The organism is Vibrio sp. nBUS_14 (assembly GCF_051201655.1).
Lineage (GTDB): Bacteria > Pseudomonadota > Gammaproteobacteria > Enterobacterales > Vibrionaceae > Vibrio.
In genome coordinates, this window is sequence record NZ_CP179207.1 from 288,358 (window position 1) to 403,700 (window position 115,343).

General features: G+C 44.2%; 97 protein-coding genes and 10 pseudogenes (2 of these 107 only partly in view). 65 read left to right on the forward strand and 42 right to left on the reverse strand.

Annotation, left to right across the window (positions count from 1 at the left end):
• The 3 genes from ACMAZD_RS18865 to ACMAZD_RS18875 all read right to left on the reverse strand — a co-directional run.
• Positions 1 to 12, reverse strand: partial view of a 1-pyrroline-5-carboxylate dehydrogenase gene (locus tag ACMAZD_RS18865; protein ID WP_435250162.1) — the start only. Its footprint begins 693 nt before the window's first position; only the first 12 of its 705 coding nucleotides appear in the window; the start codon lies at positions 10 to 12; its stop codon lies beyond the left edge, outside the window.
• An 11-nt stretch (positions 13 to 23) separates the two neighbouring features.
• Positions 24 to 3,161, reverse strand: a complete 3,138-nt coding sequence (putA, locus tag ACMAZD_RS18870; protein WP_435250163.1) for a bifunctional proline dehydrogenase/L-glutamate gamma-semialdehyde dehydrogenase PutA — start codon at positions 3,159 to 3,161, stop codon at positions 24 to 26.
• Positions 3,162 to 3,342: 181 nt separating this feature from the next.
• Positions 3,343 to 4,167, reverse strand: coding sequence for a helix-turn-helix domain-containing protein (locus tag ACMAZD_RS18875; protein WP_435250164.1), 825 nt, complete (start codon positions 4,165 to 4,167; stop codon positions 3,343 to 3,345).
• Between the two features lie 539 nt (positions 4,168 to 4,706).
• Here ACMAZD_RS18875 and ACMAZD_RS18880 point away from each other — a divergent pair.
• The 4 genes from ACMAZD_RS18880 (at position 4,707) to ACMAZD_RS18895 (ending at position 9,885) form a co-directional block, all read left to right on the forward strand.
• Positions 4,707 to 5,468: an IS5 family transposase gene (locus tag ACMAZD_RS18880; protein WP_102276546.1), complete on the forward strand. Its 762-nt coding sequence runs from the start codon at positions 4,707 to 4,709 to the stop codon at positions 5,466 to 5,468.
• A gap of 102 nt (positions 5,469 to 5,570) precedes the next feature.
• Positions 5,571 to 6,674 carry a PEGA domain-containing protein gene (locus tag ACMAZD_RS18885; RefSeq protein WP_435250165.1) on the forward strand — a complete coding sequence of 368 codons (1,104 nt, stop codon included), beginning with the start codon at positions 5,571 to 5,573 and terminating at the stop codon, positions 6,672 to 6,674.
• Between the two features lie 182 nt (positions 6,675 to 6,856).
• On the forward strand, positions 6,857 to 8,725 hold the full coding sequence (locus ACMAZD_RS18890; protein ID WP_435250166.1) for an SUMF1/EgtB/PvdO family nonheme iron enzyme: 1,869 nt from the start codon (positions 6,857 to 6,859) through the stop codon (positions 8,723 to 8,725).
• 413 nt (positions 8,726 to 9,138) lie between these two features.
• Entirely contained in the window at positions 9,139 to 9,885 is a 747-nt protein-coding gene (locus ACMAZD_RS18895; RefSeq protein ID WP_435250167.1) for a helix-turn-helix transcriptional regulator, read from the forward strand.
• 121 nt (positions 9,886 to 10,006) lie between these two features.
• Here the strand turns inward: ACMAZD_RS18895 and pdxH are convergent, their stop codons facing one another.
• On the reverse strand, positions 10,007 to 10,642 hold the full coding sequence (gene pdxH / locus ACMAZD_RS18900) for a pyridoxamine 5'-phosphate oxidase (RefSeq protein WP_435250168.1): 636 nt from the start codon (positions 10,640 to 10,642) through the stop codon (positions 10,007 to 10,009).
• 165 nt (positions 10,643 to 10,807) lie between these two features.
• Between pdxH and ACMAZD_RS18905 the strand changes: the two are divergent.
• The 4 genes and pseudogenes from ACMAZD_RS18905 to ACMAZD_RS18920 all read left to right on the forward strand — a co-directional run.
• Positions 10,808 to 12,439 (forward strand): annotated as a pseudogene (locus ACMAZD_RS18905) (sensor histidine kinase); the annotation flags it as partial.
• Positions 12,440 to 12,546: 107 nt separating this feature from the next.
• Positions 12,547 to 13,740 (forward strand): IS91 family transposase, encoded by a 1,194-nt coding sequence (locus ACMAZD_RS18910; RefSeq protein WP_435247018.1) that lies wholly within the window; start codon positions 12,547 to 12,549, stop codon positions 13,738 to 13,740.
• Positions 13,741 to 14,001: 261 nt separating this feature from the next.
• Positions 14,002 to 15,195 carry an IS91 family transposase gene (locus tag ACMAZD_RS18915; RefSeq protein WP_435250169.1) on the forward strand — a complete coding sequence of 398 codons (1,194 nt, stop codon included), beginning with the start codon at positions 14,002 to 14,004 and terminating at the stop codon, positions 15,193 to 15,195.
• A gap of 166 nt (positions 15,196 to 15,361) precedes the next feature.
• Positions 15,362 to 15,472, forward strand: a pseudogene (locus ACMAZD_RS18920) (transcriptional regulator); the annotation flags it as partial.
• Positions 15,473 to 15,849: 377 nt separating this feature from the next.
• Here the strand turns inward: ACMAZD_RS18920 and ACMAZD_RS18925 are convergent.
• Positions 15,850 to 17,830 (reverse strand): annotated as a pseudogene (locus ACMAZD_RS18925) (replication initiator protein RctB domain-containing protein).
• A gap of 1,251 nt (positions 17,831 to 19,081) precedes the next feature.
• Between ACMAZD_RS18925 and ACMAZD_RS18930 the strand changes: the two are divergent.
• The 4 genes from ACMAZD_RS18930 to ACMAZD_RS18945 all read left to right on the forward strand — a co-directional run bounded on the left by ACMAZD_RS18930 (position 19,082) and on the right by ACMAZD_RS18945 (position 25,823).
• Positions 19,082 to 20,299, forward strand: a complete 1,218-nt coding sequence (locus ACMAZD_RS18930) for a ParA family protein (RefSeq protein ID WP_004732566.1) — start codon at positions 19,082 to 19,084, stop codon at positions 20,297 to 20,299.
• A gap of 5 nt (positions 20,300 to 20,304) precedes the next feature.
• Positions 20,305 to 21,279 (forward strand): ParB/RepB/Spo0J family partition protein, encoded by a 975-nt coding sequence (locus tag ACMAZD_RS18935; RefSeq protein WP_435250170.1) that lies wholly within the window; start codon positions 20,305 to 20,307, stop codon positions 21,277 to 21,279.
• Between the two features lie 92 nt (positions 21,280 to 21,371).
• Entirely contained in the window at positions 21,372 to 23,543 is a 2,172-nt protein-coding gene (locus tag ACMAZD_RS18940) for a GNAT family N-acetyltransferase (protein ID WP_435250171.1), read from the forward strand.
• 609 nt (positions 23,544 to 24,152) lie between these two features.
• Positions 24,153 to 25,823 carry a DUF342 domain-containing protein gene (locus ACMAZD_RS18945; protein WP_435250172.1) on the forward strand — a complete coding sequence of 557 codons (1,671 nt, stop codon included), beginning with the start codon at positions 24,153 to 24,155 and terminating at the stop codon, positions 25,821 to 25,823.
• Positions 25,824 to 26,116: 293 nt separating this feature from the next.
• Here ACMAZD_RS18945 and ACMAZD_RS18950 read toward each other — a convergent pair whose 3' ends face one another.
• The 4 genes and pseudogenes from ACMAZD_RS18950 to ACMAZD_RS18965 form a co-directional block, all read right to left on the reverse strand.
• Entirely contained in the window at positions 26,117 to 27,259 is a 1,143-nt protein-coding gene (locus ACMAZD_RS18950) for an IS91 family transposase (protein WP_435250173.1), read from the reverse strand.
• Positions 27,260 to 27,408: 149 nt separating this feature from the next.
• Positions 27,409 to 28,602 (reverse strand): IS91 family transposase, encoded by a 1,194-nt coding sequence (locus ACMAZD_RS18955; RefSeq protein ID WP_435247018.1) that lies wholly within the window; start codon positions 28,600 to 28,602, stop codon positions 27,409 to 27,411.
• Positions 28,603 to 28,861: 259 nt separating this feature from the next.
• Positions 28,862 to 30,055 carry an IS91 family transposase gene (locus tag ACMAZD_RS18960; RefSeq protein ID WP_435250153.1) on the reverse strand — a complete coding sequence of 398 codons (1,194 nt, stop codon included), beginning with the start codon at positions 30,053 to 30,055 and terminating at the stop codon, positions 28,862 to 28,864.
• Positions 30,056 to 30,143: 88 nt separating this feature from the next.
• Positions 30,144 to 30,260, reverse strand: a pseudogene (locus ACMAZD_RS18965) (ABC transporter ATP-binding protein); the annotation flags it as partial.
• Positions 30,261 to 30,622: 362 nt separating this feature from the next.
• Here ACMAZD_RS18965 and ACMAZD_RS18970 point away from each other — a divergent pair.
• A complete protein-coding gene (locus ACMAZD_RS18970) occupies positions 30,623 to 30,817 on the forward strand; it encodes a hypothetical protein (protein ID WP_017111270.1) in 195 nt (64 codons plus the stop codon).
• Between the two features lie 189 nt (positions 30,818 to 31,006).
• Complete coding sequence (locus ACMAZD_RS18975) at positions 31,007 to 31,567, forward strand: NADAR family protein (RefSeq protein ID WP_435250174.1); 561 nt, start codon at positions 31,007 to 31,009, stop codon at positions 31,565 to 31,567.
• A 209-nt stretch (positions 31,568 to 31,776) separates the two neighbouring features.
• On the opposite strand, the gene ACMAZD_RS18980 is transcribed toward ACMAZD_RS18975, so the two are convergent.
• Positions 31,777 to 32,535 (reverse strand): substrate-binding periplasmic protein, encoded by a 759-nt coding sequence (locus ACMAZD_RS18980; RefSeq protein ID WP_435250175.1) that lies wholly within the window; start codon positions 32,533 to 32,535, stop codon positions 31,777 to 31,779.
• Positions 32,536 to 32,626: 91 nt separating this feature from the next.
• On the opposite strand from ACMAZD_RS18980, the gene ACMAZD_RS18985 reads away from it, so the two are divergent.
• The gene (locus ACMAZD_RS18985) at positions 32,627 to 35,011 is read left to right on the forward strand and encodes a response regulator (protein WP_435250176.1); all 2,385 of its coding nucleotides are present in this window, start codon (positions 32,627 to 32,629) and stop codon (positions 35,009 to 35,011) included.
• Between the two features lie 98 nt (positions 35,012 to 35,109).
• On the opposite strand, the gene ACMAZD_RS18990 is transcribed toward ACMAZD_RS18985, so the two are convergent.
• Positions 35,110 to 35,838 (reverse strand): UTRA domain-containing protein, encoded by a 729-nt coding sequence (locus ACMAZD_RS18990; protein WP_017106044.1) that lies wholly within the window; start codon positions 35,836 to 35,838, stop codon positions 35,110 to 35,112.
• A 211-nt stretch (positions 35,839 to 36,049) separates the two neighbouring features.
• On the opposite strand from ACMAZD_RS18990, the gene ACMAZD_RS18995 reads away from it, so the two are divergent.
• The 6 genes and pseudogenes from ACMAZD_RS18995 to ACMAZD_RS19020 all read left to right on the forward strand — a co-directional run bounded on the left by ACMAZD_RS18995 (position 36,050) and on the right by ACMAZD_RS19020 (position 41,427).
• Positions 36,050 to 37,132: an ABC transporter substrate-binding protein gene (locus ACMAZD_RS18995; RefSeq protein ID WP_435250177.1), complete on the forward strand. Its 1,083-nt coding sequence runs from the start codon at positions 36,050 to 36,052 to the stop codon at positions 37,130 to 37,132.
• A 61-nt stretch (positions 37,133 to 37,193) separates the two neighbouring features.
• Positions 37,194 to 38,072: pseudogene (locus tag ACMAZD_RS19000) on the forward strand (alkaline phosphatase family protein).
• Entirely contained in the window at positions 38,069 to 38,962 is an 894-nt protein-coding gene (locus tag ACMAZD_RS19005) for an ABC transporter permease (RefSeq protein ID WP_435250178.1), read from the forward strand. Before ACMAZD_RS19000 ends, ACMAZD_RS19005 begins: the two are co-directional and overlap by 4 nt.
• A complete protein-coding gene (locus ACMAZD_RS19010) occupies positions 38,962 to 39,747 on the forward strand; it encodes an ABC transporter permease (RefSeq protein ID WP_102459358.1) in 786 nt (261 codons plus the stop codon). Before ACMAZD_RS19005 ends, ACMAZD_RS19010 begins: the two co-directional genes overlap by 1 nt.
• A complete protein-coding gene (locus ACMAZD_RS19015; protein ID WP_210445553.1) occupies positions 39,747 to 40,766 on the forward strand; it encodes an ABC transporter ATP-binding protein in 1,020 nt (339 codons plus the stop codon). The genes ACMAZD_RS19010 and ACMAZD_RS19015 overlap by 1 nt, the downstream gene beginning before the upstream one ends.
• Position 40,767: 1 nt before the next feature.
• Positions 40,768 to 41,427, forward strand: coding sequence for an HAD family hydrolase (locus tag ACMAZD_RS19020; protein ID WP_435250179.1), 660 nt, complete (start codon positions 40,768 to 40,770; stop codon positions 41,425 to 41,427).
• A 94-nt stretch (positions 41,428 to 41,521) separates the two neighbouring features.
• Here ACMAZD_RS19020 and ACMAZD_RS19025 read toward each other — a convergent pair whose 3' ends face one another.
• On the reverse strand, positions 41,522 to 41,704 hold the full coding sequence (locus ACMAZD_RS19025; protein WP_435250180.1) for a hypothetical protein: 183 nt from the start codon (positions 41,702 to 41,704) through the stop codon (positions 41,522 to 41,524).
• Between the two features lie 83 nt (positions 41,705 to 41,787).
• Here ACMAZD_RS19025 and hppD point away from each other — a divergent pair, with 83 nt between their 5' ends.
• From hppD to ACMAZD_RS19055, 6 genes are all read left to right on the forward strand, one after another.
• On the forward strand, positions 41,788 to 42,861 hold the full coding sequence (gene hppD, locus ACMAZD_RS19030; protein ID WP_435250181.1) for a 4-hydroxyphenylpyruvate dioxygenase: 1,074 nt from the start codon (positions 41,788 to 41,790) through the stop codon (positions 42,859 to 42,861).
• Positions 42,854 to 44,014 (forward strand): homogentisate 1,2-dioxygenase, encoded by a 1,161-nt coding sequence (locus ACMAZD_RS19035; protein WP_435250182.1) that lies wholly within the window; start codon positions 42,854 to 42,856, stop codon positions 44,012 to 44,014. Before hppD ends, ACMAZD_RS19035 begins: the two co-directional genes overlap by 8 nt.
• Positions 44,015 to 44,023: 9 nt before the next feature.
• Positions 44,024 to 45,061, forward strand: a complete 1,038-nt coding sequence (locus tag ACMAZD_RS19040) for a fumarylacetoacetate hydrolase family protein (protein ID WP_435250183.1) — start codon at positions 44,024 to 44,026, stop codon at positions 45,059 to 45,061.
• Positions 45,062 to 45,098: 37 nt separating this feature from the next.
• Positions 45,099 to 45,788, forward strand: coding sequence for a maleylacetoacetate isomerase (maiA, locus tag ACMAZD_RS19045; protein ID WP_435250184.1), 690 nt, complete (start codon positions 45,099 to 45,101; stop codon positions 45,786 to 45,788).
• 861 nt (positions 45,789 to 46,649) lie between these two features.
• On the forward strand, positions 46,650 to 47,678 hold the full coding sequence (locus ACMAZD_RS19050) for an IS630 family transposase (protein ID WP_435247188.1): 1,029 nt from the start codon (positions 46,650 to 46,652) through the stop codon (positions 47,676 to 47,678).
• Positions 47,679 to 47,739: 61 nt separating this feature from the next.
• Complete coding sequence (locus ACMAZD_RS19055) at positions 47,740 to 50,355, forward strand: family 20 glycosylhydrolase (RefSeq protein WP_435250185.1); 2,616 nt, start codon at positions 47,740 to 47,742, stop codon at positions 50,353 to 50,355.
• 439 nt (positions 50,356 to 50,794) lie between these two features.
• Here ACMAZD_RS19055 and ACMAZD_RS19060 read toward each other — a convergent pair whose 3' ends face one another.
• The gene (locus ACMAZD_RS19060) at positions 50,795 to 52,816 is read right to left on the reverse strand and encodes an acetoacetate--CoA ligase (RefSeq protein WP_435250186.1); all 2,022 of its coding nucleotides are present in this window, start codon (positions 52,814 to 52,816) and stop codon (positions 50,795 to 50,797) included.
• Between the two features lie 199 nt (positions 52,817 to 53,015).
• Here ACMAZD_RS19060 and phhA point away from each other — a divergent pair, with 199 nt between their 5' ends.
• The 4 genes from phhA (at position 53,016) to ACMAZD_RS19080 (ending at position 55,443) form a co-directional block, all read left to right on the forward strand.
• Positions 53,016 to 53,810, forward strand: a complete 795-nt coding sequence (gene phhA / locus ACMAZD_RS19065; RefSeq protein ID WP_435250187.1) for a phenylalanine 4-monooxygenase — start codon at positions 53,016 to 53,018, stop codon at positions 53,808 to 53,810.
• Positions 53,800 to 54,138 (forward strand): 4a-hydroxytetrahydrobiopterin dehydratase, encoded by a 339-nt coding sequence (locus ACMAZD_RS19070; RefSeq protein ID WP_435250188.1) that lies wholly within the window; start codon positions 53,800 to 53,802, stop codon positions 54,136 to 54,138. Before phhA ends, ACMAZD_RS19070 begins: the two co-directional genes overlap by 11 nt.
• 282 nt (positions 54,139 to 54,420) lie before the next feature.
• A complete protein-coding gene (locus ACMAZD_RS19075; protein ID WP_004732615.1) occupies positions 54,421 to 54,630 on the forward strand; it encodes a DUF3283 family protein in 210 nt (69 codons plus the stop codon).
• A gap of 96 nt (positions 54,631 to 54,726) precedes the next feature.
• Positions 54,727 to 55,443 (forward strand): YebC/PmpR family DNA-binding transcriptional regulator, encoded by a 717-nt coding sequence (locus tag ACMAZD_RS19080; protein ID WP_004732617.1) that lies wholly within the window; start codon positions 54,727 to 54,729, stop codon positions 55,441 to 55,443.
• A gap of 127 nt (positions 55,444 to 55,570) precedes the next feature.
• Here the strand turns inward: ACMAZD_RS19080 and ACMAZD_RS19085 are convergent, their stop codons facing one another.
• Positions 55,571 to 55,828, reverse strand: coding sequence for a DUF2798 domain-containing protein (locus ACMAZD_RS19085; RefSeq protein ID WP_435250189.1), 258 nt, complete (start codon positions 55,826 to 55,828; stop codon positions 55,571 to 55,573).
• A gap of 82 nt (positions 55,829 to 55,910) precedes the next feature.
• Between ACMAZD_RS19085 and ACMAZD_RS19090 the strand changes: the two genes are divergently transcribed.
• The 8 genes from ACMAZD_RS19090 (at position 55,911) to ACMAZD_RS19125 (ending at position 62,661) form a co-directional block, all read left to right on the forward strand.
• Positions 55,911 to 56,810 (forward strand): LysR family transcriptional regulator, encoded by a 900-nt coding sequence (locus ACMAZD_RS19090; RefSeq protein WP_435250190.1) that lies wholly within the window; start codon positions 55,911 to 55,913, stop codon positions 56,808 to 56,810.
• A 17-nt stretch (positions 56,811 to 56,827) separates the two neighbouring features.
• On the forward strand, positions 56,828 to 57,703 hold the full coding sequence (locus ACMAZD_RS19095; RefSeq protein ID WP_435250191.1) for an NAD(P)-dependent oxidoreductase: 876 nt from the start codon (positions 56,828 to 56,830) through the stop codon (positions 57,701 to 57,703).
• Positions 57,704 to 57,869: 166 nt separating this feature from the next.
• A complete protein-coding gene (locus ACMAZD_RS19100; RefSeq protein WP_435250192.1) occupies positions 57,870 to 58,442 on the forward strand; it encodes a TetR/AcrR family transcriptional regulator in 573 nt (190 codons plus the stop codon).
• Positions 58,443 to 58,708: 266 nt separating this feature from the next.
• On the forward strand, positions 58,709 to 59,020 hold the full coding sequence (gene tnpA / locus ACMAZD_RS19105; protein ID WP_016767112.1) for an IS66 family insertion sequence element accessory protein TnpA: 312 nt from the start codon (positions 58,709 to 58,711) through the stop codon (positions 59,018 to 59,020).
• Entirely contained in the window at positions 59,017 to 59,370 is a 354-nt protein-coding gene (gene tnpB, locus ACMAZD_RS19110; RefSeq protein ID WP_016785808.1) for an IS66 family insertion sequence element accessory protein TnpB, read from the forward strand. The genes tnpA (ACMAZD_RS19105) and tnpB (ACMAZD_RS19110) overlap by 4 nt, the downstream gene beginning before the upstream one ends.
• Positions 59,371 to 59,429: 59 nt before the next feature.
• The gene (tnpC, locus tag ACMAZD_RS19115) at positions 59,430 to 60,956 is read left to right on the forward strand and encodes an IS66 family transposase (RefSeq protein WP_435247148.1); all 1,527 of its coding nucleotides are present in this window, start codon (positions 59,430 to 59,432) and stop codon (positions 60,954 to 60,956) included.
• A gap of 305 nt (positions 60,957 to 61,261) precedes the next feature.
• Positions 61,262 to 62,032, forward strand: a complete 771-nt coding sequence (locus ACMAZD_RS19120) for an SDR family NAD(P)-dependent oxidoreductase (RefSeq protein WP_010647221.1) — start codon at positions 61,262 to 61,264, stop codon at positions 62,030 to 62,032.
• An 83-nt stretch (positions 62,033 to 62,115) separates the two neighbouring features.
• A complete protein-coding gene (locus tag ACMAZD_RS19125; protein ID WP_435250193.1) occupies positions 62,116 to 62,661 on the forward strand; it encodes an OsmC family protein in 546 nt (181 codons plus the stop codon).
• Between the two features lie 310 nt (positions 62,662 to 62,971).
• Here ACMAZD_RS19125 and tnpC (ACMAZD_RS19130) read toward each other — a convergent pair whose 3' ends face one another.
• From tnpC (ACMAZD_RS19130) to tnpA (ACMAZD_RS19140), 3 genes are read right to left on the reverse strand one after another with little or no spacing between them, the layout of a single operon-like run.
• Positions 62,972 to 64,498: an IS66 family transposase gene (gene tnpC / locus ACMAZD_RS19130; RefSeq protein ID WP_435247105.1), complete on the reverse strand. Its 1,527-nt coding sequence runs from the start codon at positions 64,496 to 64,498 to the stop codon at positions 62,972 to 62,974.
• Positions 64,499 to 64,557: 59 nt separating this feature from the next.
• Positions 64,558 to 64,911: an IS66 family insertion sequence element accessory protein TnpB gene (tnpB, locus tag ACMAZD_RS19135; protein ID WP_435247104.1), complete on the reverse strand. Its 354-nt coding sequence runs from the start codon at positions 64,909 to 64,911 to the stop codon at positions 64,558 to 64,560.
• A complete protein-coding gene (tnpA, locus tag ACMAZD_RS19140; protein ID WP_016767112.1) occupies positions 64,908 to 65,219 on the reverse strand; it encodes an IS66 family insertion sequence element accessory protein TnpA in 312 nt (103 codons plus the stop codon). Before tnpA (ACMAZD_RS19140) ends, tnpB (ACMAZD_RS19135) begins: the two co-directional genes overlap by 4 nt.
• Positions 65,220 to 65,406: 187 nt before the next feature.
• On the opposite strand from tnpA (ACMAZD_RS19140), the gene ACMAZD_RS19145 reads away from it, so the two are divergent.
• The 16 genes and pseudogenes from ACMAZD_RS19145 to rlmJ all read left to right on the forward strand — a co-directional run bounded on the left by ACMAZD_RS19145 (position 65,407) and on the right by rlmJ (position 85,323).
• The gene (locus tag ACMAZD_RS19145) at positions 65,407 to 67,026 is read left to right on the forward strand and encodes an IS1634 family transposase (RefSeq protein ID WP_435247103.1); all 1,620 of its coding nucleotides are present in this window, start codon (positions 65,407 to 65,409) and stop codon (positions 67,024 to 67,026) included.
• Between the two features lie 5 nt (positions 67,027 to 67,031).
• Positions 67,032 to 67,526, forward strand: coding sequence for a superoxide dismutase [Cu-Zn] SodC (gene sodC / locus ACMAZD_RS19150; protein WP_435250194.1), 495 nt, complete (start codon positions 67,032 to 67,034; stop codon positions 67,524 to 67,526).
• A gap of 331 nt (positions 67,527 to 67,857) precedes the next feature.
• Positions 67,858 to 69,021 (forward strand): hypothetical protein, encoded by a 1,164-nt coding sequence (locus tag ACMAZD_RS19155; protein ID WP_435250195.1) that lies wholly within the window; start codon positions 67,858 to 67,860, stop codon positions 69,019 to 69,021.
• Between the two features lie 170 nt (positions 69,022 to 69,191).
• Complete coding sequence (locus tag ACMAZD_RS19160) at positions 69,192 to 70,499, forward strand: IS4 family transposase (RefSeq protein ID WP_435247567.1); 1,308 nt, start codon at positions 69,192 to 69,194, stop codon at positions 70,497 to 70,499.
• A gap of 227 nt (positions 70,500 to 70,726) precedes the next feature.
• Positions 70,727 to 71,401, forward strand: coding sequence for a hypothetical protein (locus tag ACMAZD_RS19165; RefSeq protein ID WP_435250196.1), 675 nt, complete (start codon positions 70,727 to 70,729; stop codon positions 71,399 to 71,401).
• Between the two features lie 66 nt (positions 71,402 to 71,467).
• A complete protein-coding gene (locus ACMAZD_RS19170; RefSeq protein ID WP_435250197.1) occupies positions 71,468 to 72,166 on the forward strand; it encodes an ABC transporter ATP-binding protein in 699 nt (232 codons plus the stop codon).
• Positions 72,154 to 73,452 carry an ABC transporter permease gene (locus ACMAZD_RS19175; protein WP_435250198.1) on the forward strand — a complete coding sequence of 433 codons (1,299 nt, stop codon included), beginning with the start codon at positions 72,154 to 72,156 and terminating at the stop codon, positions 73,450 to 73,452. The genes ACMAZD_RS19170 and ACMAZD_RS19175 overlap by 13 nt, the downstream gene beginning before the upstream one ends.
• Positions 73,445 to 74,227: pseudogene (locus ACMAZD_RS19180) on the forward strand (outer membrane lipoprotein-sorting protein). Before ACMAZD_RS19175 ends, ACMAZD_RS19180 begins: the two are co-directional and overlap by 8 nt.
• A gap of 9 nt (positions 74,228 to 74,236) precedes the next feature.
• Positions 74,237 to 75,528 (forward strand): annotated as a pseudogene (locus ACMAZD_RS19185) (hypothetical protein).
• Positions 75,528 to 76,562: a sensor histidine kinase gene (locus tag ACMAZD_RS19190; RefSeq protein WP_435250199.1), complete on the forward strand. Its 1,035-nt coding sequence runs from the start codon at positions 75,528 to 75,530 to the stop codon at positions 76,560 to 76,562. The pseudogene ACMAZD_RS19185 and the gene ACMAZD_RS19190 overlap by 1 nt, the downstream one beginning before the upstream one ends.
• A 71-nt stretch (positions 76,563 to 76,633) precedes the next feature.
• Positions 76,634 to 77,476, forward strand: coding sequence for a LytR/AlgR family response regulator transcription factor (locus ACMAZD_RS19195; RefSeq protein WP_435250200.1), 843 nt, complete (start codon positions 76,634 to 76,636; stop codon positions 77,474 to 77,476).
• A gap of 238 nt (positions 77,477 to 77,714) precedes the next feature.
• The gene (locus tag ACMAZD_RS19200) at positions 77,715 to 80,495 is read left to right on the forward strand and encodes a M16 family metallopeptidase (RefSeq protein WP_435250201.1); all 2,781 of its coding nucleotides are present in this window, start codon (positions 77,715 to 77,717) and stop codon (positions 80,493 to 80,495) included.
• Positions 80,496 to 80,778: 283 nt separating this feature from the next.
• Positions 80,779 to 81,243, forward strand: coding sequence for a hypothetical protein (locus ACMAZD_RS19205; protein WP_102414202.1), 465 nt, complete (start codon positions 80,779 to 80,781; stop codon positions 81,241 to 81,243).
• 273 nt (positions 81,244 to 81,516) lie between these two features.
• The gene (secD, locus tag ACMAZD_RS19210; protein ID WP_435250202.1) at positions 81,517 to 83,313 is read left to right on the forward strand and encodes a protein translocase subunit SecD; all 1,797 of its coding nucleotides are present in this window, start codon (positions 81,517 to 81,519) and stop codon (positions 83,311 to 83,313) included.
• Between the two features lie 2 nt (positions 83,314 to 83,315).
• A complete protein-coding gene (secF, locus tag ACMAZD_RS19215) occupies positions 83,316 to 84,254 on the forward strand; it encodes a protein translocase subunit SecF (RefSeq protein WP_435250203.1) in 939 nt (312 codons plus the stop codon).
• 202 nt (positions 84,255 to 84,456) lie between these two features.
• Positions 84,457 to 85,323, forward strand: a complete 867-nt coding sequence (gene rlmJ, locus ACMAZD_RS19220) for a 23S rRNA (adenine(2030)-N(6))-methyltransferase RlmJ (protein ID WP_435250204.1) — start codon at positions 84,457 to 84,459, stop codon at positions 85,321 to 85,323.
• A gap of 298 nt (positions 85,324 to 85,621) precedes the next feature.
• Here the strand turns inward: rlmJ and ACMAZD_RS19225 are convergent.
• The 3 genes and pseudogenes from ACMAZD_RS19225 to ACMAZD_RS19235 form a co-directional block, all read right to left on the reverse strand.
• Positions 85,622 to 86,710, reverse strand: a pseudogene (locus ACMAZD_RS19225) (alkene reductase).
• A 74-nt stretch (positions 86,711 to 86,784) separates the two neighbouring features.
• Complete coding sequence (locus tag ACMAZD_RS19230; protein ID WP_435250205.1) at positions 86,785 to 87,993, reverse strand: MFS transporter; 1,209 nt, start codon at positions 87,991 to 87,993, stop codon at positions 86,785 to 86,787.
• 85 nt (positions 87,994 to 88,078) lie between these two features.
• A complete protein-coding gene (locus tag ACMAZD_RS19235) occupies positions 88,079 to 88,762 on the reverse strand; it encodes an SDR family oxidoreductase (RefSeq protein WP_017107997.1) in 684 nt (227 codons plus the stop codon).
• A 140-nt stretch (positions 88,763 to 88,902) separates the two neighbouring features.
• Here ACMAZD_RS19235 and ACMAZD_RS19240 point away from each other — a divergent pair, with 140 nt between their 5' ends.
• The 6 genes and pseudogenes from ACMAZD_RS19240 (at position 88,903) to ACMAZD_RS19265 (ending at position 92,981) form a co-directional block, all read left to right on the forward strand.
• Complete coding sequence (locus tag ACMAZD_RS19240; RefSeq protein ID WP_435250206.1) at positions 88,903 to 89,832, forward strand: LysR family transcriptional regulator; 930 nt, start codon at positions 88,903 to 88,905, stop codon at positions 89,830 to 89,832.
• 625 nt (positions 89,833 to 90,457) lie between these two features.
• On the forward strand, positions 90,458 to 90,862 hold the full coding sequence (locus tag ACMAZD_RS19245) for a hypothetical protein (protein WP_435250207.1): 405 nt from the start codon (positions 90,458 to 90,460) through the stop codon (positions 90,860 to 90,862).
• Between the two features lie 14 nt (positions 90,863 to 90,876).
• Positions 90,877 to 91,373, forward strand: a pseudogene (locus ACMAZD_RS19250) (NAD(P)-binding protein); the annotation flags it as partial.
• Positions 91,374 to 91,632: 259 nt separating this feature from the next.
• The gene (locus ACMAZD_RS19255; protein ID WP_435250208.1) at positions 91,633 to 92,025 is read left to right on the forward strand and encodes a GFA family protein; all 393 of its coding nucleotides are present in this window, start codon (positions 91,633 to 91,635) and stop codon (positions 92,023 to 92,025) included.
• Positions 92,026 to 92,054: 29 nt separating this feature from the next.
• On the forward strand, positions 92,055 to 92,540 hold the full coding sequence (locus tag ACMAZD_RS19260) for an OsmC family protein (RefSeq protein WP_435250209.1): 486 nt from the start codon (positions 92,055 to 92,057) through the stop codon (positions 92,538 to 92,540).
• Between the two features lie 96 nt (positions 92,541 to 92,636).
• Complete coding sequence (locus tag ACMAZD_RS19265) at positions 92,637 to 92,981, forward strand: ribosome recycling factor family protein (RefSeq protein ID WP_435250210.1); 345 nt, start codon at positions 92,637 to 92,639, stop codon at positions 92,979 to 92,981.
• 266 nt (positions 92,982 to 93,247) lie between these two features.
• Here the strand turns inward: ACMAZD_RS19265 and ACMAZD_RS19270 are convergent, their stop codons facing one another.
• From ACMAZD_RS19270 to ACMAZD_RS19340, 15 genes are all read right to left on the reverse strand, one after another.
• Positions 93,248 to 93,487 (reverse strand): RNA recognition motif domain-containing protein, encoded by a 240-nt coding sequence (locus ACMAZD_RS19270; protein WP_435250211.1) that lies wholly within the window; start codon positions 93,485 to 93,487, stop codon positions 93,248 to 93,250.
• Positions 93,488 to 93,611: 124 nt separating this feature from the next.
• Complete coding sequence (locus tag ACMAZD_RS19275; protein WP_435250212.1) at positions 93,612 to 93,875, reverse strand: DNA polymerase III subunit epsilon; 264 nt, start codon at positions 93,873 to 93,875, stop codon at positions 93,612 to 93,614.
• Positions 93,876 to 94,201: 326 nt separating this feature from the next.
• Entirely contained in the window at positions 94,202 to 94,744 is a 543-nt protein-coding gene (locus ACMAZD_RS19280; protein WP_435250213.1) for a DUF3833 domain-containing protein, read from the reverse strand.
• Positions 94,741 to 95,364 carry a chalcone isomerase family protein gene (locus tag ACMAZD_RS19285; protein ID WP_435250559.1) on the reverse strand — a complete coding sequence of 208 codons (624 nt, stop codon included), beginning with the start codon at positions 95,362 to 95,364 and terminating at the stop codon, positions 94,741 to 94,743. Before ACMAZD_RS19285 ends, ACMAZD_RS19280 begins: the two co-directional genes overlap by 4 nt.
• A 3-nt stretch (positions 95,365 to 95,367) precedes the next feature.
• Positions 95,368 to 95,889, reverse strand: a complete 522-nt coding sequence (locus ACMAZD_RS19290) for a DUF2878 domain-containing protein (RefSeq protein WP_435250214.1) — start codon at positions 95,887 to 95,889, stop codon at positions 95,368 to 95,370.
• Positions 95,867 to 97,147 carry a class I SAM-dependent methyltransferase gene (locus ACMAZD_RS19295; protein WP_435250215.1) on the reverse strand — a complete coding sequence of 427 codons (1,281 nt, stop codon included), beginning with the start codon at positions 97,145 to 97,147 and terminating at the stop codon, positions 95,867 to 95,869. Before ACMAZD_RS19295 ends, ACMAZD_RS19290 begins: the two co-directional genes overlap by 23 nt.
• A gap of 100 nt (positions 97,148 to 97,247) precedes the next feature.
• Positions 97,248 to 98,063 (reverse strand): DUF1365 domain-containing protein, encoded by an 816-nt coding sequence (locus tag ACMAZD_RS19300; RefSeq protein WP_435250216.1) that lies wholly within the window; start codon positions 98,061 to 98,063, stop codon positions 97,248 to 97,250.
• On the reverse strand, positions 98,060 to 99,331 hold the full coding sequence (locus ACMAZD_RS19305) for an NAD(P)/FAD-dependent oxidoreductase (protein ID WP_435250217.1): 1,272 nt from the start codon (positions 99,329 to 99,331) through the stop codon (positions 98,060 to 98,062). The genes ACMAZD_RS19300 and ACMAZD_RS19305 overlap by 4 nt, the downstream gene beginning before the upstream one ends.
• Before the next feature lie 2 nt (positions 99,332 to 99,333).
• A complete protein-coding gene (locus ACMAZD_RS19310) occupies positions 99,334 to 100,065 on the reverse strand; it encodes an SDR family NAD(P)-dependent oxidoreductase (protein WP_435250218.1) in 732 nt (243 codons plus the stop codon).
• Positions 100,065 to 100,496: a nuclear transport factor 2 family protein gene (locus tag ACMAZD_RS19315; protein WP_435250219.1), complete on the reverse strand. Its 432-nt coding sequence runs from the start codon at positions 100,494 to 100,496 to the stop codon at positions 100,065 to 100,067. Before ACMAZD_RS19315 ends, ACMAZD_RS19310 begins: the two co-directional genes overlap by 1 nt.
• 14 nt (positions 100,497 to 100,510) lie before the next feature.
• Positions 100,511 to 101,956 carry a deoxyribodipyrimidine photo-lyase gene (phrB, locus tag ACMAZD_RS19320; RefSeq protein ID WP_435250220.1) on the reverse strand — a complete coding sequence of 482 codons (1,446 nt, stop codon included), beginning with the start codon at positions 101,954 to 101,956 and terminating at the stop codon, positions 100,511 to 100,513.
• The gene (locus ACMAZD_RS19325) at positions 101,953 to 102,900 is read right to left on the reverse strand and encodes a YbgA family protein (protein WP_435250221.1); all 948 of its coding nucleotides are present in this window, start codon (positions 102,898 to 102,900) and stop codon (positions 101,953 to 101,955) included. The genes phrB and ACMAZD_RS19325 overlap by 4 nt, the downstream gene beginning before the upstream one ends.
• 137 nt (positions 102,901 to 103,037) lie before the next feature.
• On the reverse strand, positions 103,038 to 103,727 hold the full coding sequence (locus ACMAZD_RS19330) for a ChrR family anti-sigma-E factor (RefSeq protein ID WP_435250222.1): 690 nt from the start codon (positions 103,725 to 103,727) through the stop codon (positions 103,038 to 103,040).
• The gene (locus ACMAZD_RS19335) at positions 103,720 to 104,367 is read right to left on the reverse strand and encodes a sigma-70 family RNA polymerase sigma factor (RefSeq protein ID WP_435250223.1); all 648 of its coding nucleotides are present in this window, start codon (positions 104,365 to 104,367) and stop codon (positions 103,720 to 103,722) included. Before ACMAZD_RS19335 ends, ACMAZD_RS19330 begins: the two co-directional genes overlap by 8 nt.
• Positions 104,368 to 104,477: 110 nt before the next feature.
• Positions 104,478 to 105,098, reverse strand: a complete 621-nt coding sequence (locus tag ACMAZD_RS19340; RefSeq protein WP_435250224.1) for an LON peptidase substrate-binding domain-containing protein — start codon at positions 105,096 to 105,098, stop codon at positions 104,478 to 104,480.
• 313 nt (positions 105,099 to 105,411) lie between these two features.
• On the opposite strand from ACMAZD_RS19340, the gene ACMAZD_RS19345 reads away from it, so the two are divergent.
• From ACMAZD_RS19345 to gltS, 3 genes are all read left to right on the forward strand, one after another.
• Entirely contained in the window at positions 105,412 to 105,798 is a 387-nt protein-coding gene (locus ACMAZD_RS19345; RefSeq protein WP_435250225.1) for a tautomerase family protein, read from the forward strand.
• 314 nt (positions 105,799 to 106,112) lie between these two features.
• Entirely contained in the window at positions 106,113 to 106,469 is a 357-nt protein-coding gene (locus ACMAZD_RS19350; protein WP_435250226.1) for a YibL family ribosome-associated protein, read from the forward strand.
• Between the two features lie 316 nt (positions 106,470 to 106,785).
• The gene (gltS, locus tag ACMAZD_RS19355; protein ID WP_435250227.1) at positions 106,786 to 108,012 is read left to right on the forward strand and encodes a sodium/glutamate symporter; all 1,227 of its coding nucleotides are present in this window, start codon (positions 106,786 to 106,788) and stop codon (positions 108,010 to 108,012) included.
• A gap of 567 nt (positions 108,013 to 108,579) precedes the next feature.
• Here the strand turns inward: gltS and ACMAZD_RS19360 are convergent.
• From ACMAZD_RS19360 to ACMAZD_RS19390, 7 genes and pseudogenes are all read right to left on the reverse strand, one after another.
• Positions 108,580 to 109,482, reverse strand: a complete 903-nt coding sequence (locus ACMAZD_RS19360; protein ID WP_435250228.1) for a patatin-like phospholipase family protein — start codon at positions 109,480 to 109,482, stop codon at positions 108,580 to 108,582.
• Positions 109,483 to 109,836: 354 nt separating this feature from the next.
• Positions 109,837 to 110,597: pseudogene (locus ACMAZD_RS19365) on the reverse strand (class I SAM-dependent methyltransferase); the annotation flags it as partial.
• A gap of 6 nt (positions 110,598 to 110,603) precedes the next feature.
• A complete protein-coding gene (locus tag ACMAZD_RS19370) occupies positions 110,604 to 111,707 on the reverse strand; it encodes an ISAs1 family transposase (protein WP_435247125.1) in 1,104 nt (367 codons plus the stop codon).
• An 88-nt stretch (positions 111,708 to 111,795) separates the two neighbouring features.
• The gene (locus ACMAZD_RS19375) at positions 111,796 to 112,212 is read right to left on the reverse strand and encodes a class I SAM-dependent methyltransferase (RefSeq protein ID WP_435250229.1); all 417 of its coding nucleotides are present in this window, start codon (positions 112,210 to 112,212) and stop codon (positions 111,796 to 111,798) included.
• A 442-nt stretch (positions 112,213 to 112,654) separates the two neighbouring features.
• Entirely contained in the window at positions 112,655 to 113,311 is a 657-nt protein-coding gene (locus tag ACMAZD_RS19380) for a nitroreductase family protein (RefSeq protein ID WP_435250230.1), read from the reverse strand.
• A gap of 313 nt (positions 113,312 to 113,624) precedes the next feature.
• A complete protein-coding gene (locus tag ACMAZD_RS19385) occupies positions 113,625 to 114,491 on the reverse strand; it encodes a glycerol kinase (protein ID WP_435250231.1) in 867 nt (288 codons plus the stop codon).
• A gap of 9 nt (positions 114,492 to 114,500) precedes the next feature.
• Positions 114,501 to 114,644: a hypothetical protein gene (locus ACMAZD_RS19390; RefSeq protein WP_435250232.1), complete on the reverse strand. Its 144-nt coding sequence runs from the start codon at positions 114,642 to 114,644 to the stop codon at positions 114,501 to 114,503.
• A gap of 463 nt (positions 114,645 to 115,107) precedes the next feature.
• On the opposite strand from ACMAZD_RS19390, the gene ACMAZD_RS19395 reads away from it, so the two are divergent.
• On the forward strand, positions 115,108 to 115,343 hold the start of the coding sequence (locus ACMAZD_RS19395) for a PTS mannitol transporter subunit IICBA (RefSeq protein ID WP_435250233.1). The gene runs 1,657 nt beyond the window's last position; only the first 236 of its 1,893 coding nucleotides appear in the window; its start codon is at positions 115,108 to 115,110; its stop codon lies off the right edge, out of view.

Consider the following 115,343-nt stretch of genomic DNA (forward strand, 5'->3'; position numbering starts at 1 on the left):
TTGATGAACCATGATAATGCTCCTTATACCTTGTCTTGTGATTGAGAGAAATGAACATCAGTAAAGCGATATAGGTAGTGAGGACCACCCGCTTTAGGGCCAGTACCTGACAAGCCTTGACCACCAAATGGTTGAACACCAACAACAGCACCGACTTGGTCACGGTTGATGTAACAATTACCCACACGAACGTGTTTTTCGATCCAACGGTAAGTTGTCTCGTTACGGCTGTGAATACCCATGGTTAAGCCAAAACCGGTTTGGTTAATTTGGTCTACCACTTGCGCCAGCTCACTCGCTTTGAAGCGAACGATATGCAGCACAGGGCCAAACTGCTCTTCTTTCAAACAGCTAATATCATCGATTTCAAATGCACTTGGTGGAACAAAGTCACCATGTTCACAATCCGTTCCTAGAGAAAGTTGAGCCACTTTCTTCTGGGTCTTAGTCATGTTTTCTAAGTGCGTCATCAACTTCTGTTTCGCATTTTGATCGATAACAGGACCAACATCCGTTTTATGAAGATGCGGAATACCTACACTCAGTTCGTCCATTGCACCGTGAATCAATCCAACCACGCGGTCTGCAATGTCTTCTTGGATGTAAAGAACACGCAGTGCAGAACAACGTTGGCCTGCAGAAGCAAACGCAGAACGAATCACATCACGAACCACCTGTTCAGGCAGTGCGGTACTGTCGACGATCATCGCATTCTGACCCCCGGTTTCCGCAATAAACGGAACAGGTTTAGCATTGCGACTTGCCAGTGACACGTTGATACGTTGTGCTGTTGGTGTTGAACCGGTAAAGGCAACGCCAGCAATCGCATCATGGCTAGTTAGCGCACTGCCGATCTCAGCACCACGACCTGGTAGAAGTTGAATCGTTCCAGCAGGGAAACCCGCTTCATTCATCAGTTCAACAGCGCGAGCTGCAATCAAGCTTGTTTGCTCTGCAGGTTTCGCCACAACCGTGTTGCCCGCGACTAGTGCCGCTGTAATTTGGCCAAGGAAGATCGCCAATGGGAAGTTCCAAGGGCTGATACAAACGAACACACCACGACCTTGTCGCGAAGCGATTCGAGTTATGCCATCAAAGCCTTTTAGCTCAAAACCTTGTAAGTTGTTCGCTTGTTTTGCGTAGTAACGGCAGAAGTCGACCGCTTCACGTACTTCATCAACGCTATCGTGAATTGTCTTACCCGCTTCTTGATGACAAATAGCCACTAGCTCAGCCAGGTTGTCTTCCATCAGGTCAGCCAGCTTATCAAGTGCAGCCGCTTTGGTTTCAACCGAAGTCGCGTTCCAATCAGCAAATGCTGCGTCTGCGCCAGTGATCGCTGCGGAAACATGATCAAGGTTAGCGAAAGCCACCTGACCCACATTAATACGACGATCGTAAGGTGCGGTGACTTGTTCAACGTTCTGATCAGCCTTGATCATGCTTTCGGCAAGAGATTCACCGTTGATCACAGGTCCAGCAGTCCATTGAACGTTCAAAAAGCCTTTTACTTGCTCTTCAAACTGATGCGCTTCACTTTCGATATCAATGTTCACACCGTATGAGTTCTTACGCTCAGGGAATACCGCTGGCGGAAGAGGAATCTTGGTGTTGTTCAAAGCATCGAATGCCAGAAGCATGTCGACTGGGTGCTGTGTCAGCTCTGCCACGGGGCAACGAGCATCAACCAAGCGGTGTACAAACGAGCTGTTTGCGCCGTTTTCTAGCAGACGACGTACTAGGTATGGCAGTAGATCTTTATGGCTACCAACTGGCGCGTAAATACGTACCGACTGTTGGTAAGCTTCCATTGCATGGTTGTAAAGAGAGTCACCCATGCCGTGTAAGCGTTGGAATTCAAAGTCTTTATGCTCTGTCATCACTGCAATAGCAGAAACAGTGTGAGCATTGTGGCTCGCAAACTGCGGGAAGATATTACCGCGAACACTTGGGCTCAATAGGTAACGCGCACACGCTAGGTAAGCTACATCAGTCGCTTCTTTGCGTGTGTAAACTGGGTAATCACTAAAGCCAGCTTGTTGCGACCATTTAATTTCGCTATCCCAGTAAGCACCTTTCACCAAACGAAGTGGGATCAAATCACCCTGCTCTTTTGCTAGGCGGTTTAGCCATACTAGAACCGGTAGTGCACGCTTTGAGTACGCTTGAATAACCAGACCAAATTTCCCCCAACCTTTTACAAGATCAGTGCGGTACAGTTTTTCGAATAATTTAAGAGAAAGCTCTAGGCGATCCGCTTCTTCCGCATCAATCGTAATTGCAACATCGAGCTCTACTGCGCGGCGTAATAGCTGCTCTAGCGTGTCGCAAAGTTCAGTCAGTACGCGGTCTTCATTCGCTACTTCGTAACGAGGGTGAAGCGCAGAAAGCTTGATAGACACAGATGGCGCTGGGCTAGATTTTGAAGAGACATACGTGTCTCGACCTACGGCTTCAATTGCCATTAGGTAATCTTTAAAATACTTGTTTGCGTCAGCAGTGGTCAGTGCCGCTTCACCTAGCATGTCGTATGAGTAGGTAAAACCTTTGTCACGCATAGACTTACCGTTCTTTTGCGCTTCAGCAATGCTGCGGCCAAGAACGAATTGGTGACCCATCACCTTCATTGCTTGGTGCATCGCTTTACGAATCACCGGCTCAGAAAGCTTGTTCACTAAACGATTTACTGCTTGGCCAGCACTCTGCTCATTAGATGAAAGTCCAACCACCTTACCCGTTAGCATTAAGCCCCAAGTCGATGCATTAACAAACACCGAATCAGAATTCTTTAGGTGAGATTTCCAATCCGCAACGCTTAGTTTGTCGCGAATCAGTGCATCAGCTGTTGCTGAATCAGGAATACGCATCAAGGCTTCCGCCAGACACATCAGCAAGATGCCCTCTTGAGTGTCTAAGCTGTATTCAAGCAACAGCGCATCGATCATCTGGATAGAAGTTTTATCCGCACGGATAGCTTCGATCAATGATGTCGTTTTCTCTGTAATTTGCTGCTTTTCTGACTCAGAAGGGGTAGCTAGCGGCAGAAGTTGCTCTAGCCATTGGGTTTCATCCACCATATATAATGGTGAGATAAGCGTCCAAAGATCAGCAAGCGACTGCTCGTTGAATTCTGGCTTTAACACATCAGTAGCTGTAAACATGCGTTTTCCTTAATCTCACACCCGAAAAGAGTTCGGGATCTCTACAATGGCTGCAGTGTATTTAGAGTATATAAGGATTACTTGTCAAAAACTCCGAGTTTTTTGCTAAAAACTCGCTTTATTAACAAAACAAACACAAGGTCACATATGAAACTTTAATATAATATGCCGTTTTGTTTTTTTATTTAACAGAAATTTGCTTTTTGTATTGAGATGGTGACATGCCTTGAAGGCGAGAAAAGGTATGAGTAAAGGATGATTGACCAGAGAAACCGGCCAGTTCAGCAACCTGACCAAGGCTAAGATTCCCTTGTTCAATAAGGCGTCGAGAGCGGTCGATACGCTTTCCTAAAACATACTGGTGAGGGGTAATACCCATTTGGTCTTTGAAAAGCATGTGGAACTGGCTTTCACCCAAGAACACACTACCCGCCAGTTGCGCTACAGATATCTTGTTTGCTAAATGTTGCTCGATATAGCGATCCAACGCTTCAAGATCAAAGCGTGAATCTTTGATTGAGGTTTCAAATGCCGAGATGTGTCTTTGCATCAATGCAATCACCGTATCATTGCACGCACGACTTAATAACAGATCATCAGGACTGGCCTGCATCTCTTGCACCAACATATGGATAAGCTTTTGAATTTGAGCACCTAATTGGAAGTAGACGTTCGATGATTCTAACTGGTTAATTTTCTCTAGCATCAGAGGGTCATCATCGGTTGGCATAGGCATGTTGAGCACGAGAATATCCGACTGACCAACCACTCCGCCGAAAGCATGATCAGAGCGAGCTGTGACTACACAGCCTTGCCCTGGACCGACAAGGTTACCTTTACCGCTTACTTCAAATTCCGCCTGACCTTTTAGCCCAATGACCACCTGCGAATAGTGATGCTCGTGGCAATCCATATGCGATGGCAAAGTAATGATCTCCGCAGGACGAGGGCCAGTAAGGCCAAGCGGGGACAGGTCTAAGTTCGGAAAGGGTAACGGTTTTGGCATGGCATCAAAATACTCAGGTCGACATAGTAAGAATAATACTCTGAAATCTGCATAAGATGAATTTGTAAATGCTCATGAGAGTCATTTCCTCACCTTTAGCAAAAGATCATTATCGCGATCGCCTTGATCATGCCTCCGGAAGGATGATCAAGAGTGTATAAACTACGGCCATTGTAAAACCAATCGTTCCGGTGAGTTTAAGGGCTTTACAAGCACTCATACAAGCACTCATACAAGCACTCATACAAGCAAGCACACCAGCACAAAAAACCATGTCATCAATAAATACTTCAGCACCCTAACATAATGAATAAATTTTCTTATATGGCTCAAATAATTGACGATAAACTTGTAAAAAGTGTATCCGAAGTACCGAAACTTGGCTTTTGAGTAGATTGGATAGCAATAAAACGGTATAAAGACGGGTACTGTGTTAATTGCTAATAACTAGGGCGTGTTGATCTTTCGTGAGTGTTTTTTGAACAGCATGGTAAAGAGTTATAATTTGCTTCGCCAAAAGTAAAACCATAACCAATACCATGCCAAGAACAATGCTAACTGATATTCGCTGGGAACTGCTACTCCAAGTTATGAAAAGTACAGGTCGTATTTACGATAAAACTGAACATCGAATGACATTTGAAGGAATACTTTATCGAATGAGAACAGGTATTCCTTGGCGAGATCTACCCTCTGAGTTCGGAGAGTGGAGTACCGTTTACAGACGATTTAATCTTTGGTCAAAGAAAGGGATTTTAGATAATCTTTTCAAAAGCTTATCTAGCATGGCTGACTTTGAATGGGTATTTCTTGATGGCTCTATAGTTAGAGCGCATCAGCATAGTACAGGTGCAGCTACTGAAAGTTCAGAGCAAATAGGAAAAAGTCGCGGGGGCAACTCAACCAAAATTCACTTAGCTGTAGATAGTGGTGGCCTGCCGATTTGCTTTGATTTATCAGAGGGACAACGCCACGATATAGTGCATGCCGAAAGCTTAGTTGAGCAACTCGATGAAGTTAATACCATCGTTTGTGATAAAGGATATGACAGCGAACCTTTCCGTACTTTTGTTAAGGAACGTGGCGGAGAAACAGTAATTGCTAAACGCAATTACGGACAAGATATAGACAAAGACAGTATGGATTGGTGTCTATACAAGTATCGTCACTTGGTCGAAAATGCCTTTGGGAGAATTAAGCATTATCGAGCTATTTCAAGTAGATATGACAAGCTAGAAAGGAATTATGCCAGCATGTTATCACTGGCATTCATGTTAATGTGGCTACCGATGTATTGTTGAACACGGAATGTACAGCAAAGATCAACACGCCCTAGTGACTCACAACTAGAAAGTAGACACTTTATTAACGAGCCAATTTCAATCTACAAGTTGCAGGGACCTATGACTAACTTTCGAATTTCAGCGCTTTTACTTGCGCTATCCCCACTTTGGGTATCTGCATCGGTATCAGCTGAAGAACTGAATCAAGTCGATCCCGTTTCAGCTATCGATGCAAAGCTAACAGAGAAAAACTCGGATATTGAGCGTATTTCAGCAACCAAAGTATCGGCGACTGAAAACCTAAAACAACTACAAAACAAAAATAGTAAGTTGTTGCGCGAAGGTGAAGAACTTAAGGCAAAACGTAACAGAGCTAAGTCTGTACTCGACAAACAGTACAGTCGCTTACTTGAAGATCCAGAAACGGATTTGGTCTCTTTCCAGAAAAGCTATCAAGATGCTTGGGCGGCCGTTAAAGAGAATCAATCGTCTAAGTTAGATAACCAACAAGCGATGAACGAGGGTGAAATTCACCTTTCTCAAATCAAGCAAAAGCAAGCGCGCCTTAATAATGAGCTGGCTAACTTGAGAGAGTCAAAAGTTGAAGCTCGTGTTAAACGTATTGCAACAGAACTTCGTGAAAGTGCCGTTCTTGAAACGAGCTACACCACCACATGTGCATCAACAATGACACTCGGTGAATGTACATCTCAAGGTAAACACCTAACGAACCAAAAAGCCGTTCAAACGTTCAAGGCCCAATTACTTGAGCAGCTCACAGAAAGCACACTAGCGAAGCAAAACTTGCAAGGTGTTCAACTGAACATCCATGTTCAAGATAGCCAGGCAATCAAGAGTGGTTTCTCTGGCAACAACGCATACTTCATGCAGATACAAGCTCAGCTTCAAGCTAAACCTGAAGCCATTGCCGCTTGTAACTTGTTGAACGTGTCTACTCGCTACTGTCTAACAGGCAGTCAAGCCGCTGTCGTTAAGAAAAATGACAAGCAGTGGGCAAATGTGACCGTTCGTTCTGATCAGTACAATGATTCAGTCACTATTAACGGCATCAAGTATGGCAGCACACCAATTGAGGTTGCACTACCAAGCGGACGTCACCAGGTGACCGTTTCAAAGCAGGGTTACGAATCTTACAACCGCTCTGTAACCATCAATGGCAGCGATACCATCTGGGTTAAGCTTCTTCCCAGCAAAAAAAGCTAAGTCGGGTATAGAAATTAAATCCGATATAAACCGTTAAGCCCGATTGAAATAGCCGTATCTGTTTCACAAAGCTGAATGAATACTCGCCATTTTGTTGATAGTTATAGAAAGTAGCTGCAGACGAAATGGCGTTTTCGTTTAGAATATTTGATTAACCTAAATTACAATTGAAGTAGCCCATCATGCGCCAAGGTTTTCCAGCTCTACTATTTGCACTTGCTCCCTGCTTAGTGACACCGGCTGTTTTTGCTGAAGCAACACCACCAGCAATCACGTCATCTGTCACCGACATTGAAAGCTCGCTTTTCGAAAAGCATGCCGACTTAACGGCTGTCGAGAAAAAGCTCGCAGACAAACAAAATCAAGTCGATAACCATGCACAGCAATCTGCGCGTGTAGCAAAGCTGACCGCTAAAGCAGAACAAGACCTCGCAAATGCGAAAGCGAATCTAGAGCAAGATTACGCTCGTATGATTGATGAACCTGACTTTGATATTTCACTCGCTCAAAACGCTTTCCAAGGGGCTTGGAAAACCGTCAAAGAGAACAAGCTTGCGATGTCTGACTCTGAACAGAAACAACAAGGCTTAGTGATGGAACTCGAGGCTATTCAAGCAGAGAAAGCGGCAGCAGAAGCTTCAATCACAAATCTCAATCAAGACAAGCTAAGAGCCAGAGCCGAGCGATTAAGAAACGAGATCACTCAAACGCAAGAGCAAACAGTCAGCTTTACCAATCGTTGTAGCAGCGACATGACACTGGCACAGTGCTCAGACCAAACCGTGACTTTGGCACTTCAAAAAGCCGTAAAGCAATTTCAGCATAGCCTAGTAGACAACACGACTGAATCGAAAGCCGTAAAAGAGCACCTAGCGTCGGCTTCGCTGAATATTCACGTCCTGCAACACAAAGTGAAATCCTCTGGCTTCTCAGATGATAACCGTTACCGAGCAGTAATTGCAGCGAATCTAGAGACTCGTCCAGACAAAAACACACCTTGCCGTCTGCTGGGTATTCAGTCATCAAACTGTTTCACCCAAAGCGAGCAACAAGCCAACGATCAGCAAAAAGAAGTCGCTTGGGTTAACTTGGTGGTTCGTTCAAACCAGTACAACGACAAAGTTTCTATCAACGGCGTGAAATATGGCAGCACACCCGTTGAGATAATGTTACCTACTGGTCAGCACATAATCACCATCGAGAAAGAAGGCTACCTTTCTTTCCATCAAGAATTGAAAATCGCTCGTGATCACAACCTCAGAGCGGTGCTACAAGCTAAGCAAAACTCATTGAATGTTGGCACCAAGTTCACTGATCCAATGAAAGCCAACGCTCAAAGCCCAGAAATGATCGTGGTAGGTTCAGGTCGTTACTTGTTAGGTGAAAACAACGCACAGCAAGTCACCATTAAGAAGCCTTTCGCGCTTGCAGCAACACCAATACGAGTACGAGACTTTAAAGCATTTGCAGCAACACCAATACGAGTACGAGACTTTAAAGCATTTGCAGAAAGTACAGGCTACGAGACAGACGCAGAATTAATGAATACCTGCGACACCTTTACAAATGCAGAAATGACCTCAGTGTCAGACAAGCATTGGCAAAACCCAGGCTTTAAACAACAGGACGATTCTCCCGTTGTTTGTGTTAGCCAGAATGATGCCAAAGCTTATACGCGTTGGTTGTCTAAAAACACTGGCTTCACTTATCGTCTACCAACACCACAAGAGTGGGAAGCGGCAGCAAGAGCTGGCCAAGATACTAACTTCTGGTGGGGCAACGAATTTAAGTCTGGTAAAGCGAATACAGGCTGGGCTGGCACACCTTGGTCAAACGTCAGCACTTCACCAGTTAAATCGTTCTTACCAACGCCAACGGGCTTCTACGATATGGTTGGCAACGTATGGGAATGGACAACCACTCAGAAAGGTTTAGCAAAAGGCGGTGCGTGGAGTTTCTCACCGGAAGAAGCTAAGGTCTTTAATGAACTGTATGTCGCGCCTTCAACCGCAGCCAATTACCTAGGATTCCGAGTAGTACGAGAGCTATAAGCGCTCGATTACTTGCTCAAGATTTTGAAATATTTACTCTAGGTTCTCAATTCTCACATTGAGCGGCGTTTATAGGGGAATTCCCCCCTTATGTATAAGTACTCCTAGGAGTAGATTCATCGGCAGAGTATTAAGTCACTCTGGGTATCTAACTGATGCCTCAGGTTAATTTGCACGACCCTCGCGAATTGATCTGAAAATCTTTTACATGTCGACAAGGCATATCTTGTCTTTAGCCAGCCCGTCTTCAGGCTGGCTTTTTTTTGCCTATTTATCCCCCCCTTCCGTTCAGCTATTCCCCTCAAGGCAGACACTTAATCAACGATCCGTTTAATGGCTGTTCAGCCTCTCCAGCGATCTCATCGTTGAGCCCCTAATTGGCATTGCAGCTCAATAAGAAGCTGATATCATCAATGCGTCGCAGCTTACGAGATAAAACCTTGTCAGAACCTCTCAACTCCATACATCGCTCTTTATTTGAACAACTTCCAGGCTGCTGGGGCTGTAAAGATACTGAGTCCGTTTTCGTATACGCGAATCTCGCTTACAACCAATTGATTGGGTTGACGCCGGGTGAAAGTTGTACTGGCTTAACCGATTTCGATATGCCGAGCCAAACAACCGAATGCGCGCAAGACTTCAGGGCTCAAGACAAACATGTGATGGACACACGCTGCACGCTCAAGATCCTCGATATTCATCCTTATCCAGACGGGCGTTGGCACGCACATATCTTTACTAAGACCCCTTGGCTTGATGACAATGACAACGTCCAAGGCACGATCTTCTATGGTCAAGAGCTTACTGATACGGCCATCTTAGAAGTTGGACATTGGGTGTGTCAGGCGACGTGTGAGAAAGGAAATCAGGCATCGATAGCGGGCTCAAAACCGCGAGCGTCTAAGCTGCAAAAGAAGCTAACTGCACGAGAATCAGAAGTGCTGTTCTTATTACTGTTCGGTAAGAAACCTCAATACATTGCACTGACGTTAAATATCTCAATCAAGACCGTCGAAGGCCATGTCGCGAGATTGAAGCAGAAGTTCGATGCTCTCAGTAAAAGCCAGTTGATTGAGTTTGCGTTGCATTCAGGGCTAGGTTCAGTGATTCCAGAGACTCTGCTCAAAAAACAGATCTCAGTTGTTCTGCACAGTGACTAAGTAAAAGTGAGACAAAAAAATACCGTTGACCTGATGAGCCTAAGCACCAAATCAACGGTATTTTTATATCTATTAATCGGACTATTGTTAAGAAGGGAAGGATTAAGCTGACTTAAGGAGACTATGGCGCTAGGCGATCGATATCCCAGCTGTTGTCTTGACGTGAGAACAAGAAGCGATCATGCAGACGGTGTTCACCACCTTGCCAGAACTCAATGCTATCAACATGTACTCGGAATCCCCCCCAGAAAGAAGGCACAGGAATCTCTCCCTTCGCGAACTTCTGTTTAAGCTCCAAATACTTACCTTCCAAGATCCCACGCGCAGAAATACGACTACTTTGCTTACTCGCGATGGCAGCCAACTGACTCTCTTTCGGGCGAGATGAGAAGTACTTCATGTTTTCCATTGCTGTCAGCTTTTCAGCGGTGCCGGTAATGTGAACTTGTCGCTCAAGAGGATGCCAAGGGAAGTGCAGGCTGATCTTACTGTTATGCTCAAGTTGATGCGCTTTACGGCTACCCAAGTTGGTGTAAAAAACGAAGCCGTCTTTATCAACATTCTTCAACAAAACAATTCGTTGAAATGGCTGACCATTTTCATCAACCGTGGCAACTGTCATGGCAGTAGGGTCAGTCATCTTAGCTTCGATGGCTTGCTCTAACCATAGATTGAATTGCTCAATAGGGTCTGCGGCTAAGTCTTTACGTCTCAGTCCGCCCTTAGCGTATTCACGACGAATATCTGTCAGTTCCATTTCGTTGCTCCTTTTATTTTTTGTGATTCTGCGCTGTAATCCTTTGAAACACAAGTCTAAGCCGTGGTTTTGTCTTACAGAAAGCATTCGGTGTTAACAAGATCTCGGTACTCAAACCATCATATTGATAGTCTGTATATAAACGGATCATAAGCTGAGATACAAGTGACTAAAAAACGGCCTAACCTTCTAACACCATTTGCTTTATTCTCATTGTTGTTAGGCATAGCAGGGCTGAGTGCAACCCACTTTGTGGCCATGCAGTATCAAGAAAAAATCGTCGCGCAACAGCTGCATGAAGCGGCCAACAAAGCCAATCTGCAAATCGATTCTGAACTCGAAAAATTCAAACAAATTCCTGACTTACTTAGCCACGATCAACGTTTGCTCTCTTATTTTGATGATAATGCTCAAGCAAGCAAAATTACGACCATGCAACTCAATAAGTTACTGTTTGATTGGTCGAATCAGAGCCAAGCTGACACCATCTACATTCATGATCAAAGTGGTACAGTCGTCGCGTCAAGCAATTACCAAAAAACGCGTACCTTTGTGGGTGAAAATTTCTCGTTTCGTCCCTACTTTGCGTCTGCTATCAAAGGCGATAAAACCCATTATGTTGCCCTTGGTGCGCGTTCAAATGTCAGGGGGTACTTTTTATCTTCACCGCTGTATATCGCCGACAACATCGTTGGGGTCATTACCGTTAAAGTCAGTTTAGAGAATCTTGAGAACATCCTCACCAGCGATGAATTTGAGATCGTGGTACTCGATTCGAATCAAGTGGTGTTTCTTTCTAGCCAACACGATTGGCTTTACCAGTCACTGTTGCCTTTAACCCAAACACAACAACAAGAAATTGCGCGCAACCGCCAATACGGTCAAAGCCAAATATCGATCATTGACGCCTTTCAAGCCTCATCAGTGACTAGCAGTAACCCGCCGACAAGCAATCAAACACAACTGATGACTAATCAGCTCAGCAGGTTAGGTAGCTTTAAGCTTTACCCAGCCTCAACCAGCAATAATCAGTACCAAGTGGTTGCCTTAAAAGAAACCAAGACTGAGTTACGTAAAGTATTGCAGGTAGACGCCATCTTTATGGTTATCTACAGCTTAGTCGTGCTCATTGTTTGGTCTTGGCGTCAAACTTACTTAGCTAAGATCGCGTTAACTCAATTGAATCAAAATTTGGAGCAAACCGTTGATAAACGAACTCACTATTTAAAACAGTCTAACGACCAACTTCAACAGACAATCTATCAATATCAAGAATCTCAGCTGAAGCTTAAGCAGACAGAGCAAGAGCTGACGCAAACCGCCAAGCTAGCCGTACTTGGGGAGTTGTCAGCCAGCATCAACCACGAAATCAATCAACCGCTTGCGGCGCTGAGAACCTACAGTGAAAACAGCCTAAAACTACTTGAGATGGAACGCACTGACCTGGTTAAAAGCAACCTTGAGAAAATGATTGCCCTCAATAGCACCATTACCGACATCATCGCTCGGCTCAAAGTTTTTACTCGTAAGGTCACCAAACAAGAACATCACGTCGCCAACCTGCACCAAGCTGTCAATAACTCGACCAGTATTATGAACGCAGTCATGATCAAGCAAGGCATCACGCTCCGATTAAGTACCATACCGGATGATCTCAATATCGCCATTCACCCAACCGAGCTCGAACAAGTGTTGGTGAATCTGATCCACAACGCGACTCAAGCGCTTCAACAACAGGCATTCAAACAACAGGCATTCAAACAACAGGCATTCCAACAACAGGCACTTCAGCAACAAGACCGGCTACAAGAACCGGCGACGGTGTCGCCTGAGCGGCCTACGGCCGAAAACAAAGAGACTCAACCGACTAGGGTGCTTTACATGGATCGTTTATCCTATAGGTCATGCATCCGAATAAGCCCATCAAACAACTCTTCAATGCCAACGATACTTGGCTGAACTACCTCAATAAGTACCGAGAAACCCTCCGAACCGTCGTCATTGAAAACGTCACCAAGATGCTCGCTTGCAGTACCGCTGCTTTTGGCTCTAAAGAGTATCGATGCACTCATGCTGACTGCACCCATCACAAATACATTCACCAGACGTGTAAATCTCGCTTTTGCAGCAGTTGTGGCATAAAAGCCACAGAGCGGTGGATACGAAAGCAACAACATGTCTTTCCTGAGTGTGAGTATCAACACGTTACGTTGACGCTACCTCACACGCTGTGGCCCATCTTTCGGGATAATCGTTTTCTTCTCAATCATCTCTTTAGCTGCGCAGCCAAAATCTTCTTAGGATGGGCAAAGCAACTCGATATCGATATTGGCGTGTTCTGTGCACTTCATACCTACGGCAGAAAGCTGAATTGGAATGTGCACATCCATTTGTCTGTCACCCGTGGGGGTTTATGTAAGAAGACTGGTCTATGGAAGCCGATTTTCTTTAAAGCTAAGACCACTGAGAAGTGTTGGCGCGGTGCCATCACTCAACTTCTCAGCTCCAATTACTCAGAGTTAGACTTGAGTGGAGAGGACTGCCCTTTCATTCGTAATGAGCAAGATTGGTCCCGATTTTTAACCAGCCAATATTGCCGTCGATGGAAGCTGCACTTTGCAAAGAAAACAGCCAACGTGACCCCCACCATGACTTACCTGGGTCGATACCTAAAACGGCCACCGATATCGGCGTCGCGTTTACGACATAACTTCCAGGGAGGCTTGGTGACGTTTGATTACCTCAACCATAGGAATGGTCGAACGGAATCCCTCATTTTGAGTCCAGAAGCTCTGATAGAACGCATGATTGAGCATATTCCAGATAAGCACTTCAAAATGATTCGATACTTCGGTTTTCTATCAAACCGACGTCGTGGTGAGATGCTCCCTAAGGTCTACGGTGCCTTGGGTGTCGCACCTAAAGACGCACCTGAAATGCCCGGTTACGCAGCTATGCTGAAAGGGTATGTGAAGGTTGATCCGTTTGAGTGCATTCTTTGTGGGCACCGTTTAACGTTTCTTCGCTTTAGGGCTGGGGAGCCGCTGTCAGAGCTGGTCCACCATGCTCTGGTTCAAGCCCAAATCAGGTCAATTTAGGCGTTTCACAGGATGGGTGTATCTGAAATAGCGAAAACAGCATGAAAGTGTTCAACAAACATCCGTGTTTAGATTGTAGAGCAGAAGTTAGGTCTGTCCGGGACTCATTCTGACGTGAGTTATGCCGCGATTGTTCAGGTCAGGAAACATTGAGATTCCTTACCTTGAACCGGCGACGGTGTCGCCTGAGCGGCCTACGGCCGAAAACAAAGAGACTCAACCGACTAGGGTGCTTTACATGGATCGTTTATCCTATAGGTCATGCATCCGAATAAGCCCATCAAACAACTCTTCAATGCCAACGATACTTGGCTGAACTACCTCAATAAGTACCGAGAAACCCTCCGAACCGTCGTCATTGAAAACGTCACCAAGATGCTCGCTTGCAGTACCGCTGCTTTTGGCTCTAAAGAGTATCGATACACTCATGCTGACTGCACCCATCACAAATACATTCACCAGACGTGTAAATCTCGCTTTTGCAGCAGTTGTGGCATAAAAGCCACAGAGCGGTGGATACGAAAGCAACAACATGTCTTTCCTGAGTGTGAGTATCAACACGTTACGTTGACGCTACCACACACGTTGTGGCCCATCTTTCGGGATAATCGTTTTCTTCTCAATCATCTCTTTAGCTGCGCAGCCAAAATCTTCTTAGGATGGGCAAAGCAACTCGATATCGATATTGGCGTGTTCTGTGCACTTCATACCTACGGCAGAAAGCTGAATTGGAATGTGCACATCCATTTGTCTGTCACCCGTGGGGGTTTATGTAAGAATACTGGTCTATGGAAGCCGATTTTCTTTAAAGCTAAGACCACTGAGAAGTGTTGGCGCGGTGCCATCACTCAACTTCTCAGCTCCAATTACTCAGAGTTAGACTTGAGTGGAGAGGACTGCCCTTTCATTCGTAATGAGCAAGATTGGTCCCGATTTTTAACCAGCCAATATTGCCGTCGATGGAAGCTGCACTTTGCAAAGAAAACAGCCAACGTGACGCCAACCATGACTTACCTGGGTCGATACCTAAAACGGCCACCGATATCGGCGTCGCGTTTACGACATAACTTCCAGGGAGGCTTGGTGACGTTTGATTACCTCAACCATAGGAATGGTCGAACGGAATCCCTCATTTTGAGTCCAGAAGCTCTGATAGAACGCATGATTGAGCATATTCCAGATAAGCACTTCAAAATGATTCGATACTTCGGTTTTCTATCAAACCGACGTCGTGGTGAGATGCTCCCTAAGGTCTACGGTGCCTTGGGTGTCGCACCTAAAGACGCACCTGAAATGCCCGGTTACGCAGCTATGCTGAAAGGGTATGTGAAGGTTGATCCGTTTGAGTGCATTCTTTGTGGGCACCGTTTAACGTTTCTTCGCTTTAGGGCTGGGGAGCCGCTGTCAGAGCTGGTCCACCATGCTCTGGTTCAAGCCCAAATCAGGTCAATTTAGGCGTTTCACAGGATGGGTGTATCTGAAATAGCGAAAACAGCATGAAAGTGTTCAACAAACATCCGTGTTTAGATTGTAGAGCAGAAGTTAGGTCTGTCCGGGACTCATTCTGACGTGAGTTATGCCGCGATTGTTCAGGTCAGGAAACATTGAGATTCCTTACCTTGAACCACGCTGGCAACAAGAATCGGAGAAGTTGATCGAATCACACGTGCGCTTTATGGCGAGCCATCCCCAGAACGATGATCAAGGTATCGTCAAGCACCAACTTCATTGATCAATCCTTTCTCGCTCAAAAATCAACGCATCAAAATTGCTGTCCCTCAAAAGAACACGATCCATAGAAAGCATGCTCTCACCTTGATCATGCTTCGTAGTTCATTAATGTAAGCTATTGAATTTTAATGATTCGATGAATTTCAGGCAAAAAAAAAGCGAGTCCCTTGGGAACTCGCGAAAATCTATTCAGTATGATGTAACAAAATATGAGCCAATCTATTAATCATAAGAAAGGACAAAGGTTGTCTATTCGGGATAAATAATAATCAACTGGGTGCTCTATATTGTCATCACATTGTCAGCATTAGGTGCGGTTATTATCAGAAGCTAATGATGTTCAGATCATCCATTCAACAACGATTATAGGACTCACGGTTAGTGGCCTATCGCCATTTCATCGAGCGCTAAGAACACATTCTCATCCAAATGGCCTTCATGAACTTGCTTGCATACCTTGCGACGCACGGCCAAGCCAGAAATAAGACGCTCGATTGAAAGGTGTCGATTACTGGTGCTATCGCGGTCGTTGTAGAGTTCGATCAGCTTACTCAATGTTTCGTAAGGAATCACATCCTCTCCAACTCTTAACCAATCAAGCTTCTCAATGAGCTCTGAGCACTCTTCTTTGATTGAGGCATGAGAGTGCCCGGTCATCGCTGATAAAGCCGTTATACTGCGCTCTAGGGCCTCTGAAGAGGTATATTTAGATAGGGTTATCATGATCTCATCAGCATTAATCTCAACAGAGTGCTTACGTTGCTTAACCCTGCGTCCTAGCTTGCCTCTTGGTGAAGGGGCTTTGCGCTGAATAGGCTCAAATTCGCCATCAATGATTTCAGATAACTCTTCCAATTTTTGCTTGGACACCATTTCATTGCGCAGTGGGTTGGGCAAGGTTGGTGCCATGTTCCGCTTACCTGCGTTGGTGGTGCGCGCTCTTGAGTAACGCAGTACTTCTTCAACGTTACATTTGATATCGACCTGATAATCGGTGGTCTTGCCTTTTTCGATCAACGCAGTGATCGTCAGGTGGTAACCCCACAGGTTGACGAGGAAAGTGTCTTCTTGCTCCCCTACTTCACCTAGCTTTCGCAGTTCGCGGATCAGATCCATCGAAAAACGACGCCAATCAATGTTACGCGCCAACTTTTGATTCAACTCGCTCAACAGCATGCAATCAGAATGACGACGCGCCATACGGCTTCTGAAGTAAGAATACATTTGGAAGACCAAGGTATGCTGTTTCAGGATCTCTGGTGGGAACAGGAAGAAATAATCGCGCGTGAGCAGCTCTTCATAGAACGATGGTTCCCATACCAAGATGTATAGGTTCGGTTTAATGCGAATTTCGCCGTCAGAGCCCTCTGTAGGTGCTTCTTCCGATGCAGTGATGGTTCTGGCTAAGAATCGGAAACGGTCGCTCTTAAAGCCTTCTGGCATGTTTTCACTCAACCAACGGCCTGTAAGCTCATGCAACTGAAAATCGGTAAACTCAATGCGGTCAATGCTGTCTCGGATAGAGTCACGAGCCGGCCCGCTGTCTTTCTTGCCACGTAATGAAAGAATATCTGTGATGTAGAGCGGAGTTTTGTTCGGTGTGTGCTTAGCATCCAGGTGGTAATCGTCTTGATGATGATCATGGTATTGAACCGTTAACGTGAATAACGCGAATAACGTCATCAGATCATCAACGGTCATAATGTTTTTTGAAGATCGTGTTTCGATCACCGCTCGAGTTCCTGAGATCGAAACCATCGATTTCTGGTAGCTCTTACGTGTTCTAGGAGGCGCTAACGCTTGATCGATAATCCCAGCCCAATTGGTTGGCGAGACAATGAATTGATCCGCCTCGTCTTTCATCGTTGGCGGAGTATTAAGACCGTGTTCATTCAATAAGCGTTTGTTTACTTTTGTTTGAGCAAGGGCTTTAGAACGCTTTTGCTTTTCGTTTTGTTTCACACTTTCAGTCACTAAGCTGGTGGCACCTAGCACTGATATCAATTGATTGGGATTAACAAAGCGATGTAGCATGGTTTTACCCGCAAGGCCTTCTTCAAAGCGAACTGGAATTTGCTTGAAAAGTCCGATGTTTACAGCGGCTCTGAGTCTTTGTTGCAAGGCAGCACGTGTAACTTGTCCATCGGTTGATTCGATAATTTCAGTCGTTGAAACGTATCCATCTTTGCTGCTAAACCCGCGAAGTGAAATTAGGTTGAGAAGCTCAACTACTGCTTTTCGTGACCCCTTTGAAGTGTTGATATTGTTCTATCCATTCAACAGCTGTCTCAGATACCTCAAATAAATGACCATCTTTGTGGCTTCGTGCCTTAATTAACAATTTCTCTTCTGGTTTCATTTTTGATCCGTATCACACTAACCGTAATTTCACTATAGTTCCTGAATGATAAAGAAAGAATGATCATAAATAAAGAGAATTTATTGACTTTTAAATAACTGATCTTTCTGATTAATATGATCTTAAATGCTTAAGTGATCTAATGATCCGGGCGATCATTAGATTTTAAGTTACTGAATTTAAAGTGTAAAAAAAAATCCTCTTGGAAAGCATGATCATAAAGATAGCGAAACGATGATCATAAAAGATAAGAAAGCATGATCACAGAACATCAGAACGATGATCATTAATTCATTGTAAGCATGATCATTATTGTTTCGAAAGCATGATCATTATACTTATACAGCTTATCCACAGTCCAGAATTGATCGACGAGTCTTAAATCATCAATGTGGATATTTTCGTTAGGTATTCTAGCGGAACAATGATCAAGTAATGGGGTTTTTATATTATTCTTTCCCTTTTCTGTTTAAAAATCAGTCGAGATTGGTCATACAGTCAGTGGTTGGGCGCTTTTAGCTTGCAACACAATAAATCGAGAAGCATGATCATGAAATTATCATGTTTCTGCATTTCCATTCCGTGTCGATTGAATTTCTAGCCAATGAGGTCTTATAGAGCTTGAATCCCCATTGCAAAAGCATTTGTCCGTAAGTTAGCTCTAAATTTATATGCTTCCGGAACAATATTTACTTGATCATTTTTCCGGAGGTTGATCATTTCGAATGGGCATTCATACGGATCAATACTGATGAGTTTACACCTTGATCATGCTTCATAATAATGGACTTATCAATTTTCTTACGAGTTATCTATCCCATGATCATTCTTCCGGTTGAGGCTCAATTCTCTTTTGTTTAGTGACGTCTCATCTTCGCTTTATTTTTTATTAACCAAGCGATTTTTTAGGTTTTACTCTTTGTTGGTTGAAAATCTGTCAACTTCGAATGCAAACCACACGAACCGTAATCTATGCTTGTGTTTCAATCGTTCCGAAGGTTTTCCGTTGAAATTCTATTTACATTGTAAATAAGTGATGCTGTAACATTTTAAATGTGAGGCAGAAATAGCACGTGAGATACATGACAAAAATGGTCATTTTTGTGTTCGTATTAGCCGTTGTTTCATCAAACTGTAAAAATACTGTCTATTTTATGTGATTTTACTCATAAATGCATGTGCATGTTTTTGTTGTGTTTGTTGTTGATCGCTGTACAATTTGTAGTTAGTTAATCATTACGGAAACTGGCAATGAAAAGAGAACAAACGATTGATAAGCTCTATCAGCTAGCCGAACAAACTCAACAAGTTCAGGCTGACCGAATTGAGATTATTCTTGAAGAGCGAAGTGATGAGCATTTCCCTCCAATGTCTAAAGCTATGATGGAGACACGTTCAGGCTTAACTCGTCGAAAATTGGATGAGGCAATCAATAAGCTTGAAGCGGATGGCCATCAGTTTACAAAAAACAACGCCAATCATTACTCGATTTCATTAACCGAAGCGCACATGCTGATGGACGCGGCTGAAGTGCCAAAGTTCCACCAACGTAAGCAGCATGTCGATAATAAACCATGGGTTATCAACGTACAGAACCAAAAGGGTGGTACGGGTAAATCAATGACAGCGGTTCACCTAGCGGCTTGTTTGTCTCTAAATTTAGATAAGCGCTACCGTATCTGCTTGATTGACTTGGATCCACAAGGCTCTTTGCGTCTGTTCTTAAACCCACAAATCAGCGGTGCAGAGCACGACAGCATCTATTCTGCCGTCGATATCATGTTGGACAACGTGCCTGAAGGCCAAGATGTTGATCTTGAATTTCTTCGCAAGAACGTGCTATTGCCAACACAATATCCGAATCTAAAGACGATTTCGGCGTTCCCAGAAGACGCGATGTTTAACGCTGAAGCGTGGCAAAGCCTGTCTCAAGATCAGTCACTTGATATCGTTCGTCTTCTTAAAGAGAAGCTTATCGATAAAATCGCCGATGATTTTGATGTGATTATGATCGACACTGGCCCGCACGTTGACCCGCTAGTTTGGAACGCAATGTACGCTTCGAATGCACTTCTGATCCCATGTGCTGCAAAGCGTTTAGACTGGGCTTCAACGGTTAATTTCTTCCAACACTTACCAACCGTGTACGAGATGTTCCCAGATGATTGGAAAGGGCTTGAGTTTGTTCGCCTGATGCCAACCATGTTTGAAGACGATAACAAGAAGCAGGTTTCAGTATTAACTGAGATGAACTACCTGTTGAATGACCAAGTAATGATGGCAACTATTCCAAGAAGCCGTGCCTTTGAAACTTGTGCAGATACTTACAGCACAGTTTTCGACTTAACGGTTAGCGATTTTGAGGGCGGTAAGAAAACCCTAGCGGTCGCTCAAGACGCGGTACAAAAAAGTGCTCTAGAATTAGAGCGAGTATTACATAGCAACTGGCCTTCACTTAATCAGGGATAACAAAAATGGCTATTAAAACATCTGACTTAAATGCAAAGCTATTTGGTAAAGCAAACAAACGCCGCGTAGCAACACCGCAAGAAGCGCAAACGGCAGCAAAAGAACAGGCTCAAGTGATTGAGCTTTCTGTTGCGGGCGAAGAGCTGGTTTCATTTGAATTGGTTCGAATTCCTGCGGCTGATGTTTCGACTCGAACTGTCGTTTTTGAAGATAATGCTCGTGAGCAATCTTTCTTAAACGAACACGCTCTTTCTGATGTTCTGACTACGTTAAAAGAACGCGGTCAGCAATATCCAGCGGTTGGTCGCAAGAATAAAGACGGCAAGATTGAAGTTCTTGATGGTAGTCGTCGTCGTATGTCATGTATTTTAGCGGACAAAGAGTTCCTAATTTACGTAGCGGAAAATATTAACGGCGAACACGCTAAGTTCTTATCAGACGTTGCTAACGCTCATAAGCCACTTTCTCTTTACGAGAAGGGTAAAGAGATGCAAGCGAAACTGGACAAAGGCGAAGCTGAAGACCAGAAAGCACTCGCGAAAATGTTCCAATGCAGTGAAGCTTTGGTGAGTGGAGCATTAAAAGCGGCGGCTTTGCCACTTGAATTACTTCAAGCTTACCCAAATGTGAGTGACCTTGGTCGTCCAACGATTGTTAAACTGCATAAACAATTCAGTGGCCTAACTGAAGACCAGCAGCAAACATTGCTAACTAAATGTGATGCTTCTGAAGGTTTTGTATGGCAGCGTAGCGAAGCGCAAGGCGTTACTCGTTTAACGAAAGACGTGACCGAAACATTGGAAGGTTGGATTCTTGAACTGGCTCCAGCGCCAGCGAAGAAAGTATCTCCAAAAGTTGAGCTTATCAAAGGTCGCGCTTCTTATAGCCGTAAAGGTTCAAATCTAGCTTTGAATCTTAAAAAAGTGGATGATGTGACGATGCAAGAGATCTTAAACTTCGTTCAATCAAAACTCGATTAAGCTTACAAACTGTCGAATGACTCTAAAGCCGCTTTACGCGGCTTTTTATTTGGCTGTGATAAACTGTGTTTAGATGAATCTGGATGCTAATTATGACGAACCCAACAAACACTTTTCTACATACCCTTTCCCAAACTGCTGAGCATATCCAACACCGTTATGGTGTTGTCTTTTCTGGTGATAGTGATTGGCAAGACGCTTCGATTCAAAGCTTTCTTGATACCACTTCAGCACAAACAATTTTCCAGATTGGTGGTTCACCTTTTCAATCGGTAACGCATGTTCCGGTTAAAAAGGGACAACAGCTCCTAGGTCAAGAGTGCCAACTTCTTGTTTGTGATTTTAGAGAGCAGTTTGATGCCAACAGTTTTAGTGCGGCATTAGGTGCGTTAGTCGGTGGCGGTTTATTGTTGGTTATCCCGCCCAAATCAGATGAATCTGAAGTGGGTTTGAATTCTACTTTTGGACAACGTTGGTTAGCGTCCAACTTCGCCAAACTGTTTTCTGTTTCACAAGATGATGAGCAGCTGACACAACTCTGTACTCGTCATCCTTTAACTGAAGAATTAACCCAACCGATTTTTTTCGATAGATTTGAACAACAAAAGACGGCAATAGAGTTAGTTAAGAAAGTTGTGTATGGACATCGAAAGCGTCCTTTGATCCTCACTGCAGACAGAGGTCGCGGCAAAAGTTCAACATTAGGTATTGCGGCAGCGGAGCTTTTGGTTGAACGCCACGGGCTCAATATCATTGTTACCGCACCTTCTGTTAAAGCGGTTGCGCCGGTATTTGCTCACGCAAGCCAGCGCCTAGAACCTTGTGAAGTTATCAATGCTACTCACATTTGCCATCAAGGTGGCAGCCTAAGATTCGTTGCACCAGATGAATTACTTCAATCTAAGCCTGATTGCGATTTGTTATTGGTTGATGAAGCGGCTTCCATTCCAATCCCAATGCTTAAATCTATGGTCGGTAGTTATCACCGTATGGTTTTTTCAACCACGGTTCACGGATACGAAGGAAGTGGGCGAGGGTTTGGAATTAAATTTGAGGCTTGGCTTTCAGAGTATCGTCCTGGTTGGAAAGGCTACAAGCTTGAGCAACCAATCCGTTGGAATAATCACGACCCTCTAGAGCGTTGGTTGTTTGATTGCTTCCTTCTGAGTGGCGAGGTTTTATCGAGTGGTTCCGTTGTTTATAAAGCTGGTGATTTTTCTGACGAGGCGCTCAGCCAACTTAACTTGGTCGAGCTATCTAAAACAGAGTGTCTAGCGTACCCTGAAAAGCTTCAGCAATGTTTTTCTCTTTTAGTCGACGCCCATTATCAGACATCGCCCAATGACTTAATGCAGTTCCTCAATAACCCTGCAATTCATTTGTACGCCGCTTGGCATCAAGGTGTCTGCTTGGGCTGCATGCTGGTGACGGAGGAGGGCGGTTTAGATATAGATTTAATTGCTCTGATTCAAACAGGAAAGCGCAGGCCTCAAGGGCATCTCGCTCCAGTGTTGTTAGCGAATCAGCTCGGCTCTATTGAAGCGGCAACAAACCGTTGTATGCGTGTGATGAGAATTGCGGTTTCAATTGATCATCAAGGTTTAGGCTTAGGAAGTTGGATGCTTGATCAACTATCGAATCAAGTCTCAGATATCGATTATCTGGCAACGAGTTTTGGGGCGACCAGCGAATTGGTTTCTTTCTGGCGACGTAACCAATTTGCTCCCGTGCATATTGGACATCAACGAGATCAGGCAAGTGGCTGTCATTCGCTGTTGATGGTCAAGCCACTCGGCATTAGTGCAAACAATTGGGTCGCTCAGGTGCAGTCTCAGTTTGAGCAAAGCTTTTGCTTTCTTGTTTCTGGTTCTTTAACTTCTCTTGAGGTTGATATGGTTCGTGCTCTATTACCAAGCCAGTCACTGTCAGTTAGTGAGTTAGAAAAGAAGTTGCTTTGCAACTATGTTGAAGGAGGAAACAGTTACGACAGTATTGGCTTTATTACGTTGAAATTGATTCTAGCGAGAAACATTCAACTGTCGAGCGCGTATTCATCGTCATCAACAGAGCAGCCAGTTAAGCCTGAACGCCAACATCGTAATGCTGATTGTTCGTCTATCCCTGATTTGTTGATTGCTAAAGTGGTGCAACAAAAAGGATGGGGGACTTGTGTTGAACAGTTCAACCTTGTTGGGCGTAAGCAAGCAGAAGTTCAACTTCGAAAAGATATCTCGCTCTTGTTGTCCAATTTACAGTGTAAATAGACAGAGATTTTTTCTAGATTAATTTACAGTGTAAATCCGAAATGACGATTTACACTGTAAACTGAAGCCTGTTGCGTGCCTTCTTCTTCGGTTACAGTCTTCTCAAACTATCCCTAAGCTTTTAGCTTTCCCACAATATTTGTAACGCCCCAGAAACCCCAAAGCTGAAAACTCTAATCCAAGTGTTTTCAGCTTATTGGTTTGAACGCTGGCCTACTCGATTCAGACTAACCGAATCTAAACTAGCCCTGCTGAATCCAACACCAAACCACTCATTTGCGTTTCATTAAAAACTTACATCATCACTCTGTCGAGTTGTTGTTTATTGTCTTCACCATAGACTTCCATCTCGCGTAAATTAAACAGGGGCCATACTCTGTTTCCCATTGTCCGCTTCTAGAGTTCTATTCCAAAACTGAGCTTGGAAATCGCTGATTATGATTGTAAATGTGAGCCCGCTCATAAAATGCGAGTGTCTTATTTCTGAGTCATGTTTGCACAATCGAAAGTAAGTGATGTGACGCTGATTATTCTAATGTGGTGATTCTAAGCTCAGAATGAATTATATAGACTGAATAACAACTGAGTCATTAGGGATACTCGATTCGAATGTGGGATAATATTGTTACATTGTCAGAAGATAAGCAGCATATGGTCGCGCGTTTGCCATCTGGATTTGTGGTCGACGCAAGCTTTGATAGCAAGACATTGCCACCAGCCTTGGAAGTCTTGAACGCATCTAACTATTTTCTTTTTGAAGAAGAGGTGCTGCGCTTTGTCACCCTGGCTAAAGAAGGTAAGGGTGAAGCTTATGAGGGAATCTTGATTGCTGAAGTTCGCAATGCAAGTGTTGCGGTCGAACTGTCGGATGACGAGATGCTGGCAAGTCTAATTGTTACTGGCCCTTACAGTGGACACCCGCTGCGTGGTAGCGACATCATTCACTGTTTAGCTCAAGCCCATATTACCAAGGGTATTAATAAGTTAGCGCTCAGAAAAGTACTGGTGATGAGTAGCAAGCTGAAACCCGGTGAAAAGTTTACTCAGCCCGTCGCGCAAGGTACACAACCCGTAAAGGGCAAGGACGCGAAGTTTACCGCTTTAGTTGAGGACATTACTCGTCAAGTATTGAAACCGCGTAGCAAAGACGCAGGCAAGATTGATATGCGAGATTTGGGTGAAACCATTACCGTCGGCCAAAATGACCACTTGATGAAGCGTACTCCGGCCACTAAAGGCATTGCCGGTTTTACCGTGCAAGGTCGAATCATCCCACCACTTCCTGGACAAGACAGTTTAATTAAGCCTGGTAAGGGCACCTACATTTCTCCTGACGATCCAAATTTACTTCTCGCTTCATGCCCCGGCTTACCGATCATTAAAGAACGCAGTGTCGAAGTTGATGATGCCTTATGTGTGAGCAACGTTGATGTGTCGACTGGCCACGTTAAATTTAAAGGCAATGTGTTTGTCTCTGGGAACATTGAACCGGGGATGATTGTTAAGGCGACAGGATGCATTACGGTTGGTGGTTTTATTGAATCGGCTGAAGTTCAAGCGCAAGGGGATATCAAAGTCGCGAAAGGAATTATTGGTCACACCACGAAAGAAGGTGAACCCAAGAGTTGTAAGGTATTCACTAAAGGCTCAATTACTGCCAGCTATGCACAAAATGCAGAGTTGCAAACGGGGACAGATCTTCGTCTTGGTGTCCACAGCATGGGGAACGAGATTCGATGTGGGCATGACCTTATCGTGATGGACACTATGAAGAAGCATGGCACGCTCAGTGGCGGAGAAGCTAAGGTGGGTGGCAAAGTGGAATGTGTTTTCTTAGGTGTTGAAGGGGATACTGCTACTAAGGTTCATGGTTTTGCGCGCTACGATGGATACCGACAAAAAATTGCTGAATTAAAAGAAACCTATAAACAAACTCAAGAAAAGACGATGGATGTGATTCGTCAGGAATTAGAATTTAAAAAGCAGCCTAAAGCTCAAAGAAGTGAAGAACAAGCCTTCTTGATTGAACAACAAAGAGAAAAAAACAATCTAGCCATCGAGAACACCAAATCGCAGTTGGACATGTTAGATAAAGAATTTGAAACGCACCTTGCTGAGTGTACGGTAGAGGTCCATGAGAAAGTCTATACTCGAGTCACGATTCAATTTGGTGATGAAACCGTGACGACCAAGCGCACTCATGGGGGAAGCGTATTTTCCTTCAATCAATACGAGATTCAATGTTCCTTTAAAGTGGAACAAGAAGATATTTCACTATAAAAGGCGCTAGCGTGCGGCGCCTTTATCAAAATACCCTCATCGCCACCTCTCTTTAATCAGAAGACCACACCGAGCGAATATCTGGCCATCCCCAGTTGGTGAGTGCGACATCTTCTAAGACACCTTGAAGGTAAGGAATCTCAATGTTTCCTGACCTGAACAATCGCGGCATAACTCACGTCAGAATGAGTCCCGGACAGACCTAACTTCTGCTCTACAATCTAAACACGGATGTTTGTTGAACACTTTCATGCTGTTTTCGCTATTTCAGATACACCCATCCTGTGAAACGCCTAAATTGACCTGATTTGGGCTTGAACCAGAGCATGGTGGACCAGCTCTGACAGCGGCTCCCCAGCCCTAAAGCGAAGAAACGTTAAACGGTGCCCACAAAGAATGCATTCAAACGGATCAACCTTCACATACCCTTTCAGCATAGCTGCGTAACCGGGCATTTCAGGTGCGTCTTTAGGTGCGACACCCAAGGCACCGTAGACCTTAGGGAGCATCTCACCACGACGTCGGTTTGATAGAAAACCGAAGTATCGAATCATTTTGAAGTGCTTATCTGGAATATGCTCAATCATGCGTTCTATCAGAGCTTCTGGACTCAAAATGAGGGATTCCGTTCGACCATTCCTATGGTTGAGGTAATCAAACGTCACCAAGCCTCCCTGGAAGTTATGTCGTAAACGCGACGCCGATATCGGTGGCCGTTTTAGGTATCGGCCGAGGTAAGTCATGGTTGGCGTCACGTTGGCTGTTTTCTTTGCAAAGTGCAGCTTCCATCGACGGCAATATTGGCTGGTTAAAAATCGGGACCAATCTTGCTCATTACGAATGAAAGGGCAGTCCTCTCCACTCAAGTCTAACTCTGCGTAATGGGAGCTGAGAAGTTGAGTGATGGCACCGCGCCAACACTTCTCAGTGGTCTTAGCTTTAAAGAAAATCGGCTTCCATAGACCAGTCTTCTTACATAAACCCCCACGGGTGACAGACAAATGGATGTGCACATTCCAATTCAGCTTTCTGCCGTAGGTATGAAGTGCACAGAACACGCCAATATCGATATCGAGTTGCTTTGCCCATCCTAAGAAGATTTTGGCTGCGCAGCTAAAGAGATGATTGAGAAGAAAACGATTATCCCGAAAGATGGGCCACAACGTGTGTGGTAGCGTCAACGTAACGTGTTGATACTCACACTCAGGAAAGACATGTTGTTGCTTTCGTATCCACCGCTCTGTGGCTTTTATGCCACAACTGCTGCAAAAGCGAGATTTACACGTCTGGTGAATGTATTTGTGATGGGTGCAGTCAGCATGAGTGCATCGATACTCTTTAGAGCCAAAAGCAGCGGTACTGCAAGCGAGCATCTTGGTGACGTTTTCAATGACGACGGTTCGGAGGGTTTCTCGGTACAAGGTAAGGAATCTCAATGTTTCCTGACCTGAACAATCGCGGCATAACTCACGTCAGAATGAGTCCCGGACAGACCTAACTTCTGCTCTACAATCTAAACACGGATGTTTGTTGAACACTTTCATGCTGTTTTCGCTATTTCAGATACACCCATCCTGTGAAACGCCTAAATTGACCTGATTTGGGCTTGAACCAGAGCATGGTGGACCAGCTCTGACAGCGGCTCCCCAGCCCTAAAGCGAAGAAACGTTAAACGGTGCCCACAAAGAATGCACTCAAACGGGTCAACCTTCACATACCCTTTCAGCATAGCTGCGTAACCGGGCATTTCAGGTGCGTCTTTAGGTGCGACACCCAAGGCACCGTAGACCTTAGGGAGCATCTCACCACGACGTCGGTTTGATAGAAAACCGAAGTATCGAATCATTTTGAAGTGCTTATCTGGAATATGCTCAATCATGCGTTCTATCAGAGCTTCTGGACTCAAAATGAGGGATTCCGTTCGACCATTTCTATGGTTGAGGTAATCAAACGTCACCAAGCCTCCCTGGAAGTTATGTCGTAAACGCGACGCCGATATCGGTGGCCGTTTTAGGTATCGGCCGAGGTAAGTCATGGTTGGCGTCACGTTGGCTGTTTTCTTTGCAAAGTGCAGCTTCCATCGACGGCAATATTGGCTGGTTAAAAATCGGGACCAATCTTGCTCATTACGAATGAAAGGGCAGTCCTCTCCACTCAAGTCTAACTCTGAGTAATTGGAGCTGAGAAGTTGAGTGATGGCACCGCGCCAACACTTCTCAGTGGTCTTAGCTTTAAAGAAAATCGGCTTCCATAGACCAGTCTTCTTACATAAACCCCCACGGGTGACAGACAAATGGATGTGCACATTCCAATTCAGCTTTCTGCCGTAGGTATGAAGTGCACAGAACACGCCAATATCGATATCGAGTTGCTTTGCCCATCCTAAGAAGATTTTGGCTGCGCAGCTAAAGAGATGATTGAGAAGAAAACGATTATCCCGAAAGATGGGCCACAGCGTGTGAGGTAGCGTCAACGTAACGTGTTGATACTCACACTCAGGAAAGACATGTTGTTGCTTTCGTATCCACCGCTCTGTGGCTTTTATGCCACAACTGCTGCAAAAGCGAGATTTACACGTCTGGTGAATGTATTTGTGATGGGTGCAGTCAGCATGAGTGCATCGATACTCTTTAGAGCCAAAAGCAGCGGTACTGCAAGCGAGCATCTTGGTGACGTTTTCAATGACGACGGTTCGGAGGGTTTCTCGGTACTTATTGAGGTAGTTCAGCCAAGTATCGTTGGCATTGAAGAGTTGTTTGATGGGCTTATTCGGATGCATGACCTATAGGATAAACGATTCATCCAAAGCGCCCTAGTAGGTTGAGTCTCTTTGTTTTCGGCCGTAGGCCGCTCAGGCGACACCGTCGTCGGTTCGGTAAGGAATCTCAATGTTTCCTGACCTGAACAATCGCGGCATAACTCACGTCAGAATGAGTCCCGGACAGACCTAACTTCTGCTCTACAATCTAAACACGGATGTTTGTTGAACACTTTCATGCTGTTTTCGCTATTTCAGATACACCCATCCTGTGAAACGCCTAAATTGACCTGATTTGGGCTTGAACCAGAGCATGGTGGACCAGCTCTGACAGCGGCTCCCCAGCCCTAAAGCGAAGAAACGTTAAACGGTGCCCACAAAGAATGCACTCAAACGGATCAACCTTCACATACCCTTTCAGCATAGCTGCGTAACCGGGCATTTCAGGTGCGTCTTTAGGTGCGACACCCAAGGCACCGTAGACCTTAGGGAGCATCTCACCACGACGTCGGTTTGATAGAAAACCGAAGTATCGAATCATTTTGAAGTGCTTATCTGGAATATGCTCAATCATGCGTTCTATCAGAGCTTCTGGACTCAAAATGAGGGATTCCGTTCGACCATTCCTATGGTTGAGGTAATCAAACGTCACCAAGCCTCCCTGGAAGTTATGTCGTAAACGCGACGCCGATATCGGTGGCCGTTTTAGGTATCGACCCAGGTAAGTCATGGTTGGCGTCACGTTGGCTGTTTTCTTTGCAAAGTGCAGCTTCCATCGACGGCAATATTGGCTGGTTAAAAATCGGGACCAATCTTGCTCATTACGAATGAAAGGGCAGTCCTCTCCACTCAAGTCTAACTCTGAGTAATTGGAGCTGAGAAGTTGAGTGATGGCACCGCGCCAACACTTCTCAGTGGTCTTAGCTTTAAAGAAAATCGGCTTCCATAGACCAGTATTCTTACATAAACCCCCACGGGTGACAGACAAATGGATGTGCACATTCCAATTCAGCTTTCTGCCGTAGGTATGAAGTGCACAGAACACGCCAATATCGATATCGAGTTGCTTTGCCCATCCTAAGAAGATTTTGGCTGCGCAGCTAAAGAGATGATTGAGAAGAAAACGATTATCCCGAAAGATGGGCCACAACGTGTGTGGTAGCGTCAACGTAACGTGTTGATACTCACACTCAGGAAAGACATGTTGTTGCTTTCGTATCCACCGCTCTGTGGCTTTTATGCCACAACTGCTGCAAAAGCGAGATTTACACGTCTGGTGAATGTATTTGTGATGGGTGCAGTCAGCATGAGTGCATCGATACTCTTTAGAGCCAAAAGCAGCGGTACTGCAAGCGAGCATCTTGGTGACGTTTTCAATGACGACGGTTCGGAGGGTTTCTCGGTACTTATTGAGGTAGTTCAGCCAAGTATCGTTGGCATTGAAGAGTTGTTTGATGGGCTTATTCGGATGCATGACCTATAGGATAAACGATCCATGTAAAGCACCCTAGTCGGTTGAGTCTCTTTGTTTTCGGCCGTAGGCCGCTCAGGCGACACCGTCGCCGGTTCATGTTAAAACTTACCGATTTGACGGCATTAAAATCGCCGTTATCCGTAATGTAATCGACACATAAATTCTTCACTTGGAGAAGTGGTGTCTCTGAATGTTCACTAGACATACTAAATACTCAGTTATGATATTGATAATTATTATCATTAACATGAAGTAAATTTAGTGAAAGCAGTGAGCACAAAAAGAATGAAGTGCCTCGAAATTAATTTAGGGTTATTTCATGAGGTTTCAGTGGAAAAGCCAGATTGATAAAGGAGAAAATGAGAGTTTGATCAAACCACATTTCTAGTGGGGAATCTTGTAAATGTAATTGCAGAAATTGGCTTTGGCAAAGTTTAAATGAGGCATTTATTAATTAGCTTTGTGAAGCGTCGGAATCATCACACTTCAGTACAGAATTTCTTAACAAGTGATTTAGCTTTTGCTACAGATTAGCTGTCCATTACATGGTGCTTTTCGGAGGAAAACATGTCCATTAATTCTATCAACCATGATGAAATGACAAATATTGCAAACAAGTGGGATGCTGAAGAAGAAGTATCTTTCAAACCAGAAAAGAAAATGAAGTCTGCTGAAGCTCGTCGTCGTATCGAGACTCTAAGAGAAATTAGAGAAAGCGGTTTTAGTCTGGAAGAAGCGAGAGATCTCGGTTTGATTCACTAAAATTTCCAACTGTATTTCAAGGGTGGTCACATACCACCCTTTGATTTATATAGATTTTATTTCGTTAACTGCAATTTAAATCAACCACATACTGTTCTTTTCTTAGTAAATAAAATCTCACTTAACTCCTCAACTCACTTCCCTTGTCTGCTAAAAACACGCTGATGGCTTACTCTTGGACTAAGTTGTTTGACAGCAATATGCAACGCCACTAATTTTAAAGTTAAAGCAACAATATGCGATGTCGTTGGTAAGGAGAAGGCTATGTCTAATTCTGTGGCTCAAGCCAAAGAAGTGCTGTTTTATGAACCTGAAGACCCAAATGGATACCTTTCAAATTTTGCGGCTTGCCCCATTAAGGTTGATGACCAAGTATGGGCTACCAGTGAACACTATTATCAAGCGATGAAGTTCGCCTCTCGAGAACTGCGCAATACTATTTTGGAAGCCTGTTCGCCTGCTGAAGCATTTTCGTTGAGTCGTCATTATGAAGACCAAGTACGTGAAGATTGGTATGACATCCGCGTTGAAGTGATGCGATTCATTGTGACCGAGAAATTTAAACAGAACCCGCAATTTGCCTTCTTTCTCACTAACACTGGTGATTGTGTTATCAAAGAACACTCTCAAAAAGATCACTTTTGGGGAGATGGCGGTGATGGAACTGGGGAGAATCGACTGGGTGAGATTCTGATGACGGTACGACAACAGCTTCGTACTCAACAGCTGCATTTGATTGCCTCAAACTAATCCATTTAACTTCGGTTGTTCCCAATTAAGTAGGTCGATTAAGGGTAAACTCTTTTAGTCCTTAAAGATGAATAGAAAAGGCCGCCCTGTTTAGGTTCTGTGCTCAACAAGGCGGCCTTTTAAGTTTTAGAGCGAGTTAGCCATCGAAGAGAGCTAAAGTGCGTTACCGAAGCTATACGGTAACGCTGTGGTTATAAATGATACTGTTACTATAAGTAACTCTGTACGATGTCGTCGAGCTGTCCATCGTCTTTCAGTTGGTCTAAGCGTTGGTCGATGAAGGTTTGCAGTTTAGGATCCATCTCGGGGTCAAACGCCAAATGGATAGGATAGTTATTGATCACTGAATCAAACTCTTGCATCTGGTAGTCATCAATACTCAGCTTCTGCTCGTTTAGGTTGTATTTGATTCGTGATTCCATCTCAACAAACACAGTATCGCCAGGTGATCGGTTGAGGATACGAAACGCAGCCGTGTAATCTTTCACTCGAATCTCGTTAAGCTTGCCTTGTTGGATGTATGGTTCTAGGTTCGGATACTCAAACCCTACCAGCAATACCACGGCTTTTCCGTCTAGGTCATCGATAGTATTAAACTCAAACGGCTTTTTTCCGCTGCTGAGCAACACGTGTTTTACATTGTAAATCGGATCTTTAGACAAGTTAACCGACTGGATATTCCCCCAGCTCGGACTACCGTAGGTTACCCAGTTTGGATTTTCTCTCGCATCAAGCTTGTCGATCATTCGGTTAAAAGGGTAGGTGTGGTAGTTGATCTCATATTGGCTATCGTCGAATACCGCTTCCACAATATCTGAAACCATTCCTCTGTGAGATGACCCGTCAGTTTCGATCTGAAAAGGTTGCGCTTGGCTCGCAATAATGTAGTAGTGAAGAGGTTCACTTGCAGAAGTATAACTGCTTGAAAACAAACTGACTATGGATGCAACGATAAGATGTTTTTTCATAACCTTCCCTAGTTACTTGATGAATGACTACTACTACTATACTAGTTGAGTAATTGTAGTTTGTTAGGATAACAATAATGGTAATTTGTGTATGGTGAAAAAAGGAAAACGCTATATTGGACTCTCTCGACAGTTGATCGGGACAATAATTGCAATCAGCACCTTATTCACTGTGATAGTGACAGGTCTGGGATTATATGTGGAGTACCAAAGTCGAGTTTCTTTTATCAGTTCTCAGATCGAACAGGTTAAAGCGGGATACCTCTCCGGTTTAACCGCGAGCTTGTGGGTGGAAGACCGAACTCAACTGTTCGTACAAGCTGAGGGCATTTCTCGTTTACCCTCTGTGAGTTATCTTAAAATAGAAAGCCCGGGTGAAAAAATTCTTGAACTGGGTAAAGCAACCTCAGGGCAGTCTTATTCTCAGTTTTGGGAAATGGTGTACCAAATGGGAGGTAAAGATTACCACCTCGCCACATTAACGGTGCAAGCTGATTTAAGTATTATCTTCGATGATTTCGAAGAACGGGTTCTGTTGTTACTCGCCTTTGAAGCGGTGAAAATCTTCTTACTCTCTCTGGTATGTCTGACTATCGTCTATCGTTTAGTCGTTAAACGCTTGATGATCATGTCTTCTCAAATTAATCAGCAACAAGTGGAAGACAACAAGCCACGTTTTCTCACCCCAACTGAATGTACCTATCAAGATGAGATTTCAACGCTAGAGTCGAGCTACAACCAGTCTATTGAACGCATTCGCCAACAATACCAAGAATTGGAAAAAGCCAAAGACACCGCAGAGATAGCCAACCGCAACAAGAGTGAATTTCTCGCCAATATGAGTCACGAGATTCGGACTCCAATGAATGGCATCATCGGGCTGTCGTCTCTGCTTTCTGAAATGGACATGCCGAAAGAGCAAAAAGAGTATGTCGACATGCTTAATACCTCTTCGCTTACGCTGCTTGATTTGATCAATGATATTCTCGATTACTCGAAGATTGAAGCGGGCAGGCTTGAGCTTCAGCAAGAACCGATGAAAATGATGGGCATTGCAGCCGACGTTGAGTCGACCTTCAGAGTGAAAGCTGAGCAAAAAGGGCTTCGATTCCAACTAGCGATAGATCCTAAGATCCCGACCATGATGATTGGAGATGGAACGCAGCTCAGGCAAGTGCTGAATAACTTAGTGGGTAATGCCATCAAATTTACCGAGCGCGGTCATGTCACGCTTTCTCTTCGCTTAGAGCAAGTGATTGAGCCTGAGCAGCAATTGAGAGTTCGATTTGAAGTTGCCGACAGCGGTATTGGTATCGCAGAAGACAAACAGAAATCGGTGTTCGATAAGTTTCAACAAGCCGACGGCAGTACCACGCGTATCTACGGAGGCACAGGGCTTGGTCTAACAATATGCGAGAAGATCGTGACATTGATGGGCAGCAAGCTTGAACTCACCAGTGTTGAAGGTCAGGGCAGTACATTCTATTTTACGGCTGACTTTGACCCGAGCCTGAATGTGGACGAGAGCAACATTGATTTTAATAAAGTATCGGTACTACTAGTTGATGATAGCCAGCTGAACATGCGTATCACATCGACACAGCTACAATCGTTTGGTGTGTCCTCTACATGCTGTGAAACCGCAGCCCAAGCGTTAGAGCTCGTTTCAGAGTCTGTCGAAAACGCCACGCCTTACGACTTAGTGTTGATTGATAAAGTCATGCCTTCCATCGATGGGTTCCAGCTTGCAAGAAACCTCATAGAGCGGTTCGGCAAAGCCTGCCCTAAGCTTGTCATGATCTCTGCCGCCCCTCGTAAGCAAGATGAAATGCATGCCAAGCAAGTGGGATTTATAGCCTTCATAGCTCGTCCGTATCAAGATAATCAGCTAAAATGGACCATCAGTGAGGTGTTAGCGAGAACGGCTGAAACCGAGAGCTTTACTTATCCAAATCGAGGTGAAGTGGCGTTTAAGGACAAAGAGCCTGTACCAACAACTAAACCTGCGGTGGTTGCGAAAGAAAGCGCCAAGGCTGAAGAGTCTAAGCCTGAAGCCGCGTTATTTAGCGGTAAAGTTCTGGTTGTTGAAGACTCCAGAGTGAACCAGCAGGTTGCTAAGATGATGCTTAGGAAGCTTGGTTTTGAGGTGGACATTGCCGATAACGGTAAAGTCGGAGTCGATAAATTTAAGCATAATGAGTATCAAATGATCTTCATGGATTGTCAGATGCCAGTACTTGATGGCTTTGAAGCGACGAAACAGATTCGAGCACTCGAAGAAGGGACCTCGAAACATATTCCTATTGTGGCGCTGACAGCCAACGTAGTGCTGAAAGATAAGCACTTATGTTTTGATGTGGGTATGGATGAGTTTCTACCTAAACCTGTTAATCAAGGCACACTGAGAGAAGTCGTAGCGAGTTTTTTGTCTGATAAGAGCGAGCTTACAGGCGAAAGTGAGCAGAAGATTATTTAGTCTGTGCGCCATTAAATCTCATCGTTAAAATCAAAAACTCCGACCTAATCAGTCGGAGTTTTTGTATATGTGGGGTTACTCTCTCAACGGATTCGGCACTAGTCAATGCTATCAATATGGAGCACTACTGAATCTGGTCGCCAGTATTCCAGCTCGCAGTCCATCAACTCGCCGTCTTGTTTGTAGTTCACTCGACAGATTTTAAGAACAGGTTGCCCTTCAGCCAAATTTAACGCCTTAGCGACATGCGCAGGAGCTGAAGTAGGAATCACATTAAAGCGCGATCGTTTTGTCTCATAGCCATATTTTTCTAGGTAGATTCCCGTCAACGACATGGTTAGGTTTTCTGACAATACCTTCTCAAAAAGGGGCGCTTTCAAGACGTTTTCAACAAACAGTACCGCTCTGCCATCAATAAAGCGCAATCGCTCAATCACGTGTATTGGGGTTATCTGTTCTATCTCTAATGCTTTGGCGTAATCGCCTGCGGCCATCTCTGTGCGGGTGCTCAGCAGCCTTGTTTCTGCAATACGATGTTGCTCACGAATCATTTGATGAAAGTGAGAACGTGACAATGGGTTGTAGCGAATCCGTTCGGGTGACACATACCAGCCTCGACGTTCTTCTCTGTATATCAAGCCTTCGGTTTCTAATGACACCAGCGCATCTTTGAGCGTGATTCGTGTGGTGGAAAACAGCTCGCTGAGCTCTCTTTCGGATGGCAGTTTTTGCCCCTCGGTGAAGATGCCAGATTGAAGCTGTTCTCTAATGCTCGTTTTAATTCTGCCTAGCTGTGTCCTTGATTGCCCTGTTGCCAATGTTCTCATTACTGATCTAGTCCATAAGTTCGTGTGCTTAATAAGGTAAACCATGGAGTTAACAGGAATATTACAGTAAACAATGGCTTATTGTCATGTCGGTGAAATATAACTGCCATGTAAATGCATCCTAACTGTCAAATAAGTTGCGCGAAAGCGTCACATTCTGGCGATAACATACAAAACGAACTTACTGACCTAGTCCAGAAGGATAGAGACAATGAAAACTTTGCTTAGCCGTTCAACTGTATCGCAAGCTAAATTAATAGGTGCAACATTAATAACGGCAACACTTTCAATGCCAGCGATGGCGAAGGATGCTGATCTTGAGTCACTGATTGAAGCCGCTCAAAAAGAAGGTGCGGTTTACAGTGTGGGTATGCCAGACAGTTGGGCAAACTGGAAAGGCACATGGACAGACCTGAAAGCAAACTACGGTTTGAAGCATCAGGATACGGACATGAGCTCGGCGCAAGAGATCTCGAAATTTGAAGCAGAGAAAAGAAACGCAACCGCAGACATCGGTGATGTTGGTTTTGCTTTTGCACGTGTCGCTGTGAAAAAAGACGTCACTCAGCCATACAAGCCAACGACTTGGAATGACATTCCAGACTGGGCGAAAGACAAAGATGGTCACTGGGCTCTGGCTTACACTGGTACTATCTCGTTCATCTCAAACAACAACCTTGTTGAAGATGCACCCAAATCTTGGAGCGACCTACTAGAAGGCGACTACAAAGTCACAGTCGGTGACGTAGGTGTAGCCGCGCAAGCAAACAACGCGATTTTAGCGGCAGCATTTGCTAATGGCGGTGACGAGTCGAACCTGAAACCAGCGATTAAATTCTTTGGTGAACTAGCGAAGCAAGGCCGTCTATCTTACACAGATCCAAGTATTGCGAACCTTGAAAAAGGCGAAGTGGAAGTGGCGATCATGTGGGATTTCAACGCACTGAACTACCGCGACAAGATCGACCGTGAGCGCTTTACTGTAAGCATTCCACAAGATGGCTCTGTGATCTCTGGTTACACCACCATCATCAACAAATACGCGAAAAACCCGAACGCGGCCAAGTTGGCTCGTGAATACATCTTCAGCGACCAAGGCCAAATCAACCTAGCAGAAGGTTACGCACGTCCAATCCGTAGCAACGTTACGCTGCCTAAATCAGTGCAAGACAAGCTGATCTCGAACGAGCAATACAGCAACGTTCACCCAGTAACTGACTTCTCAGCATGGGATAAATCAGCACGTCGCTTGCCGCGTCAATGGCAAGAAAGCGTATTGATTCACCAGCAATAATCCCGCTTAACACGCCACCTGTAGTGGGGGGCTTATAGAAACAAGCAATAGAGAATAGACCATGAGCAATAAGGTTATCCTTGTTGTTCTAGATGGACTGAATTATCAGGTAGCCCGTGATTGCATGGGCTACCTGAACGGTCTTCTAGAGCAAAGTGATATGCATAAAAAACAGGGCGATTCGTACAATAAACAGAGCACTTCGCAGAGCACGCAAAAAAACAAGCTGCGCGCCACACTTTACCCTATGCAGTGTGAACTGCCGTCCATGTGACGCCCATTGTATGAGTGCATTCTTACAGGTGTTCGCCCTGTCGAGAGTGGCATCGTTAACAACCAAATCGTGCGTTTGTCGAATCATGAGTCGATCTTTAGCTTAGCTAAATTGCAGGGTAAAGTGACGGCCGCCGCGGCATATCACTGGGTGAGCGAGTTGTATAACCGAGCACCGTTTGACGCTGTGCGTGACCGTTTTACCAACGATGAAACCATGAATATCCAGCACGGTTGTTTCTACCACTGGGACCACTACCCAGATGAAGCCTTGTTCTTGGATGCCGAGCATCTGCGCGTCACTCATCAGCCTGATTTCTTATTGATTCACCCAATGAACATTGACGACATTGGACACAAGTATGGGTTGGATTCTCGCCAGTACCGCAACAGCGCACGTGGCGCGGATATCTACCTATCAAACTATCTTGAGAAATGGGTAGATGATGGTTATCAAGTGATCATCACCAGTGACCATGGCATGAACAATGACTTATCTCACGGTGGTATTTTGCCTGAAGAGCGTGAAGTGCCATTCTTTGTGATTGGCGATAAGTTCACACACCAAGCGTGTTCAGTGAAACAGACCGACATCTGCGGCAGCGTGTGTCAGTTACTCAACCTTGAACACGATAAACCTTACACTCAGGAATTGTTGGCCCTATGAGCAGTTCTGTAATCACGCAGAGCGATGGCTCTGCGCTTAAACCTCAAACCAAATCTTGGTTCAAACGCTTCAAGCCCGCTTTGTGGCTTGCGCCTTTTGCCCTGTTTTTTTATCTGTTCCAACTGGCACCTATGGTTTGGGTGTTGCTTAACAGCTTCTTTTACGACGATGAGCTTTCTCTCGAAAACTATTCTGAAATATTCGATTCTGCTTTCATGATGCAGGCTTTTGGCAACAGTTTATGGTTGTCGATTTGGTCGAGCATTATTGGCTTAGCGATTGCGACTCTGTTGGTCTCTTCACTGCGCCGCGTTGATTCTAAAATCCGCGATGCGGTGATTGCGTTTACCAATATGAGCAGTAACTTCTCAGGTGTGCCTCTGTCGTTCGCTTTCATCATCATCTTAGGCACCAATGGTGCGATCACCTTATTGCTCAAGCAGTACGGATTACTGGGTGATTTCAACTTGTATGGCAAGTGGGGCTTACTGGCGATTTACATCTACTTCCAGATCCCATTGGCGGTTTTATTGCTGTACCCAGCGTTCGATGCCTTGAGTGATGACTGGCAAGCAGCCTCAGCACTGCTTGGTGCGAAAACCTGGCAATACTGGACTAAAATCGCGCTGCCTGTGCTATCCCCTGCCTTATTAGGCACTTTCATCATTTTGATTGCCAATGCGATTGGCGCCTATGCGAGCGTGTATGCGTTGACCTCGGGCAACTACAACGTGATTACGATTCGAATCGCGAGCTTAGTATCGGGCGACTTGTTCTTAGAGCCAAACCTAGCCGCTGCAATTTCCGTGATTCTGATGGCGATGCTGGCCTTCATCACTATGATTAACCAATGGCTGATCAGCAAAAGTTACGCAGGGAAGAGAAAGTAATGAACACCGTAAAGACTCGCTTTCATAAAACCGTGGTCTATTCGATCGTTGGCATCATGATGATCCCGATCTTAGCGACCTTTATTTATTCGATCTCTTCGCGTTGGGGTGCAACGATCCTGCCCGATGGCTTCACGTTAGATTGGTACATCAATTTGCTGACGGATCCTCGCTTCCTACAAGCCTTTGGTCGTTCACTGTTTATCTGTGTGGCAGCGTTGTCACTGAGTGTGGTGTTGGTTCTGCCTGCGATTTTCGTGGTGTTTTACTACTTCCCGAAACTCGACAAGGTGATGAATATCCTCATCTTATTGCCGTTCGCAGTGCCGCCTGTGGTGTCGTCGGTGGGCTTACTTCAACTGTATGCCGATAGCGAAATCTCACTGATAGGCACGCCGTGGATCTTGATTGGTACTTACTTCACCATCGCGCTGCCATTCATGTACCGCGCGATTGCTAACAGCTTTGAAGCAATCAACCTGCACGACTTGATGGACGCTGCCCACCTACTCGGCGCAAGTACCACCAAGGCGTTTCTATTGATTATTCTGCCAAACCTTAAGAAAGGCTTGATGGCGTCGTTGTTCTTGTCGTTCTCGTTCCTATTGGGCGAGTTTGTGTTTGCCAACATCTTGGTTGGTACACGTTACGAGACGCTGCAAATCTACCTATACAACATGCGTCAAACCAGTGGTCACTTCACGTCAGCCCTTGTGATGACCTACTTCCTGTTTATTTTCTTACTGACTTGGTTGGCAAGTCGTTTCAGCCAAGGAACCAAATAATGAGCTATGTAAATGCAAAAAATCTCACCAAGCGCTTTGGTGACAATACGGTGTTTGAAGACATTGAATTCTCCATTGAGAAGGGCGAATTCATCACGCTGCTTGGCCCAAGTGGCTGTGGTAAATCAACGCTGCTACGTAGCTTGGCAGGCTTGAATCCGGTCGATGGTGGCGAGATCTGGGTGAATGGTGAAGAGATCACTCACCAAGTGCCGCAACAGCGTGGCATTGGCATGGTATTTCAATCTTATGCGCTGTTCCCGAACATGACGGTTGAAGGCAACATTGCGTTTGGCCTCAAGATGAAAAAGCTTGCTGCTGATGAGATTAAGCGAGAAGTCGCCAAAGTGATTGGGCTGGTGGATTTAACGGGCAAAGAGAAATTCTACCCGCATCAGTTATCGGGCGGTCAGCGTCAGCGTGTGGCCTTGGCAAGAGCCTTGGTGGTTAAGCCACGTATTTTGTTGTTGGATGAGCCTCTTTCAGCACTGGATGCGAAGATCCGTAAGCACCTACGCCAACAGATCCGAGACATCCAAAAAGAGATGAACCTGACCACGATCTTCGTGACTCACGATCAAGAAGAAGCGATGATCATGTCTGACCGTATCTTCTTGATGAATAAAGGCGAGATCGTGCAAGCGGGTACACCTGAAGAGATCTACACTCAACCTGCCAATGAGTTCGTAGCGGGTTTCATGGGACACTACAACTTGGTGCAAGCGAACAAGGCTAAACAGTTGTTCGATATTGAAACCGAGTGGAAGGTGGCGATTCGACCTGAATCTATCTACGTTAAAGAGCAAGGCCGACAGTATGGCGAACATATATCTGCGCCTAAAACGGGCACCATTCGTAACCATCAGCTCTTGGGTAACGTAATCCGCTACCAAGTGGACGTTGATGAATGTGAATTAACGGTCGACCTACTCAACCGTTCTTCTGAACGACTGTTGGCCAATGGCAGCCAACTTGAACTCCTGTTTAACCTTAACGAAATTCAACCCGTGAGAGCCTAAGATGTTTAAACCTTTGTATGTATTTGATTTGGACGAAACGCTGATCAATGCTGATGCAGCAATGCTCTGGAATGAGTTCTTGGTTGAAAAGGACATTGCCACAGCACCTAACTTTATCGAAGAAGACCAGCGCTTAATGGGCCTGTATTCAGAAGGTAAACTGAACATGGAAGATTACCTAACATTTTCCATGCAGCCACTGGCCGACATGCCAACAGAGCAAGTCACCGCTTTGGTTGAAGAGTGTGTCGAACAGCATATTTTGCCTAAGCAATTCAAGCAGTCGAAGCCCTTGATTGAACAGCTAGAAAATGACGACATCGATATGCTGATCATCTCTGCCAGCGTAACTTTCTTAGTGGAAGCGGTCGGTCGTAAGATTGGTATCGAAAACGCACTTGGTATCGATTTGATTGAAAACCAAGGCCGTTTTACTTCTCAAATATCAGGTGTGCCAAGCTACCGTGAAGGTAAAGTCATCCGTTTAAAAGAGTGGTTAGACAATCAAGAAACTAACTACTCAGACATTCACTTTTATACCGATTCAATCAACGACTTACCTTTGTGTGAACACGCTGATTTTGCTTACTTGGTGAATCCATGCCCGCGTTTGAAAGCACTGGCTGATCAACCGAATTGGTCGATCCTCGACTGGGATTAAACAGAATCTTATCTTCGAATTAGGTTCGCTCTAGAACTCATCAAGCCGCTGACTACAGCGGCTTTTTTGCATCATCAGTCTAATGTTCGATTTATTACCTTAGCTGACAAAAGGACGCATGTAACAATTCAATAACATCTCTTACTCTGCTGTAAATCAAATCACCATCTTTCAATCCCTTGATAGCACTCACTTTCTTGTCTTGATGGTTTGTGTGTAACAAATATTTTACAAATTGACAGGGTTTCATCGAAATTGCCCATTTTCCTCCACCCATTCCATTATCTCGGCTTGTGGGCCAAATTTAATTAAGGACAAAAAATACACAACACAAAACCAATAGGTACAAGGAGAAAGTTCATGGTGGATACATACAACCCGCTTGGCACGGATGGATTCGAGTTTGTTGAATACACGGCCGTTGACCACAAGGGAATTGAGCAACTTAAAGCGCTGTTTGTGTCACTTGGTTTTGCTGAGATCGCCAAGCACCGTTCAAAAGAGGCTTGGCTGTATCGACAAGGTGACATCAACTTTATCGTCAATGAACAGCCTCACAGCCAAGCGGAAGCGTTTGCTAAGGTACATGGGCCATCGGTGTGCGGCATGGCTTTTCGTGTCAACGAAGCAACGGCGGCAATGGAGCAAGCATTCAAGGGCGGTGGTGAAGAGTACAAAACAGAAATAGGGCCGATGGAGTTAAGCATTCCTGCCATTTACTGCATCGGTGAAAGTCTGCTCTATTTTGTGGATCGCTATGGCAAGCAGAGCATCTATGATGTTGACTTTCGATTCTATGATGACGCAGAACAGCGCATGACAGAAGCCAATGTGGGTTTGTATGAAATCGACCACCTCACGCACAACGTGAAGCAAGGCAATATGGATCTGTGGTCTGGTTTTTATGAGCGTCTTGGCAACTTCCGCGAGATTCGCTATTTCGACATTGAAGGCAAGTTGACAGGCCTTGTGAGCCGCGCCATGACCTCACCGTGTGGCAAAATCCGTATCCCTATCAATGAGTCTTCCGACGATAAATCACAAATCGAAGAGTTTATTCGCGAATACAACGGCGAAGGTATCCAACACATCGCACTCGCCACCGATGACATCTACAAAACCGTGAAGACTCTGCGTGATCGCGGCATGGACTTTATGCCAACCCCAGATACCTACTATGAGAAAGTTGACGATCGTGTAAAAGGCCACGGGGAAGACACTGATCTGTTGCGCGACCTGCGTGTTTTGATTGATGGCGCACCGACCAAAGATGGCATCTTGCTGCAAATTTTCACGCAGACGGTAATCGGGCCTGTGTTCTTTGAAATCATTCAGCGTAAAGGCAATGAAGGCTTTGGTGAAGGTAACTTCAAGGCGCTGTTTGAATCGATTGAAGAGGACCAGATTCGTCGAGGAGTATTAGACGATGCATAAATGGATCTCATTTCCTCATCGGGAGGGTGTGTGTTCTAAACAAGCGCACGCCGACTTCCCCGAAGAGGCAATCTATGAGCGAGAAGCCGGCCGAAGTGGTTTCTTCGGCCCTGCGGCTCACTTTCATCACCAACACGCCCCAACAGGTTGGTCGGAGTGGGAGGGCGATTTACGTCCTCGCGCTTTTGATTTTACGCTGGTGGAGAAAGCTAGCCAGATAACCCCTTGGGCGGTGCCTCATCTTTTGCACAACGCAGACTGCAAAATCCGCGTATGGCGCATGGATGAGAAGATGGATTTCTTGGTGCGTAACTCCGACGGTGATGAGCTGCTGTTCATTCATCAAGGCAGCGCCGATCTCTATTGTGACTATGGTCATCTAGCCGTGAGTGAAGGGGATTACGTGATGATCCCGCGCTCGACCAACTGGCGTTTAGAGCCAAGTGAGCCGATGTTCATCTTGATGATTGAGAATACAGACGCGGCTTACTCCCTGCCAGAGAAAGGCATGGTCGGTAATCACGCGGTGTTTGATCTTGCTGTGCTCGACATCCCTTCTATCAACGATCAATTCCGCGCTCAGTATTCAGAAGATCAAACCCAAGTTCAGGTGAAACGCCACGACAAAGTCAGCGTCATCACTTATCCGTTCAATCCATTGGATGCAATTGGCTGGCATGGCGACTTAGCGGTGGTGAAAGTGAATTGGCGCGATATTAGACCGCTGATGTCACATCGCTACCACTTGCCACCTTCTGCGCATACGACGTTTGTTGGCGCAGGTTTTGTAGTGTGCACCTTTGTACCACGCCCGATTGAGAGCGACCCAGGTGCATTGAAAGTGCCGTTCTACCACAACAATGATGACTACGACGAAGTGCTGTTCTATCACGCTGGTGACTTTTTTAGCCGCGACAACATTGAAGCGGGCATGGTGACTTTCCACCCAGCTGGCTTCACTCATGGACCTCACCCTAAAGCCTTCAAGGCGGGTCAGGCACACAAGAAGAAGTTTACCGATGAAGTTGCGGTGATGATCGATACTCGCCATGCGCTGCAGTTCTCTGAGGAACTCGATAGCGTTGAGAACAAAGAATATGTCTACAGTTGGCAAGACTCTGGTTTGAAAGAAATGGCTGACGATAAGAAATAAGGGACAAGGATGAAATTAGCAACCAAGAAAAATGGCACTCGCGATGGTCTATTGATGGTCGTGAGCAAAGATCTCAAACAATGTGTGGCTGCCACTGAAATCTTCCATGCGATGCATCTGGCACCCACCATGCAGGTAGCTTTGGATAACTGGGACAGCGTGGCTTCTCAGTTAGAAGAGTTATACACCTCGTTAAACAACGGGCATGTGACTGGCAGTGAAGTCTTTGCATCTCAGTATTGTGAATCACCTCTGCCACGCGCATATCAATGGGCGGATGGCAGTGCTTATGTAAACCACGTTGAACTGGTGCGTAAGGCTCGTGGTGCTGAAATGCCAGAAAGCTTCTGGGTCGATCCATTAATGTATCAAGGCGGCTCAGATGCCTTTATTGGTCCACGTGACAATATTGAATTTGCCAGCGACGAATGGGGTATCGATTTCGAGGGCGAGGTCGCGATTGTGACCGGTGACGTGCCAATGGGTGCAAGTGCTAAACAGGCGCACGAGTCGATTCGATTACTGATGTTGGTGAACGATGTGTCGCTGCGCGGTTTGATTCCGGCTGAGCTCGCGAAAGGCTTTGGCTTCTTCCAGTCTAAACCGTCTTCGGCGTTCTCTCCGGTTGCGGTAACACCTGATGAGCTTGGCGAACAGTGGAAAGGCAGCAAGGTACATCTACCGTTGATATCGACCTACAACGACCAGCCTTTTGGTTGTCCGAATGCGGGCGTCGATATGACTTTCAACTTTGCTGAACTAGTAGTCCATGCTGCGAAAACTCGCCCACTATCGGCGGGTGCAATCATAGGTTCAGGTACGGTATCGAATAAGCAAGGCACTGACCATGGCACCTCAATTGCCGAGGGCGGAGTGGGTTATTCATGTATTGCCGAAGTGCGAATGATTGAGACGATTCGTGATGGTAAACCTTCGACTCAATTCATGTCGTTTGGTGACTCGATCAAGCTTGAGATGTTCGATGCGGCGGGTGATTCTATTTTTGGCGCGATAGACCAGAAAGTCAGTCAATATCGTCCTCGCTAGTGATAACAACAAGAGTACTGCGTCAGAGAGGAATATTATGGACAAGGGCATCACACTTTACGGTTACTGGCGCTCGTCCGCTGCCTATCGAGTACGTATTGGGTTGAACCTAAAGCAACTCAACTATGAGTCTAAATCGGTGCACTTGGTGCGTAATGGCGGCGAGCAGCATGACCCACAATATCGTGAGCTCAACGCCAGTGCATTGGTGCCCGTGCTGGTGGATGGTGACGTTCAACTCAATCAGTCGCTGGCTATTCTTCAATATCTCGATGAACACTATTTGTGTGAGAGCAGCCCATACACCTTGTTGATTCCAGAGCAAACACCACTGCGCTATCAAGCACTGGCGATGGCGCAGGACATTGCGATGGAAATTCATCCTCTTAATAACCTGCGCGTGTTGCAGTATTTGGAGCGAGAGTTGACGTGCGAGCAAGAAGCAAAAATGGATTGGCTTCACTATTGGATGAGCCAAGGTTTCCGAGCAGTAGAAGAGAAGTTAGCGAAGCACAGAAAAGCACATGGCGACTCAGTGTATAGCCTCACAGATTCGCCTTGCATCGTCGATATTTGCTTAGTGCCGCAAGTCTATAACGCTCTGCGCTTTGATGTTGATATGTCGCCGTATCCGCTGATTAACTCAATTGTTGCAGCGTGTAATCAGTTGCCCACTTTTATTGAGGCGATGCCAGAGAACCAAGCGGATGCGAACGCACCGATGTGAACGGAAACCGCAAGTTTAGCCCCAAATTAAACTGATTGGGTTTAAATTATCGAGGGGAGCATGACCGAGTCGCGATTATTCGGTCATGATACATAGTACTAGTTTGTGCTACTGTTCAAGTTTAATTCGATGTAGGCTCAAGACAACATTAAGGAATCTTTACCTTAATTTTAATATGTAGCCGAACTTTTTGCTTCTTAAAAAATCAAGTACTTTTATCTATTTCGGTAAAACGGCATTATTATTTCGCACTATTTATCTAGTATGTTAATCACTTTGTAATACTCATTGAATAAATTGAACTCTATTGGAATGTTGTTAATTTCTACTGGCAAATTTTTGTTCTGAGTCTTAGGTATTGAGCGGTGTCTATGAATTTTTTATAGGGATACGCATTTCCCTTCCTGGAATATAGCTATCGTTGTTCTCCCTAATCCTGACTGCATAAATATTTCTTTTCGCTTGTCTTCTGCGTTAGTTATTATTTTGGTTAATAAAATGTCAAATAATAAGTAGGGTTGTTACCTTTTAAAGAGTAACTGCGAATTAGTGCCTTTACTTATTTTTATATTTAATTGTGTAGAACATATGTTTGGCTTTTTCATGAGTAGTTAGTATTACTTGGCGGAAAATAGGATTCATGAGTTTTATATAATTTAAGATCTTAATTTTTAAAATAGGTTAGATTTTAAAGGTATAGCATCGTCGCGTTTCTTATTTTCCCTTGTTAATTCTGGATGTGGGCTTGCTTTTAAATATTATTTTTTCGAGTCGGTACACGCTATTTACAAAAATTGCTTTTATACCCGTGATCATTGAAGATGCTTGATTTTCAATGAAATCAGGATCATGCTACTCACCATGAAAATGGTACTAACTCCTGAGCAAAAACAACAACTCGAACAGATGCACAATACTGAGCGTGATCGTCGAGTATGCGACCGTATAAAAGCGGTCTTGCTAGCTTCCGAAAGTTGGAGCCCGCCTATGATCTCTCAAGCCCTTCGTATCCATGAATCTACAGTTGCTCGTCATCTTAGTGATTATGCTCTATCTGAAAAACTTAAACCTGAGAATGGCGGGAGCCAGAGTCTACTTTCTGATACTCAGACGATGCAGCTCATCGAGCATTTGACTGAGAAAACCTATTTTCATACGCGTCAAATCGTTACTTACGTCGAAGCTGAATTCGGTGTGAGCTACACCGTTTCTGGGATTAATAAGTGGTTACATCACCACGGTTTTGCATACAAAAAGCCCAAAGGTGTACCACATAAACTAAAGCCTGAAGAGCAGCAAGCATTTATCGAGTATTACAACGAGGTACTTAAGCCCAAGGATGCGCCTGTACTTTTCATGGACGCCGTTCATCCAACTCAATCAACAAAACTTAGCTGTGGCTGGATCCGTAAGGGACAGGATAAGCTAATTGAAACGACAGGTAGCCGCACTCGAGTGAATCTAATCGGTGCTCTGTCATTGAAAAACATCAGCGCAACGATCACAGATACTTATGAAACGATAGATAGCGAGAGTATTGTTCGCTTCTTTTGGAAACTCAAGAAAGAGCATTATCCACTAGAGCAAACCGTGCATATTGTGCTTGATGGTGCAGCCTACCATCGGTCAGAAATGGTTAGGAATGCGGCAAAAGTACTCAATATAGAGCTTCATTACTTACCCCCATACAGCCCAAACTTAAATCCAATAGAGCGGCTTTGGAAAGTAATGAATGAGCATGTGAGGAACAATGTCTATTTTCCCTCCAAAACAGCATTCACCTCTGCTATCAAAAAGTTTTTCGATGTGACGTTACCAGAAGTTGCAGGCTCACTTGTATCCAGAATTACAGATAATTTTCAGGTACTGATACCTGCATCTTCAAGTTGAAAGGGTATAACCTGCAATTTGCAGTGTAGTGTTTTTACACTTTTTTTGTTAGGTAAAATATATGAAGTATAAACTGTCACTTCTAGCGTTATCGGTTTTAACAGGCTGTACATCTATCCAGGGGGGGAAGAGTATAACTCAAGCTGATGTCGACTATGCGGCCGGGAATATAATAATCAAGCCAGTACTAGTTAAGAATCAGCCAAACGATTGTCCAGACGAGGCTCCGTGGGGGGCTTGTTTCAGACAATCTTTTGAGATTACAAATACTGGTGATAAGAACCCTCATGGTGACATTGAAATTTACTTTGGTAGTTTGTTCTCAATGCTTTCTGAAAGCTCCCTTGAGTTCGATGTGGAGCATATTAATGGTGATTTGCATCGTATAACGATGACTGATGCTTTCGACGGTTTGGCACCAGGAGAGACGAAATCGTTCACGGTTGATTTCCCTTCTTGGATAGTCAGTGATACTGATTTTTTCCCAAATTATTATGTGGCACATGGTGATCTTGAAGCGAAGGTGATCGCTAATACGGTCCCTGTTCAGGTTAATGGTCGCGAGGACATTAGCGCTTTTTCTCAAGGTATTCTACCAACAGAAAACCAGATGAAGCGAACAGCTGGTGACACAGTTGTGAACCCTACTGCTTTGACACGTTTCGATCTAAATGTTGATACTCCTGACACAGGGTTAAGGAGTGTAGATGCCCTAATTTTGCCAACTCCAACATTCATTAAAGAATTAGATGACCGAGTTTTAATAGCTAATGGTATTGTGATCAACTCTATCGATAATGCGCTGCCTTCTGAGCAGGTTTCAGTTTTGAATGCTAACTTTGAACGCCTAAATGTCTCTTCTTCAGGTGAAGTGCTGGTTAATGTATCTGTTAAGCCAGAGCCTGGTAAAATGCCTGGTTCTTATCTCATGAATGTTAATACTGATAGGGTAGAGATTGTAGGTGTCGATAAAGAGGGCGCTTTTAATGCAGTACAGTCCCTAATCTCGCTTATTACCCCTGGTCAAGATACTATTCCGTCTGTGTCAATTGTGGACGAGCCTCGTTATGATTTCCGTTCTGTGCATTTGGATGTCTCACGTAATTTTCATTCAAAGGAGCTTGTTTTTAAGCTGCTTGATCGAATGTCTGCTTATAAATTAAACAAGTTTCATTTCCATTTGTCTGACGATGAAGGTTGGCGTTTAGAGATCAAGGATATCCCGGAACTAACGGATATTGGGTCTAATAGATGTCATGATCTTAAAGAAAAAACTTGTCTATTGCCGCAGCTAGCTTCTGGACCTGACGTGTCAACAAGTGGATCTGGTTACTATACTCGTGATGATTATATTGAAATCCTTCAATACGCTAAGTCACGAAATATCGAGGTGATTCCTTCGATGGATATGCCTGGTCACTCGCGTGCTGCAATTAAGTCAATGGAAGCTCGCTACGACAAATACATGGCTGAAGGTGATACCGTTAAAGCTGAAATGTACTTACTCACTGATCTTAATGATACTACAGAGTACCGTTCTGTTCAGAACTATAACGACAACACTATTAACCCCTGCATAGAATCAAGTTACGCTTTCATAGACAAGGTGATTTTTGAGATTAAGAATCTGCACGCCGAAGCAGGTGTACCACTGGTTGATTATCACGTAGGTGCTGATGAGACTGCAGGTGCGTGGCTTGACTCCCCCGTTTGTCGTAAATTATTCATTGACCCAGACAGTGGGATTGCAAACTTTGATGACCTTGGTAAGCACTTTATTGAGCGAATTTCTCACATTGTTGATCGTCATGGTTTGACCCTTGGCGCTTGGAATGATGGGTTAAACCATGGTGGAATCATGGACCCAACTTCACTTGCTGGTGAGGATACTAAAGCTTGGGTTTGGTCCAACTTATTCTGGGGTGGTGCTGGCTCTTATGATGCATATGCCACAGCTGGTTATGATGTTGTAGTGTCATTGCCAGATACATTGTATTTGGATATGCCTTACGAGGCTGATCCTAAAGAGCGTGGTTATTACTGGGCTACTCGAGAAAACAGCAGTCGAGAAATTTTCAATTTTATGCCTGACAATATTCCTGCGAACATAGAAACGACAGCAGACCGTATGGGGGTTCAGATATCTCATGTCTCTGGACCAAAAACTAAAGAGTTTAAAGGGATTCAAAGTAGTATCTGGTCTGAAACAATTAGAACTGATGCGCAGGTAGAATACATGGCATTCCCACGTCTGTTGGCGACAGCTGAAAGAGCGTGGCATGAAGCGAGTTGGGAGCCAGTACATAAAGAAGGAGTTATGTACAAGACCAATACTCTTGAACATAAAGGTAAGGGTACTAATCATCTAGAGAGTAATATTAGGCAACGCGATTTGGAGTGGATTGTTTACGCAAATAAGGTTGGCTACAAAGAGCTTCCAAAACTTGACCTTGCAGGGATTCAATATCGACTTCCTGTTCCGGGAGGCATGATTAATGGTGGTGTTCTTTCGGCAAATTCGACTTACCCAGGATTAACGATTGAGTATTCGGTTGATGGTGGCGATGTTTGGCTGGAGTACGATGATTCAAATAAACCAAAAGTTTCGGGTGATGTTCGCATTCGTACTATATCGACTACAGGTCGTGCCGGTCGTGACGTGCTGGTGGAGTTCTAGTTGTTTTGTTGTGTAATTCAATGGAGCTAAGTTAAGAAACTACAATCTGATCATTTACGTTTGTTACCTCTTGGCCTTGTATGCCTAGCCCCTCTTTTGATTGGAGGCGTCAATTAGTGCATACAAGCCCCCAGACGTTTTTACTTTCACCACTCGTTTACTAATACATGCGTATTATGTTTGCCAAATACGCCGCAATGGTACTGTGGATCTCTGTTTTAGTTGAGTCTTGTGCCCATTTTAATTTGGGCCTGGGGATAGGAGCTACAGACGTGAAGCGCAAGTCGACAGAATTAGCCAGTTAGATGCCTGTTGGATCAAGCTTAACCTAGAGGTAGGAAATGGGTAAGTTTTGATTGTGATTGCTAGGATATTATAAGGAGAAAAGCCCACTACGTCGTGTTTCGTAGAGGGCTTTTTACATTTCAGTAGGTAAACGTTAAACCGAAATCACACGCATGATCTCATCGAGTACATCAGCATTGGCTATCGCGCCCATGTTCTCAACGGGTTTACCATTCACCACCTGTTTCACAGCCAGCTCCACCAGTTTTCCTGAGCGTGTTTTTGGTAAGTCGCGGATCGCAAATATCTGGCTTGGCACATGTCTTGGTGAACAAGAGGATTTGAGTTTGCTTTTTATGGCTGTCAGTAGCCCTTCATCTAGATCCACACCTTGCTGTAGTTGTACAAACAGCCATATCTGCTCATTGCGGTCGATGTCTTTACCGACTGCGATGGAATCGATTATGCCCTCAATGGTGTTCACTTGTTGATAGATTTCAGCTGTACCAATTCGCACGCCACCGGGGTTGAGTGTGGTGTCGCCTCGCCCATAGAACAGGTAGCCGCCATGTTCGCTCTGTGCGACTTCATCACCGTGATGCCACACATTATCGAACTTATCCCAATAAGTGCTGTGATAGCGCTCTCCGGTGTCATTCCAAAAGCCAACAGGGAAGTTGGGTAGGGAGTTTGTACACACCAGTTCGCCACGTTCATGATTGACCTTTTGACCCGACGAATTGAACACCTTGATGTCGACGCCGAGCCCGGCCTGTTGGCACTCACCGCGATACACAGGCGAGATAGGGTTACCCAACACAAAGCAGCCACAAATATCCGTACCGCCAGAGATAGACGCTAAATGCAGGTCTTGTTTGATGTGTTTGTAAACGTAATCGAACTGCTCTGGGTAGAGCACTGAACCCGTCGAGCACAGTGTTCTTAATTTAGGAAGGTTGTGACTGTCGATCGGTGAGAGTTCCGCTTTCTCAATCGCTTCTAAATACTTGGCTGAGGTGCCAAATGTCGATACGTCAGCACGCTGCGCTAAATCCCATAGAACGTTAGGTTGCGGGTAAACCGGACTACCATCAAAGATCACTAAGCAAGCCCCACTGGCGAGCGCAGAGACGTGCCAGTTCCACATCATCCAACCACAAGTGGTGTAGTAGAACACGTGATCGTTTGGCTTAACATCGCAATGAAGCTGATGCTCTTTTAGGTGGTTGATGATGGTGCCGCCAACAGAATGAATAATGCATTTAGGCTTGCCTGTGGTGCCGGAAGAGTAGAGCACAAACAGCGGCTCATTGAAGCCGACACGAGTAAATCGAAGAGGTTTTGGCTGATAGTGATTAATGATACTGTGCAAGCTTAGAATCGACACGTCATGTTCAAGGTTGTTCTTATTTAAATTATCACTTGGCTTTAAATAACCGATCTGACATACCTGTTTTAGCGCGTTTAAGTGCTCGATGATTTCACGGTTTTTGTCCGTCATATCGAACGTTTTGCCGTTGAAGGTGTAGCCATCACAGGTGAACAGCACCTTGGGTTTCACTTGGCCAAATCGTTCAATCACACTCTCTACGCCAAAATCTGGCGAAGTCGATGTCCAAATCGCACCTAAGCTGGTGGTCGCTAACATCGCTATCACGGTTTGTGGCAGGTAGGGCGTATAAGCAGCAACCACATCACCTTGCCCCACGCCGCTATCAACAAGCCATTGTTGAACGCTAGAGACAGCTTTACACAGGGTTTTCCATGTATAACTCTGTTGTTCGCCACGCTCATTCTCAAACCAAATCGCACGTTCATCCGGCATCTCCTGCGCCAAACGCAGCAAATTTTCGGCGTAGTTTACTTGCGCATTCGGAAACCAAACCGCATCACGATTCGATTTCGGCTGCTGCCAGCGGCTCTCACCTTGAGTTTTGATGTGCTCACCTTCTGCCTTATCAATACAGTTTTGCGAGCCAACCATTCCGCAAAGCTGCCATACGTTATGCCAAAACGTCTCTGGATGTTCCACAGACCATTGATGAAGCTCTGTATAGTTTTGTAATTCCCGCTCGAGTACGCCCTGCTGATCAAGGCTATCCATGAATCGGGTTACGTTGGCGTGTGCGATGCGCTGCTCGCTGGGCTGCCAAACTGACTTATTGCTTTCGTGCATTCCTTTACCTTTAACAAAAAGTTAACGTTTTCAGTCTGGTATTTAGGTTTTACAAAGTCAAAAGATCAGCAAAATAAGGGTGTGGCGGAACTGTGTAAATAAAATGTTACACGACCGCCTGTTTCGAAAAATCGCGCAAATTGGCGCTTATAAGGAGTGGAGATAGGCTTAAAGGGAGACATTCGAAAGGAGGTGTGTAATGACTCAATATCATTCTAAGCCCGTGAGCCAAGAGGGATGGGTTGAGTGGAGCCTCGAAGAAGACGCCATTTGGCACGACTTAGTGAAAAGGCAACTGGACGTCATTAATGACCGCGCATGCGATGCCTATTTGTACGGTTTGACCCTGCTGGATCTGCCATTAGACAGAGTTCCCCAGCTTCCAGAGATAAACAAAGTGCTAAAGGAAACAACAGGTTGGCAGGTTCAGCCTGTGCCTGCGTTGATCGATTTCGACCGTTTCTTTGATTTGCTCGCCAATAAGAAATTCCCAGTGGCGACATTTCTGAGAACGCGAGATGAGTTCGATTATTTACAAGAACCAGATTTCTTTCATGAAATTTTCGGCCATTGTGCCATGCTCACCAATGCCGATTTTGCGACATTCACTGAGCACTACGGGAAACTAGGCCAAGCAGCCACACCTAAACAACGCGCGTATCTTGCCCGTTTGTATTGGTTTACGGTTGAGTTCGGTTTAGTAAAAGAAGGCGATAGGCTGAAAATCTATGGCGGCGGCATTCTTTCGTCTCCAGCGGAAACTATGTATGCGTTGGGAGGGGATTTGGCCGTTCGTGAGCGGTTCGACCTGCAAACCGTGTTAAGAACGCCTTATCGTATCGATATCATACAACCGAAATATTATGTGATTGATGAGCTGTCTGAGCTCTTCAAAATCAGTCAGGAAAACCTATTGCAGCAAGCTGATCTCGCGATAGACGAGGGGTTACTACCACCACTTTTTGAACCTAAGGAACCAACACATGTTGAATGAAAAAAAATGCGAAGCCTGCCGTATCGACGCGATTGCTCTCAATAAAGATGAGCAACAGTCTTTACTAATGGAATTGTCGGATTGGCAGATCATTGAAAGAGACGGCATCCCGCAGCTTGAGAAGGTGTTTAAGTTTAAGAACTACAAACAAGCATGGGCATTCAGCAACAAAGTGTCAGAGTTGGCAGAAGAAGAATTCCACCATCCTTCGATTTTATTGGAGTGGGGGAAAGTTACCGTCACTTGGTGGAGCCACTCAATCAAAGGCCTACACAAAAACGACTTCATCTGCGCCTCACGCTGCGATGTATTCGCGATGAGTGAATAGTCTTTTGGGCTGGAGAGGTACTTATCGAACCTTTGTGATGTGATTAACTCATTATTCGGCTCATTAGGTGAGTCGAATAATCGCTTAAACGGCTCATAGTATGAGTTGAATAAGCGATACTTTCGCATCATGGGGTGTAACTTCTCTCAAACAAGCTTGACCTGCATCAGTGACTTGCTGCTTTCTCGTCCTACAACCCCCACTATTGCTCATAGTATTGGTTTTATGAGGCTGCTCTATGATATATTTCTCGGCCAAGCGTATTACAGACGAAGGCTAATAATGTCTATCAACCTTTCACTCCTTCCACCCAGTGAGAAAAATAAAATTGAACTGGATAAGCAAGCATCGTTTCTTGTATGGAAGCTGAAGCAAGCGAAATGTGGCCCTGAAGCCATTGTTGAAGAAGCAATGAAGCTAGGTGATCCAGAAGAAAAGGCTTGGTTTGATCAGTCTGTTGAAAAATACAAACGGGTAATGGGTGTCGCATAAACGCAGACAAACCTTACCCAGCAAAGCTGTTGAATTGAAATGACACAGTAATTTGCTAGAATTTGCACCGTTAATTGAATCAGAGAGAAGATCCCGATGGGAAGAAGTTTTGAAGTGCGCAAGGCCTCAATGGCGAAAACTGCAGGCGCAAAAATTAAAGTTTATTCTAAATACGGTAAAGAGATTTACGTACTGGCTAAGAACGGCAGCTCTGACCCAGACATGAACTTACCTCTTAAGCACCTGATTGCTAAAGCGAAGAAAGACCAAGTACCGGCTCACGTTATCGACAAAGCGATCGATAAAGCGAACGGCGGCGGCGGTGAAGACTTCCAACCAGCTCGTTACGAAGGTTTTGGCCCTGGTGGCACAAGCGTAATCGTTGACTGTCTAACTGACAACGGTAACCGTACTTTCCAAGACGTTCGCCAATGTTTCGTTAAAACTGGCGCGAAAATCGGTGTTGAAGGTACTGTTTCTCACATGTTCGCTCACCAAGCTGTATTCCAGTTTGCAGGCGAAGATGACGAGATCATCCTAGAAACGCTAATGATGGAAGACGTAGACGTGACTGACGTTGAGCTAGAAGACGGTGTTATCACTGTATTCGCTCCAACGACTGAGTTCTTCAAAACGAAGACTGCACTTCACACTGCATTCCCTGAGCTAACGCTAGACGTTGAGGAAATCACTTTCGTTCCTCAAACGACTACGCCAGTAGCGGAAGAAGATTCTGAGAAGTTCCAGAAATTCTTAGACATGCTTGATGACTGTGATGATGTTCAGCAGGTTTACCACAACGCTGAGCTGTAATCTTTACAGTAACAACAATTATTAAAAAACCGAGCCTAGTGCTCGGTTTTTTTTATGTCGGTAACCATGATTAAATGCCTTGATCATTGTTCCAGATGTCTTGTTAATAACCTTTGAATTCATGCCCTTAATCTTCACATAAGTTAACTTTAGTTATCGTTTTTGATCTCGGGCGACATAACCATTCCGCGACTTTTCTGACTTGTGGCAATAGGGTTAGGCTCAATGTGAGTGCACACGGCCAAGCAATCAAAAAGCTGTTTAACCAAATTGGTGGCCATGCTTGGCTGAAACCCATCTTATACCCCGAAATGATCCCCGACATCATGATAGCCATGACCAGTGAAGACAGTATTACGGTAACCCAATGAAGTTTGTTGTTCATCCGTTCTCCTTAGTGATTTTATTATTGGAATGCATTAAGGTTACCCCTATCCATAAATGAAAAAATAGGTACATATAGAAGTATGAATTCCATATTTGGAAACATTGATGATCTATTCCTGTTTTGCACTGTTGTGGAAGAGGGCTCTTTGTTGTCGGCATCGAAGCGACTTCAATTGCCTGTGTCGACCATGTCACGTCGGTTAACCGCCTTGGAAGAGCGCTTGAGCATCCGCCTTTTGGAAAAGAAAGGCAGAGAGCTGGTGGCGACTAAAGATGGTGAGGCGGCTTTTGCGGCGCTGAGCAGTGGCATGGAATCCCTGCATCAAGGCTTTAGTAGCCTGCTGGAAGAGCGTGATGCGATTCAAGGCAAGATAAAGCTCGCGGTGCCTCATAACTTCTATAGCGGTTTTCTTCGACCAACGGTTGAGCAATACCTCACTCAGTATCCGAACGTGCAGCTCAATCTCATTTTGAGTCAGCAGCAAGTGGTTCCTGAAACCGATCGTGACTTGCTGATCACGTTTCAAATTTCCGACATGGACGGCATGATTGCGCGGCCACTGTTTACGGCTAAGCACGGCTTTTTTGCGAGCCAAGAGTATTTGGATTCTCGTGATGAGATTAAAAATCTAGACGATCTCGAGCATCAAGAGTGGATTAATGTCGATGATGTGTTTGACATACCACTCTACAAATCCGATCGCTTAGAGCAGATAGTGACGATTAAACCTAAGTTCATCGTTAATGATATTTTTGCCGTTGCGGCCGCAGCGCAAAAGGGGTTGGGTATCGCCTCACTGCCTTTTCGCCATGTTTCTCCGGAAATGAATCTGATTCAAGTGCTTCCTGAGTATCATCGGGGTGATCGCCAAGCGTATTTAGTGTACAAAGAAAGAAAATATCAGCCGAAGGCTTTGACTTTGCTTATCGACACGTTGATTGAGAGCGTTCAGTCATTCCATCACGATGAGCTGAGTTAAATAAAAAGGAGTAAGAAATGAAAGTAAGTTTTATCGGGCTAGGCGTAATGGGTTTCCCAATGGCAGGCCACCTAGTCAAAGCCGGTTTTGAGGTAACGGTATTTAACCGCACTCACAGCAAAGCATTAGACTGGGCTGATAAACACCAAGGTAAAGCTGCTGAGAGCGTAGCTGAATGTGTAGCCGAAGCTGACGTAGTATTGGTTTGTGTCGGCAACGACGACGACGTTCGCAGCATGACAACCAGCGAAACAGGCGCATTGGCAGCGATGAAGCCAAACGCAATTCTTGTCGATCACACTACAACGTCTGCGGTTCTGTCTGAAGAGCTTGAAGTAGCAGCGAAGAAAGCAGGTGTTCGCTTTATGGATGCACCAGTGTCTGGTGGCCAAGCGGGCGCAGAAAACGGCGTGTTAACCATCATGTGTGGTGGCGAACCAGAACTGTTTGACGACCTTAAACCTGTGTTCAAAGCTTACGGTAAGTCGTCGGTTCTGATGGGGAAAGTCGGCCAAGGCCAACGCGCGAAAATGGTTAACCAGATCTGCATCGCGGGTGTATTGAACGGCTTATCTGAAGGCTTGGTGCTTGCTGAAAAATCAGGTTTGGATATCCCAACTCTGGTTGATTGCCTTAAAAATGGCGCTGCTGGCTCATGGCAGATGGAAAACCGCGCAACCACAATGGCGCAAGACAAGTTCGATTTCGGTTTTGCAATTGATTGGATGATCAAAGACTTAGGCTTCTGCCTAGATGAAGCAGAGCGCCAAGGCATTCAACTTCCATTGACGGAAAAGACCAACAACGCATACAAGGCACTGTCTGCGCAAGGTGAAGGTCGCATGGATACTTCAGTGTTGATGAAAGCCGTGGTTGAAGAGACAAAGAAGTAGAAAATAGAAGCTTAGTTTAGATAACTAAAAATAGCCGCTGATTAGCGGCTATTTTTTCGCCCAACCACACTCGAACTTTACAACCTCTTGAAATCCATACCTACTGATAGATAGGCGAGACCTGTGAATTATGTTATATTCCCCTTAAAATATAGGTGGAATTAACATGAAAGAACTTAATCCAACGGCAGAAAAGATCGTCGATTTAGCTGAAAGTTATATGCAAAGCCGAGGTTTTAATGGCTTCAGTTTTCGCGATATTCAAAATGAGCTTGGGATAAAGACTGCGAGTATCCATTATCATTTCAAAACGAAACAAGACCTGGCTCAAGTGGTATTTGAACGTTACCTTGCGAATTACGAAGTTGCGTTAAAGCGTATCGAGAGTCAAGACATCTCTGCTGAAGGTAAAATTGAAGCATTAGCCGACATTTTTGTTGATGTACGCGAGAACAATAAACTGTGCCTATGTGGTATGTATGCCTCTGATTTTTATTTTTTAGCGGATGGCTTGGAAAGCCTATTGACTAAATTTGTTCAAATCAATGAAGATTTTATTCGCAAAAGCATAGAGCAGGGGATTGCGAGCGAACACTTTCGTTCTGGAGTAGAAGCTACTCAAGCGGCGAGGCTAATTTTTGTCGCCTTGGAAGGGGGGATTTTACTGTCTCAATTCAAGGACACTGACTATATCCGTTCGGTGAAAGCCAGCTGTTTAAACATTCTGAAGGCGTTATAGTTTATCGACCAGATTGATACGGTGCAGTATAGCAATAGGCTTTGTAAGAGGCATTCTTATTGCGCTGTAGATATGTAGGACACAGCGCCACTCAAAAGAGATTGTTGTTTTGAAAGCGAGGCTTAGCACTCGCTTTTTTTATGTCTAAAAAATGAGCATTGGACAAACATTCGTAATGGATTTGACGTAAGCGCGTCATAAACCCCGCATTCTAATCGCCTAGCGCGAAGAATAAGATCAAGTCTCCAACCATAAGGAGATTTGAAATGGGAAAACGACACACTAATCAAGAATGGCAAACGCTCATCGAGCAATCTGAATCGAGTTCATTGTCAACGCTTGCATTTTGTAAGCTAAATGAACTCAACCCCTCGACGTTTTACGCTAAGCGCCAGCAACTCAAAAAAGCAGATGTCTCTCAAGGCTTTGTACGGGCAGAGATCGTCGAAAAGACAACGAAATATCAAGCTCAAATAGCCACCGCTAACATGACACTTCTCATCAATGATGTGGAGTTGAGCATTCCTCAAGGCACGCCCGCTACCTACCTGGCAGAACTCATTGGAGCCTTGTCATGAAACATATGCTCAGCGCACCAGAGATTTATCTGTATCGTGAGAGTGTCGATTTTAGAAAGTCCATCAATGGCCTCGCGGCGATTATCGAAAGTGACACCGATTTACCCTTGGGAAGTGGCGCACTGTTCCTGTTCACCAATAAACAGCGCGACAAAATCAAAGTGCTGTACTGGGATAAAACTGGCTTTGCGCTTTGGTATAAACGTCTTGAAAAAGCCAAGTATAAATGGCCTACAAAAGAGAAAAATGAAGTGTTTACCCTGACTCAATTCGAGCTTGATAGACTGCTTTCTGGCTTCACGATTATCGGCCATAAACCCGTTCAAATAAACGATTTTACAATGACTTAATCGATAATAAAGCCTTATCTACCAAGCGTAAATGGTATGATTTTAGTATAATCAATGCCATGAAAAAGACGCCAGATATCAACCCAGAAAGCCAAGATGTTGCCAAGCTACAAGCGATGGTGAAAGCGCTGATGGCGTCAGAAAACCAATGGAAACAAGAGCGTCAATCTCTGCTTGAGCAACTCAAACTTGCTTTCGACCGCCAGTTCGCAAAACGCTCGGAGGCGTTAAAGCCTTACGATGAATCTCAAGGTGACCTCTTCAACGAAGTGGAATGTGAAGCCGCTAAGGGAGAGGTGGTTGAGGTAACAACGACCACAACGAAGAAGCGTGGTAAACGCAAGCCACTTCCAAAGACTTTGCCTCGTGAGGTTATCGAACTCGATTTAGACGACCATGAAAAACAGTGTGCATGCTGCCAACATAGTCTGCATAAAATCGGTGAAGACCGCAGTGAGAAACTTGAGTTCTCACCAGCCGTGCTCAAAGTGCTGGAATATGTTCGTCCTAAGTATGCTTGTCGTCAGTGCGAGCAAACTGAAGACAAAAGCCACATCGTTCAAAAGCCAGCGCCCCAGAGCATCATCCCTAAAAGCTTCGCGACAGAAAGCTTGCTAGCCAACATCATCCTTGGCAAATATCAATACGCAATGCCACTGTACCGCCAAGAGTCGCTGTTTACCCAGTCGGGTATCGAGCTATCACGAACCACGATGGCAAGGTGGGTTATCCAAGTCAGTGAGAAGTTCACACCGCTGTATGCGGCCTTGAAAGAGCATCTACTCCAACAAGTGGTGGTTCAGGCAGATGAAACGCCGCTCAATGTCCTCAAAGAAGATAAACAGTGTTATATGTGGCTCTACTGCTCGGGCGCAGACTCGCCCGACGCTGCACTGCCGAATGTAAAGAATATCGCCTTGTACGACTATCAAAACAGTCGCGCGAGGGCATGCCCTGTTGCCTTCTTGGGGGATTACAGTGGTTATCTGCAAACCGATGGCTATGGTGCCTATGATGGTCTTCATCACGTAACCAATGTTGGTTGCTTGGCACATGCACGGCGTAAGTTCATGGATGCTAAGAAGCTTCAAGGTAAAGGTAAGTCAGGCAAAGCAGATAAAGCGCTAGCCAAAATCCAGAAGCTCTATGGGATAGAATCGCGCTTAAGAGGTGCGACTGTCGAAACACGAAAAGCAGAACGTCAACTGCATGCCAAGCCGATACTGGATGAGCTGTACGAGTGGATGACGACTCAACAAGTGCTAGCGTCTAGCTCGCTGGGCAAGGCGATAAAATACACGCTCGGCCAATGGCCGAAACTTATCCGCTATATCGATGACGGTCATTTATCTATCGATAATAATCGTGCTGAACGCGCCATTAAACCGCTGGTCATTGGCAGAAAAAATTGGCTCTTCTCGAACACACCAAATGGTGCTGATGCGAGCGCGATGCTTTACAGCATCGTCGAGACGGCGAAAGCCAACGGCCTTATCCTCTACGACTACATGGTCAAGTGCATGAAAGAGCTTGCGAAAGCTGAGCCTGATATCGATGCGCTCCTACCTTGGAACTTCAAACATTAACAACATCGCCTCGTGGGTTCATGGGGCGTTTACGATTTGACTCACTAAATGGTGTTGTAGACACTTTCCATGAGACGGATACTTATTTTTATAAAAATAATTTAATAGTCTATATCATTGATAAATATGCCTTTTTAGTCAATTTAACTTTATCTACCTATCGATAGGTAGGTAAAGTTGTTGACGTGAAACTCGTCCGATCTTAAAGTACACCCACTGACGAGGAGATGGTCTCTACACTCCTCCATTTTTTTGAATAAACCACCTATCTATTGGTAGGTAGGTTTAAAATTAAGGATTTCATTATGTTTAACACATCTTCTATTGCACTAATTGTTGGCGGTTCTTCTGGTATGGGTAAAGCAACAGCAGAGCGACTGCTTAAGTCTGGTGTGCCTGTAATGATTCTCTCTCATGACAAACAGAATCTTGCTGAAGCAAAATTGGATCTGGAATCAACCACGAATGGTCATGTTGAAACTGCTCAGGTTGATTTATACGACCCTTCTGCTGTTCAAAGCTTTATTGAACAGTTAAATGCAGAAAAACGTCACATTGGCTACTTGGTGAATGCGGCTGGTTTCTTCAAACCTGTCGATTTCCTAGAGCACTCTGAGCAAGATTACGACCTTCAGTTAGATATGAACCGTGCTTTCTTCTTCATTACACAAGCCGTTGCGAAAAATATGAAACAACACGGTGGTGGCGCAATTGTAAACATCGGTTCTATGTGGGCACATCAAGCAATTAAAGCAACGCCTTCTTCAGCTTACTCTATGCAGAAAGCGGCACTGCATGCACTGACAAAAAACTTGGCCATTGAACTAGGCGACCACGGTGTACGTGTAAACGCTGTGGCTCCAGCAGTCGTGATGTCGACAATTTATAAGTCATTCATCGCTGAAGATGAGATTGAATCTGCACTACAAGGCTTTAACGATTTCCACCCAATTGGTCGAATTGGTTCTACAGACGATGTTGCTGACGCGATTGAATATCTACTATCGAATAAGTCTTCTTGGGTAACGGGTACGATTCTAAATGTCGATGGCGGCGTTATGGCGGGTCGAAACTAAATTATTTGTTGCCTTCCACGTGGTGTGGGAGGCATTACATGAACATTAATCACTATAAACAAGAAATAATTAAAGGATTTAACATGAGTAATGCACCATTAAATGGCCTTAACCTAGAAGACCTATCAGCTTATACGAAAGTTATTACTGATGATGCAACACAAGCGGTATCTGAATACGGCATTGTTGCTGAATGGAAAGGCGGTGTTCATAGCGAAATTCGCACGTTGAACCAAAAGGTCGGTGGAACAGAAATCGTTAAAGATTTTACTTTCGATGTGGGTGAACCAGAAGAGCTTCTTGGCAATAACGCATACCCTACGCCACAAGATTACCTGTTGGGCGGTATGGCTGGCTGTATGATGGTTGGATTTGTTGCAGGCGCCAGTACCCGCGGCATTCGTTTAGAGTCAGTAAAGTTGACCATCAAAGGGGCTTTGGATCTTCGTGGGTTCTTGAATGTAGCTGAAGAAGCTCCGGTTGGCTTCGAAGAGATCCAATTTCAGTTTGAAGTTCAAGGTGATGGTACTCAAGCTGATTACGATGAAGTTATTGCTGGGGTCCAACAATTTTCTCCGAATTACCGAACAATCAGTGATGCCGTTAAAGTGTCAGCGATTGTAGCTTAATTAAACGATTTTATTTAATTAGCTAAAAATATAGAAACTATTTTTAATTTATGCACTGCCACTGCTTTGAGCCTATATTTTTATATAGGCTCTTTTTTATTTTAAAATATATAAATTAGCTTGGTTTAGCCAGCGAGACGGTGAAATTAAAGTTATCGAAAACGAGACCACTAAAACGATACAAGTGGTTAATAGCACTTGCTATGAAGTGATAAAACAACATGGCTTGCTGCACTTGCTCTTATCCGTCATTCCGCAGCCAATTCTAGATTTTAATGTAAACGCCCCATGAACCCACGAGGCGATGTTGTTAATGTTTGAAGTTCCAAGGTAGGAGCGCATCGATATCAGGCTCAGCTTTCGCTAGCTCTTTCATGCACTTGACCATGTAGTCGTAGAGGATAAGGCCGTTGGCTTTCGCCGTCTCGACGATGCTGTAAAGCATCGCGCTCGCATCAGCACCATTTGGTGTGTTCGAGAAGAGCCAATTTTTTCTGCCAATGACCAGCGGTTTAATGGCGCGTTCAGCACGATTATTATCGATAGATAAATGACCGTCATCGATATAGCGGATAAGTTTCGGCCATTGGCCGAGCGTGTATTTTATCGCCTTACCCAGCGAGCTAGACGCTAGCACTTGTTGAGTCGTCATCCACTCGTACAGCTCATCCAGTATCGGCTTGGCATGCAGTTGACGTTCTGCTTTTCGTGTTTCGACAGTCGCACCTCTTAAGCGCGATTCTATCCCATAGAGCTTCTGGATTTTGGCTAGCGCTTTATCTGCTTTGCCTGACTTACCTTTACCTTGAAGCTTCTTAGCATCCATGAACTTACGCCGTGCATGTGCCAAGCAACCAACATTGGTTACGTGATGAAGACCATCATAGGCACCATAGCCATCGGTTTGCAGATAACCACTGTAATCCCCCAAGAAGGCAACAGGGCATGCCCTCGCGCGACTGTTTTGATAGTCGTACAAGGCGATATTCTTTACATTCGGCAGTGCAGCGTCGGGCGAGTCTGCGCCCGAGCAGTAGAGCCACATATAACACTGTTTATCTTCTTTGAGGACATTGAGCGGCGTTTCATCTGCCTGAACCACCACTTGTTGGAGTAGATGCTCTTTCAAGGCCGCATACAGCGGTGTGAACTTCTCACTGACTTGGATAACCCACCTTGCCATCGTGGTTCGTGATAGCTCGATACCCGACTGGGTAAACAGCGACTCTTGGCGGTACAGTGGCATTGCGTATTGATATTTGCCAAGGATGATGTTGGCTAGCAAGCTTTCTGTCGCGAAGCTTTTAGGGATGATGCTCTGGGGCGCTGGCTTTTGAACGATGTGGCTTTTGTCTTCAGTTTGCTCGCACTGACGACAAGCATACTTAGGACGAACATATTCCAGCACTTTGAGCACGGCTGGTGAGAACTCAAGTTTCTCACTGCGGTCTTCACCGATTTTATGCAGACTATGTTGGCAGCATGCACACTGTTTTTCATGGTCGTCTAAATCGAGTTCGATAACCTCACGAGGCAAAGTCTTTGGAAGTGGCTTGCGTTTACCACGCTTCTTCGTTGTGGTCGTTGTTACCTCAACCACCTCTCCCTTAGCGGCTTCACATTCCACTTCGTTGAAGAGGTCACCTTGAGATTCATCGTAAGGCTTTAACGCCTCCGAGCGTTTTGCGAACTGGCGGTCGAAAGCAAGTTTGAGTTGCTCAAGCAGAGATTGACGCTCTTGTTTCCATTGGTTTTCTGACGCCATCAGCGCTTTCACCATCGCTTGTAGCTTGGCAATATCTTGGCTTTCTGGGTTGATATCTGGCGTCTTTTTCATGGCATTTATTATACTAAAATCATGCTGTTAACGCTTGGCAGATAAGGCTTTATTATCGATTAAGTCATTGTAACATCGTTTATTTGAACGGGTTTATGGCCGATAATCGTGAAGCCAGAAAGCAGTCTATCAAGCTCGAATTGAGTCAGGGTAAACACTTCATTTTTCTCTTTTGTAGGCCATTTATACTTGGCTTTTTCAAGGCGTTTATACCAAAGCGCAAAGCCAGTTTTATCCCAGTACAGCACTTTGATTTTGTCGCGCTGTTTATTGGTGAACAGGAACAGTGCGCCGCTTCCCAAGGGTAAATCGGTGTCACTTTCGATAATCGCCGCGAGGCCATTAATGGACTTTCTAAAATCGACACTCTCACGATACAGATAAATCTCTGGTGCGCTGAGCATATGTTTCATGACAAGGCTCCAATGAGTTCTGCCAGGTAGGTAGCGGGCGTGCCTTGAGGAATGCTCAACTCCACATCATTGATGAGAAGTGTCATGTTAGCGGTGGCTATTTGAGCTTGATATTTCGTTGTCTTTTCGACGATCTCTGCCCGTACAAAGCCTTGAGAGACATCTGCTTTTTTGAGTTGCTGGCGCTTAGCGTAAAACGTCGAGGGGTTGAGTTCATTTAGCTTACAAAATGCAAGCGTTGACAATGAACTCGATTCAGATTGCTCGATGAGCGTTTGCCATTCTTGATTAGTGTGTCGTTTTCCCATTTCAAATCTCCTTATGGTTGGAGACTTGATCTTATTCTTCGCGCTAGGCGATTAGAATGCGGGGTTTATGACGCGCTTACATTTTAATTAGTGTGATCCCACGATCATTTATCAATAATGATTGCAGTTGAGACTTGACGCAGATCCCCCGTTTTGATCTATTACTTTTATTTGCCGGTAACTTGCGATGTCTGCTCCTCAACCTGTCATAAAACGCTTAGATCATCTTGGATTAATCGCTGCATTCTGTCATGAGATTGATTTACCCGGGCTTATCGACCGCATAATTCCTAAGTATTCAGAGCATAATGTCTCACACGGTGATGCCGTTCTAGCCATGATTTTGAACGGTTTGGGCTTCCATAGTCGAACATTGCATATGTTTTCTGACTTTTTCGAGACAAAGCCAATATCAAAGCTGCTTGCTAAAAACATAGAAGCGCACCACTTAACTGATGATGTTCTTGGGCGCACATTAGATGCTTTATTTGAAGCTGATGTATCTATTTTATATCAAGTTATTGCAGAGCATACCGTTGAAAAATTGGGCCTCAAGACAGAGTCTGTCCACCTTGATATAACGAGTTTCCATGTTGATGGTGAATATGCTCAATCAGCAGAGGATGACATTAATTCTATTCAACTCGTCAAAGGTTATAGTCGAGATCACCGACCTGAATTGAATCAGGTTGTCCTTGAATTAATTTGTGAAAATCAAGCAGGGCTCCCTGTTTATATGCAGGCTCTCAGTGGAAACACGAACGATGCAAAAGCATTTGCAGAGGTCACTAAGCGCCATATTCACTGTCTTAAAGCCGCGCAAAATAGTCGTTACTTTATTGCTGATGCAGCTTTATACACGTCAGACAGTATTTGCTCACTTGATGAACAAAAGCAGAAGTTCATTACACGCGTCCCAATGACCATTAAAATGGCCAAACAAGCTCTACTGGCATTATCGCCAGCGCAATTAGAGCCTATCGGTAATGGTTATTCGGGGCACTGGATTGAATCTGATTATGGCAACGTGAAGCAGCGATGGTTGTTAGTGAACAGCGAGCAAGCGACAAAGCGAGAAGAAGCCACTTTTTATAAAAATTTGGATAAAAATCTGACCAAAGAGCTTAAATCTCTAGCTCAATTAGCTAAGAAACAATTTGCCTGTGCGACTGATGCACAAAAGGCTATGAGTGAATTTCAGAGTCAATGCCAACTGTTGAGTTTCGAGCAAAGTGAGATACGGCAAGTGCCCGAGTTTGCTGGCCGAGGGCGCCCTAAAAAAGATGAGGTTCCAACTGGATACCACTACAAAATTGAAGCAAATCCGTTCACTGATTTAGAAAAAGTAAAACTCGCGAAGCTTAAAGTTGGTATGTTCATTCTTGCGACCAATGATACTGAAAGTACCGATCTCGATATGGCTGCGTTACTGGAACACTACAAGTCACAACAGAAAGTCGAGCGAGGTTTTCGCTTCCTTAAAAGCCCTGAGTTTTTAACATCATCTATCTTCTTAAAAAAACCACAACGCATCGAAGCTTTACTCATGATAATGACCTTAAGCCTAATGGTTTATGCTGGACTCGAGCATAAGATACGTGAAGAGTTGGCTGTTACTGAAGAATTTTTTCCAAGCATGGTTAAGAACAAAACCACATCTAAGCCAACTGCTCGCTGGGTGTTTTTAAAATTTGAAGGGGTCGATACACTTGAGTTCGGCGAACAATGGTTTATCACCGGCATTCAAGACCATCAGAGGAGATTGCTTCAATTGCTAGGTAAGCTATATGAAGCAATTTATTCCTAAATGAGGTGCGGAGTGTCGGTCTTATCTCTTCTCCTGTTTTTTCTGAAGTAGTGAATGTTGAAATGATCGATCTTGGCTCGGGTCAGTCAACCGGAACTGTAGTGATAAGCTCAAGTGAATACGGGGCTGTCTTTACGCCGGAATTGAAAGGTTTACCTGCTGGTACACATGGCTTCCATGTACACGTGAATGGTTCGTGCGACAGCATCATCAAAGATGGAAAAATCATTCTCGGTGGAGCTGCAGGCAGACATTATGACCCGGAGAAAACGAGTAAGCATGGTTTCCCTTGTACGGATGATAATCACCTTGGTGATTTAGCGTCGCTTTACGTTAATGCTCATGGCGTAGCCGACCAACCAGTTATGGCGCCAAGAGTAATATTAGATAACGTGAAAGGCAGAGCGTTGATGGTCCATGCTGGCGGTGACAACCATTTTGACCATCCAGCCAAGCTTGGCGGCGGTGGTGCACGCATTGTATGTGGCGTGATTAAGTAATCTCTTCTTTAAGAATCATAAAAAGCGCTCCAACTATAATTGGATGTTTTTTATAGGTAGGGATTAGGCTTGTTCGTTGACGTGGAATGGGTATCAATGGACTTAGCTTAGTTTGGACGAAGCAGAAGAGACTAAAAAGTCATCTAATCTTGATTTACTTGTTTCATTGTAAGAATGAGGAACTCACGCACGCACACTAATCCTTCATGATGAGCTTTTTGTTAGTAAAAACATCCATTTCAATGGTTGTTTTATCGCCACTCTTTATTTGGTTGATAGATTTATCATATTGTTTTAATTACTTACATTTTTAATAGTTAGAGGCAATTTAATGCGATATCAATCTTCACCAAGTACCCACACAGAACAAACACAACAATCTCCCCAAGAGCGAGCTAATCACCAGCGTTTGGCTCGAAAGGAAGAGCTTACAGTTACTAAAGCCGATAATCAGCGTTGGGCTGAAAATCGCGAAAGAGTCATTGCTGAACGCAATAATGAAAACGCCGACATAACATTAACTCAACTAAAAGAAGACAAGAAAAAGCGTGGATTCAGTTCCTTATTGTGCGCGAAACCGACCTTTTCTAAACTTCCAACCAAGACCATTGCTTATTGTTGGGTAAACACTAAAGCCGAAAGTGGCGAAGACAATATTATTCCTAGCGTTGAAAAGGAGCATGGTCTGTTAAATGTGATTAGTAATGCAAAAATCACCCCGAAGGTAAAACACATCATTTATGTCGATAGACGCACTGAAGGGCGAACATGTTACGACTCACGCGTTGAGATTCCTGAAAATGTTAAGTTCGTTTCCGTTGATGAGTTGCTAACTAAGAAAAATATGTCAACGCCAGAAATTGCTCAGAAGATGACGGAGTTGTATGAGGCGAGTATCAATCACGGTAGTGCAGCTTTTGCAAAGAATATGGTCTCTTTACTGGCTTTAAATAAAGGGGATTACTTCTTCGACATAGGTGTCGGCATAAAGCCCGATGGCAACTTAGCTAAGCACCTCAATGGCGAGAGCAAATATCAGGGAGGCTCAGTAGGAAACGGCAGCTATTTGATGGGGGGACACGAGAAAGAAAGTATTGAGATGATTGTCGAGTTCCTTTATGGATTCTATACCTGTGAAAGGGCACCGGAGGTACATCCCAAGAAAGCAGTGGAAATCTTAAACAACCTTGATGAATCGTTATTAGGAACAGATGTTGTGAATGAGGTTGTAAGCAACGCGAAACTGAACGAAAAAATTACACCTGCTGAATTCGTTACGTATTCTCGAATGATGGAGAGAAAGTTTGCTGAGCGCGGCGTTAAGACCACAACGAGTGAATATGCCCGTCATACTGACGCCGTGTTTGGGAATACCATTGCAACCATTACTAATGGTACTAAAACGAAATTTAAGGACGGAGCAGACTTCGTTAACAATCATAAGATGAGCCATCTTCATAAAGTCAAAGTGGAAGAACATCATGTTCCGGTTTGATAAAGAGAACAAAGCCGAGCTATAAAAAGCGAGCGAATATCTCAGATAAATTGAAATAGAAAAGGGGCTCATTGGAGTCTAATGCCGATCAGTTAAAGCCAAAGTGATCGGTTGAACGATCCTCCAGAACTGTCAAAATCCAAGTGTATTTAATGCACTTGGATTTTTTTATGGATGTTTCCCAAGCTCTAAACATAATTAATGATTGGAAACCTAGCAACGTTGAAACTTTGTCTGACTTGCTTCCAATTGACCTCATCGATGAAGCTTATTCTCTTACTGATACTGTCACTATGAGAAAGAGGAAATTAACTCTAGAATCCATGGTTTGGTTACTTGTTGGAATGGCTATCTACAACAATAAATCCATGAAAAACTTAGTTAACCAGCTCGATATTGTCGACCGTACAGGTAAAGCTTTTGTCGCACCGAGCGCGTTGACTCAACGACGAAAGACGTTGGGTGAAGACGCAATTAAAGCGGTCTTTGAGCGAATGACAACCTCATGGTTAAAAAGTGCAAAGTTACCCCAGTGGAATGGATTAACGCTGCTTGGCGTCGATGGAGTTGTTTGGCGAACGCCCGATAATCCACAAAATGAAAATGCATTTTCTCGACAAAAAGGGACACAATATCCGCAAGTGAGAATGGTCTGCCAAATGGAACTAAGCAGTCACATAATCACGGCCAGTGCCTTTGATAATTACAATACAAACGAAATGGTATTAGCTGAAAAACTGATAGAAAAAACACCGAATCATAGTGTGACAATGTTCGATAAGGGTTTCTATTCTTTAGGTTTATTACATAAATGGCAAGACTCTGGCTCAGAGCGCCATTGGCTTATCCCCCTCAAGAAAAATACACAATATGATATTGTTCAATCTTTAGGGCGAAATGACAAACTGGTTCAACTACATAGTAATCCAAGAGCGAGGAAGCTATGGCCTGATTTACCAAAGTCGATAACCGCTCGACTTGTCACTCGTAAAATTAAAGGAAAAGACTACCAAGTATTAACTTCCATGACGGACTCTCTGCGTTACCCATCAAAAGATATTGTAGGCCTCTATGAGCATCGTTGGGAAATAGAGTTAGGCTACCGAGAACAAAAACAATACATGCTTGGAAACCGTCTTACGCTGCGAAGTCGTTTACCGGAGCTGGTAAAGCAGGAGTTATGGGGCATCTTGCTTACTTACAATTTAATCCGATATCAGATGGTCGAGCTTTGCTTCAATTTAAAGGGAAATTATCTTCCCTATCAACTGAGTTTTAACGGCACATTGGCTCATGTATCAGCGTTACTTGTAGGCTTACCTTACTCAACACCAGGCGCAATACCTCGGCAGTTAAAGGGGTTCCACAACATGGCTGAAAGCTTAATACTTGAAGGGCGAAGGGAAAGAACATTCCCTAGAAAAGTTAAACCTAGACCACAACGATATGCTAAGAACAAAAATGCCGTTCACTCTTAAGTGAACGGCATTAGCTCATTGGAGTCTCTTTTTGAATGGCGAATATGTTGACCACTACACAGCCTCAGGCTGGGATGGGGGAAAGTTCGCTACTTTGCTTTTCGTTTTCCATTCACACCCTCTCTAAACCATTCACTCCTTACTATTACCATTCGTCGCATTGGTAAAACTGCACGACAAATTCTCGTTAACCTTTCAACGTCAACATTTGAAAGGGATTAGAAATCATGACTACTGCAAACACGATTTACTCACTTACTTCTCAATTTAAGCGCTCATTTTTGATTGGGCTTGTTTCAATCGCTCCAACGTTAGCTTTGGCGAATCCAAGTTCAGATGTGCTCGATATCTATAACCAAGCCGCGCAAGGCAATGAAGACTTGGTTGAGGTTGCGTATGAACGCCTGAATGACACGCTGCAACAAGACGGCACTACGCCACTGACTTTGGTTTATCTAGGTAGCACCGAAACCCTGATGGGGCGTGATGCGTTCTTACCTTGGAACAAGATGAAGTATGTGGAAAAGGGTTTGTCGACCATTGATAAATCACTGGTGCTGCTGAAAGACGAAGACCAACCGATTCATGAGCAACCTCGTGTTCAAGGGCTGCCAGATTCTTACCTAACTCGCGCAATGGCCGCCGTTACTTACACCTCTCTGCCAGACATGTTTAACCACTTCGATCGTGGTTATGACCTGTTCCTCTCGTTACTTGAGGAAGATGATTTTCAACAACAACACTTCGCTGCGACCTCGTGGATTTACCGTTATGCCATTACCGCATCGATTCGTGCTGAAGACTTCGAGCAAGCACAAGCTTGGTTAGAACAAATGGAAACTGCCGATGCTGGCAACATCGAAACTATAACTGCGAAGGCGCTCATTGCGAATGCTAAATAATGGGCGCGAAAGCTAAATAGTAGCTGCGAACGCTTAAGAATGGATGGGTAATAAGAGGACAACGAAATGATTGAATTTAAAGATATCGGCAAAGCATATCTCACGGGCGGTCAACGTGTTGATGCACTAAACGGGGTCGATGGACATATCCAGCGCGGTGAAATGGTGGCGTTATGTGGGCCATCAGGTTCTGGCAAAAGCACACTTTTGAATATTCTTGGATTGTTGGATATGGATTACCTAGGCGAGATCAATATTGATGGCCAACCGTATCCGACAGAGCAAATCGCCGCTGCACGTTTTCGTCGTCAGTCGCTGGGTTTTGTGTTTCAGCGATTCAATCTGGTTCCTGTGATGACCGCGCTCGAAAACGTTGCTTACCCATTGATGTTGAACCAATGCTCGAAACAAGAACAACAGGCCAGATCACAACATATGCTGGAGCGTGTTGGATTGGGGGATTATGTTAATCATCGCCCAGATAATCTTTCTGGAGGCCAACAGCAACGTGTCGCGATAGCCAGAGCGTTGATTCACAACCCAAGCTTGGTGATTGCCGATGAGCCGACCGCGAGCCTAGACAGTCACACCGCCAAGCTTGTGATCGACATTATGAAAGAGATCGGCCACGAAATGGGCACGACTTTTATTGTCGCAACGCACGACCCAAGAATGGCACAGCGCTGCGATCGAGTCATTGAACTTATCGACGGTCAACTGGCGCCACAAGATGCAACCATGGAGGCGATCTCATGGGTAAGTTAAGACAAAGAATGAGCACGTTTTTACTTCCAACCTCGGTGCGTTTGGCGTGGCTTAACTTATTAAGAAATGGTCGACGCAGTCTACTTTCGGTGTTGATTATCGCGATTGCGGTATTTGCGCTGACGTCGGCAGGAGGCTACGGGCTTTACACCTACGAATCTTTGAGAGAATCGACCGCTCGAGATACTGGTCATCTTACTTTGAGCACGCCTGGGTACTTTGAACAAGACGAAGACATGCCGCTGAGCAATGGTCTCGATAATGTTCAAACGCTAACCAAGAGCATCATTGGTGACAGTGACGTGCGTGGTGTGCAGCCGCGAGTCTACTTCAGCGGTTTGGTGTCTAACGGCAGCAAATCGACCATCTTTATGGGAACGGGCGTCAATGAGCGTGAGTTCGACATGAAAGGTCCTTTCCTTGATGTGCGCAACGGGCAAACCCTGTCGGATGTGAAATCCCCAAGATACGACAGCCAAGAACCCCAAGTGATGCTAGGAACTGACCTTGCTCGCAACCTCAAAGTTGCAGTTGGTGATTGGGTGACACTGCTCGCGACCACCAGTGACGGTGCTTTGAACGCTTTTGATTTTAAGGTACAGGGTATTTATTCGACAGGGGTTCCTGAGTTGGATAAGCGTCAGCTTTACGTACACATCACCACAGCCCAAGAGCTTTTGGCCTCAGACAAAGTCAGCACCTTGTCGGTGTTCCTATTTGAAACAAGCAAGACCTCGACCGTTCAACAGCGCATTCAAGCTGCTTTGGATCGAAATAGAGTTAGCCAAAGCGATCAAGGCACAGAGATCGAGATCACCCCATGGCAAGATCGCGCGTTTTTCTACACCAAGGTTAAAGATCTTTACGATCGTATCTTCGGCATCATGGGTGCTGTGATGGCATTGGTGGTGTTCGTGTCGCTGTTTAACACCATGACCATGTCAGTGACGGAACGCACTCGTGAAATTGGCACCTTGTCGGCACTCGGCAGTTACCCTTCTGAAATCGTGGCTGGCTTCTTAAAAGAGGCGGGATTGTTGGCTGTGATTGGCAGCGCGATCGGCGCGTTAGTGAGTGGCTTAGTGACGGTGTTATTGCTGATGGTTGATATACAAATGCCACCCCCTCCGGGTCGAACCGAAGGTTACCCACTCAACATTTACTTCTCACTGGAATTAGTTGGTTACGCCACTTTAGGTGTGCTGACGATATGTTTGCTAGCTGCTTATTTCTCTGCTCGTAAAGGCGTGAATAAGCCAATCACGGAGGCACTGGTTTATGTGTAAATTAACTCGTTCACTCACTGTTTTAGGTTCTGTATTGGTTTTGGTTCTAGCATCGACACCAAGCTGGGCAGTCGATTCACAACAAGTCACAGAGATGATCGCCAAAGCGGATAGCTATCGTTTGAACAGTGCACAAGCATCCAAGGTGGTTTCTCTGGTGGCGCTATATCAAGACGAGCAACTGGACAAAACCCGTGAATACAACGTCTATGCAAGACCAAATCGAGAGTCGTTGGTCGTGTTTAAGTCGGCGGTCGAGGCTGGGCAGAAGATGCTGATGATTGAAGATAACTATTGGTTGTTGATGCCAAAGTCTCGTCAACCAATTCGTATCACACCGATGCAAAAGCTATTGGGTGAAGCATCGGTGGGGGATATCTCTACGCTGACATGGAGCGAAGATTACCAAGGCTAGTGGGTTGCCGATCAGCAGGTTGAGATGCCGACTGGCGAGACACTCGATACTTATCATCTAAAGCTAACGGCGAAAACCAAGGGTGCCAGCTATCAATCGATTGATCTATGGTTAACGGCAGACCGAGCGTTTCCTGTTAAAGCGGATCTGTATCTGCGTTCAGGTAAGTTAGCCAAGCAAGCTTGGTTTACTGAAGGCGTGCGAGATGGCTTGCCAAGTGTAGTATCGATGACTTTGCTCGATAAGATTCAACCAAGTAAGAAAACTGTGATTGAGTATCGCGAGGTAAGCGAACAAGCTTTAGCGGACAAATACTACAACCCTGCTTACTTATCGCGTAATAGCGTGTCTGGACTTTAGGTGGGTGGCATGAGAGCTTTTAGTCGTCGATTCCACATCAAGCCTTTAATCGCTAGCTTTCTTGCATTGTCTTGTGTGAGTAACACGACTCAAGCGGACGATCTGAGCCTAGCGTGGGACTGGCAACTGAGTGCTGAGGCGTTGAATCGCGAGAGTCGCCATTTAGTCCTTTCGCATCTGATAACCGTCAGTCACTCAATGGTTTGCTGGATCTTGAAGTTGGATATGGCAATTGGCTTGGCCTGTTTGCCGTGAAAGCCAATGATATTTTGAGTAATACTCCTCAAGACCAAGACGCGAGCTTTGAATCGGAATTCATTGTGCGCGAGTTGTTTTGGCAAGGTGGTGTTGAACTGTCTAATTCAGCGTTCGGTGATCATTACCTCGATGTCACACTCGGTAAGGTTCGCCTAGATTGGGGCGTGGGTTATGGCTACCGACCTTTAGACATCATCAAGCCTTACCGACAAAACCCAGTGGGCATTGTCGCAGAAGAGGGCGCCGGTGTGGCTTCAGCGTCACTGTTCGATATGACGGGCGAATGGACACTGCTTTACAGCGATTCATCATGGACTTCTCAAGATGTGAATGAGTTCGAAAAGCAGAATCAGCAACAAGGGTTTGGCTTACGTCGTTACAACTTAGTAGGCGACCACGAATATCAATGGGTCGCTTATTATGACGATGTACGTCACGGCTTGCTTGGAGCGAGTTTAGTGTCAGTGTTGAATCTCGTTTGGGAGTTTCATGGCTCGGTGATCTATCAACGACAAAGCCTTGGCTACAGTCAGCCCAACTCACAGCTTAAACCGCTTTATCTTGAAGAGCAGGGCGAGGCTTATCAAGCGTTAGCAGGACTTACGTGGGCCAATGACACCGGCCACAATGTGGTGCTGGAATACTGGTTTGATAGCCGAGCTTGGAGCAATACTGAATGGCAAAGCGCAATAGAAAGTGCAGAGTCTTTGTCGGTGAATCCGACGACAGCATCACTGGCAGGTTCTTATGCGCAAGGTTATCAACACGCCAATTTGGTTCAACACAACATCATGTTTCACTGGTCATGGGATTCGACATATGGCTGGCTTGAAGATATCACGCCAACGTTTGATGTGATGTTGTCTCCTCAAAACGGTGGCTTTATTGCTACTCAGTGGCTCAACTATCAGGCGTTAGATAATGGCGACTCATCGTTGGATTTGGAACTTGCTGCACGCTTTCTACGCGGTAAAAGTGATTCTGCTTACGCCAACTTACCCGATAGTCATATGATTCTTTTAAATATCAAAGGACGATTTTAATGAACACTTTTTCAAACAGTCGGTTTGCTTGGATTAAAAGCTTCGCGTTCACCACGCTATTTTGTGTTCTTATTGCGATTATAACGAATACGATTTGGGGAGGCGGGCTTACGCTCAATTTGGCCATCAGCTTCGGTTTTGGTTACAGCGCGGTTGGCTCTTCATTTGTGTTGGTTGAACTATTCAAAAGGAAATCAAAGGCATTTGATGTGGGGGTATCAATGGTGATTGCGATGACCCTCGGTACTTTGAATGCGCACTATTGGTTGAACGGCTTTTTCGGCTCTAACCTTTCCGATCTTAAGTCTGTGATGCTGCTTGGTGTGATCTTCTGTTCCGTTTGTTATTACATTTTCTACACAAGAGAGCAGCAGCTACGTGCCAATAACGAATTAGAGGTGGCTAGGCGTCGCCAAGCTGATCAAGAAAAGGTTGTCTTACTTAGCCAGCTAAAACAGCTGCAAAGCCAAATTGAGCCGCACTTTTTGTTCAACACTCTTGCGACCATCAATGTATTGATTGAGAGTGACAGCGCCAAAGCTAAGTTGATGCTTGAAAAACTCACCGACTTGTTGCGTGTGACTTTGAAAAACAGCCGCACTGAGCAATCGACCATCGCACAAGAGGTCGATTTGCTCGACGCGTATCTGAACATCCAGAAGATACGATTAGATGAGCGCTTGACGTTCTCGATTGAAACCAACGACATCAGCGATCAGCAAGTGATTCCACCTTTTTTGATTCAACCCTTGGTCGAGAACGCACTTACGCACGGTATCGAACCCAAAGCAGCGGGTGGCCAAGTGAATATCCGTATTACTCAACAAGCCGAGCAGTTGAAAATTGAAGTGTCAGACAATGGTACGGGGTTGAAAACACCGTCTATTGCTGCTGGCCATGGTGTTGGGCTGAGTAACATTCGCCAGCGAATCGATACCCTTTATGGTGACAAGGCGAGCCTGACGATCACAGAGCAAGCTGAGGGCGGGGTTGTGTCGATCATCTTGTTGCCGATGATTGTCGCAGCAGCCTAGAGCTAAGACCAGCAAGCACAGAGCTGTGACCAAAAATAGACGATTTACAGTGTGAATTTAAAGGATTAACCATGAACAACCCAGTATTACAGCCGAGTGTAACGGCCATTATCGCAGACGATGAAGCACTGTTAAGGCACCATCTCGACAAGAGCCTTGCTGAGGTTTGGCCAGAACTCGAGATCGTCAGCAAGGCACAAAACGGTTTGGAGGTGATGCAAAGTATTCAGCAGCTTAAGCCCGATGTGGCTTTTCTCGATATTCGTATGCCTGAGCTTGATGGAATCTCACTAGCGAAACAACTCAGCAAGATAGATTCGCCGCCATTAATTGTGTTCATTACGGCTTATGACGAATACGCAGTTAAAGCCTTTGAGCACAATGCGATGGATTACCTGCTCAAGCCAATCAATGAAGAGCGTTTACTTGCCACGTGTCATAAGGTTCAAGCGCGTCTGTCGAGTAATCAAACGAAATCAGATAGCACTCGGGAGCAGCCCGATATTGCTGCACTAATGAGTCAACTTCAGCAGTTATCGCAATCGACCTCACAACAACCTCCCTATCGACCGCAGCAAAAGCACCTCACATGGCTTAAAGCCACTGCCGGGGAAGACATTCACCTAATCGCCGTCGATGATGTGGCGTATTTCAAAGCCGAAGACAAATACGTATCTATATTTAAAAAAGGCCAAGGCGACTCTCTAGAGGAGTTTATTCTTCGCGTGTCACTAAAAGAGCTGATCGCCCAGCTCAATCCTGATGAGTTTTGGCAGATCCACCGCTCCGTGGTGGTGAAAGTCTCGGCCATTGATAAGGTGAAGAAAGGGCTCTCAGGTCAGATGTCGGCGTATGTGTCGGGCGAGAAGCTACCCATCAGCCGCGCTTCGCAATCGCTCTTCAAGGGTATGTAGCGAACAAGCTTAAAGGTATGTAGCCATTGATTTTAAACGGATGTAGCTAACGAGTTTAAATGGATGTATTAGGCTCTTATCAAAACGCTGCTTTAAACGAGCAAAGCCAATCTTACATAGCGCATGATGATTTATAAAATGAAGATCTAGATCACAAAGATATTCATCGGGTTAAATATTAAATAATAATCATTAACTCAATCTGTATATTGTCAATGAATGACATTAAGAGGTTGTTATGAAAACATATTATTTAGCGACGGCACTATGCCTAACTTTGGTTGGCTGTAGCTCAACATCAAAAACCACCGAAACGCCAATCCAGCCGGATCCGGCATGGACTTCAGGCCAGCTAGAAAATGGCCTTACCTACCATGTTTATCCAGATCATGAAGAATCCGTATCTGTTCGTTTAGTCGTGCACGCGGGTTCGTTCCAAGAGACTGACCAACAAAAAGGTTATGCGCACTTTTTGGAGCACATGGCATTCAATGGCAGTAAAAATTTCTCTCAAAATGACGTGATTCGTCTATTCGAAGATGCAGGCGCTAGCTTTGGTGCTGATATCAATGCCTACACTTCTTACCAAGAAACTGTGTATCAATTAGATTTACCTGACAATGTCCAATTACAGTCTGCCCTGACGTGGATGCGAGACATTGGTGATGCTCTGGATCTATCAAGTTCAGAAGTTGAAAAAGAGAAAGGTGTGATTCTTGGTGAGTTCCGTTATGCACGCTTAGACGACAAGCCATTCGCAGAACAGTTTTTTGACCACTTCATTGAGGGTGGTCAGTATGAAGGCCAAGGTGCACTTGGTACTAAAGAGTCTGTGCTCAGCGCGACTTCCCAAGGGCTAAATAGCTTTTATCAGAATTGGTATCAACCTCAGAACGTTGAGGTGATTGTCTCCGGTGACATTGACACAAAAACCGTCATTCCATTAATTGAACAGAAGTTTTCAGACTGGCAGCGTGGACAAACTCCCAAGCCAGTAAAACAAAGAATTACCACCTTTAACGAAGGTGATTATATTGAATATGCAGAGTCGGAAGCGCCAAGTATCTCTTTGATGATCAACCGAGGAGCGAGTGCGATTGACACTCGTGCGCAACAGCATCAACTTTGGCTTGATGAGACTGCACAACAACTGATCAGGCAGCGACTCAATACCAAGTTCAATGATGCGGCTTTGCCAACTCAATGGATAAGTTCCAAACATTATTCTATGGAATATCAGCGCTATTCATTCGTGGATGTTGGCTTTCCTGTCGGCGCTCGTGAGGTAACTCAAAAGGAGCTAATCGCCACATTGGCATCTCTGCGTGATTATGGCGTCTCTGAAAATGAGATAATTAGCGAACAGCATTATTATCAAGACTTACTCGATAATGTTGAGATCGATTGGGACAATATGGACAGCGTACAGCACGCTAACCAGAAAGCGACGGCTTTAGTGAACGAACAAATCGTGCAATCACAACGAGACTATGAAGCGAGCCTTGAAGAGTTTGTCGCAAATCTCGATCTTGATGTGATTAATGCCAATATTAAGGCTTTGCTTTCTAGCGACTATTTCGTAGTGGTTGGTATGAATGAAAGTGAAGATAAAGTTGCGGTTACCCAAGCCATCGAGAGCTTGAAAGCAACTTATAGCGAAAAGGGTACCAAACCGTTGTTTTCGGTGACCAGCAGTGCTTTTGCTGTTCCTAGTTCGCAAGGCGATATTGAGTTAGTGGAACAGATGTATGTAGACCCATATGTTCAAAAGTGGACGCTTAGCAATGGTATCGAGATGTGGTATATGCGTGACTATCTTGCAGGCGATGACATAGGTATTTATTACACAAGCTTAGGTGGTAAGGCAGCAATTGATCCTAGCTTATACCCAGCGACAGAGTTAGTCCTTCCTGCTATAGGTAGAAGTGGTGTTGGCAGTTTTTCAGGAACGGAGCTTGATGCGCATTTGGATCGTGAAGATATTCAGGTTTATCCGTTTATCGATTTTACCCGCCATGGCGTCGAATTTAAGCTCAACAGTGGTGGCTTAGCGGAAACTTTTGCTGCACTCAACGCGATCGTTACATCAGTTAAAGTGTCGCCAGAGCAACTTGAGGCGGTTAAACAAGAGTTCATTCAAAATCGAGATTCTTACTTAGCAAGCCCGACTGGTCAGTTCGCATATGCAATGAACCAAAATACTTATCAAGCGGACAGTGATCATGTGTTGCTCGATAGTAAAAGTGTGGAAACGGTTTCTGTTGAAGAGATAAAGAGCGTCCATCAGCAGTTGTTTGGTCAATTCCGAAATAATCAGCTGGTTATTGTGGGCGACATTGATCCAAGTGAACTCAAACCTCTGGTTCGCCAGTACTTGGCTTCTATTCCATTGGAAAAAGCCGTTGTGCCGGACTTTAACGTCGCGTACAAGCACCCATCTAAAGCGCGTATTGATTTGTCGGTCAACACGGCTAATAGCACTGAGTACATGCTAAGAGTCATTGCGGAGCCTTCAGCTCATACTGGAATAGTAAGAGGGCAAACGGCGAAGGATATCTTTATGGAAGACATGCTGCAACGCCTGCTTGTTACTCGTTTAGACGCGTACATACGTGAAGATTTAAGTCTAGATTACTCACCTTATGCTTACTATGCATCTCAAGATGGTGATACAAGCCATGACTGGTTTATTGGTGCGATGATCGACCCTAAAAATGCCGATAAGATAGAAGTCGCGATTGATAAAGTGGTTGCAGACCTTCTGAAGGGCGTCTCACATGATGAGATTAGAGCGGCTGGCAAGCAATTAGAAGCGGATTTTACGCCTTTAGATACTAGCGTTGTTGACCAAGCATGGTTCGTGTCTCGTTATCTTTTGCACGATTATGGTGTAGAAGCCTTGTTTAACGTGAAAGCGACGGTTAACTCGATTTCTCGTGAAGACATGAATCAACTTGTCCAACACATCTTTGGTGAAAATAGCCGCAAGGTTAAGAACATCATGCGTCCTAAAGCCTAAAGCCTAAAGCCTAAAGCCAACAGAAACACTTAACCCAAAGCCAAGCGAGCACCGCTTGGCTTTCTTGTTTCCACCATTCGTAACACCTATACACCACCTGTTGCTAAGTACTTTTAGATCTATGTAAATCTAAATTGTGAGAGCGCTTAATCGGTTGCATCGAATCATTTTCTAAAAAAATGTTTTAAATCAAGACAGCGTTTCATTTGTATTGTAGATTGACGATCTACGAGAATGTTGTTTGGATATTAGATTGCTTAAACTGGGTACCCGATTAGTCTTAATGTTGTTTTTACTGAGCTTTGGTTTAGTGAATTCTAACGGCTATTCGTTTCCTTCTAAACCATTCCAAATTCATTCGGCTCAAGAGCAATCTTCGCAGAATGATCTTTGTAAACAGGCAACTGCGGATAATCCGTCGGCCTATTTAGAGTGCGATAAGGTTCAGTTTGGCACCACGTCATTAGATAACAGTTCCAACTATCACGACACTGAATCGAGCCTTCAAGCGACAGCCTTTCGACGTATGCTCAGCAATGAGCAAGAAAGCGTGGCCGACCTTGAGCCTGCGTATCATCTACTGATCGACTTCTCTCCCCCTTCAATACTGGCTTCCCTGCTCTTCAACACGCCGTTGTTGGATTCTAAGCAGCACTGGACCAGCATTGTGAGTTCTCCGTCCTCCCGGCTTTCTGGGTGGAAAGAGGGCAACATTCAATACTCGCATTTCCGAGAACTTCTTAGCTAATCGTTTGACCCTAAATTGGTGGTATCGATGGTCGCCTCGCGCCCGTTCAACTCGCCAATTAACCCAATATAGCGAGACACAATTATTAGCTTCACTATTACTCAATCAGCTTGTTCTGGTTGTGACTAGTTGACGTTCGTGTTCGCAAAACATTAGTTATACCAATCGCAGTAAATAACTGGCCACCCTAGCTGGTTAAAATGCTCGATCACTGCTTTATTCCGGCGCTATTGTTGAGCACGTGTTTACGGTGATTGGTAAAAAGAAGAGATCTTGACTGTGAAAAAACGCATTCCAAGAAAACAAATTAACCACTACTCAAAGTGGAAATACGTGGTGCTTATCGCCACCATCATCATGATTCTAAGTGCCTTACCTTCTTGGTTTGGTGAGGACGCCTCGGTTCAAATCAGCAATCGCTCTGAGCAGACCATCGATGCGACTCAAATTACTCAATACCTTGCGAGCGAAGGCATCCAAGCCAAATCGGCCTTTCAAAAAGACAAACGTTTAGTGGTGATCTTAGAAGATGCTGAACAACAAGCGAAAGCCAAAGAGGTGCTGAATGAGCGCCTATTGGATAACGCGACCGTTGCGTTAGCGATGGAGCCAGCAGCACCTAAATGGCTAACAGACATGGGTTTTGCGCCGATTCAGTTAGGCCTTGATTTACGTGGTGGTGTGCAGTTCTTATTAGAAGTGGATATGGAGCCTGTTTATCACGCGCAAGCGCAAGCGATGGTCGACGAGATCACCAGCGAAGTGCGTTATGCCCGCGGTAAAGTGGTGAACAACCAAGTTCAGTTTGATTTCCGTACCGACGCCGATTTTGAAAAAGCACAGAAGCTGATTCGTGAAGAGTTCCCACATTGGCTGCGTGATCGCTCAGATAAGTCACTGACGTTAACTCAGTCTGAAGAAGAGCAAAGAACGCTACGCAACCTGACCGTTCAACAAAACCTGCAAATCATGCGCAGCCGTATTGAAGAATTAGGCATCACAGAAGCATCGATTCAACGTCAAGGTGAAAGCCGTATCCGCATCGAACTTCCGGGTGTTCAAGACCCTGCAGCTGCGAAAGACGTGATTGGTGCTACGGCTTCATTAGCGTTCTATTCGGTGTACGACAATGCAACGCGCAATACTCAAACGCTAAAAGATACAGAGGGCAACCGTGTCGTTGTCGCTCGCAAAGCAGTACTGAGCGGTGAACATATTATCGATGCTCGTAGTGGCATTGGTGAGATGGGCAGCGCTGAAGTAAACATTACCCTAGATTCTTCTGGTGGTAAGAAAATGTCTGAGTTCTCTCGTCATAACATCGGCAAGCCAATGGCAACTGTGTACAGCGAATACAGTCGTGATAGAGCAGGCAACAGCAAGCAAGACAGTGAAGTGATCAGTGTGGCAAACATCCAGTCTCAACTGGGCAGCCGCTTCAGAATTACTGGCGCTGGCAGCTTGGCTGAAGCACAAGAGCTTGCGTTACTGCTGCGTGCGGGTTCATTGACTGCGCCAGTGACCATCATTGAAGAACGTACCATTGGTCCGTCTTTGGGTGCGGAAAACGTAATTAACGGCTTTGCTGCTCTCGCGCTTGGCCTTGGTCTGACTTTAACGTTTATGGCGCTATGGTATCGCCGCCTTGGTTGGGTCGCGAACGGCGCGTTGATCGTCAACATGACCACATTGTTTGGTTTGATTGCTTTACTACCGGGTGCAGTCTTAACTCTGCCGGGTATTGCAGGCTTGGTACTGACCGTCGGTATGGCGGTGGATACTAACGTGCTTATCTTCGAACGTATTCGAGACAAGATGAAAGAAGGCCGCAGCTTTGCTAGCTCCATCGATCGTGGTTTTGACAGTGCGTTCTCTTCTATTTTCGATGCTAACGTCACCACCATGATCGTTGCTGTGGCTCTATATACCATTGGTAATGGACCGATTCAGGGCTTCGCTCTGACCCTAGGCTTAGGTCTTCTAACCAGTATGTTTACGGGCATTTTTGCTTCACGAGCGATCATCAATTTGGTTTGGGGGCGTGACCAACGCCACGATGTAAGGATTTAAGCATGAGTATTTCAAATATGACTATTTCAGACCGATATCTTTCAGATAAAAACATGACGCGCCTTCGTAAGATGATGTCTGTGATTTCTATTGTGCTGTTCATGAGCTCTGTGATGCTGGTGGCAGTGAAAGGTTTTAACTGGGGCTTGGACTTTACTGGCGGTGTGGTTGCTGAAGTTCAACTCTTTGATCAAGTAACCAAAGATGCGTTAAAAACCAAACTTGATACGGCTTTCCAACAAGACGTTCAAGTGGTTGGTATGGCAGAACAAGATCGCTGGACGATTCGTTACAGCCAACTGACAGACGCTCCACAGCCAAACTTAGTGGATGCTTTGTCATCGGTGAGTGACCAAGTAAAAGTGCTTAACAGCAGTGTGGTTGGCCCTCAAGTGGGTCAAGACATGGTTGACCAAGGTGGCTTGGCGGTATTGGTGTGTTTCCTAATGATCATGCTGTACTTGAGTGTACGTTTTGAATGGCGTTTGGCACTGGGTGCTCTTGCTGCAATCATTTACGACGTGACGCTTATCTTGGGTCTGTTCGCTTTTACTCAGTTCGAGTTCAACTTGACTGTGTTAGCGGCTGTGTTGGCGATTTTGGGTTATTCGTTGAATGACTCGATCATCATTGCCGACCGTGTTCGTGAAATGCTTCGCGGCAATCCAAACGGTGATACTGACAACTTGCTCAATGAATCGGTTAAAGCAACCTTCTCACGCACCATGGTGACTTCAGGAACAACTTTAATCACCGTATCTGCGCTTTGGCTACTCGGTGGCGCTGCGCTGCAAGGTTTTGCGATTGCATTGGTTGTCGGCATTGTCAGCGGTACGTGGTCTTCAGTTTCTGTCGGCATCACACTACCTAAGTTACTTGGCCTACAGCCTTGTCACTATCAAGTGAAAGCGCCAGTAGAAGTTGAGGGTGATTACCCTTAGGTTATCCATTCGTTCACAGGACGACTGAGTCAGTAACGTCAATAAAGCCCTTCGTTTATAACAATACGAGGGGCTTTATTTTTTTATAAGAGTCAGACAGTTAGTGAAAAGAGAAGCTATTTCAAAAAACGATGGATTGAATAGGCAACCGCGTGTGATATGAAGTATGTTTAGATGACGTCAGTAAAAATGAGGCAAAGGAATGGAATATCGACATCAATGTCATGTAGGCGACCATGGGGATGCACTCAAGCATCCAGTATTGAGTGCACTAGTTAAATCATTAATGCAGCAACACTCACGCCTCAATGTTATCGACACACACTCTGGTACAGGGTGTTATGACCTCACTACAGCACCAAGCAATCACGCGGGCGAGTTTGCGGAAGGGGTCGGGTATCTTTGGCAAAATAAGGCTTACCTTCCAGAATCATTCGCTTCTTTTATGTCGGTATTGGAATACTACAATCCGAATAGGCTTATCTCTTTGTATCCCGGTTCTGCTGCCATCGCATATCAACAAGGTCGCAGCCAAGACAGCTTCTATTTTTCAGATATTCAGCAAGATGAAGCCGACCTACTGCAAACCAATATTGAGAAGCTGCAACGCGATCTCGATGTCTCAAGCAAGCTCACGATTACCGCCGGCGATGGGCTCAAAGCGCTGCCTGATGATGTGGCAAAGCACGATAATCATCACCTGATCGTGATCGACCCGCCTTACGAAACCGATTCTGAATATCTCGCGGTGATTGATGCCTTGGTTAAGGCGTATCTACAGTCTGAGAAGGTATCCGCACTGATTTGGTATCCACTCTATACCGATGACAAAAGCTCACTGATTTTGAACCACTGCGTGACAGCGGTGAAGGATGGTTTGCTACCAAGCCCGATTAAATCGGAATTACGACTGCGCGATCCCAAGGGTGATGATCGCCTGATCGGCAGCGGTTTGTTGCTGTTTAATCCGCCACAAGGCATTGTCGGACAGGTTGCTGGCACACTTGATTACTTACATCGTCAGCTCGCAACCAATGGTGAGGGTTATTGGCAAATGAGAAGTCTATAAACCTGATTTATCTGGGGGTTTGTGGTGTTTTTCTAGACGCTGTTCACTAAATCACTGTAACTAATATGGTTTAAATTGACCAAATGCTAACTTTTATCGATTGATTAATTGCAGTGAATCATTTAAAAATAGAATATCAATGCGCGCAAGTGCATACTGGCTCATAAGTTAAATAATTACCCCTAATTAATATCAGATTGTGGTTTACCCCCTAAACTGCATTAGGCTCGCACTAGTCATGCGAGCCTTTCTTTTGCCTGAAGGAAAATCTAAGGCCGTTCTATCAATTTAAAATCTACTACAACGCTGGGTAATCGATATAGCCTTTTTCGTTTCCGCCGAATAGGGTGGCGCCATCGAGTTGTGCTAGCTCGCTGCCATTTTGTAGGCGTGAAACGAGATCTGGGTTTGCCACGAATGGGCGACCAAATGCGACGAGATCCGCGTAGCCTTTACTTAATACTTCTTCGGCGCGTTCTCGTGTGTAGCTACCAGCGACGATGATTGTGTTAGAGAAGAGTTCTCTTAGCTCTACACGGAAGCTTTCAGGTATCACAGGCGCATCATCCCAATCGGCTTCTGATAAATGCAGGTAAGCGATGTCACGCGCTTGCAGCGCCTTTGATGCCTCTAAAATTGTTGGCACGATGTCTGGGCAATCCATGTCTTTGAAGGTGATGAACGGCGCTAAACGCACACCCACTCTATCCGCACCAATCGCTTCAATCACGGCATCCACGACTTCAATTAGAAAACGAAGTCGGTTTTCGCGGCTGCCGCCGTAGTGGTCGGTTCGTTTGTTTGAGTTCGTTCTTAGGAATTGATCAATGAGGTAGCCATTACCGCCATGGATCTCGATACCATTAAAGCCTGCTTCGATGGCTTTATTCGATGAATTAGCAAAATCGTGAATCACACGGTCGATATCGGCTTGGGTCATCTCTCTGGGTTGGATGCAATCCACCATGTTGCCGTTTCCATTCTCATCAGAAATCCAAACCTGAGTTTCTATTGGAGCCAAAGCTGACGGTGCAATCGGCAGTTCGCCCTTTTGAAAGGTAGGGTGAGAGACGCGGCCGACATGCCATAACTGGCAGAATATCGCAGCACCTTGTTCTTTTGCGGCTGTGGTTACTGATTTCCAACCTTCGATTTGAGCGTCGGTATAAACGCCGGGTGTGAATTAGTAGCCTTGAGAGTCGTCTGAGATCTGCGTTGCTTCAGTTATGATTAAACCGGCACTAGCGCGTTGCTGGTAATAGGTTGCCATCATATCGTTTGGCACGTTTCCAGGTTGGCTAGTACGAGCGCGTGTCATGGGTGCCATAACCACGCGGTTTTGCAGTTTTAGGCCTTTGAGTTCTGATGTTTCGAATAATTGGTTCATGGTTTCTACCTTGTTTTAATTCAGTGTTTTTTAATTCAGTGGTCTCTAGTTTTGTGTTCGGGCTATAAGCAGCGTTATTTGCTTTCTGCTGGGCTGAAAATAGAGCTGCTCTGTGGCTTGTCAGCTCGGTTGGCTTTGGCGATAAGCAGTAAGCCAATTACAGGGACAACAACGGCTGCGAATGGAATCATTCCTGCGCCTAGTTGGCTGTCGAGTACCATGCCACCAAGAAATCCTCCAAAGGCATTGGCCAAGTTAAACGCTGAGATATTGGCTGTTGCTGCTAGCTCTTGGCCTTCGCCACCGTGACTCATCACTCGAAGTTGCATGGCAGGAACGTTCGCAAATGATGCAATACCAAAGACAAATGCAGCTGCAACGAATAGGATTTTGTTGTCTACCACAAGGCCAACCACAACCAATGAAACGATCATTGCGACTGCCCAAAACATTGAAGATTTACCTAGGTTTTTATCTGAAGAGCGCCCACCCAAGGTGTTACCTATGATTAAACCAACACCCACAATCACTAAGATCCAAGTAACAGACTCTTGACCGTAGCCGGTGATGTGCATAGCGATTGGCGCAAGGTATCCGTAAAGCGTCATGAAGCCAGACCAAGCAAAAGCAGTGATTGCCAAGCTGATAAGCAGCATTGGATTTTTGAACGCCATGAGCTGAGTTTTGATGTCTTTCGCTTCGCTGTGACCCGTTGATTTGATTGAGGTTAGGATAGAGATCATCGCAATCGTGCCAAGTGCTGCCACGGTAAAGAAAGTGGTGTGCCAGCCGAATTGCAAGCTCACCCATGTACCCGCAGGAACGCCAAGAACGTTGGCGAGCGTCAAGCCTGCGAACATTTGACCAACGGCGCGACCTGCCATTTTTTCCGACACTAAATTGGTCGCGACAACGGCACCGATGCCGTAGAAAGGACCTTGTACTAAGCCTGCGATAACACGACTTGCCAGCAGCAATGGGTAGCTTGGCGCTAGGGCTGATAACACGTTGCCGATGATGAACAGTGCCATTAGCCCAATCAGAACCATCTTCTTATTAAAGCGAGCAAGATAGATTGTTAAGATTGGCCCGCCGATGACGATAGCTAGCGCATACGCACTGATTAGATAGCCCGCTTGGCCTTCTGTGATCGAAAGGGAGGTTGCAATTTGTGGAAGAATGCCTGCGATAACAAACTCAGCAGTGCCAATCGCAAAAGCCGCGAGTGTCAGTATCCAAACTTGGAATGGAATCTTTTCTTTATGGATAGTTTCTTGTTTCATGATGAGTTACCTATTTAAATTCTTGTTTGTTAGGACGTTTAGATACACGTCCTAACGATTGTTCTTTGTGTCTTTACGAGGTGTTTTAGCCGAGCAGCGCGCCGCCATCGATGTCGATGATTGAGCCTGTCACGTATGGGTTATTGATCGCGAATAGGTAACCCATGGCGATCTCTGAAGCTTCGCCAACCTTGCCTGAGGGTAAGTTACTCTTGGCGTTGTCGTACATCGCTGAGCGAGCGGTGTCGTCCATATTTTTGTAGGCTGCCGTCATGGTTAAGCCGGGGCTGACGGCGTTGACTCGCATCGGTGATAGTTCTTTCGCAAGCACCTTAGTTACGCTCTCTAGCGCTGCATTAATCGCGGTTTTTACGTAAGTACCTGCAACCACTTTACGTGACAACATGCCCGTAGTGAGTGTGATAGAACCGTTGGGTTTCATGTAACGCGCAGCATGCTTAGCAACGTTTAGGCTGCCCCAAAATTTGGTATCAAATGCAGACTTTGCGTGTTCGATAGCAACGTCTGTCACTTTTCCCGCGGGAGCGGATGAGCCTGCCGTGACCACTAAGTGATCGAATGGACCAATGGATTCGAAGTATTCGCAAATCGACTTTTCATTACTGATATCAACACCTGTGTGTCGGCTAGCTATGTGTACCGTGTTATCTTCGTTTCTCAATTGCATCGCTAATGCTTTGCCGATACCTGATGTGCCGCCAATGATGACGAAAGTGCTCTTTTCTTGGTTCGCTAGTGTGTTGTTCATGGTCTGAATTCCTGCGTGTTCTGCTGATGGTTGTCATTATATTTGTTCGACTAAAATTGATAATTGGCTAAAATATAAATTTATTATTCGGAAGAGCTGAACAGATGAACAGATGAACAGCTGAATAGCAGGAGAGGTGAATGGACAAGTTTTCAGATATGGTGATGTTCGTGAGCATTGTTAAACATCATGGGTTAGCAGCGGCGGGGCGAGAGTTAGGGCTTTCTCCTGCGACCATGACAGCAAGGCTGCAGGCGTTGGAAGAGCGTTATGGTGTGAAGTTGTTGAATCGAAGCACGCGACATGTATCTTTAACTGACTCAGGCGAGTTGTATCACAAGGCGTGTCTGGAGATACTAGATAATGTCAGCGAGGCTGAAAACCTGATTCAAAATGGCGTTAAAGAGGTCAAAGGTCCGTTAAAAATCGCCGCGCCGAAAGACATCGGCAAGCAGTATATTCTTCCTATTCTCTCTGAGTTCTGTCAGCAGTATCCCGACGTTATCCCTTACCTTTATCTGAACGACAACCTGTCGAACATTGCTGAGTCAGGTATGGATATCGTGATCCGCTATGGGGAATTGGTCGACAGCAGTTTAATCTCTCGACGCTTATCTCCGAGCCGACGAGTGCTGTGCGCTTCACCAGAATATCTCGCGAAACACGGCACGCCGATCAAGCCACAAGATTTGGTCGAGCACGATTGTTTGGCGATGCTGCGCAGCAATGAAGAACTCAAGACATGGCACTTCCAAGACCATGACACAAAGAAAGCCGTAACGGTTGTACCCAAGCGCTTTTCGGACGATGGCGAAGTGATTCGCTACTGGGCATTAAAAGGTGAGGGTATTGCGCTTAAGTCGGTACTGGATGTACAAGACGACATCAATAACCAGCGTCTTGTGACTTTGCTTAATGGCTACATGAAAAACTTTAATACCGCGACTTCCGTATTAAGCGCCGACTTGAATGTGGTGTACATCAGCAAGAAATATCAGCCGAAACGTATTCGGCTGTTTTTGGATTATCTTCTTGAGAACTTCACTGGTTTGGTCGAGAGGTCAGGCTGAGAACAATTATTGTTAATTTATCAATAGTGAAGCTTCTATGCTGGCCAGCTTTGTCTGGCGGCAAATGTTTATGATGAGAGGTCTGTCAGTGAAAAGATCTCTTTATCGAAGATGACATCATTCCTCTCTGTTCGTCACACGTTCGTACTTCATCCTTATTGAAATATATCCTCTTATGTAATCCCCTCTTGCCGCTAAAAATAGAGGTCGGAAGGAAAGATCAAGCTGTCTTCTCGCAAGTTTAGGTGAGAGAACGCCCTGTTTTATAAAATATTGATAATAAATATGTTAGTAAGGCAGCCTTTGAATTGTTATTTGAGTTTTTTATGATTTAAAGCATATTTAATTACTCAGGTTTATCAATTCACTCATCCAGAACCTGAATAAATTACGACATCAAAGAAATTCTCGTGGCTTTCTTTTTCTACCTAATTGGTCACTTTTTTCTTTTCTATCTATTTAACTCTCTAATATTTATCAGTTTTTACCTTCTTAGCGCATTACATATCAATGGTGTATTTCTCACAGAATTAAAATACATAAGCCAATAGTTGTGATGTTGAATTTGATATAGATTCTTATTTGGGAACATTCCCGCTAATGAATATAATAATGGAGAAATATAATGAAAAACGTTCTTGGCTTCGTGACCCTTCTTGCTGCTTCTTTTGTTCACGCCGAAGACGCTATAACTTTCCCAACTCAACCAGCTACTGAGGTGAATGAGTCGATAGTCTTTCCGACCGTTCAGCATCCAATCGCGTTAGTTGGTGGATACGAAATAGAAAATGGTATTTTGCATTCTCGCACTTACGATTGTGGAATTAATATCAGTGATCTAAACCTATCGGCACAACTTGTCTGGGAGGGTGCGACACCGAAAGTGATGATTGTTGGGGATGACCTAATTATGTATCGTTCACTGGCTAATAGTCCGTTTGAATTAGACATCAACCCGGTATTAAATCAGCTTCCGAATCACGACCTATATCGTTTAGAGCTCGCGAATCATGTCATCTTTAACCGATAGTTTAAGGAGAAAACATGACCTGTCATTATGTCAATGAGAGTGAAAGTGAGGTCGGTGTTAGCACCGGCCCCACGCGGGTCAAAGTTGCCATTTTCGGTGCTGGGATTTCTGGCTTGGCTGTGGCTCATAATTGTTTAAAACAAGGCTTCGATGTGGCTGTCTACGACAAAGAGCTCTACACCGGAGGAAAATGTGTCGGACTAGTGGATGATGGAGGGGCGGTTCATGAGCTTACTCATCGACAGTTTTTTGCCAAAACTACAACTTGATAAACTTCCTTAAAGAGGTTCCTTGTGAGTCTGGTAGTTGTTTAGATTCACTGTATCCCCAGAATATGGTTCAGTTTTCTTGGGCGCAAAATAATAAGACGATACAGTTTCAACGCGGGTACTTTTCCCGCGTTGAAAAGCTATGGGACGACGAAAAGTCTGCTTATTCAATGCTTTATGCTCAAGTTCCTTTAAAGGACACGCTTTGTTTTATCAAATCGATTAAGCGGCTTTATTCAATTGCCAATAATTAGTAAGTCGCTCTCTGGACTGATTCTGGGTGTCGTTGTTATTACTTCTCTGGGAGTTTTCTTTAAGTAACTTGGTTCCTTTTTCAATATGGAATGACGTGGGTGTTTAATTTACCTCAAACTCTCCATGTCATTTTGAGTTACCTTTCCCAACCTATGACGGATCTCTCGAACTCAGCGCCAGATTACGGACAGATATCATCGATCTGGTTATGATATCTGCAACACAAGGACGTGATTGGAGAGAGAAATGAAAGTCGTCGGTAACACGGTTATCCAACCTTTTCATAAGGCAACTTGCCACTGTGGCGTAGTTGAATTAGAACTCAGCCTGCCTAACGGAATCGAAAAGCCACGCCGATGTGATTGTTCTATCTGTCGTCGTCGAGGCGCGATTGTGGGCTCTGTTGCGCTGGATGGCATCAAGATCCTCAAAGGTGCGGAGCATCTTAGGCTTTATCAGTTTAATACCAATACCGCTAAGCATTACTTTTGCTCCAACTGCGGCATCTATACCCATCATCAACGCCGTTCAAGCCCAAATGAATATGGTTTTAATATCGGTTGTTTGGAAGGGGTGAACCCTTTTGATATCGGTGATGTGGTGACCAACGATGGTGTCAATCACCCTGCTGATCGTTAATTTATTGAGCATTAAAAAGGGAAGGTATTATGTCTGAATACGGAGCAGTCATTCGTTGGCAAAAAGCGGACGATGAGGTCTTTAGCGATAACCAATACAGTCGCGGTCATACGTGGGAGTTCGATGGTGGTGTCACTGTACCTGCTTCGTCTTCTCCTCATGTTGTGCAACTGCCGTTTTCTGTAGAAGCGAATGTTGACCCTGAAGAAGCCTTCATCGCGGCACTTTCTAGCTGCCATATGCTGACTTTCTTGGGCATTGCCGCGAAGCAGAAGTACGTGATCAACTCCTATGTGGATGATGCTGTTGGTGTGCTTGAGGAAGATGAATCAGGCCGCTCATCGGTTACCACGGTGACTCTTCGACCTGAGATTGTTTTTTTAGGTACTAAACAACCAACCGCTAAGCAACTCGATAAGCTTCATCATTTAGCGCATAAAAACTGCTTTATCGCGAACTCGGTAAAAACAGAAATTGTGATAAGAACTGAGATCATGCCAGAAACCATAGGATAATTTTTCGTTACGCTTTGCTGTATAAGCTAGGGTGAACAATTGTTTGCTGTGGTTGGTATAATACTAAGCCCAAGTGTCGAGTTCCTTATATAAGTTATGTTTAGCGTCCCTTTAAATAGTTTTGTTCATCGTGTTAGTGATAAAGGCCAAGTCATGGCGAATGCGACTGAGTGTGGATGCCAGCTAAAGCGAGTTCGTCGTTCACGTAATTGGTTGTTGGTAGGTGAAGAAAATCAACTCATTCAATTAAAAACGATGTTGACCCACGAAAAAGACGGTTGGATCGCCATTGCGATAGACAAAGTACTGCCTAAACCTTTGGTGTGTTTGGCTTTGCTGTTAGCGGCAACACCTTCGATGACGGTCGCGCAGTTAGTGATAGAATCAGGATGTTCAATGGCAGAAGCAAGGCGTGCTATTGATGAGCATGAAGGTCTGTAAGCGCGAACTATAAGTGAATAGGTTGTGTTGTATAATATCGTGAAAATAAAATTGCGAGCAGCAAAAAGCCCGTAACGATATTATACTTTTTCAGCGAAATATCGTTACGGGCTTTATTATCTGAGCTTACGGTGAAGCCAGATAAAGAGACCCGTTATTTGACGATTGTTATTAACGAGCAATCTACTGTTAACAACCAATCTGCAGTTAAGAACCAATCTTAAGCTATCAGCTAACAACCAGCCTTTGCTAGGCACTTGCTCTAATTAAGAGTTAGCGACTTTTACACGAATCGTGTTGCTGCCAAGCTTTGACATGTTCAGCTTGTTTAGTGCCGCTTTCGCTTCTTCATGCTCTGGCATTTCAACAAAAGCAAAGCCTTTAGATTCGCCAGTGTCTTGGTCTAAAACTAGGCTGCACTCTTTTACTGAGCCGAACTCAGAAAATAGAACACGGATGTCTTGCTCTGCAGTAGAGCGCGATAGGTTACGAACTAGAAGTTTCATAATAAACCTTAAATATGAATTTACGCCGAGCATTGTCGCACATTTTTGTGCCCACCCTGACATAATAATTTGAGATCAGGCTTGCTTGGTTTTACTACGCGGGATAAGCGCTTTTGAAATCAGATTACTCGTCGTCGAACTGTTTGGTCGTGAATGAGTCTTCGATTCTGTTGAGTTCTTCTTGATCTTTCACTCGCTGTTCTTCTTGGCGAATGACTTTTGCTTCATTGAAGCGTTTCTTTTCTGACTTAGTCAGGAATTTTACAGCTTTCTTGTTGGTCAGTGCGTAAGCAATTACGTCTTCGCCTTTTTCTCTGCGGTCGTTTACACGTTGTGAGAAACGTTCATTGTCGCGAGCTTTACGCTCCGCTGAGGTCAACTTGCTCATGCTTCTAAGCCTTTTCAATTAATCATGGTAGGGAATCTACACTTAGCGAAACCAATGGGGAAGTGATCTTAATTGATGGAACTGTGTATCTTGTTCGGTCAACTGAGTCTAGCCCATTTGTATGCTGGTTGCGCATCTTAGCACAGAGGGGGGAGCTTGCAGATACGCTATTCGAGAGATTAAACAAAACAGCCCACAATTTCACGTTGTGGGCTGTTTTGTTGCGGACTATGGTGTTATTGACTGTGGTTGTCTTGTGGACCAAGCGCTGGTTGTGGGGTGAAAAGGGCCGCCAACAAATCAAGGTCAAACTAAGACTCTCTCAATCAGATTTTCTCGATGTATAAGATGACTTCACCGACTTTAAAGCCGAACTTAGACATCTCAGTTTTGTTGAACAGGCGTTTGTCGTCCATCAAGAACATCCAATCATCAAGCAGCACTTCATAAGTGCTACCATCTACTTCGATTTCTAAATCGTATTTCCAGTAAAGTGCTGAACCTTGGGTTTCGCCATAAGCGGTACCAACCACATCATTAGCCGTTCCTGTGTAGGTATTGTCACTGGTTTTTATTAGGTTCCAAACCCGAGTGGATCGCTCACCGTCTGCAAACGTAAACCACTCTTTGATCTCTCCGTTATTACCATCCCAAGTGGCAATAAGTTTGGCGTCAAAGCGGCGCAATAAGTTACCAGAACGGTCAAGCACCATGCCGTAGGCCATCAGTTCACCATCAAAAAAGCTTTCAAGTTTCAGCTCTGGAGTGGTGTCTACGTGATTTTCTAGATTGGCAGAGCCACAACCAAAAAGCCAAGTCAGAGAAAGCAGTGCTATAGCGAATTTTGTTATTTTTATTTTTGAATTCATTTATTCAAACCTAGTAGTTGTTTGCGTAGGCCGGGCTCGGATGTATTTTCAGATAGCCAAATGGCTAAGAAGGCTTCACCAAACTGTTTGTCTTGAATGATGCCAATGGGCTGTTCGTCGAAATAAAAACGGCTCACGTTGTCTTCAGCAACACGAATAGTGAGAGTGCTTCCCTCTTCAACGTTAGGCCACATCTCATACAAAGGTTTCAACCAACGTTGGATGTTATTTTTAGAGTAACCAAGCTTGTTCCATTGGTCTTTGGTTGCGTCCACCAAATCTCTACTATCGATAGAACGGTAATACTCAAGTTTAAGTGCGCGCTCAGAGTTGGTTGGCGTGGTGTAAAACTCCGCAGAGTAGAGTGTCCAAAACAGGTAACTCATTTCGCCTTGGCCGCGCTTGTTGAGATCATCGACTGCAGAAGATTTCGCGCTTCCGGTAAACAGGAGTGCAGCAAAAATCAAAATTAGGGTGATGAAGCTGAAAAGTCTGGTCGTTCTTTGCTTACGTTCTTGGGTGTGAAAACGTGTTTGCGTACGAGCGTTTGACTGCATGCGTGCACGGTTGCTGTCACTCTCAGGTTTGAACGCTTGCGTCGGTTTGCTTGGAAAAGCGATAAGTCACCTCGTTGTTGCCATTTTAGGTTGCACTAAGTTGGAGTAGGCGGCCACCAGTGAGGGCAACAAAATCCCCCAACTTGTTGCAAGGGCAGCTAACACCGATGCATCTGGCCAAGTAGTAAGAAGGGCGCCTGCTTTGATGCCTCCCCAATAACTACAAGTACCTGCTACGAACCCTATGACAAACAAGATCACTTTCGAGCATTTTAGAAGCCAATTTAGGCTGTGATTTAAGCTGATTAAAAACATGACCCACAGGCAGACAAGCCACACTGGGAATATGGTTTGATTGGCGATATCAGGATCAACAGCGAACACGCCGAAAAGAAGCATCAAGCTGTCAAGCAGTAGCCCCAAAGGTAACAAACAGAGGATTTTTAGATCGCTATTGCGAGTCGGAGAAAGAAAGTAATGGACAATCACGAGCAGTGGCGTAACGAACGGGGCTTGCGCGGTAAAGAAAGCGCTGCAAACCCAGGTCGCTTGAAACAGAACGAGATTAATAATCCAAAACCGTTTCATCTTTTGCTCCAAAGTAACGAGGTTTTCTTGCGACAAGGTGATGAGTGCTGATCACGCGCTCTAGGAATGCCCCTTCGCAGTAGCAGAAATAGAACACCCAAAGGCGTTTAAACTCTTCCGAATAGCCCAATGATTCGAGCTCTTCCCAACTGTTTTCAAAGGCAACATTCCAGTCGTTAAGAGTACGAGCATAGTGCAGACCAATGTCATCGATTTCTTGAACCACAAGGTCTGTGCTGGTGGCAAGGTGTTGAGTCATCACGGCAACCGAAGGCAAACAACCACCGGGGAAGATGTACTTCTGAATAAAGTCGACGCCTTTACGGTATTTATCATAACGGCTGTCGGCAATGGTAATCGCTTGAATCAACATTTTTCCTGAAGGTTTCAACAGAGAAGAGCACTTCTCAAAGAAGGTTTGCAGATATTCATGCCCAACTGCTTCTATCATCTCGATAGAAACCAACTTGTCGTATTGACCTGATAGGTTTCGATAATCTTCTTTAAGCAAAGTGATCTTGTCGGTTAGGCTGAGCGCTTTGACGCGCTGTTCTGCCAGCTCGTGCTGAGCATCTGAGATGGTGGTGGTTGTAACGTGGCACCCATAGTGCTGTGCCATAAATATCGCTAAACCGCCCCAGCCAGTACCGATTTCAACTACGTGGTCCGATTCTGAAAGCTCTAAGCGTTCACAGATGGTTTTCATTTTGTTTTGCTGTGCTTTCGACAGGGTTAATGCGTCTTCACTGTAGATTGCAGATGAATACTGCATTGAGCAATCAAGAAAGCGTTCATACAACTCATTACCGATGTCGTAGTGGGCAAGAATGTTTCTTTTAGAGCCTTGTTCGGTGTTAGAGTTCTTGCGACGAAGAAGTAGGTTTTTGAATTTAGAAATCCACTGTGTTTTGTCGTCCAATTCATCCAGTTGAGCTTGGTTTCGCGCCATGATTTGAATTACGCGAGTGAGATCGGGGCTGGTCCATTTACCATCAATGTAGGCCTCAGATGCACCGATACTGCCGCGCATTACTACATCTTGATAGAAGCTCGCGTCATGGATAACGATTTGAGCGGTTAAGGTCGCTTCTCTGTCTCCAAACACCGAATGTTGGTCTCGTTCTATCACTTCGAGTTTTGCGAATTGCAGACGTTCTAGAACCTTGAAAATCAGAGCTCGATATTTGCAGTTGCTTGAAACAGCAACGGCTTTAACTTGTTGTTCTACGTTGTTGTTTTGTTTGGCAAGCTGTTCCATGGAAACCTCGCTGAGAAAATGTTTTGAATTTAGTTTTACTGACTTGGGGCTAAAACTGTTTGTCTCGTTAAGCCTGCCCAAGCCTTCAATTTAGATATCTTTAAGGCGTTTTAGACGCTGAATCTGGATGCGCCACAAACGGTACTTTTTTCAGAAATAATTTGAGAGCCTGAAAATAGATACCCATTACAACCTTGATAGTCATTGCAGGGATCCTCAGTACCGTTTTCCTAATGTTTACTTTTGTCACCGACTGCTTTGAGAGTGCTAGTGTGGCATCAAAAATCTTGTCGCTACGATGACTCTCGATGTGTACCAACGTCCGTTTCGTTGGTGGCTTTATTTTCCACAAGTAGTTCATGTCTAAATCCATGAACGGCGAAACGTGAAACTCTTTTTTTACTTTCAATTCTTTGTGCATGTCGATGAGATAATAGTGTCTTTCTCGCCAAGGCGTGTTACTCACTTCGGCCAACATGTAGCGACAATCACCAGTCTCGTCGTAACAAAAAAAACAGTTGATTGGGCTGAAATAAACCCCTAAACAACGACATTGAGCCAACATTGTGACGCGATTTTCTACCGCCCAATCGCCACCAAGTTGTTGTAATTTGGAAGCTATACGTTGCTTTAGTGTTTTAGGTTCATCAGCTGTGACATTTTCTTTTTTTTCAGCGAGGTAATCCGATTCGACAAAGCGAATCGGGTTAAACCATTGAGTGCCGAACAGACGACTGCGAGTTGTTGTTTGAGGGATTTCATCGAGATCTAATCCCATCATGTATAACTGATAGCTGAATTCATGAGTAATATCGCCAAAGCGGCGGTGGCGTACGTTGCCCCAGTAAATGCCGCTGAGCTCTTCACTCTTTTCTGATGCTATCTCCATGTCGGATGTCATGGTCTGAGTGCTCATCGTACTGAACTCGTGCTCAAATCTAGGCCAAAGCGTTTCGTGACATCGAGTGCACTGTGAACACCGTCTTCATGAAATCCGTTGTACCAATAAGCACCTGCAAAGTGGGTGTTGTTTCTACCGCAGATCTGCTCGCGCTTATGTTGGGCTTCTACCGTGTTCGAGTTAAGTACCGGGTGATGATAAACGAAGCTGCGAATGATTTTCTCAGGCGCAATCGTGTCACTTTGGTTTAGGGTTACGCAGAAGGTATCCTGGCTTTCAATACCTTGCAGAATGTTCATGTTGTAAGTGACACAGGCAGGTCTTTGGCTGTTGCCATCTAACATATAGTTCCAGCTTGCCCACGCCAGTTTACGGTCGGGTAACAGGTTGGTATCCGTGTGCAGAACCACCTCATTTCGGCTGTAAGGGATCTCCCCTAACACCTGTTGTTCTTGTTCAGACGCGTCGCCCAGTAATCGCAGTGCTTGGTCTGAGTGACACGCAAATATTATCTCGTCGAAGTCTTGTGTGCTGTCGTCTTCAAATTCAATTGTAACCCCTGACTGTTGACGAGTGACTTGCTTAATCAAGGTGTTTAACGCGACCGGTTTATTCAAGCGTGAAAGGATGATCTCGACGTAAGAACGCGAACCCTTAGGAATCACATACCATTGAGGACGGTTGGCAATGTCTAACAGGCCGTGGTTGTAGAAGAACTGAATAAAGAATTTGAGCTCAAACTCTTCCATCTTTTCTAGGCTTGTCGACCAGATGGCCGCACCCATCGGTAAGATATAGTGCTGACTGAAAAAGTCGGAAAACTGGTTGTCGCTTAGGAAGCGGCCAAGGGTGACATCTGGTGTGAATTCGTTGCTTTCAAACTGGGCCTTACACAGCTTATTGAACTTGAGAATGTCAGACACTAAAGACCAGAACTGAGGTTTGAAAATATTACTTCGTTGAGCAAACAAAGAGTTGATGCTGTGGCCGTTGTATTCGAATTTAGTCATAGTGTTGTGCACGCTGAAGCTCATTTCGGTGGGTTGCCTTTCGACACCGAGTTGCTCAAGCAGTTTGTTGAAGTTTGGGTAGGTTCTGTCGTTGAAAACGATGAAGCCAGTATCAATTGAAAACGCCGTGCCTCGGTGTTCTATATCAACCGTAGCAGTGTGCCCGCCGACGTAGTCATTTTTCTCGAATACCGTAATGTCGTGGTGTTTATCTAATACATGTGCGCAAGTCAGTCCAGAGATGCCTGAACCTATAATGGCGATTTTTTTCATTGTTATACCATCCTTGAAGCGAGTTTTTGCCAAACTGGAGTCGGTAGCATTCTTAGTAACTTCATTATTAGTATGAATCGTCTTGGGAAATCGATCTCGCTCTTTCCTTGAGCAATACCATTTACGATTCGTTGAGTGGCTGCCTCGCTACTAATAATCATAGGCATAGCGAAGGAGTTTCGCTCGGTTAATGGTGTTTCAACAAAGCCTGGGTGCACAATTGAGACATGAATATTGTGCTTGGCGAGATCAACAGACAGTGTTCTACCTAAGTAGGTTAGAGCAGCCTTTGAAGCGCCATAAGCTTCAGCTCTTGGCAGTGGTAAAAAGCTCGCGCTTGAACTTACCAAAACTAAGCGTCCGCCGGGCTTGATGTTTTTTAACCAAGCTTTGAGGGCGTAGCCAATTGAAATGAGATTGATGTTGATGACGCGCTCGAACAACTCTGCATCGAAATTAACAGGATCATTGATGTATTCACAATCACCCGCGTTCAAAATCAGTAGGTCGAGTGGCTTATCCAGGTCGAGTTCTGGGAAATTGTGGTAATCGGTCAAATCAAAACAGAGTGGGTCAATTGACGAGTGCGATAAATCTGTCTCGTGAGAGTCAACCAAGGCTTGCAGCTTGTCTTGGTTACGGCCGCAAGCAATAACCTGATGCCCTTGTTGAGCATAATCTATAGCGAGTGATTGGCCGATACCTGAGGTCGCGCCTGTGATCATAATACGCATTATCTGCTAGCTCTTTTTTTGATGGATTTGACCGCGCAGCCTAATACTGGGATGTGCTCGTACAACATCGAACCTACATCCAGATAATCGCGATGATAAACCACTTGGTTGTCCAACATTTTAATATGACTGTGCCCTTGAACTTCAATCGGCTTTTGTCCGTTGAGTTGTTTGTGAGCGAATTGCATCGTCCAATAAACGGATGCCTCGTCTTTCACTTCAAAGGTGTGTTCTATGTGGAAGTAACAGCTAGTGACTTGTGTGTAGAGGTTCTCGAAGTAATGCGTTAACGCAACAATCCCACTGACATGATGCAGTGGGTCTTGGAATTCAATGTCCGGGTGATAAACCGTCTTTAACACGTCGAAATTGTCGGTTCCGAGTTCTCGGTACATGTTGAGAAAGTTTTCAAGCCATAGTGAGTTGTCCATAATAATCACTCTAATTATTTGAAAAAGGCTAAGGCTCTCAATCGTGCTTGTTTATGTTCAACGATGGGTTGCCAGTATTCACTGTCTATTCCATTTTTAGCGATAAATTCATGTGGGAAATGCACATGTTTATCTGGGATATTTTGCAGCTCTGGGATGTACTTACGAATAAAAATTCCTTTCGGATCAAACTTTTCACTTTGGGTGATTGGATTGAAAATTCTGAAATAAGGTTGAGCATCACAACCAGTACTTGAAGCCCACTGCCAACCGCCATTATTCGCGCTGAAATCACCATCGATAAGGTGTGACATAAAAAAACGCTCCCCCCAGCGCCAGTCAATCAGCAGGTGTTTGGTCAGGAAGCTCGCCACCACCATTCTTAGCCTGTTGTGCATCCAACCTGTTTCAACCAATTGACGCATGGCTGCATCAACCAAAGGGTAACCTGTTTTGCCTTCGCACCATGCTTTGAAGCTAGGGTTGTCATGATACCAATCCAAGCCATTGTACTTTTGTTGAAAGTTAGCGCCTTTAACCAGTTTAGGGTGGTGGAACATCAAATGCTTATAAAAATCTCGCCAAATCAATTCATTAAGCCAAGAAAAGGCCGGTAACTGAGTATCAAATAACAAGTCAGGCTGTTGCTGAATCAACTGAATCGCTAACCAACGGGGGCTGACTGCACCAATAGTCAAGTATGGCGAAAGACCAGATGTCCCCTTCACCGATGGAATATCTCGAAGGCGGGAATAGTCGTTAACTTTATTGGCTAAGAAATTGGGGATCACGCTCTCAAGCACGTCTTGGCTTAGTGGCCAACGCTCCGAATCGGTACGAGGAAAGTCAAAATCGTACTCGTCAGAAAAACCACTTAACGATTGATTCAGTAGTGATGGGTTCTTAGGCGAATCGGTTTCAGATGAACATGCTTGCGTCGCTCCTGATGAATACTCCGGAGCGTGGCTGCAAATGATGCCTTTCGCTTGAACTTCTTTTAACCATGCGTTTTTGAACGGTGTGAAAACCTTGAACATCTCGCCTTGTTTATTCAGTACGCTACCTAATGGCAGAATCGTATCGGAGTCGGTTATCTTCAGTTTGATGCCACTTGCGATTAAGCGTTTGTCTCTTAACTGCTCATCCACTTCCGGTTCTGAATTGGCGTACACACATGTCGCATCGCTCTGTTTGCACAAGTCGATGAGTTGGGTCGCTTGATCGTTAAAGTCTGTGGCTTTGATATGCAGCAGAGTGATACCGAATTCAGCGAGTTGTGATTCGAACTGTTTTAGGTGTCGATAGATGAAGTCTGCTTTTATCGGTGCAAGGTGATGTTGTTGCCATTGCTGCGGGGTTGAAATAAAAACGGCGATAGAGACGCCGTTTTCAACCGCAGAGACGAGTGCTGGGTTATCGTGAATCCGCAGGTCTCGTCTTATCCATAGAATGTCGCTCAATATCCGTATCTCAGCTTAAGTTCTTGTGGGTGCGGGTTTAGGTAAACTTGTGATTCTAGGTACTCGTTTGGGTATTCCATCAGATAGTGGTTGATCAGCGTTAGTGGGACTAACAGAGGAACTAGACCTTCTCTGAATGATGAAATCTGATTGGTGAGCTCTTGTTTGTGAGCGCTGCTCAACTGTTTTTTAAAGTAGCCTTGCAAGTGATGCAGAGTATTGGCATGACTACCACGATTTGCATGATGCATTAGCGCCGTCATCAGACCTTCAATGTACTTTTCAGATAGCTCGTCGATCTCTAAATCGTTACTCGCTAAAAGTTTACCTAGGCTCTTATAGCCTTCAACGTGGTGACACATCACTAGGTACTTATGAGCGCTGTGGAATTTAATCAGTTTATGTTTGGTGACACCTTCATCGACAAGGTCGAGCCACTTTTGATAAGTGAAAACACGAGTCATAAAGTTTTCACGCAGAATTGGATCGTTGAGGCGACCATTCTCTTCTACAGGAAGTAGAGGGTTACCTTGCATAACTTGCTGAGTGAACAAGCCAACGCCTGTTGATTCAGAACCACGTCCATGGTGGTGGTAAACCTTTACTCGCTCCATGCCACAGGTTGGGCTTTTCTGACACACAATGAACCCAGCGATGTGTTGGTTATTCTTTGAATAATTTTGACCAAACTCGATCAGTTCGCCGGTAACATCACCAGAACCATCAGGTCGAGAAACATGAATAATGTCATCTAACATTCTTGTTTGACGGATCGTAGGACGAGGCGTTGGAAGCCCAACGCCCATCTCTGGGCAAACTGGCTCAAGTTCTACGTAGTCTGCAAGATCATCTGTGCAAAAACGAGAACGCTTATGTCCAGTATCGAACCGAACTTTATGACCGGCGACACATGCACTAATGCCTATTTTTATTTTTTTATCCATTGGTCAGTTCCTTACGCTCATTGCTCGTTATTATTCTTATATTATGTTGTTTATTAAACATTACTTTAGTTCGGTTTTTACTTTTCTTAGTAGCCAACTCTATGAGTCTTGTGACGTATCCGGTAAATCTTTTAAGACTAATAAATGTATCTGCCCAGTGGGTTGAACAATTGGCTCACCCCTTTGGTGAAGTACAGGGCATCGCTTGAAACAGTTAAACAAACACAGCCCTCTTTGGTCGCAGGCTGATGGGTGTGTTCTCCATCTAACCAGATGAAGTCACCTTTGTTGTAAACGCCCATTTCATCTTCGAAGCTACCTTCTAAAAGAAGCGTGATCTCGAAACCTTTATGAGTATGACAAGGCACTTGTCCGTATTTATCTATATGTAGCAAGCTGGTGTGGTGAGATTCGTCATCAAAATCGAGTCTTGCGCGAGAAATCTTGCCCAAGTTCATCCAGTCTTTTCTTACCACTGAGTTGAGCGCGCGAGGAATCGTGAAAGTGGTGTTGTACACGGTTTCTTGTTGCGCTTCAACAGCGACTTCGACAGCCTGTGATAAATCTGCCGTGATCTGATTAATCGCGTCAAAATCAAACTCTCCGTCATCAACTAGGAATGCATCCATTTCGCTGTCAGACAGTTTTAGCTCTAATGAATCGCTTTCAAAGGCTGAGTCAGCAGCTTGCGCCGTCAGCATGCTCACTTGTTTTTGGCAGTGTTCACAAAGCTCTACATGGCTAGCAACAATCAGAGAAACCGAATCCGCTAGATTGCCATCGACAAAATCTTGCAAGATTGCCGAATTTGGGTGATGTTTAATCATGGTCTTGTTCCCCCATGTGAACTTTTAATTTGGCGAGTGCGAGTCTTAGACGTGATTTAACAGTTCCAAGCGGGACATCAAGTTGTTGTGCGAGCTGTTCTTGCGATAACTCTTGGAAATAGACACCTTTCACGATGGTTTTCTGGGCGAGAGGCAGCTTCTCTATTTGAGTCATAACGTGTCGACTCATTAGATGGTCGCCAAATGGAGACTGGTCACTTTGTGATTCGGCTACCATGGCGTCAATCGGCCAAATATCATCAGCAATGGTTTGTTCTGCTTTTGCTTTAACCTTTCTCAACATGTCGAAAGCAGCGTTTCGCATCACGGTATATACCCAAGTGGTCGCTGCGCCTTTCTCTTCATTGTAGAGATGCGCTTTCTTCCATACATTAGTCATCGTGTCTTGAACTAATTCATTGGCAGCGGCTTCACCACCCAACTTGCTGATACCAAAACGCTTAATTTTGGGAGCAAAAAACTTAAACAAACACGTAAATGCCTGCTTATCTCTGTCTGAACCAACCAAAACCAGCCAGCTTGATAGCTCTGTAGGTACCTTACTTTCAGTAGGTAGTTTGTTGTCGGGAATAATGACATGCTCCTTGCCGTTCCCTGTTCTTCTGCTTTCCACTTGCATAGTAGTTAACCATCATGCGAATTTGATAGGCACTACGTGAAGAGTGAAGGTGGGGATCACTTTATTTTAAATTAATTTCTACTATACAAAATTATAGCGAATAAAAGTGCTTATTGCCCTGTAATGATTTGATTCAAAAAGGGAACTAACGACGGAAAACTAGCGGGTTCTGTGAATTTGGTTTTCTTTTCCAATGGGATAGGCATCATTTCGAGCAGTCGAGCACATATCCATTGAGGGCTTTCAAAGTCAGGAGATGGGTAGAGTGTTCTGATCGAGTCGTGTTCTCGAAACAATTCGACGAGAAACGCAGTGACTACGTTCGGCACCTTATAGCTGTGTTGTGGCCAATGAGGCAATGGGCGAAAATCACTTTTGATCAGGTCATCAGTGTCGCGGAAGGAGGCGTAAAGTTGCACTAATTGTTCACCTTCAACATCAATTTCCAGAATTTGATCATTGGACATGTTGAAATCGACAATAGACACTTTTGTCCCCCAAGAACTCTGACGTTCGGAGTGGGTGTCGTCTTGAGTCGTAATGATGAAACCGTCTCCCCGCGCAGCATGAGCAACCATTTTCAAGTACTTAGGCTCAAAAATACGCAGTCTTTGTCTGCCCCTTGGTAAAATGAATAACGGTAGAGGAAACACCGCAAGCTTTTGAGAAGTCTCTACGGGAGTTTCTGATTCGGTTTCTATCCGTGTGATCTTCTCAGCTGAATTCGGCACTTAATACTCCTTAGTTCATACATGGTTGAGTTTGTACGGATTTGGTTCGTACGTAACTCAGAGATGTATACGCGGGCTTGTTGAAGTTCGATCAATGTGGGGTGATGTTATTGAACAGGAAGTTAGAGAGAGAGGCATGGTTTTTTGTGGCGTTTATTCGCAATTTAATCGGTTTAACCTTTTTTAACTTACGTCATTAGGTAATATGGGTTAAGAATTAGTCAGTCAATGGATAGATAACAAGCGACATGCTTATCCTACGTTGCTTATCTCTCAGTTCTGCTTTATCTGACATCACATCAAAGGAACGGTCATGATCGTTATTTATGGTATCAAAGAGTGCTTAAATCCGATTAAGTTACAGCTTTCTAATGTCTTACAACAATGTTTGAACAGTGAGATGGGGTTACCTGATGACAAACGAGCGCACCGGTTTGTACCATTAGAAAGAGATGATTTCTTTTATCCCGAAGGGCGAACAGAAGCTTACACCGTCATAGAAATCAATATGATGGAAGGGCGAGCGGTGAACACCAAAAAGCGCCTGATTAAGAAGATATTTTCTGAAATAGAAAAGCAGCTGGCTATCCCTCCCATTGATATCGAGATCACTATCAAGGAGCAGCCATCGCATTGCTGGGGCTTTCGAGGCATGACTGGCGATGAAGCCCAAGATCTTAAGTATAAAGTCAAAGTTTAGGTAAACCGCTTGATAGCGGCTTCAGAGCTAGGTGTTTGAGCCGCTAACCTGATTCTATTTGTTGTTGGGTGATTTCGTTATAGAGGTCTCTTATAACGATCTGTTCTACTAACCCTCATCACTCTCTTTTAAGTATTGGTTCTTCTCAAAGTTATTGAGTGAATAGTTACCTCAAGCGGCGAATGATTGGTAGTCAGCTTAGGCCATATTTCATTCGATGGGCTATTTGTCAGATAAATTTCGGTTCAGGTAAAGCCTTATGCTATACTCCGCGCCCCAATCCGAATTGGCTTGTTAAATCTTAGGAAATTATTATGAGTGTTAAAAACGAACTTCAACAAATTAACAACCGTCTAGACAAGTGTCGCAACAAGTTAGCGGCTGCTAAAACTCGTAATGATCGTCCTGTTGTTCGTCAATTTGAAGACGAGATTAAGAAGCTTACTAAGAAAATTGCCCAGCTTAAACACAAAGAAAGCTTTGATGTGAACCAAGAACGTAAATCGCTGATTGATATGTCATTTAGCCGTGAAATCACAAAAGCTGAGCAAGCGGATATGGGTAAACTGAAAAAGTCTGTAAAAGGATTAGTGATTGTTCACCCAATGACGAAGATTGGTAAAGAGCTTCGCATTGAGGTTATGACAGGGTATGCCCCTAAAAAATTCTAATTGCCAGCGATGGTGGTAAAAAAGGAGCTAGCAATAGCTCCTTTTTGTTTTTTTAGGCATTCAAAAAGAGAGCGAGAAGCCATAATATTTACGTCAGCTTTAACTTTTTTGTTGGTGATTGTGGTCACAAAACCTTCTATCTCCTATAAAAGTTAACGTGCTACTAACATGGCGCTAGGTTGATGCCGTAAATGTGTTCGGCTTTCTAATCTACAATTTCTGACTAATTTGTATAAACACAGGTAGAGCAGCAAACACTAATACAGATAAAACTAGACTCATTAAGGAAGATGAGAACGTAAAAAATAGAGGTTATATGAATCAATTAATTTCAATAGGGCCACTAGAATCCTTCCTAATCGCGATTAGTGTTTTGTTTCTAGGGCATTTTGTAAATGCAAAGCTACCGGTTCTCAAAAAGTACAACATCCCAGAGCCCATCGTCGGCGGCTTGATCGTCGCTTTTGCTATTACAGCCCTCCACTTTAATGGCGTTGAACTTGAGTTCTCGTTGCCATTACAGAATACATTCATGTTGATGTTCTTTGCGACGGTTGGCCTTGCTGCTAACTACACCCAGCTGATCAAGGGTGGCGCAAAGGTATTTCTGTTCTTAGGCGTCGCTTCGGTTTACATCATTATTCAAAATGGTGTCGGTGTGACACTCGCTACCGCCCTTGGTCTTGAGCCTTTGATGGGTTTAATCGCCGGTTCTATCACGCTATCTGGCGGTCACGGTACGGGTGCGGCTTGGTCACAAACCTTCGCAGACACGTTCGGCATTGCTAATACCCTAGAAATCGCGATGGCTTCTGCCACGTTCGGTTTGATTATTGGCGGTATCATCGGTAGCCCTGTGGCGCAAAAGCTGATTGATAAGAACAAGCTCGAATCTGAATACGGTACTGGCACACAAACACACGAACGTTTTCCTGAGCTCGTTACTTATAACGAGTACGAAGAAGACAAAGTGACGGCGAAGAAAGTGATTGAAGTCTTGTTCATTCTTCTTCTTTGTATCACGGGTGCGAGATACCTAGAACAATGGGTTGCGACCTTTGAAATTTCTTGGTTGATGATTCCTGACTTTGTTTACGCGTTGTTTATTGGTGTGTTTATCACCAACGTTTTTGAAGTGACTAAGCTGCATAAAACCGACAGCGAAACGGTCGATATTCTTGGTACAGTGTCACTGTCACTGTTTCTAGCGATGGCATTAATGAGCCTGAAACTGTGGAACATCTTTGACCTTGCGATTCCATTCTTGGTCATCCTTGGCGTTCAAGCGGTGGTGTTAGGTATCTTCTCTTACTTTGTGACTTTCAAAGTGATGGGTTCTAACTACGACGCAGCGGTTATGGCGGGCGGTCATTGTGGTTTTGGCCTAGGTGCAACACCAACAGCGGTAATGAACATGGGCTCCTTGGTAAACCGTTATGGCCCATCACCACAGGCGTTCATGGTGGTGCCAATCGTCGGCGCATTCTTCATTGATATCGTTAACCTGATTATCCTACAAGGTTACATCTCGTTTATCGGTTAATGTGAACACCTCGCTTAACGCATAAAAAGCCAGTCTATTGACTGGCTTTTTTTGTCTTGTAAGGCATGTTCTCTTATTTTTTAACTTCCCAAGCTTAGTCAAGAAGCTGCGTAGCAATATTGGCCAATCAGCGTTTGAAATAAACATCAGAGAAATGTTCTCTAAATAGCTGGTAAACATGAAAGTATCTTTTCAGGAAAGTCCGCTAGGACAACATGGAGTCTGATAGAATTAAAATTATCTAATACTTTGCAAAACCTATGTAACTGTCCATATAATTTTCACACGATCGAAAATCGTGTTAACAAAAACATCATTTTTCCGACTCAACAGAACTCGTGGTTAGCTTTTAAGAGCTCAAGGTAGAAGGTAAGTGATTTTTAAAAATAGGGCACTAGAGTCTCCCATAAAATGCATCGCATCTAGGTCGTAGCAGGCTCTCAATTTTAGATTAAATCTTGTAGCGAATAAGCTGATATCCGTTAATCTATAAGCATCTGTAATTTATGTAGACTTTAACACTCTATCAAAATTAGAAGGTTACCAGGAACGAAATGGAAAATTTGATTATTTTAAGTGGTTATAATACTGTAAAAAGTACTTCCCTAATTTTCGTCCATGTTCATAGTCAGAATGCAATGATAATAAATCACTGCCTACTAAACTAGCATTTAATTTCTTACTTGGGTGAATTTCATATATAACAGCATCACCTGGTGGATCATTGATAAATTTTTCATTTCTTTCATGAATTAGTAACATGTCGATTAATGTAGCTATTTTTGTTTTTGAAAGACACTTTTTAGCAATTTTAAGCCATTGGTGGGATGAGTAAGTTCCTTTGGGGTTAGTGCGAATCACAACAAGATTCTTAAAACCTCGATTATAAGCTTCTTCAACCGGGATCGGTGCGCTTAAACCACCATCGACCCAATACTTTTGATTAAAATAAACTGGATGACGATTTAGTAGTGGTATTGAGCAAGAAGCTTTTAAACTATCCTCCCAAGAGCCTAGACTTAGATCGAAGAATTCAGCCTTATCCTCGTAAAGGCAAGAAGCGCAGGCAAGAACTTTCTTATATTTCATATTCTTTTTACCTGTATCCCAATCAAGTTTTAAATTGGTTTTTGTCTCCTCGATCAACCAATCTAGATTCATTGCTCCTTTATTTGAAAATAGGTTGTAATAGTTAAAAAAATGTTTTTTTGTGGTAACTTCAGTAATGATACGATATGCATGCTGTCGTTGGTTGCAAATATAAGACGCTAAATTTAAAGATCCTGCAGATGCTCCAATTAAAAGAGAAAACGGATTGAAATTATTCTCCATAAAAACGTCTAGTACGCCTGCTGTAAAAACCCCTCTTTGACCTCCCCCTTCAGTAATAAGTGCTAAGCTTGATAGGTCATTCACTTTATGAAAAGGCTCAATACTGCTTCTGCAGATGGAAACATTAACTCCTGACATATTTCACCATTTATCTTAACTAAGGATTAATTTTTCAACTTTTATAGGTGATAACTAGGTATGATAACTATATATAAAAATTTAATAGTTGAATTTTTATAATTAACCTGCCGGATTACTTATAAGGTGTACTATATTATAATCCGGAGGTTTTTAATTATTTTAAATCTAGAACCCTAAAATAACCTTTAAATTTTACCTACTCATTTATTTTCTCTTTGGATTTAAAAATGCAAAGAGATATTCAATGTGGTATGTGGTATGTGGTATGTTGTAAGAGCAAAATTTAACCGACTCTGAATAAGGAGGTTTTGGTTAATATAAAAGATTAGATATAAGTAAGGTATATTTTTCTCAACTAGAACGAGCTTTTGTAGGTAAGTCTCTGCCATTTTTAGTTAGAGATATTTGTATCAAATTCAAATCACGATTCCTAAATGCACCCGCGCAGCTAAGTAAATAATATCGCCACATTCTATAAAAATTATCGCTATATTTATCTGATATTTTATGCCAACTTTTCTCAAAGTTTTCACACCAAGATAATAGTGTTTTATCATAATCCGGACCAAAATTATGGATATCTTCAATATTCATCTTTCCTTCTAAAGCAAGGCTTAATTGCGATATGGATGGGATAACTCCATTGGGGAATATATATTTATTAATCCATGGATCTGTTTTATTTACTGATATTGGACTACTTATGGTATGTAATAAAAATAAACCATCATCTTTGATTAGTTCACATACACATTTAAAAAACTCATCATAGTTTTCAGGCCCGACGTGCTCTATCATACCAATTGAAACAACTTTGTCGTATTTATCATCCACTTTATATTCACGATAATCTTGCAAAATTATATTTACGTCTAATCCTTTTTCATTAGCAATTTTTTTTCCTAATTTCATTTGCTCTTGGGATAATGTTAATCCATCGCAGATTACACCATAATTTTCTGCAGCATAGTTTATAAAACTTGCCCATCCACAGCCAATATCAAGTAATCTTTCACCTGGTTTTAAGTCTAATTTTCGACATATTAGATCCATTTTTTTTCTTGAGCTTGGTCTAGGTTTTCAGCTCCATCCCAGTATAAGGGCACGAATGTACTTTGTTAATTTGATGTAAACAAAACCGAAGCTCTGTAATCTTTGTCCCATACCGCTTTATTCATCTTCCTGGGTACTGACAAGTTCCCTTCGGATTTTCTAAACAAGTTCTGAACAAAACGTCTGCAACAAGCCATATTTAGTGCTGAATCTCCAGCATAAATACATTGTTCATCTTCTTTGAAAATAACGTCCAACGCCCAGTGCTGCTGGTTCTCGATGTGCCAGTGTTTTCTGGTCGCTTGTAAGGCTAACTCTAACGACAAGTGATCTGTGCAAATATAATACGATGTTTCATAACTTCCTTTCCCTTTGACACTTCTATCTCTCACCACTGCAACAACACTTTTAACGACAGACCACTTTTCTCTGAGTGCTTCACTGAAGGCTGCTGGGAGAACGTAAACCTCACGAACCTCTTTTCTGCCATGCCCTTTATCTTCGGTGATGTATGACTCTTGTTTATCTTCAGGCAAAGACCAATAGTCTTGGAATTGTGCATCCACTTCTGCAAGCAAACTGGGCTGATTCAGTTTGACTTGCACTAAGAAATCGCCACCTTTATCAACCACTTTATTCAGAGTTTCAACCTGACAATGCAGGGCATCAGCCGTTAATAGACATCCTTTTATATCTAAAGTATCTAACAGGTTTCTTATCGCTGTTAGCTCCGTCCCTTTGCCTTTACAGGGTTGATGTGTGAGGGTCAAACCTTCATCAACATCGAATGCCGAGACCATATAAAGGGGGTTATCTTGTTTGTTTGCTTTAGCACCTTTTAGTACCTTCCCGTCAACACTGATGATAGGTTGAGCATGCCTCTCTCTATGCAAATTAACCCAGCCCACCATAGCTTCTAAGAGTGTTTCAGGAACAATAGTCCTCATAATTGCTGCAATATTATGACGAGTAGGAAGGCCATTTTCGTAGGGGAAATACTCACGTAACCAGTCGATATTTCCTTCACCAAAATCCTTGATATCCGTCCACTTGTTTTGACCACAAAGCATGGCTGTTATGACAACAAAAGCGACTTCTATAACAGGGTAGACTTGGTTGATGTGCGAACGGGTATCTTTCACTTTTTTTAGCTGTTCAATGATAATCATGCGAGTTTCTCATATTTTTTATTTCATGATCTGATCGTGACTATCAGGAAAAGTTCCAATTGAAAATAAAGTTATTTATTTTCAATAACTAAAGTTCGATCCCGCCCTTATCCCAGTATGCACAAGTGTAAGTTAAACGCTTGTCTAGCATGTTTTCATAAAGATCATTACCAATATCATAATGAAAAGGAACATCTCTTTTAGCACGATTTATAGATTGCATGTTAAGTATATTTTTCATACCGATATTTGCTGATATTTTTAGTATGTCTTTTTTTGATAGATGGCTTTCAATATCATGTTTCAATATTTTACTAACTAGAATATCAATTCTATTACAATCCCAAAGATTATTAATATAACCTTCACCAAAAGCAATCTTCCCTTTTTTTAAAAGGTCATCATATATCTTATCATTATTTATTTTTATATCCCATTCATTGCTTCCATTGATTTCGATTCCAGCATCTTTAAAAATTTTATTAATTATTTCTTTTCTTGACATATTATACCTTTATTGATGAGGATAGTTATTTGTTAGATTAAATATTAAATTATTTGAATTCTAACTAATATCAATATAGGGACAATTAAAGTCATTATTAAGACAAGATAATGGTTTGTATGATTTTGTTCTCCTTATATTATGTGGCTTTGATGCTAAATTGATGGTACCACATCCAAAGTATACGTCCTGATCTGCTATATTGAGGTCATTGGTAGTTTCAAATGCGCAAGTTGGCTTGGGTGATTATTTAAAGTTTCGAGATAATGCTGATGCATATAGTAATGCTGATGGAGAGGTAATTTCGTTATGGAGTAGTGAATCGAAGCTATGACTTCAGGTTCGGTCTTCTTGCTCACATGAATAGAGCAAAAGTTTTAGTAATGTTGATAGGCCAGACGAAAGTCTGGCCAAATAAGCTGTGCAATTTATTTGTTAGTTTTTAAAGCGTGGTCACGATTTCATCAAGAGCTAGACGCGCTTTAGGTTTACCGTGGTTGTAGTCTTCGCCGTCTTTGTGGTAGCCGATAGCCAGTGCTACATCAACAACGTGACCTTCTAGTTCGTCAGCAAATTCTTCGCCGATCATAGCAGCGTCTACGCCTTCCATAGGAGTTGAAGCGATGCCTAGGCGAGCTAGTGTGTGCAGTGTGTTACCTAGTGCGATGTAAACTTGAGACTTAGTCCAGTTACCGTTGAAACCTGTTTCGTCTGTGTTCATGTCTGCGAATGCGTAAGCACCTAAGAATTGCTCGTACATTTCAGCTGGTAGGTGACCAGAGCTTACTTCTGTATCAGCACGCTTAGCGAATTTCTCTTTAGTGTACTTAGGATCATGAGCAAATAAGATCGTGTGTGATGCTTCTTTCGCATGTGGTTGGTTAAACTGGAACATGTTCTCGAAAGTGTTGTGGAAGCGCTGTTTAGATGCGTCGCTCTCAATGATGATGAATTTCCAAGGCTGAGAGTTAATTGAAGAAGCAGACAAACGAAGTGCTTCTTTGATTACTTCCATGTCTTCTGCAGAGATGCGTTTTTCTGCATCGTATTTTTTAGCTGTGTAGCGAGTGTTTAGATCTGAAATGATTGGATGAGTCATGTTGAATCCTAATATCTATCAATATAAATGTTGTAGGGTTTTATGTTCGGTAACGTCAACAATAAACGGATAACGCATTTAGGCTGTATATCTATAGAGGACCAGTAAGTCTCTAAAAGACTGAACGCTTAAATGGTTATCGAACATGCCCCAATAAATCGAGTATCTGCGGTAGCTTAAGTCTATGGGTGTAAGATAATAGAAGATTGGCTTGGGAAAAATAGCGAACACATCAAATCACTATGGTATTTAATGCCCATAATGAGTGATTAAGTGTGATCTTGATATACTGTAGAAAGCCAAGATCAGTGGCTTAGTACGCCTTTATGCCATATTGACGCAATAATGCTGGAAGTACGCTGTCTAGGTTCGGGATATCTTCCGGAGTCAGTTCGATTAAGCTAAAGCCATGCTCGCGGTATGTTTCTCTCGTTTCAATGCGTTTGTCTTCAGCGATGGGTACAGAATCGGTTCCCCAAAACTGGATGTACACCTTACCACTTGGCAGATAAAAATCACTGATCACTTGTTTGGATATTGGCAGTGGACGCTCGTACGCATGAACGACTCCCGCCATATAAAGCCAGTTATCGATGATTAGCTCTCCTTTTGAACGAACATAGTGCCCATCTAAGGTTCGGTGTTTCGCTTCAAACTTTTGGCGAAAGCTAGAAAACGATACATCAGTAGAGTGGCTTTCAGCGTCATGTCCTAAAAACTCGACCACAGATTGCTTTAATCGCTTATTGCGGACTAACGAATCGTGCCATACCACGAATAAGTTCTGAGTCGCTTTATCTTCTCTCTGTTCACCTCCGGCTTTTAAGCCTGTTGAGGTGACGTGCCAGCCATCATCTTCTTTCTTTATCCAGCCAAGCTCATTGAGCAATAAATTGATTTTCTTTGCACTGAGCTCAAAGGCACTACCCAGCTGAGTCGCGGTTAGCGTTTTTCCTGAGAATGAGTCTAAGTCGATAAGGAGTTTTTCTGGCCATACTATAAAGGCACCAAACTTTTTGTGTTCTACATACTCTCCACCAAAGCTTTCTCCTCGTTCTGTCAGCACCCAACGCTCTTGTGAACGCACAATATAGCCAGCGGTCTTTAGATCGCTAAATAGAGCTTTGGCTTCTATGCCTCTTTGTTTCGCGAGGGCTGAGGTGGAAATTTTGTCTGACATAGTCTTTTCTCAGAGCAGAGCGATCTGCTGATTCAGGTTGAGGCGGTGGTGAATATGAATAGGTAAATACAATAACACATCTGTTGCCGCTGACAGCAGTGCGTTGTGTTCAGCTTTTGCTGCAAGAGTGTGGTGAAGGTGCTCATGATGCATAAGCCAATGGTGTAATCGAGAAGGTGTGATTGGATAATTTTGAGTGTGAACTATATCTCATTGAGTTTGTAATTAAATTACATTGTGCCAATTTATACTCAAGGTGGTGCGTATATTTCGCGCTTTGTATGGCGTTCTTTTATTCTTGGTTTATAGTTTATAGATGGGATTTTTATAAAGTGTGATCATTGTCGCTATTTATTTTTCATGCTCATGAGTTTAAGTGTGATCTTGATCATCATTAAGTGAGAGTTATTCTCACTAATTTGGCTTTGTAATTTAAGTTCATGGTGATTTTGTGATCTAAAGTGCTTTTGTTAACCCTGAAGTGTTTTTTGTGTGTGATTTTTGTCACAAAAGTTGGGCTGAGATGCATTTTGGAAATGTTGTGATACATTTCAATCAACTTTTGAGCACACACTTTCGGTCATTTGACCAACCAATACACTACGGGGTTCTACCTATGTTATCACCAGAAGCGAAGATCAAGGTTCAAAACTTTGGTCGTTTCTTATCTAATATGGTAATGCCAAACATCGGCGCATTCATTGCGTGGGGTTTCATTACTGCACTATTCATCCCAACTGGTTGGTGGCCTAACGAAACGTTAGCATCAATGGTTGGTCCTATGATTACATACCTACTACCACTATTGATTGGTTACACCGGTGGTAAAATGGTTGGTGGTGACCGCGGTGC

What these genes read in the sequence shown, in the direction of transcription:
- ACMAZD_RS19170 (WP_435250197.1), top strand. Translation starts at nt 71,468, where the DNA reads ATGATTGAATTTAAAGATATCGGCAAAGCATATCTCACGGGCGGTCAA.
- ACMAZD_RS19090 (WP_435250190.1), top strand. Translation starts at nt 55,911, where the DNA reads ATGAATTCCATATTTGGAAACATTGATGATCTATTCCTGTTTTGCACT.
- ACMAZD_RS19325 (WP_435250221.1), bottom strand. Translation starts at nt 102,900, where the DNA reads ATGGATAAAAAAATAAAAATAGGCATTAGTGCATGTGTCGCCGGTCAT.
- ACMAZD_RS19350 (WP_435250226.1), top strand. Translation starts at nt 106,113, where the DNA reads ATGAGTGTTAAAAACGAACTTCAACAAATTAACAACCGTCTAGACAAG.
- maiA (WP_435250184.1), top strand. Translation starts at nt 45,099, where the DNA reads ATGGACAAGGGCATCACACTTTACGGTTACTGGCGCTCGTCCGCTGCC.
- ACMAZD_RS19100 (WP_435250192.1), top strand. Translation starts at nt 57,870, where the DNA reads ATGAAAGAACTTAATCCAACGGCAGAAAAGATCGTCGATTTAGCTGAA.
- ACMAZD_RS19050 (WP_435247188.1), top strand. Translation starts at nt 46,650, where the DNA reads ATGAAAATGGTACTAACTCCTGAGCAAAAACAACAACTCGAACAGATG.
- ACMAZD_RS19275 (WP_435250212.1), bottom strand. Translation starts at nt 93,875, where the DNA reads ATGAGCAAGTTGACCTCAGCGGAGCGTAAAGCTCGCGACAATGAACGT.
- ACMAZD_RS19160 (WP_435247567.1), top strand. Translation starts at nt 69,192, where the DNA reads ATGGATGTTTCCCAAGCTCTAAACATAATTAATGATTGGAAACCTAGC.
- ACMAZD_RS19015 (WP_210445553.1), top strand. Translation starts at nt 39,747, where the DNA reads ATGAGCTATGTAAATGCAAAAAATCTCACCAAGCGCTTTGGTGACAAT.
- ACMAZD_RS19035 (WP_435250182.1), top strand. Translation starts at nt 42,854, where the DNA reads ATGCATAAATGGATCTCATTTCCTCATCGGGAGGGTGTGTGTTCTAAA.
- ACMAZD_RS19235 (WP_017107997.1), bottom strand. Translation starts at nt 88,762, where the DNA reads ATGAACAACACACTAGCGAACCAAGAAAAGAGCACTTTCGTCATCATT.
- ACMAZD_RS19305 (WP_435250217.1), bottom strand. Translation starts at nt 99,331, where the DNA reads ATGAAAAAAATCGCCATTATAGGTTCAGGCATCTCTGGACTGACTTGC.
- ACMAZD_RS19240 (WP_435250206.1), top strand. Translation starts at nt 88,903, where the DNA reads ATGGACAAGTTTTCAGATATGGTGATGTTCGTGAGCATTGTTAAACAT.
- ACMAZD_RS19080 (WP_004732617.1), top strand. Translation starts at nt 54,727, where the DNA reads ATGGGAAGAAGTTTTGAAGTGCGCAAGGCCTCAATGGCGAAAACTGCA.
- ACMAZD_RS19200 (WP_435250201.1), top strand. Translation starts at nt 77,715, where the DNA reads ATGAAAACATATTATTTAGCGACGGCACTATGCCTAACTTTGGTTGGC.
- ACMAZD_RS19330 (WP_435250222.1), bottom strand. Translation starts at nt 103,727, where the DNA reads ATGATTAAACATCACCCAAATTCGGCAATCTTGCAAGATTTTGTCGAT.
- ACMAZD_RS19280 (WP_435250213.1), bottom strand. Translation starts at nt 94,744, where the DNA reads ATGAATTCAAAAATAAAAATAACAAAATTCGCTATAGCACTGCTTTCT.
- pdxH (WP_435250168.1), bottom strand. Translation starts at nt 10,642, where the DNA reads ATGGAACTGACAGATATTCGTCGTGAATACGCTAAGGGCGGACTGAGA.
- ACMAZD_RS19390 (WP_435250232.1), bottom strand. Translation starts at nt 114,644, where the DNA reads ATGCATCATGAGCACCTTCACCACACTCTTGCAGCAAAAGCTGAACAC.
- ACMAZD_RS19315 (WP_435250219.1), bottom strand. Translation starts at nt 100,496, where the DNA reads ATGGACAACTCACTATGGCTTGAAAACTTTCTCAACATGTACCGAGAA.
- ACMAZD_RS19310 (WP_435250218.1), bottom strand. Translation starts at nt 100,065, where the DNA reads ATGCGTATTATGATCACAGGCGCGACCTCAGGTATCGGCCAATCACTC.
- ACMAZD_RS19195 (WP_435250200.1), top strand. Translation starts at nt 76,634, where the DNA reads ATGAACAACCCAGTATTACAGCCGAGTGTAACGGCCATTATCGCAGAC.
- ACMAZD_RS19370 (WP_435247125.1), bottom strand. Translation starts at nt 111,707, where the DNA reads ATGATTATCATTGAACAGCTAAAAAAAGTGAAAGATACCCGTTCGCAC.
- ACMAZD_RS19245 (WP_435250207.1), top strand. Translation starts at nt 90,458, where the DNA reads ATGAAAAACGTTCTTGGCTTCGTGACCCTTCTTGCTGCTTCTTTTGTT.
- ACMAZD_RS19205 (WP_102414202.1), top strand. Translation starts at nt 80,779, where the DNA reads ATGTTGTTTTTACTGAGCTTTGGTTTAGTGAATTCTAACGGCTATTCG.
- ACMAZD_RS18930 (WP_004732566.1), top strand. Translation starts at nt 19,082, where the DNA reads ATGAAAAGAGAACAAACGATTGATAAGCTCTATCAGCTAGCCGAACAA.
- tnpB (WP_435247104.1), bottom strand. Translation starts at nt 64,911, where the DNA reads ATGAAACATATGCTCAGCGCACCAGAGATTTATCTGTATCGTGAGAGT.
- ACMAZD_RS19385 (WP_435250231.1), bottom strand. Translation starts at nt 114,491, where the DNA reads ATGTCAGACAAAATTTCCACCTCAGCCCTCGCGAAACAAAGAGGCATA.
- ACMAZD_RS18990 (WP_017106044.1), bottom strand. Translation starts at nt 35,838, where the DNA reads ATGAGAACATTGGCAACAGGGCAATCAAGGACACAGCTAGGCAGAATT.
- ACMAZD_RS19375 (WP_435250229.1), bottom strand. Translation starts at nt 112,212, where the DNA reads ATGTCAAGAAAAGAAATAATTAATAAAATTTTTAAAGATGCTGGAATC.
- ACMAZD_RS19175 (WP_435250198.1), top strand. Translation starts at nt 72,154, where the DNA reads ATGGGTAAGTTAAGACAAAGAATGAGCACGTTTTTACTTCCAACCTCG.
- ACMAZD_RS19270 (WP_435250211.1), bottom strand. Translation starts at nt 93,487, where the DNA reads ATGAAACTTCTAGTTCGTAACCTATCGCGCTCTACTGCAGAGCAAGAC.
- ACMAZD_RS19020 (WP_435250179.1), top strand. Translation starts at nt 40,768, where the DNA reads ATGTTTAAACCTTTGTATGTATTTGATTTGGACGAAACGCTGATCAAT.
- ACMAZD_RS18910 (WP_435247018.1), top strand. Translation starts at nt 12,547, where the DNA reads ATGCATCCGAATAAGCCCATCAAACAACTCTTCAATGCCAACGATACT.
- ACMAZD_RS18885 (WP_435250165.1), top strand. Translation starts at nt 5,571, where the DNA reads ATGACTAACTTTCGAATTTCAGCGCTTTTACTTGCGCTATCCCCACTT.
- ACMAZD_RS18875 (WP_435250164.1), bottom strand. Translation starts at nt 4,167, where the DNA reads ATGCCAAAACCGTTACCCTTTCCGAACTTAGACCTGTCCCCGCTTGGC.
- ACMAZD_RS19300 (WP_435250216.1), bottom strand. Translation starts at nt 98,063, where the DNA reads ATGAGCACTCAGACCATGACATCCGACATGGAGATAGCATCAGAAAAG.
- ACMAZD_RS18945 (WP_435250172.1), top strand. Translation starts at nt 24,153, where the DNA reads ATGTGGGATAATATTGTTACATTGTCAGAAGATAAGCAGCATATGGTC.
- tnpB (WP_016785808.1), top strand. Translation starts at nt 59,017, where the DNA reads ATGAAACATATGCTCAGCGCACCAGAGATTTATCTGTATCGTGAGAGT.
- ACMAZD_RS19010 (WP_102459358.1), top strand. Translation starts at nt 38,962, where the DNA reads ATGAACACCGTAAAGACTCGCTTTCATAAAACCGTGGTCTATTCGATC.
- ACMAZD_RS19095 (WP_435250191.1), top strand. Translation starts at nt 56,828, where the DNA reads ATGAAAGTAAGTTTTATCGGGCTAGGCGTAATGGGTTTCCCAATGGCA.
- ACMAZD_RS19145 (WP_435247103.1), top strand. Translation starts at nt 65,407, where the DNA reads ATGTCTGCTCCTCAACCTGTCATAAAACGCTTAGATCATCTTGGATTA.
- ACMAZD_RS19380 (WP_435250230.1), bottom strand. Translation starts at nt 113,311, where the DNA reads ATGACTCATCCAATCATTTCAGATCTAAACACTCGCTACACAGCTAAA.
- ACMAZD_RS19360 (WP_435250228.1), bottom strand. Translation starts at nt 109,482, where the DNA reads ATGTCAGGAGTTAATGTTTCCATCTGCAGAAGCAGTATTGAGCCTTTT.
- ACMAZD_RS18960 (WP_435250153.1), bottom strand. Translation starts at nt 30,055, where the DNA reads ATGCATCCGAATAAGCCCATCAAACAACTCTTCAATGCCAACGATACT.
- ACMAZD_RS19255 (WP_435250208.1), top strand. Translation starts at nt 91,633, where the DNA reads ATGAAAGTCGTCGGTAACACGGTTATCCAACCTTTTCATAAGGCAACT.
- ACMAZD_RS18940 (WP_435250171.1), top strand. Translation starts at nt 21,372, where the DNA reads ATGACGAACCCAACAAACACTTTTCTACATACCCTTTCCCAAACTGCT.
- gltS (WP_435250227.1), top strand. Translation starts at nt 106,786, where the DNA reads ATGAATCAATTAATTTCAATAGGGCCACTAGAATCCTTCCTAATCGCG.
- ACMAZD_RS19085 (WP_435250189.1), bottom strand. Translation starts at nt 55,828, where the DNA reads ATGAACAACAAACTTCATTGGGTTACCGTAATACTGTCTTCACTGGTC.
- tnpA (WP_016767112.1), bottom strand. Translation starts at nt 65,219, where the DNA reads ATGGGAAAACGACACACTAATCAAGAATGGCAAACGCTCATCGAGCAA.
- ACMAZD_RS19075 (WP_004732615.1), top strand. Translation starts at nt 54,421, where the DNA reads ATGTCTATCAACCTTTCACTCCTTCCACCCAGTGAGAAAAATAAAATT.
- ACMAZD_RS18890 (WP_435250166.1), top strand. Translation starts at nt 6,857, where the DNA reads ATGCGCCAAGGTTTTCCAGCTCTACTATTTGCACTTGCTCCCTGCTTA.
- ACMAZD_RS19055 (WP_435250185.1), top strand. Translation starts at nt 47,740, where the DNA reads ATGAAGTATAAACTGTCACTTCTAGCGTTATCGGTTTTAACAGGCTGT.
- ACMAZD_RS19120 (WP_010647221.1), top strand. Translation starts at nt 61,262, where the DNA reads ATGTTTAACACATCTTCTATTGCACTAATTGTTGGCGGTTCTTCTGGT.
- tnpA (WP_016767112.1), top strand. Translation starts at nt 58,709, where the DNA reads ATGGGAAAACGACACACTAATCAAGAATGGCAAACGCTCATCGAGCAA.
- tnpC (WP_435247148.1), top strand. Translation starts at nt 59,430, where the DNA reads ATGAAAAAGACGCCAGATATCAACCCAGAAAGCCAAGATGTTGCCAAG.
- tnpC (WP_435247105.1), bottom strand. Translation starts at nt 64,498, where the DNA reads ATGAAAAAGACGCCAGATATCAACCCAGAAAGCCAAGATATTGCCAAG.
- secF (WP_435250203.1), top strand. Translation starts at nt 83,316, where the DNA reads ATGAGTATTTCAAATATGACTATTTCAGACCGATATCTTTCAGATAAA.
- ACMAZD_RS19060 (WP_435250186.1), bottom strand. Translation starts at nt 52,816, where the DNA reads ATGCACGAAAGCAATAAGTCAGTTTGGCAGCCCAGCGAGCAGCGCATC.
- ACMAZD_RS19155 (WP_435250195.1), top strand. Translation starts at nt 67,858, where the DNA reads ATGCGATATCAATCTTCACCAAGTACCCACACAGAACAAACACAACAA.
- ACMAZD_RS19265 (WP_435250210.1), top strand. Translation starts at nt 92,637, where the DNA reads ATGTTTAGCGTCCCTTTAAATAGTTTTGTTCATCGTGTTAGTGATAAA.
- ACMAZD_RS19345 (WP_435250225.1), top strand. Translation starts at nt 105,412, where the DNA reads ATGATCGTTATTTATGGTATCAAAGAGTGCTTAAATCCGATTAAGTTA.
- rlmJ (WP_435250204.1), top strand. Translation starts at nt 84,457, where the DNA reads ATGGAATATCGACATCAATGTCATGTAGGCGACCATGGGGATGCACTC.
- ACMAZD_RS18955 (WP_435247018.1), bottom strand. Translation starts at nt 28,602, where the DNA reads ATGCATCCGAATAAGCCCATCAAACAACTCTTCAATGCCAACGATACT.
- phhA (WP_435250187.1), top strand. Translation starts at nt 53,016, where the DNA reads ATGACTCAATATCATTCTAAGCCCGTGAGCCAAGAGGGATGGGTTGAG.
- ACMAZD_RS19005 (WP_435250178.1), top strand. Translation starts at nt 38,069, where the DNA reads ATGAGCAGTTCTGTAATCACGCAGAGCGATGGCTCTGCGCTTAAACCT.
- ACMAZD_RS18915 (WP_435250169.1), top strand. Translation starts at nt 14,002, where the DNA reads ATGCATCCGAATAAGCCCATCAAACAACTCTTCAATGCCAACGATACT.
- ACMAZD_RS18985 (WP_435250176.1), top strand. Translation starts at nt 32,627, where the DNA reads ATGGTGAAAAAAGGAAAACGCTATATTGGACTCTCTCGACAGTTGATC.
- ACMAZD_RS19190 (WP_435250199.1), top strand. Translation starts at nt 75,528, where the DNA reads ATGAACACTTTTTCAAACAGTCGGTTTGCTTGGATTAAAAGCTTCGCG.
- ACMAZD_RS18970 (WP_017111270.1), top strand. Translation starts at nt 30,623, where the DNA reads ATGTCCATTAATTCTATCAACCATGATGAAATGACAAATATTGCAAAC.
- ACMAZD_RS19025 (WP_435250180.1), bottom strand. Translation starts at nt 41,704, where the DNA reads ATGGGTGGAGGAAAATGGGCAATTTCGATGAAACCCTGTCAATTTGTA.
- ACMAZD_RS19260 (WP_435250209.1), top strand. Translation starts at nt 92,055, where the DNA reads ATGTCTGAATACGGAGCAGTCATTCGTTGGCAAAAAGCGGACGATGAG.
- ACMAZD_RS19165 (WP_435250196.1), top strand. Translation starts at nt 70,727, where the DNA reads ATGACTACTGCAAACACGATTTACTCACTTACTTCTCAATTTAAGCGC.
- ACMAZD_RS19230 (WP_435250205.1), bottom strand. Translation starts at nt 87,993, where the DNA reads ATGAAACAAGAAACTATCCATAAAGAAAAGATTCCATTCCAAGTTTGG.
- ACMAZD_RS19125 (WP_435250193.1), top strand. Translation starts at nt 62,116, where the DNA reads ATGAGTAATGCACCATTAAATGGCCTTAACCTAGAAGACCTATCAGCT.
- ACMAZD_RS19295 (WP_435250215.1), bottom strand. Translation starts at nt 97,147, where the DNA reads ATGGAACAGCTTGCCAAACAAAACAACAACGTAGAACAACAAGTTAAA.
- ACMAZD_RS18895 (WP_435250167.1), top strand. Translation starts at nt 9,139, where the DNA reads ATGCGTCGCAGCTTACGAGATAAAACCTTGTCAGAACCTCTCAACTCC.
- ACMAZD_RS19040 (WP_435250183.1), top strand. Translation starts at nt 44,024, where the DNA reads ATGAAATTAGCAACCAAGAAAAATGGCACTCGCGATGGTCTATTGATG.
- ACMAZD_RS19070 (WP_435250188.1), top strand. Translation starts at nt 53,800, where the DNA reads ATGTTGAATGAAAAAAAATGCGAAGCCTGCCGTATCGACGCGATTGCT.
- ACMAZD_RS18880 (WP_102276546.1), top strand. Translation starts at nt 4,707, where the DNA reads ATGCCAAGAACAATGCTAACTGATATTCGCTGGGAACTGCTACTCCAA.
- hppD (WP_435250181.1), top strand. Translation starts at nt 41,788, where the DNA reads ATGGTGGATACATACAACCCGCTTGGCACGGATGGATTCGAGTTTGTT.
- ACMAZD_RS18935 (WP_435250170.1), top strand. Translation starts at nt 20,305, where the DNA reads ATGGCTATTAAAACATCTGACTTAAATGCAAAGCTATTTGGTAAAGCA.
- ACMAZD_RS18980 (WP_435250175.1), bottom strand. Translation starts at nt 32,535, where the DNA reads ATGAAAAAACATCTTATCGTTGCATCCATAGTCAGTTTGTTTTCAAGC.
- ACMAZD_RS18995 (WP_435250177.1), top strand. Translation starts at nt 36,050, where the DNA reads ATGAAAACTTTGCTTAGCCGTTCAACTGTATCGCAAGCTAAATTAATA.
- ACMAZD_RS19290 (WP_435250214.1), bottom strand. Translation starts at nt 95,889, where the DNA reads ATGAAACGGTTTTGGATTATTAATCTCGTTCTGTTTCAAGCGACCTGG.
- putA (WP_435250163.1), bottom strand. Translation starts at nt 3,161, where the DNA reads ATGTTTACAGCTACTGATGTGTTAAAGCCAGAATTCAACGAGCAGTCG.
- ACMAZD_RS19335 (WP_435250223.1), bottom strand. Translation starts at nt 104,367, where the DNA reads ATGCAAGTGGAAAGCAGAAGAACAGGGAACGGCAAGGAGCATGTCATT.